The organism is Streptomyces sp. NPDC025793 (genome assembly GCF_055558375.1).
In genome coordinates this window covers 56,027-171,369 of sequence record NZ_JBVHMR010000018.1, presented here as the reverse complement: position 1 = coordinate 171,369, position 115,343 = coordinate 56,027, and the positions used below count along the sequence as shown (strand labels likewise).

Genomic DNA, 115,343 nt, shown 5'->3' with positions numbered 1-115,343 from the left:
GTCGAACTCGGAGGCGGATGAGTCGGCCAGCGGCTTGCGGGACCACAGGGAGACACCCGGTGCGTTGCACGGCACCGCCGTCGTGATGGATTCCGCCTCGTTTTCCGGAGCCAGCGGCAGGATGTTGCCGATCCAGATCTCGTTGGCGAGGATCGCTCCTGTCGCCAGCATCTTCATGCCGTGTACGACGACACCCGCGTCGTCCTCGTCGATGACTCTGAGGGTCGGGATCGGCAGGTTCTGACGTTCGTAGAAGGCCGGGTCCCGGGCGGCCTGAGGGGCCACGATCGCGTGCGCGGCATAGACGTCGTTGTCACGCAGGTGGCGCCAGTACGCGCGGATGCGGTCGGCCTTGTCCTTGAAGACCTCAGGGGCGATGGCCATGCCTGTCACGAAGCTCGCCACGTAGTCCGGCGACCGGCCGAGGAGGCCGTGACTCAGTTCTGCCGTGAGCCTGTGAGCCGCCGAACGCTTTGCGAGGTCCTCACGGGTTCTCGCGCGCAGGAAGTAGGCGCTGTGCCTTTCCCCGTCCTCCAGGTAACTCATTGCTTCCAGGTTGGCGGGGTTGGCCTTCATGTCGTAGAGATCTGAAATCGTCCGTGCCGCACGTGCGAACGCGGGATGCGTGGTTACGTCATCGATCAGTGTGCGACCGACGTAGACACGGCGGCCGTCTTGCAGGCTCTCAAGATGCTCCTTGCCAGTCTTCAACACCCGACGGAGCAAATCATAAGATCCGCAGCGTGGCTAGCCTTGACTTTTATTGCACCTTTCTTCAATGAGTCCCCCGAGATGTGTGAACGCCGTGTTGTATCGGTGACGCATGTCCGATCGGTGATAGCGAAACGGGGCGTTCCGTCCGATCTGACGGCTCTCTGCGGTGCCCGTATCGGCGCCGCTCGAAGAGATCGTTACTCAAAGTTTTAGTGGTTTCAGGTTTGAGCCGCAATGGCGCTCGTAATCATTGGGTCATTGTGTCATTCGCCGGAACTGGATATCGCGGGCCGGAAGTCCACTGGTCGGGGATGGTGCGGCGGCGCGGCGGATACGTGGCTTCGTGCGGGTGAAGGTCGTGGTCGCGACCGCAAATCAGGTCAATGCGGACCGATCTGCATGGGCCGTGATCGTCGCAAAACCGACAAGCGTCGCCGCCTCACGCATCCGGTGCATATTTTCACAGAAGGTAATTCATCAGGAACACCGGAGAGAGACGGGAAAACCCTGACTGACTGCATGGCCCCTCTTGACGCTGGCCGGGGCCGCTGCTTCTATCGTGAAGTACTCCATGGGGGACTGGGAGATGGTTCGCGGCGTTGGGGCTGCTCCATCTTCTTGCGATTCAAGCCCAGCCCAGATGCCGGCTCGGGTTCGACGGGGGTCGCTTAATCGTTTCCAGGTCCCCGTGTGCCCAGATCTCGTAATTCCAGCGGTATGGATCGAACGGGGCCTTTGAGAGACATATGGAATATCCCAATGGGCAGCCACTGACAGAGGAAACAACAGCCCGCCGGGGCCACCCGGAAGCCGAGGGGCCTTCTGCAGGAGTTGACGCAGAGGGAAGAAACCCGTTCGTGGAATACGTGTCCAGTGACCTCTTGCTGTCGCTGCAGGGCACCCGGACCGAGTCGGGGAGCGAACCCTCATTCTTGATCATCACCCAGGTCATGGAGTTGCTGTTCAAGCTCGTCTGCACGGAAGCCGTACGCGGGCGGGACGCGCTGGAGGGCGATGACCTCTCCGGAGCGCTGCGGACCCTGCGACGGCTGCACCGGACCTGCCTGGCGCTGAACGGCTCGTGGGAGGCGCTCACCTCGATGAGCCCCACCGAGTACGCCGAGTTCCGGGATGCGCTCGGCGACGGTTCGGGCTTTCAGTCCTACATGTACCGGCACATGGAGTTCCTGCTGGGCCACAAGGTGCCGGCCATGGCCGAGGTGCATCGCGGCCAGGAGCCCGTCTACCGCGAACTCCTGCGCTCCCTCGGCGAGATCAGTCTCTACGACGCGATGCTCCGGCTGCTGTGGCGTCGGGGACTGCCCGTGCCCGACAACAGCGTCGAGCGTGACTGGCGTCAGCCCTACACCGAGCGGGACGAGGTCGTGGACGTCTGGTACACCGTCTACGCCCAACAGGACAAACACTACGAGGTGTACCAGTTGGCCGAGGTGCTGGTGGACATCGCGTTCGAGCTCGGCCGGTGGCGCACGACCCACCTGCTGACCGTCGAGCGGCTGCTCGGCACGAAGACGGGTACCGCCGGCACTTCCGGTGCCGCCTGGCTCAGGCGCGCCGCCGAGCACCGCTTCTTCCCCGAGCTTTGGACCGTGCGAGCGCGGATCTGACGCGCCCTGGCGACCACCGATATCTCCGCACCACCACTCGTAAGGTAGGTCTTGAATGATCAGGAACGTTGTCATCGTCGGCGGTGGTACGGCCGGCTGGATGTCCGCTTGCTACCTCAAGGCGACTTTCGGCCCCAGCGTCTCGGTGACACTGGTCGAGTCGAAGAACATCCCGACCATCGGAGTCGGGGAGGCGACGTTCAGCACGGTCCGCCACTTCTTCGAGTACCTGGGTCTGCAGGAACACGAGTGGATGCCGGAGTGCAACGCCACGTACAAGCTGGCCATCCGGTTCGAGAACTGGCGGGCGCCGGGAGAGCACTTCTACCACCCGTTCGAGCGCACACGGGTCGTCGACGGCTTCCCCATCACCGATTGGTGGCTGCACCGCAGCCCCACCGAGCGCTTCGACAACGACTGTTTCGTGATTCCGTCCCTGTGCGAGGAGAAGTCCTCGCCCCGCTTTCTGGGCGGCGACATCTTCGAGCAGCGTGAGGACCGCAAGGGCAGCGGTGCGGAGCCGGTGGGCCGCAGCACGATGGCCGAACAGCGAACGCAGTTCCCCTACGCCTACCACTTCGACACGGTCCTGCTGGCGAAGTACCTCACCAAGTACGGTACCGCGCGCGGGGTCCACCACGTCCTCGACGACGTCACCGGCGTCGCTCTCGACGAGCGGGGCTGGATCAGCCACGTCGACACGGCTGAGCACGGACAGTTGCAGGGCGACCTGTTCATCGACTGCACCGGCTGGCGCGGGATGCTGATCAACCAGGCACTGGAGGAGCCGTTCCAGTCCTACCAGGACACCCTTCCCAACGACCGGGCCGTGGCGCTGCGCGTGCCGGTCGACGCCGCGGCCCGCGGGCTACGCCCCTGCACCACCGCGACCGCCCAGGAAGCGGGCTGGATCTGGACCATCCCGTTGTTCGAACGCATCGGAACCGGATATGTCTACGCCAGTGACTACATCTCGTCCGAGGAAGCCGAGCAGACTCTGCGTGCGTTCGTCGGTCCCGCCGCAGAGGGCGCCGAGGCCAATCACATCCGGATGCGGATCGGCCGCACACGCAACGCGTGGGTGCGCAACTGCGTCGGCATCGGTCTGTCGGCCGGCTTCGTGGAGCCGCTGGAATCGACGGGCATCTTCTTCATCCAGAACGGCATCGAGCAACTGGTGAAGCATTTCCCCGACGCCGACTGGAACGAGAGCCTGCGCCGTTCCTACAACAACCACATGGCCCGGATGATGGACGGTGTGCGCGAGTTCCTCGTCCTCCACTACTACGCGGCCCGCCGACAGGACAACCAGTACTGGAAGGACGCGAAGACGCGCCCCCTGCCGGACGGCATGGCCGAACGTCTGGAGCTGTGGCGCGCGAGGCTCCCCGACGCCGCGTCGGTCTACCCGTACTACCACGGCTTCGAGCCATACTCCTACCAGGTGATGCTGCTGGGACTCGGCGGTGTGCCACTGCGGCATTCGACCGTCCTGGACCTGGTGGACGACTCCGCGGCCCTGAAGGAGATGCAGAGCATCCGGGAAGAGAGCCGTGAACTGATCACGCGCCTGCCCAGCCAGTACGAGTACTTCGCGCACATGCGCACGGGCGCCTCGGCCTGAAGAGCGACGACGCCCCCCGACCTGCAGCACAAGCCTCCTCGGCCCCGGTCGGGGGGAAGGACTATCAATTGACCACCCAAGAATCCGTGGGGCAACCGGCTGCCCAGCAGGCGCCGGCCAGCCCGTGGCGCAACCGCGACTTCCGCAGCCTGATGGTGGGGAACACCGCCTCCAACTTCGGTTTCCAGATCAGCGAAGTCGCCGTGCCGTTGGTCGCCATCGCCACGGTAGGGGCCTCGACGTTCGACGTCGGCACGATGCGCATGGTCGGCCAACTGCCCTATCCGCTGCTCGCCCTGTTCGTCGGCGTCCTGGTGGACCGCTGGCGGCGGCGCAACATGCTGGTCGCCGCGGACATGGGCCGAGCCCTGGCCCTGGCCCTGATCCCGCTGGCCTATGCGTTCCACGGGCTGGGCCTCTCCGTGCTCTACGTGGTCGCTTTCCTGGTCGGCACCTGCACCGTGCTCTTCGACGTGGGGGCGCAGGCCTATCTGCCCCGTCTGGTGGAGCGCGACCAGCTCGCCCGTGGCAACAGCGAGCTGGAGACCGCGCGTTCCGCTGCGCTCATCTGCGGGCCGGCGCTCGGCGGTCTGCTGGTCTCCCTCTTCTCGCCGCCCGCTGCCGTGATCGCCACAGTCGGGTTCTTCCTTCTGTCGGCCGTGGCGATCTGGCGCATCCGGAAGCCCGAACCGGCGCCGGAAACCGCCGGTACGAGCGTCAAGCCGCTCCGGCAGATCGGGGAAGGCCTCCGCTTCGTGGCCCGCAATGCGGTGCTGCGGTCGGTGACGATCATCACCGCCTGCTTCAACTTCTGCTATGCGGCCTACCTGGCGATCTACCTGGTGTATCTGCCCAAGGAACTGCACCTGTCCGGCTACGAGATCGGTCTGGTCTTCGCAGCCCCGGGCCCCGGTCTGCTGGTGGGCGCGCTCTTCTCGTCGGCGCTGCCCAAGCGGTTCGGCTACGGACGGGTCCTGATCACCTGCGCGTTCATCAGCAACCTGTTCCTCGTCGGGATCTCCGCGGTGCGCGGCAACGGACTCGTCGCGGTCGGCTCGCTGGTCCTGCTCAACTTCCTGTACGGCTGCCTCAGCCAGACCTTCTCGGTGTCCCTGGTCGCGATACGCCAGGCCATCACTCCGGACCGCTTCCTCGGGCGCGTCCTCGCGACCGGGCGCTTCCTCGGCGTGGGGCTGGTCCCGATCGGATCGCTGTTCGGAGGCTTCCTCGGGTCACAAGTGGGTCTGCGCACCGGCCTGTTCGCCGTCACCGCCGCGATGCTGCTGGTGCCGGTTCCGCACTTCGTGCTGCGCACGGCGCTCACGCGGATCGGTACGGAACTGCCCGATGTCGCGGACGACGACCTGACTCCGGACACGACAGTCGCCAAACCTTCTTCGAACTGACGAAAGGTCGCAAACGTGAACGACATACCACCGTGGGTCGACGCTCCGTTCGTGCTGTCGGTCGAGCCCGTCACACCCGAACGCATCGGACACCTCGACCTCTACCTGCCGCCGGAGTCCGCGCCGGCTCCGGCGATCGTCATCGTGTGCGGCGGTCCGATCCCCGCCGAACTGGAGTGGAACCGGCCGCGTGACTGGCCCGTCTACCGTGGCTACGGATCGCTCCTCGCCTCGCTGGGCGTGGCCGCCGCGCCCGTTCAGTTGCCCCTGCACGAGTACGCGGACTTCCCGCGAGCCGCGGACGCCCTCGCGCAGGCCGTCGACACCCTCCGCGCCGACCCGCGCATCGACGGCGACCGGATCGGCCTCTGGTTCTTCTGCGGCGGAGGCCCGCTCATCTCCGACTGGCTCCGTGACACTCCGGAGTGGCTGCGCTGCCTCGGCGTCACCTACCCGGTGCTGGGCTCCCGCCCCGGCAAGGAGTTGCTGCAGCGGTTCGAGCCGGCACAGGCGTTGGCCGAGGCCGGGGAGCTGCCGCCGATCGTGCTGACCACCGTCGGCCTGGAGGACCCGCTGATCTACCAGACCGAGACCCACTTCGCCGAAGTGGCCGAGGAACTGGGCAAGCAGGTCGAGTTGATCCATGTGCCCAACGGAACGCACGGATTCGACTTCGCGGATCACACCGAGGAGTCCCGGCAGGCCGTCCGCCAGGCCGTGAGCTCGGTCGTCGCAGCCATGAAGTGACACAGCCGGGTCGCGAGGACATGCGTCCGTGGTGGTGGCGAGGTACCGAGGACTGCCCGGTCCCGGTACCTCGGCTCACCGACCGGCCGTCCGACCGGTCACGCCGACGTCAGTAATCCGCTCACCGTGCGGCGCGAAGCGAGTTCTCCAGGGGGACTTCCGGTGCGCGTCCGCCATGCAAACCGCAAGGTTCAGTAGGGGGAAGTCAGTGTCTGGCCGTCTCGTTGAGCTCTCTTCGATCCAACGACGTCTGTGGTTCGTCGACCAGCTGCAGCCGGGTGACGCCTCGTACAACGTGCCCGTGGTGCTGCGAGTCAGCGGTGCGCTGGACACCGCTGCCCTGCAGTCGGCGCTGGACAGCGTACTGGCCAGGCACGAGGCGCTGCGGACCCGATTCACCGTGGTGGACGGCGAGCCGACGCAGGAGATCGTGCCCGGTGCCCGGGTCCGACTGGATGTGGTGGACCTGCGAGGTCAGGCCGATGCGGAAACGGCCGGGCAGGCGTACGCACAGGCGGAGACGCGCCGGCCGTTCGACCTGTCGGTGGCCCCGTTGATGCGGTGTGTGCTGATCCGGCTCGCCGAGGACATGCAACTCCTCGTGATCACCGTGCACCACATCGTCTTCGACGGGTGGTCCGCCGGAGTCTTCTTCGACGACCTCTCGCGGGCGTTCGAGGGGGGCGCGCAGGCCCTGGGCGGCCCGGCCGCGCAGTACGCGGACCTGGTGCGGTGGGAACGCGCCGCGCTGGAGAGCGGGGAGCAGGACCAGCTGGTCGAGTGGTGGGTGGAGCGGCTCGCCGGAGCGCCGACCGTGCTGGAACTGGTCACGGACCGGTCCCGGCCCGCGGTGCAGGCGCACCGCGGCGCACGGCGTGCTCTCACCGTGGAGTCGGACGTGGTGGCGGGGCTGGAGAGCCTCGCCCGGTCCACGGGAGCGACGCTGTACATGACCCTGCTCGCCGCCTTCGGGGCGGTGCTTTCGCGCCACGCGGGTCAGGAGGAGCTGCTCATCGGTACCCCGGTGGCCTTCCGCCCGAGTACCGGTTTCGAGCGCTCCGTCGGTTGCTTCCTCAACACGGTGCCGATGCGGGTGGACACCACCGGCAGGCCGTCCTTCAAGGAACTGCTGAGTCGGGTGAAGGAGATGTCGCTGGAGGCCTTCGACCACCAGCAGGCCCCCTTCGAAAGACTCGTCGCCGCACTCGCTCCGGACCACGACCTCAGTCGCAACCCGCTCGTGCAGGTGCTGCTCAACTTCGACGCGGAACCGGAGCCGCCCGCCTTCCCCGGTTGCACCGTCGAGCATGTCCCGAACGACACCGTCTCGGCCAAGTTCGATCTCACCCTCTACGTGAAGTCGGCGGGGGGACGGCTCCTGCTGGACCTGGTCTACGACGCCGATCTGTTCTCCGAGGAGCGGATCGGGTGGCTGCTGGAACAGACCGGCACCCTCCTGGCCCAGGCCAGCCACAACCCGCACCGGCCCGTGCTGGGTTATCCGCTGCTGTCCGGCGGGAGCGGCGCCCTGCTGCCCGATCCGTACGAGCCGCTGACCCCGGACTGGCCCGGCTCGATTCTGGACCGGTTCGCCAAGCACGTGGACACCGCACCGGACCGGATCGCCATGTCCGCCAAGGACCGTGACTGGACCTACCGGCAACTCGACGAGGCCGCCAATGGGCTCGCCCACCGGCTGCGCGCGGCCGGTGTCGAGCGCGGCGACATGGTGGGCATCCTCATCACCCGCGATCCGTCCACGCAGGTGGCGATGCTGGCCGCGCTGAAGTGCGCCGCACCGTTCACGATCATGGACTCGACGATGCCGTCCGCCCGGCTCGCCCAGTGCGTGGAGGTGAGTACGCCCAAAGCGATCGTCCTGACACACGGTTGCGACCCCCTGCCGGCAGAGGTCTCGGGGGCGGGTCCCGGGACCGCCGCCGTGGTCCGGATGGACGACCTCGACTGGTCCGCCCTGCCCAGCCACGGCCTGGAGACGGAACTCACGCCCGGAGACCAGATCTACGCCGTCTTCACCTCGGGGTCCACCGGGGTACCCAAGTGCGTCGTGACCCGGCACGACGCCGTCATGCATTTCCTCGACTGGTACGAGCAGTCCCAGGAACTGTGCTCGGACGACCGGTTCGCGGTGCTCGCCGGGCTCGGCTACGAGGTGCTGATGCGGGACCTGCTGACCCCCATGTGGGTCGGAGGCATGTCCGTCTTCCCCGAGCACGACCGGCTCGACTTCCCTGCCACCACCCGATGGCTCGGCGAGTCCGGGGCGACGGTCGTTCACCTGACACCGCCGTACGCCAACGAACTGGCCTCGGCCATGCGGCCCGGAGGGTCGCTGCTCGCGATGCGGCTCGTCGGCATCAACGGAGACGTGCTGCGCCGGAGCACAGCCGTCGCCTGGGCGGCGATGGCGCCGAATGCGAAGCTGATCAACATCTACGGTGCCACGGAGACCCCGCAGGTGATCTCGGCGCTTTCGCTGTGCGACCCGTCCTCCGCCGACGGCGTCAGGCCGTTCGGGTCGGCGTCGCCGATCGGACCGGGCATCACCGGGATCCAGATCCTGTGTGTCAACCCGGCGGGCCAGTTGTGCGCCGAGGGCGAGATCGGCGAACTGGTCGTGCGGACGCCGTATCTCGCCAGCTACCTCAGGGGCGAGGCAGGCGGGTTCACCACCAGCCCGTGGACGGGCGATCCCGAGGACCGTGTGTACTTCACCGGCGACCGGGTCCGCTATCTCGGTGACGGCTGTGCCGAGTTCGTGGGCCGGGTGGACCACCAGATCAAACTCCGCGGCCACCGCATCGAACCCGGCGACATCGAAGGGGTGCTGGTCCGGCACGAGCGCGTCGGCCAGGCACTCGTCCTGGTGCGCGAGGACCAGCCGGGCGACCGCCGTCTCGTGGCCTACGTGACGTCCGTGCCCGGAGCCGAGGCTCCCGACGCGGCCGAACTGCGGTCCATGACCAAGGCGGCCCTGCCCAAGCACATGGTGCCCTCGGCGTTCGTCGTACTGCCCGGCTTTCCGCTGAACCACAACGCCAAGGTGAACCGGGCGGCCCTGCCGGCGCCGAGCCATGTGCGGGACGGCGATGACGGCTTCCGGCCGCCGGTCACCGAGCCGGAACGAGAGATGACCCGCCTGTGGGAGGAGGTGCTCGCGGTCGGCGGGATCGGGCTGGACGACGACTTCTTCGACCTCGGCGGACACTCCTTGCTGCTCACGAGGCTGCTCACGCGGGTGGGGGAGGCGTTCGGCGTACGGCTCACCCTGCGCGACGTCTTCTCGACACCGACGGTCTCCGGGTTCGTCGGTCAGGTCGAGAACGCGGCGCGGGAGCGTGCGGAACCCGAGCGGCTCCCGGTCACCACGCGCGGCGACGGCGTCCACCCGCTGTCGCTGGTGCAGCGGAGACTGTGGTTCGTCGATCAGGTGCAGCCCGGTGACGTTTCCTACAACATGTCGGTCGTGCTCAGGGTCCGAGGTGTGCTGGACGTTGCCTCGCTGAGCTCGGCCCTGGACGGCGTGGTGGCTCGGCACGGGGCGCTGCGGACGCGGTTCGCCGTGCTCGACGGCGAGCCGATGCAGGAGGTGCTGCCCGATGCCCGGGTGCCGGTGGACGTGGTGGACATGCGCGGCCGGGCCGACGCTCGGGAGGCCGGCCGGGCCTATGCCTCGGCCGAGACCCGTCGTCCGTTCGACCTGTCGGTCGTGCCGTTGATGCGGTGCGTGCTGGTCAGGTTGACCGACGACGAGCAGCTCCTCGTGTTCACGGTGCACCACATCGTCTTCGACGGCTGGTCGGCGGGGGTCTTCTTCGAGGATCTGTCCCGTGCGGTCGACGGCGGACCGGAGTCGTTCGGGGCTCCCGCCGCGCAGTTCGTGGACATGGTGGACTGGGAACGCGCCGCGCTGGAGAGCGGGGAGCAGGACCGGCTGGTCGAGTGGTGGAAGCAGCGGTTGGCCGGGGCGCCGACCGTGCTCGACCTCGTCACCGACCGGGCCCGGCCCGCCGTCCAGGCGCACCGGGGGGCCCGGCGGCGGTTCACCGTCCCGCCGGACGTGGTCGTCGGCCTGGAGAGTCTGAGCCGGTCGGCCGGCGCGACCCTCTTCATGACGCTGCTGGCGGCCTTCGGGGTCGTGCTGTCCCGCCACACCGACCAGGAGGAGGTGTTGGTCGGCACCCCGGTGGCCTTCCGCCCCCGCTCCGAGTTCGAGCACGCCGTCGGCTGCTTCCTGAACTCTGTCGTGATGCGGGTGGACACCACCGGCAGGCCGTCCTTCAAGGAACTGCTGAGCCGGGTGAAGGAGATGTCGCTGGAGGCCTTCGACCACCAGCAGGCGCCCTTCGAACGGCTCGTCGCCGAACTGGTCCCTGACCCCGACCTCAGCCGCAACCCGCTCTACCAGGTGCTGTTCGCCCTGCAGAACGTGCCCACGGTACCCCTCCGGCTGCCGGCGCACGAGGTCGAGACGCTGGCCAGCACAGAGGCCCGCGCACAGTGCGACATCAGCCTTCGCTTCCACCAGGACGAGGAGGACGGCCTGGTCGGGATGCTGGACTACGACCTGGACCTTTTCGACGAGGCCACCGTCGACCGGTTCATCGCCCACCTGAGGAACGTACTGGCGCAGGTGGTCCGGGAACCGGCCGTACCCCTGCACCGGCTGTCTCTCATCGGTCCGTCCGAGGAGGACGAGCTACTGCAGGTGTACAACGACACCGCGGTGGCGTATCCGCTGGACGGCAGTACCCTGCCCGAGCTCATCGCCGAGCAGACGCGCAGGACACCACACGCTCCTGCGGTCCGCTTCGAGGACGAGGAACTGACCTACGCCGAGCTGGATCGCCGCGCCAACGCCCTGGCGCTGCGGCTGCGCGAGCTGGGGGTGGGGCCGGACGTCGTCGTCGGCGTACATCTGTACAGGTCCCTGGACCTGATGGTGGGACTTCTGGCCGTGCTCAAGGCCGGCGGAGCCTACCTCCCGCTGGAGCCCGATCATCCGGTCGAGCGTCTGCGCACCATGGTGCGAGCGAGTGCGGCGCCCGTCGTGCTCACCGGCGAGGAGTCGCCCGGCACGTTCGCCGAGGACGGATGCACCGAGATCCGCGTCGGCAGGGACGTCGCCGACACTGGTCCCCAGCAGACGGCCCTGCCCGGCAACCTCGCGTACGTCATCTACACCTCCGGTTCGACGGGCACCCCCAAGGGAGTGCAGATACCGCACCGGGGCATCGTCAACCGGCTGCTGTGGATGCAGGAGGCATACGGGCTGACCGCACGGGACCGCGTTCTGCACAAGACGCCGATCAGCTTCGACGTCTCGGTCTGGGAATTGTTCTGGCCGCTGATGAACGGGGCCTGCGTGGTGCTGGCGGCACCGGGGCGGCAGCGGGATCCGGAGTACCTGGCCGCGCTGACGGCCCGTACCAGCGTCACCGTCTGCCACTTCGTACCCGTCATGCTCCGGGCGTTGCTCGACGTACCGGACGTGGGACGGCTCGACTCCCTGCGGCTGATCGTGTGCAGCGGTGAGGAGCTGCCGGCCGATGTCGCCCGGATGTGCCGGAGCACGCTGGACGCGCGACTGGAGAACCTCTACGGCCCGACCGAGGCGTCCGTCGACGTCACCTCCTGGAACTGCGCCGACGACACCGGCAGGGCACGCGTCCCGATCGGAGCGCCCATCGCCAACACCCGGGCATACGTGCTCGACACCGGGCTCCGGCCGGTCCCCGTAGGTATGCCGGGCGAGTTGTATCTCGCGGGCGAGGGGCTGGCCCGTGGATACGGAGACCGGGCGGCTTTGACCGCTGAGCGCTTCGTCGCCTCGCCCTACGGGCCGCCGAGCACGCGGATGTATCGCACGGGTGACCGTGCCCGGTGGCTGCCGGGAGGCCGACTGGAGTTCCTGGGTCGTGTGGACCACCAGGTCAAGGTCCGAGGCTTCCGGATCGAGCCGGGCGAGATCGAGCAGGTACTCGTGCGCCACGAAGCGGTCGAGCGGGCGCTTGTCCTGGTCCGCGAGGACCACAGCGGCGCCCGGCGGTTGGTCGCCTATGTCGTGGCGCCACCCGGCAGCACGGCGCCGTCACCTGCCGAACTGCAGTCGCGGGTGGGTTCGCTGCTGCCCGCGTACATGGTGCCGTCGAGCGTGGTCGTACTCGACGCCTTCCCGGTCACCCGTAACGGAAAGGTCGACAGGAAGGCGCTGCCCGCACCCGGTGTCGAGCCCATGACTCCGTCGCGTGGTCCCCGTACCGAGCCGGAGCGTGTCCTCTCGGCCCTGTGGGGGGAAGTCCTCGGCATCGACGACGTTGGTGTCGACGACGACTTCTTCGAACTCGGTGGCGACTCCATGCACGTGATCGCTGTGGTGAGCCGCGCCCAACGCCACGGCCTCGCGCTCACGGTCGAGCAGATGTTCCGCACACCTACCGTCGCCGCACTGGCCGCGCACCAGAGCGATGCGACCGACGCCCAGGCACGAGACACCCGTGCACTCGACGTTTCCGGCGAGTTCCTGCTGCTGTCCGAAGAGGACCGAGCCCGTCTGCGTGATATCACCGGGGGAGCCTGACACCATGACGATCAACGACGCCTACCCGCTCACGCGGCTGCAGTCCGGGATGCTCTACCACAGTCATCTCGACACCACCGGCTCCACGTACCACGACCTGTCGAGCCTGAAGATCTCCGGACCGTTCGACGAGCACCGGTTCCGTGAGGTGCTCTCCGCGCTGCTGGCCGGACACGACATCCTGCGCAGCAGCGTGGAACTGACCCGGTTCAGCGAACCCATGCAGCTGGTGCACGACGTGGTGGAACCCCCGCTCACCGTCGAGGATCTGTCCGCCCGGTCCGCGGCGGACCAGGACATGCGGATCGCCGCCTGGCGCGCGGCGGAGAAGTGCCGGCCGTTCGACCTGGCCGCTGCCCCGCTGCTCCGTTTTCACGTGCAGAAACTGAGCAAGAGCACGTTCTGGCTCAACGTCAGCTTCCACCACGCGATCCTCGACGGCTGGAGTCTGTCGCTGCTGATCGCCTGGGTCCTCACGGAGTACGACCGGGCGGGCGCACCCGAGGTGCCTGGGCTCGCCTCGCGTTTCCGTGACTACGTCGGGCTGGAGCGCGAGGCGTTGGCCGACGACGGGACCCGTGAGTACTGGAGGGCACGCCTCGCTGATACGGAGATCTCGGAGCTTCCCCGCTGGCGGGACACGCCGGGCACGGGCAGCACGGCGGAGCGGTCCGCGACGGTGCACCGGGTGTCGTTCGGGGCAGAACAGACCACGCGGCTCAAAGAGTTCGCCGCAAGGGCACGGGTGCCGGTGAAGGCGGCGCTGTACGCGGCGCACGCGGCGGTCGTCGCACGGCTGTCGGGTCGGCAGCGGGTGATCACCGGACGTGTCGCCAACTGCCGTCCGGAGTCCGCCGACGCGGAGCGGATGATCGGGCTGTTCCTCAACAGCGTTCCGCTGGTGGTGGATACCGGAGGCACGAGCTGGGAAAATCTCGCTCGTCAGGTACATCGGGCGGAAGTCGAGGCGCTTCCCCACCGGCGCTATCCACTCGGCCAGATGCAACGCGACCTGGACCGTGAAACGCTGTTTGAGACGCTCGTCGACTACCGGGCGATGCGCAGCTACGGCGATCTGTCGCTGACCCGCCTGGAGATCGTCGACACCGAGTTCTTCGAGCAGACCAACTTCCCGTTCACCGCGAACTTCGGAGCTGATCCGAACACCGGTGAGATCGGGCTGGGCATCAACTACGACGCGGCGGAGTTCTCCGCGGAGCAGATCGAGACGATCGGCGGCTACTACAGGGCGGCGCTGGAGACGATGGTCGGCGATCCCGCCGGGGCCGTGTCGCGGGCGTCCCTGCTGAGCAAGGTCGAGACGCATCGGCAACTCCATGACTGGAACGACACGGAGACCGACGGACCCGCTCGGCTGCAACCCCTGCCGTCATTGCTGGCTGAGACGGCCGAACGCTTCCCGGGCAAGGTGGCGCTGCGGGTCGGGGATGATCGACTGACCTACGCGGAGCTGTATCTGCGGGTCAACCGGCTGGCCTGGCGGCTGCGGGAACACGGGGTGGGGCCCGACGTCGTCGTCGGCGTGTGCATGCGCCGCTCGGTGGACCTGATCACCGCGCTGCTCGCGGTGGTCTGGGCGGGGGGAGCGTACCTGCCGCTGGACCCCGACTATCCGGCCGACCGGCTGGCGTACATGCTGGCCGACTCGAACGCCCCGATCGTGCTCACCGACGCCGAGTCGCGACCGCCCGCGTCCTCAGCGACGGTTCTCACGATCACGCCGGGGAGTCCGGACGACGGCCGGAACGTCGTCTTCACCTCGGGACTGCGGGCTGAGGACCTGGCGTACGTGATCTATACGTCCGGCTCGACGGGCCGGCCCAAGGGCGTGCAGATCACGCACCGCGCCCTGGTCAACCTCTTGCTCTCCATGATCTCGGAGACCGGTCTGACGGCCGAGGACCGCTGGCTCGCGGTCACCTCCCTGTCCTTCGACATCGCGGGCCTCGAGGTGTTCGCCCCCCTTCTGGCCGGTGCTGAACTGCGCGTGGCGCGAAGCGAAGACATGCACGGCAGCGCCCTGGTCTCCGAGGTCGAAAAGGCGACGATCGCGCAGGCCACTCCGTCGGCTTGGCGCATGCTCATCGAAGCCGGCCTGGGCGAGCGCCCCGGCCTCCGGGCGATCTGCGGGGGCGAGGCGTTGCCCGCCGACCTCGCGGAGCAACTGGTGGTACGCACGCGCGCGGTGTGGAACGCCTACGGACCCACGGAGACCACCATCTGGTCCTGTCTGCAGCCGGTGCGCTCGCACGAGGCGGTGAGCATCGGCAAGCCGCTGGCCAATACCCAAGTCCGTGTGCTGGACGAGGCGCTGCGGCCGGTGCCCGTGGGAGTACCCGGCGAACTGTACATCGGCGGTGACGGGGTGGCGAGGGGCTACCGGAACCGGCCGGACCTGACCGCGACACGCTTTGTCGCCGACCCTTTCGGCCGACCGGGATCGCGGTTGTTCCGCACGGGCGACACCGTCCGCTGGCGGCCGGACGGGCGGCTCGACTTCATCGGCCGGTCCGACTACCAGGTCAAGATACGGGGGTTCCGGATAGAGCTGGGCGAGATCGAGTCGGTGCTGGGCGCACATCCGTCGGTCGGCCAGGTCGTGGTAGTGCCCAGGCCGGACGGTCGGGGGGGCCACCACCTGGTGGCCTATCCGGTGGTCGCCCCCGCGGCGGAAGCCGCCACCCCGCAAGAACTCCGCGCCCATGTTGCGGCCGCGGTTCCGGACTACATGGTGCCTTCGGCGTACATGTGGCTGGACGCGTACCCCCTGACACCCAACGGTAAGATCGACCGGTCGGCGCTGCCCGACCCGGACCGCGGCGGCACCGCGGCCGGACGGATCGTCGAGCCCTCGACCGACACCGAGCGGCTGGTCGCGAGACTGTGGGCGGAGGAGCTCGGTCTGGACAGGGTGGGCGTCACCGACACCTTCCGGGAACTGGGCGGTCACTCCATCGCAGCGCTGCGGGTCGTACTGCGCATCAAGGAGGCCGTCGGCCACGAAGTACCGCTGGCCAGCCTGTTGACCGGCGCAACGGTCGCCTCGGTCGCGGAGGGCGTGGACAGTCGTCGGCAGGAGCAGGGCTCGGCCCTGGTGCCGCTGCGTGAGTCCCCCGCCTCCGACCAGCGGCCACTGTTCCTGATCCACCCGCTGGGCGGCACGGTGTTCTGTTACGGCGAACTGAGCGACGCCATGCCGGACGACCAGCCGGTGTACGGCATTCAGGCGTACGACCATGTGAGTCCCACCGGACCCCGGCCCGCGACCATCGAGGACATGGCCGAGCACTACCTGCGGGTGGTGCGGACCGTGCAATCCGAGGGCCCCTACCGATTCGGCGGGTGGTGCATGGGCGGTGCCGTCGCCTATGCGATGGCACGGCAGGTACGTGAGGAGGGCGGCCAGGTCGAGACCCTGGCGCTCATCGACTCCAGCATCGCCGACCCCGTACCGCCTGCCTGGGTCGACGACGACGCGGCGGCGATCCTCGGCGCTTTCGGCAACGAACTGCCCATCACCCTCGCCGAGTTGCAGCAGATCCCGCCGCAGCGGCGGCTGCAGCACGCGCTGTCGTTCGCCGAAGGGCACCTGGCCCGTCCCGACGTGGGCAACGTCGAAGACCTGCAGCGGCTGGTCGCCCTCTACCGGAGGCACGCCAAGGCGTTGCTGCAGTACCGGGACCAAGCACACACGCCCTACGACGGCAGCGCCGTGGTGATTCGTGGCGACGAGGCCGTGCACACTCTGCACGACATGGGCTGGGAGGCCAAGATCGACGGATCGCTCGTGGTCCTGGAGACTCCGGGCGACCACCGGAGTCTGTTGTCGAAGAGGCATGCGAACGCACTCGCCGACCGGCTGGTCGTCGCCATGCGGGAGGGAGTCGGCGCACTGGGCCGGTTCGCGGGAGGCGCGGCCGCGACCCTATGAAACGCCGTCTGGCCAGTACGGTTGGTCATGCCGATTCACCATGGAGGCCTTGATGACGTCACCTCGTTCCGAAGAAACCCACGCCGTCCCTGATTGGGCTCACGGCGTGCGCCGTCTGGTGGTGTTCAGCGGCGCCGGAATCTCCACCGACTCCGGCATCCAGGACTTCAGAGGGCCCTCGGGCGTGTGGACGCTGAACCCCGGCATGCAGACGAGGCACACCTATCAGGCGTTCATGGCGGACCCCGAACTCCGGGTAAGCTACTGGAAGTCACGCTTCGAGCATCCCGTCTGGGACGCGGAACCCAACGCCGGCCACCTCGCGGTGGCCGAACTGGCGCACTCGGGTGTCGACACCACGGTCGTCACCCAGAACACGGACGGACTGCATCAGCGGGCCGGTACCCCGGCGGACCGTGTGGTCGAGTTGCACGGCACGATGCGCACCACCCTGTGTGTGGCGTGCGGGCACCGATCGCCCACGACCGACGTGCTGGCCAGGATCGAGGCCGGTGAGGCCACACCGCCGTGCACGGAGTGCGGCGGGATTCAGAAGACGGCGAGCACCATGTTCGGGCAGACCATGTCACCCGAGGTGTTCGCCCGGGCCGAAGAGGCGGTCACCTCCTCTGACCTCGTACTCGCCGTGGGGACGACGCTGACAGTGGAGCCGGCCGGTTCGCTGTGCGCGAGCGCGGTGCACGCCGGGGCGACCCTGGTCATCGTCAACTACGGTCCGACACCCTATGACTCCATCGCCACCGACATCATCCGGGATCCCCTGAGCGAAGCCCTGCCGCGCATCGTGGCGCAGCTGACCGCCGCGGCCGCCGCCTCCCGCCCGGCCACCGGGGTGATACCCGCACGGTTGGCCGCGGACATCCCCGCCACCCCTCTCGCGCGCCCCAGCCGCCTGTTGGGGGCGCAGGCGCGGGTCGCGCGGTTCCGGTCGCGGACGGCGGAACTCCGGCGACTCACACAGTGGTGCGAGGGCGGCGGATCACGGGCACACCTGCTGTCCGGACCGGCCGGGATCGGGAAGTCGCGTCTGGCGCTCGAACTCGCCGACCAACTCAAGGCGACCGGGCAGTGGGACGTCGAATTCCTCGCCCGGGAAGCGCAGGACACGGACCTGCGCTCCGGGCAACGGTCGCTGCTCGTGGTCGTCGAGGACGCAGAGACACGTCAGGAACAGGTGGCCGCAATCCTTGACGCGGCAACGGCGCGTCCTGCGGGCGAGCCGCTACGTGTATTGCTGCTCGCCCGCACTCACGACGGCTGGTTCGAGCGGCTGGCAGGTGCGGTGGTCGCGACCAGCGAGGAGCTGTCCGACCCGGACGCCACGGAGTCCGCACACGAGACCGCCGTCCTGGAGGCCAGGCACGACTACGGTGCCGCGCTGACGGCTGCGGGAAGCGCCCTTCCCGGCCGGGAAGGGCCCGTTCCCCTCTCTCTGCGGGGTGCGCCTCAACTGCCCGGTGCCATGCAGGCGGCGGTGTTGGCCGACCTCGTCGGCCTGGACGGGCGGACGGACGGACTGCTCGTCGCCTATGAACTCGGTTACCTGCGCAGCTCCGCCGACGCACACGGGCTGCAGCTCTCCGCCGATGTGGCGGCCCGTGCCGCGGCCACCGCGTTGCTGTGCGGCGCCGACGACGAGGACGCGGCCTGCGCCGTACTCGGGCACATCCAGGAGCTGTCGGAACCCGCTGTACGGCTCGGAGCCGCTCGGTGGCTGCGCGCCATGTATCCACCCGCCGCCACGGAGTCTTCGCGGTACTGGGACGAGTCGCTGCCCGACGGGCCCGCCGAGGAACTCGTATCGGCCGTGGCCACGGCCCGGTTCCTGCTGGGCATGCTGATGGAGACGACGGAGGAGCAGGACCGGCGTGTCCTCACCGTTCTGGCGCGCGCCGCTGACACGCGTCCGGAGCTGCGCGGGCGTCTGACCGAGCTGCTGTCCCTGCTCCCCGGCCTGTCGCCCACGGCGATCAAGGTGGCGTTGACCAGGGGCTATCCGGCCCCTCTCGCGGACGCGCTGACCAGCCTGGCCGAGAAGAACCCGGCCCTGCCGGCCGACCTGTTGGACGTCGTACCGGCGGGCGTCACGGTATTCGGTGAGTTCCCGGTTCTGCTGGCGCAGAGTCTGATCGAGGCGTACGAAGGGCGCGCGAAGACGCAGAACGGGCTGCGGGGTCTCGCCAAGACGCTTGTCCACCTGACGGAGCGGCTGATCGACCTCGGCCGTGTCCAGCAGGCCGGATCGACGGCTCGGCAAGCGCTGGAAACCATCGCCCGTCTTGAGGAACCGGGTGACCTCGCCGCGCGCGCCGAACGGCTGATGCGGCAGACGACGGCGGGGTCCCTTGACTGAACACGCCGACAGAGCGGCGGACTTGGACGCGGCCGACCAACTCGCCGGAATACGTGCGTGGTTCGTTCTGGACGGGACGGTCTACCTGGACGGGAACTCACTGGGCGCGTTGCCGACGACCGTGCCGGGCAGGATCGAGGACGTCATCCGCCGACAGTGGGGGGCGCTCCGCATCGGTTCCTGGGCCGAAGAGGGCTGGTGGACCGCCCCGGAGCGGATCGGTGACCGTATCGCCCCTCTGGTGCAGGCGGCTTCCGGCCAGGTCGTGGTGGGCGATTCGACCAGCGTCAACCTTTTCAAGTCCCTTGTGGCGGCGGTGCGAATGGCTGCCGCCGACGGAGGCGGCCGGCGGGAAATCCTCGTGGACGGGACCACGTTTCCGTCGGACCGGTACATCGCCGCGTCGGCGGCCCGCATGACGGGCTGCACGATACGAGCCGTCGAGCCGGTCCGGATTCCCGAGGCCGTGAGTGACCGGACCGCGGCGGTGCTGATGAACCACGTCGATTACCGCACCGGTCGACTGCAGGACCTGCCGTTCCTGACCTCCTGTGTGCACGAGGCGGGTGCGTACGTCGTATGGGACCTGTGCCACAGCGCGGGTGTTCTGCCGGTGGGCCTGGACGAGCACGGGGTCGACATCGCCGTCGGCTGCACTTACAAGTACTTGAACGGAGGGCCGGGCTCACCGGCGTTCCTGTATGTGCGACGGGACGTGCAGGACCGGTTCGATTCGCCGCTGCCCGGATGGAACTCGCACGCGGAACCGTTTCGGATGAAGGCGGAGTACGAGCCCGCAACCGGTGTGTCGCGTGGGCGGGTCGGAACCCCGGACATCCTCTCCATGCTCGCTCTCGAGGCGGCACTGGAGGTGTGGGACCGCCTCTCGATCGACGCGGTGCGCGTGAAGTCCCTCGCACTGACCGACTTCTTCCTGGAGTGCGTCGCAGCGTACGTGCCCCCTGGCGTCGTCCAGTCGTTGACGCCGGCCGTGCACGCGGAGAGGGGCAGCCAGGTGGCGCTTCGGTGTCCCGACGCGACCGAGGTGATGAAGCGGCTGATCGAGGCGGGAGTGATCGGGGACGTCCGTCCACCGGACGTTCTGCGCTTCGGTTTCGCACCGCTCTACGTGGGCTTCGCGGACGCGGAGCGGGCCGCGCGCATGCTCGCGCGGACCCTTTCCTCAGTGGCGGTCCCGTCCGGCTCATGAGCCGGACGGGGTTTCAGGCGAGGGGGTGCATCCAGCCGTAGGGGTCGGGGGACCGTCCCGTCTGCAGGTCCACCAGTGACTTGCGGAGCCTCATGGTGACTTCACCCGGCTTGCCGTCCCCGTGACTCCAGTCGGCGTGTCGGGACTTCACCTGTCCGACCGGGGTCACCACGGCTCCTGTTCCGCAGGCGAACACCTCGGTCAGGGTGCCGTTCTCGGCGTCGCGCCGCCAGTCCTCGACGGAGATGCGGCTCTCCTCCGCGGTGAGGCCGAGGTCGCGGGCTATCGTCAGCAGTGAGTCACGCGTGATGCCGGGCAGGACGGTACCGGTGAGTGCGGGAGTGACGACGCGATCCCCGTAGACGAAGTACAGGTTCATGCCACCCATCTCCTCCACCCAGCGGTGCTCGAAGGCGTCCAGCCAGACCACCTGGTCACAGCCCTGCTCGGTCGCCTCGGCCTGTGCGATCAGGGAGGCCGCGTAGTTGCCGCTGGTCTTGGCGGCGCCGGTGCCGCCCTTGACCGCACGCACGTAGTCCTCCGACAGCCACACCGAAACGGGCCTGACACCGCCGGAGAAGTATGCGCCGGCCGGCGAAGCGATGACGACGAAGAGGAACTCGTCGGCCGGATGTACTCCGAAGCCGCGTTCGGTGGCGAACATGAACGGCCGCAGATAGAGCGAGGCATCGCAGGACTCGGGTACCCAGTCACGGTCCTGCTCGACCAGGGCCTGGCAACTGGCGAGGAACAGTTCGGGGGGCAGCTCAGGCATGGCCATGCGCCGGGCCGATGCCCGGAACCGCTCGGCGTTGGCGACAGGGCGGAAGGCGGCAGCTGTTCCGTCCGGCTGCCTGTACACCTTCAGTCCCTCGAATATCGCCTGTCCGTAGTGCAGCGTCTTGTTCGCCGGATCGAGAGACAGGGGTGCGTACGGGACGAGTTCGGCATCGTGCCAGCCACGTTCGAGGGTCCACTTGATCGTCACCATGTGGTCCGTGAAGTGGCGGCCGAATCCCGGATTTGCAAGGATTTCTTCTCGAGCTGTGCGGTGCAGGGGGGCCGAGGTGTGCTTCAGGCCTATCTCAAGCTTCGTCAAGGGTAGCGAGTCCTTCACCGTTGTGTGCGGGGACCGCCGCCATAGGGAGCGACACGCTCGCCTTTTGTCATGCGCAGTCCCCATCTTTGAGTGAATTATGGCGTACTGGGTTGCCTGGAACGGCGTGACGACCCAAAACCGTGCCGTTCATCGGGCAGCGGCGGCCGTCCCGCGGCAGCCGGTTGGTCCACTTCTGAAGACGCCGGAACCCTGGGCCTGGCGCAGGTTCTGTCCATGAGGCAGCACGGCGAAGGGCTGCTGGGACGGTGCGATCTCGGCGCGGCGGGGAGCGTCCTGGTTCGGGCGCTCGGGGGAGCCCGCGACGAAGCGCTGGTGACCGGCCGGCAGCAGCTCGTAGGCGCCACGGGGCGTCGGGGTCTTGATCTCTGCCACGGCCGAAGCCTACGAGTCGGATCATTCGTCGGCGGTGCGTGGATGCTCACAACGCTGGTGCGGAGCCCTTTGCGGCCTCGCTGGGGGCGTACCGGCTGCCGCCCGAGTCGGATAGTCCCCACGATGCCGACGTGCATGAACGCACGGTGAAGCGGCCGGCTCGTGGAACGGACACCCGGTGATAGCCGCCATCACGGTGACCGTGATCCTCGCGGTGGTGTCCGCCGTGGTACGTGACCTGCCCAGGTGAGCGTCCATGGGCTGTTTGGAGAACTGGTAGTGCGGAGCCGGCGTGCCGCTGCCAGCCGGTCACCGTCGTCCGCGCCGTGCCCGGACATCCTGACGGCGCCCCCCGGCAGCAGATCCCTCTCGGCGCCGACAGCTGTACCGGTCAAGGAAGCACCGGCTCACTCGGAGGCGGCGGAGGTGGTGTCGGTGAGGGCGTCGAGTCGGGCGGCGAGGTCGGGGTGGAGGTGTGTCAGGTAGGGGCGAGTGGCGTTCAGTGGGCGGACGAGGGCGGCGGGGTCGTCCTGGGCGAGGGCCGCGTCGAGCTGGCTGACGGGGCCGCGGGCGGCGGCGGGGAGTTGGGTGAGGGCGGTGATCTGGCCGGCGATGCGGCGCAGGTCGGCGGCGTTGTTTCGGGCCCAGGCGGTGAGGGCGCGGTCGGCGGCGCGGCGTTCGCGGGTCGCCTGGACGCGTTGTTCGCCGGTGGCGCCGGTGGGGCCGGGCCGGCCTCGCAGGTAGCGGCGTTCGGCGGCCTGGCGGCTGGCGACGCCGAGCGGGTGGGCGAGGTCGGCCCAGCTGGCGCCCGCGGCGCGGGCTGTTTCGATCAGGCCGTTCTCCCAGCCGGCGAGCTGCTCGCGAACCTGCCGCAGCAGCAGCAGCGAGGCCAGGGCCTGCTCCGGGTCGGGGCCGGTGTCGGGGGCGTCGGAGGGCTCTTGCCGGGCAGCGTGCAGAGCGTCGTCTATGGCGTGCAAGGCCGCGGCGGCGGCGAGGAACGAGGCCGGGCTGCGGCCGTCGGTGCTGGAAGAGGCCGGGTGGTCGGCTGCTGCCATGGGCACCTCCTTCAAGCAAGTCATCCGTTCGATGACATGGTGTTTGTCATCCATTGGATGACATGTTACAACGGTTTCAGTGAGGCGCATTGGCAGCAACTGCCCGAACCTTCTGGAGGTGTTTCACGATGTTGATGCGCACCGACCCCTTCCGTGAACTCGACCGGCTGGCTCAGCAGATGATGGGTCCGGGTACCTGGTCGCGGCCGTCCGCGATGGCGATGGACGCCTACCGCGAGGGTGACGAGTACGTGGTGGCCTTCGACCTGCCGGGGGTGAGCCCCGAGGCGATCGACATCGACGTCGAGCGGAACATGCTGACCGTCAAGGCTGAGCGCCGGCCCGTGGCGAAGGGCGACGACGTGCAGATGGAACTCTCCGAGCGGCCCCTGGGCGTCTTCTCCCGCCAGATCGTGCTCGCCGACACCCTCGACACCGAGCACATCACGGCCGACTACGACGCCGGGGTGCTCACCCTGCGCATCCCGATCGCCGAGCGTGCCAAGCCCCGCAAGATCTCCATCGGCGTCGGATCCGGCCGCAAGGAGATCTCCGGCTGATCGCAGGCGGCAGGGGCCGATCAGCAGCGGAGGGCGGGCATCGCCCCCCCTCACCCGCCCTCCGCACCCACCGGAGCACAGAAGCCGAAGAAGGGCGGCGGCCGACGTGACCCTGCGAATCGAAGCGTTCCTCGACCAGGTCAAGGAACGCGGCGAGTACGAAAGTGAGCAGGAAGCGGAACGCGCGGCCCGCGTGGTCCTCGCCCTGCTCGGCGCACACCTGGTCGGCGAGGTACGCGCCCAGCTGGCGGCGCGCCTGCCGGAGACCTTCGTCCTGATCCTGCTCAATCCGCTGCAAAGCGCCGAACCGCTGCCGCCGGAGCGGTTCGTGCGGGCGACCGCGGCCTGGATCGAGGGGGCCACCGGGCAGACCGCGGCCTGGGACGTCAGCGCCGTCCTCAGCACGGTCGCCGACGCTGCCGGTGACGACCTCCTCAAGCAGATCCTGCTTCAGCTCCCCGCAGGCTACGACCTGCTCTTCGGCCGCCCCCAGCCCACCTGACCACCCCGCTGCCGGTGGCCACACATCCGTGCGGGCACCGGCACCCCAGCGAGAGAAAGGCAACCACCGCAGTGATGTCCGACCGGCGTGCGCCGCTTGAGCACCTGCCCGTGATGACGTTCGAGCAGATGCTGGACAAGGTCCGCCACGAAGGCGCCTACCCCACCCGGGAAGAGGCCGAGAAAGCCGTACGTCTCGTCGTTTCTGGACTCGGACGCCGGCTGACCGGCGAGGAACGCGTCGAACTGGCCGCCCGCCTGCCCTGGGAGGCCGCACGCATCCTCACCGAACAGATCCCCGACACCCAGCCGCTGACCGGATGGGCCTTCGTCAAGGACCTCGCTACCCGAAGCGGCGCCAGCCTGGCCACCACCCGCTGGGACACCGGCTCCGTCCTCGCCGCCGTCGCCGCCTCGGCCGGCCCCGAACTGCTCACCCGCATCCTGCGCCAACTCCCCACCGGATACGCGCTGTTGTTCGGCCGCGCCGAACTCACCCAGGCGGCCTGAACGCGCGCCTCGAAGCCTTGATGCCGGTCGGCTTCCCGCGCCGGCGGTCGGTGTTGTCCGCCTGCCGACCGGCGTTGTGATCAGGCCGTGGTCCTCGGCTGTGACTCGCCGCTGTGAGCGCGCAGTTGCTCGTTGATGCGCCGGGCTTCTTCGAGCTGGTCTTCGAGGATGACGATGCGGCAGGCGGCCTCGACGGGAGTGCCCTGGTCGACGAGTTCGCGGGCACGGGCGGCGATGCGCAACTGGTAGCGGGAATAGCGGCGGTGCCCGCCTTCGGAGCGCAGCGGGGTGATCAGGCGGTGTTCACCCAGGGTGCGGAGGAAGGCGGGAGTGGTGCCGAGCATCTCGGCGGCCCGGCCCATCGTGTAGGCGGGGTAGTCGTCGTCGTCGAGATTGTCGACGGGACGGGAACTGGCAGGGGGCATAGACCTCTTCTTCCAGGGGACGCGTCGGGGGGCCCGGGCGCCAGTACTGGCGCCCGGGCCCCGAGCTTTCAACACCATCTACCGGCAACCCGTGCCGGGCTTCTTTGTCCGCAGGTTCCGCCTGGGAGGGCGGGACTGCGGGGATCGCGATGCGTGACCGGGGACCACCTTCCAATCCGGGGCCTGCGGTACCCGGGCGGATTGCTTCCTCGCCCGGGCGATCCTGATGGCGCTCTGCTCCTTACCTTCGGTTACTTGGTTGTACTGCTGGATACCGCGGGTACTGCCCGCGACCCCTGAGGGCCGCGTCCTGCTTGACCTGCATGCACGGCAGTTCGTGTCTGCCGTGCCCTCGTCGACTTCCGGGGTACGGCAAAACGGTAACCCCGTGACGGGTCAATGTCTACTATGGCCACGACAGATTTTCTTGCAAGTCCATGCGCGGAGTTCTACTCCAAATGCACCCGGAAGAGTGCTGCCATGGGTTTAAACCCCGCCGGGCGGGCACACGCTGAGCCTTGCGGAACAACCGATCCCGGGGCGAGGTGACAGCGCATGACCGACACCGGGACGACATCCACGCACGCCCCCGGGGTCCCCGTGGTCGTGGAAGGCGACAGCCCCGCCGGTCTCGCTCACGCTCGTGACGTCGCCCGCGCCGTCGTCAGTCAAAGGCCCAAGCCGATGGCCGACGCGTACGCCACCACGGGAACCGTGCCGGCGTGAGGCGTTCTCGGCGGGGCCCGCTGCCGCAGAGCGGACGGTGGTCACTCTGCGGCAGCGGGCTGTTCGGGGTGGGAGCCGGTCAGGCGCCGGTGCCCGCCCGGAAGGTCGTCACAGTCGCGGCGGAGGAGACGGGCACGGCACCGGCTTCCCAGTCGGCGTGCAGGGAATCCTTCTCGTCCGGCGGGGTGATCAGGACGGAGAGGGGCGTGGCCTGCTTGGCACCACTGACCTCGGGGTTGGCGAAGGACAGTCCTGCCCAGGCGCTGTCGCCCGGCGCCAGTGTGATCTTGGTGGGGCTTCCGGCGCCGCGCCTGGGGTCCGGTCCCAGCTGCTTGCCGGATGCATCCACGAAGGCGGCGCCCGGATACCCGTCGATGGTGCAGGTATGTCCCGAGAAGTTGGTCACGACGAGGGGGAAGTTCTCCTGCCCGGCGCCAGGGTTGTTGGCGCCGACACGGGCCTTCAGTTCGGACGTGTGGCAGCGAGTGCTCACGCCGCCGCTTCCGGAGGCCGAAGTGCCGCCTGAACGCTTGGACGAACCGGTGTTGGAGGAGGTGCCGCCCGTGCTCGTCCTCGTACCGGCGGCGCTTGAGCCGTCACCGGACGCCGGCCGGGCCTGCCCGTCCGCGGTCTGCGGGGCACTGGCGATGCCCTGGCCGTCGTTGCAGGCTGTGAGCAGGCTCAGGGCGGCTGCCACGCCCAGCGCAGACACCACGCGTCGTGCCATCAGGAAGGTCGCCTTGCTGTCGGTGTCCGGGCTCGCGGTGCCGCGCCGGAAGGTCGCCATGTTCTGCTTGCTCCTTCAAAATTGGTGCCCGACATGGGCGTGTGAACGGTGCCGTGTGCCCGTCGTCCTTGTCCGATGCGCGTCAGCCGGGAAAAGTTCGCGCGCGTTCGATGTGTGCGGTGGGCTCCCCCCATGCATGTCCGGCGGTGAGGTAGACCGTCCCGGACGGCTCCACCGACCTTCGTGGACTTGGGTCCACTACCGCCGAACGGTGCGGCGTGCCGGTAAGCCATCCCGGCCATCGAGGTGGACGGGAACTGGGGTGGCAGCGGTTCGGCTCGTCTCGACGTACGTCATCGATTCGACCGTGTTGGCCGGCACTGGGCGAAGTCCCGTAACAGGACCGCTGCATGCACCGAGGCTGTGAAGGCCGCGTGCCCACTACTCCGTTGAAGAAATCGACAACCAGCACGTCTGATCGGCATCGACGGTGAACGCCTGGCGGAGTGTCTTGCCCAGGTGGCCGTGTGCCGGGAAAATGCCTGCGTGAACGCCGTCGCCTCGGCCGGCGGACAGATGACGTCCTGCGCCCCCTGGAACACGAGCAGCGGAACCGTGATGCGCTCCGCCTGACGGACGGGGGACCGCGCGCGGTAGAGGTCTGTCCGGTGGGGTGGGCCGATGAGGGTGTCCGGATAGTGCGACTCGAAGTCGCGCGTCCCTCCCGCGGCGAGTGAGACGAGATCCACGACGGGATGGAACAACGTGGCACCGGCCCAGAGACCGCCGGCCGTGACCGAGAGCGCCGCGGTGAGCCCTCCCGCGCTGCCGCCCCGGATCGCCACCCGGCCGGCCGCCGCCGTACCCTCGTCGATCAGGGCCCGCGCGACGGTGGCGCAGTCCTCGACGTCCACCACGCCCCACTGGCCGTGCAGCCGTTCACGTCAACCGGTGCCTTCGCAGGCCGCGACCAGCGTGCCGTTCGGCAGCCACTTCGCCTGGGCCACCGGATCTCCGGGCCCGCCCGTCGGCGTCCGCGTCTGCCGCAGGCTGCCGCAGGCTGCCGTCGTCGTCGACCTCGGCGATGCGCAACTCGGCCGCGTCCCACCCCGTCGGCGAGGTGGGGGCGGCCGGGCCGGCGGAAGGGAACGGCGGCTGTGGCCGCGCGTCGACGTCGGTCTGATGGGTCGCCGCACTGACCGACGACGCCCACCGGTCCTCCTGGGAGGAGTGGGCGGGCGTCGCCAGTCGGGGCGGAGGCCGGCGGTCCAGGCTCTTGCCGTGTGTGGGTGGCGGTGCTGCCGGGCCGCCGGCTGCCGGCGCGGCGGGGGCTCACCTACCGTGCGAAGCCCTGCCGCGGCGTTGGCGGAGCACCAGCACGGTGCCGGCGGCGATGGCCAGCAGGCCACCGACGGCACTGTAGGTGACAGCGTTGCTCATCCCGGTGGCTGCCAGGCCGCCGGCGGTGGTGGTCTGGGCCGGCCGGCCGGCGGGTGCGCCGACTGCCGTGGCCTGTGCGCGGGTGCCGATCGTGCCTGAGGCGGAGGCAGCCGGCGCAGCGGCGTCCGGTGTGGCGGCGTTCGGCGTGGGGGCAGGAGACGGGGTGTCGGTGTGGGTGGCCGCGGACGAGGGCTTCAGCTGGAGAGTCGTGATCGAGTACGGGGGCAGTGTCTGTGCTGCCGCCGTTCCCCGCGCCGCCGTGGTCAGGGCGGTGCCGCCCTTGGTGTAGGAGACGGTCCTGACCGTTCCTGGCGCGGGGGTGTATCCGCTGTAGGAGAGCGAAACCTGTGCCGCGTTCTGCGGGTTCTTGTTGATCAGCATGACGTTCAGGCCGCCGTTGCTGCTCCGTACCGCGTGCACGGCGACCGACGGGTTGGCCGAAGACGCCTTGATCATGGTGTCGCCGGGCCGGGCGAGTGCGGTCAGCGAGCGGATGCCCCAGTAGGTGGGGAAGGGCGTCTCGCGCGCCGGTTCGCAGGTCCCGCCGGAGCATCCTCCGACGGAGAGAACGCCGCCGTCCTGGTAGTCGGTCTCGCCGTTGACGGTGGTGGGCTTGCCCGGCCCGTTGTGCAGGTCCCACCAGTCGACGCTGACGGCCCCCTGTTCGAGCCAGCTCATGTACGTGTCCGGAGCGAACAGGGCGGCGGCCTGGCTGGTCTGGGCCGGTGACATGGCACTGGAGGTCTCGGTGACCGCGATCTCCACCGAGGCGGCGTGCGGGCCTGCGTAGGTGTGGAGCAGCGAGCGCACCGCGGAGGTGGTGCCGGCGATCTGGGCGGGGGTTTTCAGGATGTCGGCCGTGCCGGCGCCGCTCGGGTACCAGTGGATGATCACGAAGTCGATCGACTTGCCCGCGATGGAGAGCACCGCGTGGTTCCAGTCGGCGTCGTCGCCGGAAGCCTTCACCCCGTCCGGCCAGGAGCCCGGTGTGTTGAGCACCGCCCCGATCTTCACCGTCGGGTCCACGGCCTTCATCGCCTTCGCGTAGGCGAGCAGGTTCTTCGCGTACTCCCTCGGGCTCTTGTCGGCGTGGGTGTCGACCTCCCACTTGCTGCCGTAGTACCCGTTGCCGGAGACCTCGTTGCCGATCTCCCAGTACGTGACGCCGTAGCCCTTGTCGACGTTGGCGTACCTGACCCAGTCGGCGGCCTCCTGAGGGGTGCCGGAGCCGTAGTTGGCGGTGATGATCGGCTGGGCGCCGACCTTCTTCGCGGTGGCCATGAAGTGGTCGAAGTCGGTGCCCGGCGCGGCCCAGCTGCCGCCGGTGACGGTGTGGGTCTTCCAGTGGTAGGCGTCCGCGACCGAGCCGCCGGGGAAGCGCAGCTGCCGGACTCCGGCGGCCTTCATCAGCGACGCCGCCGAGGGGTCGTTCATGTAGGTGTCGTAGACCGCCGTGTTGAGGCCGACGCCGGTGCTGGGCACCGTGCCCAGGGAGGTACCGGCATCCACCGTGATGTCGACGGCCGGCGCGGCACCCGCGCTGAGCGCCAGGGCACCGGCGCCGGCGCCGGCCACGAGTGCCGCCACCGCGCTCGCGACCATGCGGCGGCGTATGCGGCTACGGCGGTGCGTACGGCCCCGAGGCATCGGCTGCTCGGTGGTTGTCGGGTCGTCAGGTGACACGTGTGGCTCCCGATCGGAGTGCGTGGATACGGGTGGCGTGGCGCAGCTGACCGCGCTCGCCGCGGTTGGTGCACCCCTAGGTGGCCGCGCGGGGTGGAAAGGTTGCCGCCGTATCCGATGTCTTTCGGATCTCTTTCGTGCCGTGCACCGGTCGCCGAGAAGTCAGCGTCGGGGCGGCAACCTTCTCGTCCCCCGCGGCGACTGGGAGCCGCAAGGCCGAGTCGAACTACCGGATGGACGGGCATGAGGGCGACGAAGCACGCCGCGCCGCAACCGTGGCGCAGGCGCGGACTGGTCACGGGTATTGCCTTGGGGCTGCTGGTCGTCGGTGTGCTGGTGTGCCGTCCCCACCGGGAGCTGAACCGGTGTCAGGATCACCGACATCCACGGGGTGCGGCTGACCGCCGACGGCATCGCCGTGCGGCCGGACGTCGCGCAGCCGACCGGAGTCCAGTTCGGTTGACCGCGCCTGACGGCGGGGGGGACGACGACTTTCGTCCCCCCGCCCGCGGAACCGCCGGGGCAGAGCCCAGCCCGACCCTTGTGTGTGTCCGGGCGGAGCGCTTTGTCTCGGAGCTGTTGCACTGAAGACTTGGTGAATAGCCTGTGTCCCAGTGCTCCTGCACAGGCTTCTTGGCCGGACAGGGGCGGCCAGGCCACGGTGAACAGGAATTGTGCTGTGACTGATACTCAATCCGCAGGTGCCCCGGTCGGTCACGAGCGCTCGCGCCTCGTGGATCCGCCGTGGCCGACCATCGCCTACATACCCGAGCCCATGGACGGCGGGGCGGTGCTCGCGCTCTCGGTGCTCGAGGACAGTTCCCGGACCTGGGACCGCAGCCGGAGACGGTTCGGGGAGCTGATCAGAAAGCACGCTCACCGCGAGCCTTCGGCCGGGGGTGACCAGGGCGACATCGTGGAGATCCTGTTCCCGGAGCTGGTGCACATGTGGGGGGCGGAGATCCTCCGCGGTGTGGAACACGTCGCCAGGGAGAACCGCGTCGGGGTGGTGTTCTCGGAGCTCGGTTTCGACCGGGCAACCGCGGTATACCTCGATGACAGCGGGGGGCAGCGCGGGCAGGATGGGCTGTCGGTCACGTTCCTGCGGGAGGGCCAGCGGGAGCAACTGCGGGCCCAGGGTATCCCCTTCGTCGTGTTCGACCCGGCCGAGGAGCTTGCCGAGGACGTGCCGTTCGTGAGCGCGACGCACTGGAAGGGGGCACGGGCCGCGGTCGGGCATCTGGCAGACCTGGGACATCGGCGCATCGGCATGATCAGCGGGCCCGACCACTCGTTCTGCATCGCCCGGGTGGCCGGGTACACCTCCGCGCTTCAGGAGGCGGGCCTCGGGCGGGAGCCGGATCTGTTCCTTCGCGCCGAGCTGACCCGTGAGGACGGATACGCCGCGGCACGTGAGCTGCTGTCCCGCGACGACCGGCCCACCGCCGTGTTCACCGCCAGCGACATGCAGGCCATCGGGCTCTATCAGGCCGCCCGGGAACTCGGCCTGTCGATCCCCCGGGACCTGAGTGTGGCGAGTTTCGACGACCTTCCCGTCGCAGCGTGGATGGACCCGCCGTTGACGACCGTGCGCCAGCCGCTGACGGCCATGGCCAGGGCGGCCGCGGAACTCGCCCTCGCTCTCGGCAGCGGCGAGGACGTGCCGCAGACCAGGCTCGACATCGCCACGTCACTGGTGGTCCGGGACAGCACCGCCCCGCCGGCGTCCTGAGCGACTGCCGCCGCAGTCGGCGGCACTGCCCGGCGGCGCACCGTGAGCAGCGGTTCCCCCGTGCTACGTGGGCTCCTTGCGGGCTGCCCGCGCCGGGCGAGCCTTCGGCGGGGCGGTGCTGGCCCGGACGGTGAGAGTGGTGGCGATCTCAAGGCCGACCTGACCCACCTCCTCGCCGCGGCCGAGCGTGAGAGCCAACTCGGTCGCGGCCACCGCCATTTCGGTCAGCGGCTGATGCACGGTCGTCAGCGGTGGTTCCACCCAGGCCGCGATGGGCAGGTCGTCGAAGCCGACGACGCTCAGGTCCGCCGGGATGGACAGGGCCAGCTCGCGGGCGGCCTGGTAGACGCCCACGGCCTGGAGGTCGTTCGCGGTGAACACGGCGGTGGGCCGGTCGTCGCGGGACAGCAGGTCGCGGGCGGCCGCGTATCCGTCCTCACGGGTGAGCTGGGTCTGCACCAGCAGGTCGGGCTCGGCGGGGACGCCGGCCTCGGCCAGTGCGGCGAGGTATCCGGCCTTGCGGGCCAGGCAGTACGGGTGGTCCGGGCCGGTGATCATGGCGATGCGCCGGTGTCCCAGGCCGAGCAGGTGCCGGACGGCGGTGTGGCCGCCGCGGAAGTTGGTGGCGCCGACGAAGGGCACGTCGTCCGGCAGGTCGCTGATCGGGTGGATGACGACGAACGGAATGCCCTTCGCCTCCAGTTGCTCGCGTTCCTTCTGCGAGAGCTGGGACACGGACAGCACGCAGTGGGGACGGCGCCTGACGGTGTCGTCGATGGACATGGGCTGGCTGTCGTGGAGCGCGAGCTCGGAGACCATGACGCCGACGCGGTTCCTGCGCGCCACCCGCTCCACGCCGCGGATGATCTCCACCGCCCACAGGCTCTCCAGCTCCCGGAAGACCAACTCCACCACGTTGACGCGGTTGGCCGCCGGCTTCCGGTAGCCGTAACGGTTGATCAGTTCTTCGACGCGGGCCCGGGTCTGGTCGGAGACTCCCGGGCGAGCGTTGAGCACCTTGGAGACGGTGGGGATCGAGACGCCGGCGGACTCCGCGATGTAGGCGATGGTGACGGAACCCGGCTTGTCGTCAGGAGAGCTCTGCTCGTCCGCCGTCGGCTCGCCCGATCCGTTGTCCGTCACGTTCGCCCCTTCCTCGACCATGGCTCCACCCGGGACCCGCCTCCTGGTACGGGAGGGACGGCTGCGACGCGCGAGCGTGCCTGCTGGGTCATTCTGGCATCCCCGGCCCGGGGCGGAGCCCTCAGGCTTCACCCGGTCGGCGTCGCCGGTCCCGCGGCCTCCTGCCCGCCGGTTTCCGGGGCGAGCCGGAGCACGACGGCGGACGGCGCGGCGGGGAGGGTCAGCGTCAGGGCGGCGCTCTCCTGGTTCCAGTGGGAGCGTGCCTGACTGGTGGAGGGGTACAGCACTTCCGCGCGTACGGCGGCGTCACGGAACCGCGGCACCGGGAGTACGGCGGTGTCCTTCCCGCCCGGGCGGCGCCAGACGGTGAGGTAGGTGGTGGCCGGGGTGTGCAGGGCGAGGGCGATCCACGGGTCGTCCCAGGCAGGGAGTCCGAGTGGCCAGGTGGGCAGCGCGGTGGCCAGGTCGGCGCGCAGGGCTTTGTGCACGGCCACCGCCTCGGCGACCAAGTCCTGTGCGGCGGGCGACAGTTCCGGGAGCCGACCGGAGAGGTGGATTCGCCCGAGCAGGGCGTTGGCCATGGTGAAGGCGACCTCGTCGAGGGTGTCCTCCGGCTGCGGGTAGGCCCAGACGGCGCCCTGTTCGGGGGTGACCGCGGTGGGCGCGGAGGCCGCGATCGGCGCGTAGAGCGCGAGGTTCTGCTGGTCGCTGGTGGACTGGAGTTGGAGCCGGGACAGCAGCGCGTAGTCGGTGCGCATGCCGCCGGAGGCGCAGTTCTCCAGGACCAGGCCGGGGTGGCGCTCCAGGACGCCGTCCAGCCAGTCCAGATGGGCGCGGTTGTGGCCGAGCAGGCCGTCGGCGGCAGCCTCGCCCGGGTTCCCGCTGGTGCCCGGCCCGGGGTCGATGTTGTGGTCCAACTTGAGGTAGCCGATGCCGAGTTCGCCGACCAGGCGGTCCACCACCCCATCGAGGTGGTCGCGTGCGGCCGGGTGGCGCAGGTCCAGGTGGTAGCGGCCGGTCTCGACGACCCGGACGCCGTCGCGGCGGAAGAACGCCTCCGCCGGCAGCGAGTGGGCCAACGGGCTGGTCACGCCGACGACTTCGGGTTCGAGCCAGAGGCCGGGGACCATCCCGAGCTGCCGGATGCGGTCCAGCACCTCGTGGATGCCGCGCTCCCCGGGGAAGCGGGAGGACGAGGGCTCCCAGGCGCCGACGCCGGTCCACCAGTCGCCCTCGTCGTCGTCGTACCAGCCGGCGTCGATGACGAAGTACTCGGCACCCGCCGCGGCGGCCGCGTCGATGTGGGGGAGCAGTTTGGCCGTGGTCGGGTCGCCCATCAGGCAGTTCATGTAGTCGTTGAAGATGACGGGCAGGCGCCGGTGGTCGGGGTGCGGTCGGCGGACGGCGCGCCGGTACCGGGTGAGCGCGGCGAAGGCCTCGTCGGGTCCTTCGACGCCGAAGGCGATCGCGACCGGGACGGTCTCGAAGGAGGCGCCGGGCTCCAGCAGCCGGGACCAGCCGTGCCGTACGGCACTCGGTCCGGACAGGGCCAGGTATGCGGAGTCGTCGTGCTCGCCGCACTCCCAGTGCCAGCCCCCGCCGTTGTGCTCGATCTGCCACACCCACGTCCGGCCGGTCCGGCGGTCGGTCAGCCCGCCCATCGGCAGCCGGTCGCAGCTGGACCACGTGCCCTGCCCGGCGACGGCGAAGCCCCCCTTGCCGTACCGGTAGTGGACGCGGCCGCTGAGGACCGGTGAGCTGAGCCGCATCGGCCGGCGCTGCCAGCGGTACTCGGCGAGCCAGTCGTTCTCCGCCCACAGCAGGTCGGCCGCCTCAAGGTCCGCATCCGCGGTGAGGCCGCCCAGCACGAGGGAGGTGGCGGACTCCAGGCGCAGGCTCCGGGTGCTCTCGTTGCGGATCACAACCTGGCTGCGCAGCGCCGGGACGCCGTCGGGGGAGCTGAGGACCACCTCCGCGGCCAGTCCGCCGGCCGGGTCATGGAGCTGGACGGTCAGCCGGTGCCAGGCGCCGTCCCGGGCTGCGGTGTGCCCGCGGTAGCGCAGGTCGGCGCCGATGACGGTGTCGATCACCCGGTGTCCGGACCAGTGGTGGCCGTGGTGGGTGGTGGTGGCTTCGACGAGCGGCAGGGGCGCTGCCGCGGGCGGTTCCGCGGGCAGTCGCCCGGGGACGCCGATCCGGCGCAGCCGTGGCGGGCCGTCCGGGTCGGTGCCGATCTCCAGGTGGAGGGCGTCGTGGCCCCAGCGGATGGTGGGGGATTCCTCGGTCACGGGGATGCCTTTCCGGAGGAACGGTCAAGGGTGGCAGGGGAGTTCAGAACCTTTGCAGTACGGCGCAGCCGCCGGGCGGCAGTTCGGTGACGCAGGTGCCGGTCAGCAGGTCGTGGCCGGGGTCGGGCAGCGGCACCGCGTCGCGCCGGTGGTTGAGCAGGAACTGCCGGGCGCGTCCGTCGGCGGCCCGGCGGGTCACCGCTTCCACGTGCTGGGGCAGGCCGGGCGCCTCCGGCCCCGGGCCGGCTTCCGCGGCCAGCCGCCGGATCCGGGCGGCGTGCGGCGCGTCGACGAGCCGGGTGGACAGGTACCAGCCCTGCCCGGGGCCGAACCGGTGGCGGGTCAGCGCCGGTCGGTCCGTCAGCATGCCGTGGGTGTAGCGGGCGAGGGTTTCGGCGCCGCCGGTGCGCAGGCTCTCGGACCAGGAGCGCGCCTCGGTCCCGTCGGACAGGACGATGCGCTCGCCCCGGTGCAGCGGCCGGTGTTCCTCGACCCGGACGCCCAGCGCCTCGCGGAGCGGCTGCGCGGGACAGCCGCCGAGACGGGCGTGCAGGCGTTCGTCGACGCAGCCGCTCGCGTACTGGACGAGCAGGGTGCCCCCGTCCTCGACGTAGCGGCGCGGATCGGCGGCGGCCGCGTCGGTGAGCAGGGACAGAGCGGGGGCGAGCACCAGGCGGTAGCTGCTCAAGTCCTGTCCGGGGTGCGCGAGATCGGCGGTGACGCCCGCGTCCCACAGCGCGCGGTGGGCGCGGCGCAGCGCGTCGTGGTGGTCGAGTTCGGCGGAGGGCAGGCCGTCCACGTCGAGGGTCCACCAGGCGTCGGAGTCGTGCAGTACCGCGGCATGGGCGGTGGTCGGGCCGGCGGGTTCACCGAGGCGGGCCACGGCCGCGCCGGCCTGCTCCACCTCGCGGAAGACGCGGCTGTCGGGGCCGGCATGAGGGACCATCGCGGAGTGCCACTGCCCGGCGCCCGCGGGGGACTGGCGCCACTGGTAGAACAGCGCGCCCTCCGACCCGCGGGCGATGTGGCCGAGGGAGTGCCGCAGGATCTCCCCGGGTGCCTTGCCGAGCACGCGGTCTCCGTCATAGACGGTGCTGGTGCCCTGCTCCATCGGCAGCCACGGCCGGCCGCCGCCGAACGAACGGGCGCGGTCCGCGCCGAACGCCGTGTCGGCGGCGGCGTCCAGACCGGGGGCGACGGGGTAGTGGTCGATGGCGACCAGGTCGGCCCCGCCGCCGAAGGCCCACAGGTCCAGGTTCTGGTAGCCGGGCGGCATGAGGTTGGTGGTCACCGGACGGTCGCTGCGGGCGCGGATCGCGCCGCGCTGCTCCCGGTAGGCGCCGAGCACCTCGTCGGACCAGAACCGCCGGAAGTCGAGGGTCTGCCCGGGGTTGCGGTGCCACTGGGTGGCGCGCGGTGGCAGCACCTGCTCCCAACCGCCGTACCGCTGGCTCCAGAAGGCGGTCCCCCAGGCTTCGTCGAGGGCGTCGAGAAAACCGTGCCGGGCACGCAGCCAGGTCCGGAAGGCGGCGGCGACGTGGTCGCACCAGCACAGCGTGGCGTACTCGTTGTGGGCGTGCCACAGCGCCGCCGTCGGGTGGTCGCCGTAGCGTTCGGCCAGTGCGGCGGCCAGGCGGCGGGCCGCCGCACGGTAGGCCGGGGCGGCGAGGCAGTAGGTGTCGCGGCTGCCGTGGGTGAGCCGCACCCCCTCGGCGGTGACCGGCGGGGCGTCGGGATGTGCCAGGGAGAACCACGGCGGCGGGGAGGCGGTGGGCGTGGCCAGGTCGGCGGCCACGCCGTTGGCGTGCAGCCGGTCCAGGTGGGCGTCGAGCCGGGTGAAGTCGTAGCGGCCCTCCTCCGGCTCCAGCAGGGCCCAGGAGAACACGCCGACCGTCGCCGGGTTGACCCTGGCCCGGCGCATGAGCTCGTCGTCCTCCTTCCGGACGGCCGCGTCCCACTGCTCGGGGTTGTAGTCGCCGCCGAAGGCCAGGTTCCGGAGGTGCTGGCTCAGTTGTCGTGCGGACAACGTCACTCCTCGCAGTATGAACGAAACTTTCCTGAGAGAGCGGGTGCGCCCGGTGCGCACCAGTCGCCGGGGAGGCTCGGAGCCGGACGGAAGGCATTGACGCGCTCATGCCCAAGCAGTACGTTGCCGCAGAAATTACTTGGAAACAACCAAGAAACTTTCTCGCGGAGGTGGTTGTGCGCAGAACGCTTCTCACCCGCGCCCTTGCCGGCCTGACCACAACGCTGCTCGCCTCGACGGCTGCGCTCCTCGGCGGCGTCCCCGCCGCCCACGCGGACACCGCGGTGACCGTGTCCTTGGACGCGAACCGGCCGCTGGGCTCCATCCCGTCCATCGGCTCGGGCGTGAACACCGCCGTCTTCGACGGGCAGATGAACGCCTCGGCCACGCCCTCGCTGATCGCCGGCGCGGGCTTCAAGGCCGTCCGCTACCCCGGCGGCAGCGTCTCCGACGCCTACCACTGGCAGACCAACACCGAGGAGAACGGCGGGTACGTCGCCCCGAACACCGGCTTCGACGCCTTCATGGGCACCGTCCGCGCCGCCGGCGCGCAGCCGGTCATCACGGTCAACTACGGCTCCGGCACCCCCGACGAAGCCGCGGCCTGGGTGCGCTACGCCAACATCACCAAGGGCTACGGGATCAAGTACTGGGAGGTGGGCAACGAGGTCCCCGGCAACGGCGAGTACAGCAACGGCAGCGGCTGGGAGCTGGACAAGCACAGCAGCCACAGCGCCACTACCTACGCCACCAACCTGCTCCAGTTCGTCTCCGCGATGAAGGCCGTGGACCCCAGCGTCAAGATCGGCGCGGTGCTGACCACTCCGGGCAGCTGGCCCGACGGCATCACCGGGCCCGGCGACACCGCCGACTGGAACCACACCGTGCTCTCCATCGCCGGCCCGAAGATCGACTTCGTGATCGTGCACCACTACCCCAGCACCACCAGCGAGAGCGACCTGCTGACCAAGCCGCAGGCGGACATCCCGCGGATCACCTCCACCGTCCGCTCGCTCATCAACCAGTACGCGGGCGGCAACGCGCCCAGCGTCGGCATCGCGATCACCGAGACGAACGGCCAGCGGGACGTGGACACCGCGCCCAACGCGCTGTTCGCCCCGGACGAGTACCTGACCTGGTGGGAGAACGGCATCTTCAACGTCGACTGGTGGGACCTGCGCAACGGCACCGACTGCTCCTCGGTGACGAACGTCGACGGCGCGACGGACTATGCCGACGGCGGTCTCGTCTCCAGCGGCGCCTCCTGCGAGCCCGCCCTCAACACGCCCTTCGCCCCGTACTACAGCCTCCAGCTGATCACCAAGCTCGGCGCCCCCGGGGACACGATGCTGTCGTCCACCAGCTCCACCTCGCTGGTCAGCGCCCACGCCGTGCGCCGCAGCAACGGCGACCTCGACGTCATGCTGATCAACAAGGACCCGAACAACGCGGCGAACGTGGCCCTCTCCTACAACGGCTTCACCCCCGCGTCGGCCACGCCGACCGTCTGGTCGTACCTGAAGAACGCAGGCGGCCTCAGCTCGGCCGCGACCGGCGGCCCCTCGCAGCAGACCGTGCCGCCCTACTCGATCGTCGTGGTCCAACTGCACCCCTCCGGCGCGGCGGCCACGGGCTCCCTGCACGCCGTCGGCGCCTCCAAGTGCCTCGATGTCCCCGGCGCCACGACCACCGCGGGCACCCAGGTGCAGCTCTGGGACTGCATCGGCGGCGCCAACCAGCGCTGGACAGCCACCAGTTCGGGGCAGCTGACGGTGTACTCGGGCAGCTCCCAGATGTGCCTGGACGCCTACGGCTCGGGCACCGCCTCGGGCACCAAGGCCGTGATCTGGTCCTGCACCGGTGGCACCAACCAGCAGTGGAAACTGAACTCCGACGGCAGCATCACCAGCGCCCTGTCCGGGCTGTGCCTGGACGCCGCCGGGGGCGGGACCACCGACGGCACCCTGGTCCAGCTGTGGAGCTGCACCGGGGCAGCCAACCAGAAATGGCAGCTGAACTGACGCCACGTCACCGATCCGCGGCGAGGACACGCACGTCCCAGGGCCCCAGCTCGACCGGCGCCCCGGCCGGGACAGCGCTCCTCGCCGCGCCGCCCGTCCCGGCCGCGAGCACGTCCACCAGGTCACCGGGCGCGACGGCGGAGGCGGGCTCCCAGCTCCCGTTGTGCACGACGTGGACGCGGCGGCCGTCCGGCGCGTTCCCGGTGCAGGCCGTCACCGAGGCGGGCAGGTCACGCCAGCCGCTGCACGGCTTCGGCACCAGCCACGCCATCAGCGCCCGGGCCGCCGCCCCGTTGGGGGGGGACCGTGCCGACGCAGGTCACCCGGCCCCGGCCGTGAACGCGGCTGGTCACCGCGGGCCAGCGGCCGAAGCGCGGGTGCCGGTACCCTGCCAGCACCTCGGCGCCGTCGGCGAACAGGGCGTCCACCCAGCGGGTCGCCCGGGCCCCCGCCGGAAGCCGCAACGGGCTCTCCGGCACGGCACGGAGCGGCAGTTCGGCGGAGAGGTTGCTGAATTCCTCGTAGCGGACCCCGGCCGCGCCGGACAGCCGCGCGGACGCGGGTTCGGGCCGGGCGCGCCCTCGGGGCCGGCATAGCCGGTGCGCGGGCCGAGGACCAGGTGGCCGCCCGCCTCGGCGTAGGCGGCCAGCCAGCCCAGCAGGCCGCCGTCGGCCAGGTACAGGGCGGTGGTGACCAGCACCGGGTGGCGCCGTGCGGCCACGTCGGGGGCCGGCCTCGCGCCGGGGTCCTCCGGGTGGAGCCGGGCCGGCCACGGGGGGACGGCATAGGTCGGGGTGCCCAGGACCACCGCGATGCCGCGGGCGTGGGCGGAGTCGAGGACCGGCTGCAGCCACTCCAGGTCGAAGCGGCCGTTCTCCGGCTCCCAGGCGGACCAGACCGACTCGCCGACGCGCGCCACCGTGAAGCCGGCCTCGGCCATCAGGCCGAGGCCGGCCTCGATGCGGTCCATCCGGTCGTACTCGGGGTAGTAGGCGGCCCCGAACAGCACGCGGGGCGTAAGCGTGGTCACGGCGGTCTCCGGCCGGATCGTCCCGGCAGCCGAACTCTCTTCGGCTGCCGGGAGGTTGACATGAGTGCTCCGGTGCGGAGCCGGGGAGGCTCCGCACCGGAGCGGTTCGCGGTACCGGCGCGTCCTGGCTCAGGAGGCGGTGCCGGTGACGGTGGTGCCGGACTTGGTCAGGTGGTAGGTGACGGTGGCCCCGCTCCAGAAGTGGAAGGTGAGCGTCACCGGGGCGCCGTCCTTGACCGTCTTGAGGAAGTCGGCCTTGACGGTGGTGGTGTTGTCGCCGTAGTCGGGGCGGTAGTTGTCGAACGACTGGAAGGTGGTCCAGGAGGCCGGGCCGGCGGCGGTGCCGTCGGCGTAGGTGGACTCGACGTTGGCCATCAGGTCACCGTTGAACCGGACGGGGATGGTGAGTCCGTCCTCGGTTCCGGTGGCGTCGGTCATCACCGGCTTGTCGTACGAGCGCACGAAGAGTTTCCACGGGACGCCGTCGGAGTATCGGACCTCAAGGGTGGCGTCGACGCCGGCAGCACGGTCGCCGGCGAGCCGGGTGAGGGCGTCGGCGGTCAGGGTCAGCCGGTCGCCGTTGAGGGTGTAGTCGACGAACGGGATCAGCGGGCGGTCGCCCTGCCAGAGGCCGGTGAACGAGAGGCCGTTGCGGTTGAGCGTGATGGTCTGCGCCGCGATGGGACCGGACTTCGGCAGGAAGATGTTGTCGGTGGAGGCGGTGCCCGAGCGGGTCCGCCAGGAGCTCTGGATCAGGGCCTTCATCTCGGGGACCTGCCACTGCATGGTGGAGCGGTTCAGGAAGTCGTTGGCGGCGTCCCAGACGGCGGAGGTCATGCCGTTGATCCGCGCCTCGTAGTTGACGTGCTCGAAGTACTTCAGCATCTCGCCGCGTTCGACCACGCCGGAGTACGGCGAGGTGAGCAGGCCGTACTCGCCGAGGTATACGGGGATGCCCTTGGCCACGAAGGTGTCGTGCACCCGGGCGAAGCCGTCGGTCAGGTCCTTCTGGGCCGTTGCGTCGTAGGTGGTCCCGTTGGCGATGTTCACGCTGAACGGGTACCAGCTGTAGTAGTGCACGGTGGCGACCAGGTCGGGGTCCTGCAGCGAGCTCATCGTCGTGGACAGGTCGTCGAGCCAGTGCTGGGCGGAGTTGGTCTCCTCCGAGGGCAGGACGAGCAGGCGGTCCTTGTTCTTGCCGCCGGAGTTGCGCACGATGTCGTGGAACGAGGTGTTGAGCTCGCGCAGGTACTGGGTCTTCTGCGCGTCGGTGGCGTTGGCGAACTGCGGTTCGTTGATGCTCTCCATGAGCAGCTTGCGCGGCTCGTCCTTGAAGGCGGTGGCGATCTGCTGCCAGGTCGACGTGAACCGCGCCATCACGTTGTCGTGGTCGGTGGACATGTCGGCGATCCACTTCCACGAGTCGTGGTGGACGTTGATCTCGACGTAGAGGCCGTCCTCCAACGCCCAGTCGACCACCTGCTTGACCCGCTTCATCCACACGGGGTCGATGGTGTACGGGGTGGTGTCGGACTGGTGGGGGTACCAGGTGACGGGAATCCGGACGCTGCGGAAGCCCTGGGCGCGGAGACCGTCGAACGTGGCCTTGGTGGTGAGCGGGTTGCCCCACGAGGTCTCGTCGGGGATCGCGTCGAAGGTGTTGCCGAGGTTCCAGCTGGGCTGCATCTGGGCCACAGCGGCCATCGCGCTACGCGGGGTGTGGTCCGCTGCCGCCGGCGTCTGTCCGGCCGGTGAGGCGACGGCGGTGCCGCAGGTGAGGCTGCCGGCGGTGACCACGGCCGCGAGGAGCCCGGCCGTCCGGTGCAGGCGGCGGTCGTGTGGGCGGGCGGCGCGTGGTGTGCCCTTCTGCTGTGCGTCGTTCACGGTTCGTCCCTTCGGATGAAATGGGCGGTGGGGCGAGGAGGCCTCTGATGCGTGCTCAGGGAAGCGGGACAGGCTCGTATTCGAACCAGTCGAAGCAGACCGTGCCCGCGGTGGCGTACATGCCGATCACGCGGCCGGTGAAACCGCCGGCGACCTCGGTGGACAGGTAGCGGCCGTCCACCGACGCCAGGTCGCTCGTGGTGCCGTCCGCCGTTCCGGCCGCGAAGACGAGCGAGTCCGGGCCCCTGCGCGCGTCGTGCGGCTCGGGGGCCGGGCCGGTGCGCACGGACAGGACCGACGCGCCTGCGGGGAGAGCGCGCTCGGCGACGACAGACCGGACCGTGCCGATCCGGGCGATCACCCGGACCCGCCCGTCGGCGTCGGCCTCGATCGCGTAGTGGTGGCGCTCGTCCAGTCGCACGGCCAGGCCGCCGGTGCCTGTTCCGGGGTCGATCAGCGTGCGCGCCTCGAAGGCGAGGTGCTGCTGGCGGCGGCCGACGAGGACGACGTCCGGCTCGTCGAGGGAGCTGCCGCGGGCGCGCAGGGTCAGCCAGCCGTCGCGCTCCTTGGTGCCGACCAGTTCCGCCGGGCGGTCCCGCAATGAGATCCAGCAGGGCCGGAGCTCGGCGGAGTCGAAGTCGTCCCGTTCGGGCAGCGGCTGAGGCGGCGACACCTGCCCGGCAGATTCCGCGAGTTCGAGGCCGACCTCGCCGACCACGGGCCAGCCGTCCTCCCAGGTGACCGGTGCCAGGAAGGTCTCACGTCCCAGCACGTGCCAGCCCGGGGTGCCGCCCTGGGGCCTGACGCCCAGCAGCACCATCCACCAACTCCCGTCCGGTGCCTGGACCAGGTCGGCGTGCCCGGTGTTCTGCACGGGCTTGGTCGTGCTGCGGTGGGTCAGGATCGGATTCGCGGGGCACGGCTCGAAGGGCCCGCTGGGAGAGGGGCCACGGGCGATGGAGACGGCGTGGCCGCGCTCGGTGCCGCCCTCGGCGATCATCAGGTACCAGTACTCGCCGATCCGGTACAGGTGCGGCGCCTCGGGCGCGGCGGCTCCGGGCGTGCCGGACCACACGCGGTACGGCTCGCCCAGGGTCTCGCCGGTGTACGGGTCGAACCGCACCTGCCCGACGCCTGCGAAGGTGCACCAGCAGTTGCCCTCCTCGTCCCAGGCCAGGTCCGGGTCGATGCCGGGCACGCCGGGCGCGTGAACGGGCTCGGACCAGGGGCCGGCCGGATCGGTCGCGGTGACCAGCAGGTTCCCGCCGCCGGAGACGTTGGTGACCATGAGCCAGAAGCGCCCGTCGTGATGGCGCAGGGTCGGCGCGTAGATGCCTCCGGACGAGGACGTCTCCACGGGCAGCCGCAGCTGGCTCGGCCGGTCGAGGACGTTACCGATCTGCGTCCAGTTCACCAGGTCGCGGCTGTGGAAGATCGGCACGCCGGGGAAGTACTCGAAGCTGGAGCAGGCGAGGTAGTAGTCCTCGCCGACCCGGCAGATGCTCGGGTCCGGATGGAAGCCCGGGATCACCGGGTTCGTCGCGACGGTGGACGGCTGGGGCGTCGGCATAGGGCAGTCAGGTCCTCGGCAGGGAAACGGAAGGAGAGCGCTGGGGACGACGGCCGTGCCCCCTCACAGCGGTACGGCCGCCGTTGGCTTTCAGGGGGTGAAGGCGAGGGTGGTGAGGCGTTGTTCGCCGGTGAGGATGACGCGGAGGTCGTGGACACCGGTGGGGTGGTGTTCGGTGAGGTCGGCGAGGACGGTGATCCAGGTGTGGCGGTCGCCGGTGGAGGGGACCGTGGCGGTGGTCAGCAGGCGGTCGCCGGTCCGGAGTTGGAGCTGGGCGGTGCCGGGGGCGGTGCGGGAGACCTGGAGGGCGACGGAGCGGGCGCCGGTGAGATCGACGTCGCGGAAGAGGAGTTCGCCGTGGTCGGCGGTGGGGGTGACGGCGTCGCCGTGGGTGGGCGCGGCGTCGACGAGGGTGATGTTCTCGTAGTCGTCGAAGTCGGCGGCGTGGAGCGGGACGTGGAGGACGCGGCGAGGCTCCGGTGCGGGACCGGTGACGGTGAGGGTGGTGCTGCGGACCGGCCGGCTTGCCGAGCGGGCCGTGATCAGCTCGTAGCGGCCGGGGTGGACGGTGAAGGCGCTGGTGGCCACGTCCCAGTGGGCGAGGGCGTCGGTGGCGGGGAGGGTGAACTCAAGCTCGGTGGTCTCGCCTGCCGCGAGGCGGACTTTGCGGTAGGCGGCGAGGCGGAGCTGGGGGGCGTGGTAGCGGGCGTCGAGGTGGCGGGTGTAGAGCTGGACGGTTTCGGTGCCGGGGCGGGTTCCGGTGTTGGTCACGGTGAGGGTGGCGGTGATCTCCCCAGCCGCATCCAACTCGGTGTAGTGGGGCTTGAGTTGGCCGTAGTCGAAGGTGGTGTAGGACAGGCCGTGGCCGAAGGGGTAGAGGGGTGCGGTCTGGTGGTACTGGTAGGTCCAGCCGGCCTTGATGATGTCGTAGTCGAGGGGTGCGGGGAGTTCGTCGTCGCCGCGGTACCAGGTCTGGGGGAGGCGGCCGGTGGCGTCGGTGTCGCCGCGCAGGACGGCGGCGAGGGCGCGGCCGGTCTCCTGGCCGGCGTGGGAGGTCCAGACGATGGCGGGCAGGTGCTGGTCGGCCCAGTTCACCGCGTAGGGGTAGCTGGACATGACGACGAGAACGGTGTCGGGTCGGACGGCGGCGACTTCGCGCAGCAGCCGGTCCTGCTGCGGGGGGAGCCGCAGCCCGGCGCGGTCCTGGGTCTCGCGGCCGTTGATGTGAGGGTCGTTGCCGAGCACGACGATGGTCACGTCCGCGGCTTGGGCGGCGGCGACGGCTGAGACGATGCCGTCGCGGACGGTGGTGCGGGTGAACCGCTGGGCCTGCTCGGGGGTGTCGGCGGTCATGGTCAGCTCGCCGGTGGCGGGGTCGGCCTGGGCGTAGCGGCCGGTGAACTGGTTGCGCAGCACCTCGGTGGTGTCGGTGGCGGGTTCGAGGTGGAAGGTCTCGTGGACGAACCAGTCGCCGGGCTGGTCGCGGTTGGCGGTGACGCGCTGGTCGGCGTCGCGCAGGGAGGCGTACCGGCCGGTGGCGGCGGAGCGGAGGGTGAGCACGCCCAGGTCCCAGTCGAACAGGTCGAACTGGGCGGCGGCGTCCGTGTCCTGGGCCTGGCCGAGCACCAGCAGGCCGTCCTCGCCCACGGCGGTGACCGCTTGCCCGTCGGCGGTGCGCAGCACGATCCGGTCCACGCCCTCGACCCCTTCGACGCCGAGGCCGTCGGAGACGGTGACGCGGTAGGGGTGGGTGCCGCTGTACCAGTCCTCGAACAGGGTGCAGGCCAGCGGCCCGACCACCGCGATCCGCCGCTCCGGAGCCAGCGGCAGTAGCCCGGTGTTCTTGAGCAGCACCACCTGTTCGGTGGCGGCGCGCAGCGCCAGGGACTGGTGTGCGGGGGAGTTGACGACGTCCCAGCCGATCCCGGCGTAGGGGTCGAGGTCGGGGTCGAACTCGCCGAGGCGGAAGCGGATCGACAGCTGGCGGCGCACCGCCCGGTCGATGTCGTCCTGGGTCAGCAGGGCGCGCTCGAGGGCGGCGGTGATCCGGCCGATGGTGACGGCGCTGTCCTCGCCGTGGTCGGTGAAGGAGTCGATGCCGGCCTTGAGCGCGGCGGCGTGGGAGGCGGCGTGGTCGTCGAAGTAGTGCTCCGGGTCGACCAGGTTGGAGGGGGCTTCGGCGTCGCTCACGACGAACAGCTCGTGGCCGGTGGGCTCGGCCCAGCGGCGCAGCTCCTGTTCGAGCAGGGGGCTGACGTGGCAGGGGCGGCCGTTGACGAGGTTGTAGGCGGCCATGACGCCGGTCGCCGCACCGGTGGCGATGGCCGGGCGGAAGGCGGCCAGGTCGTACTCGTGCAGTACCCGGGGGCGAATCGCCGAGGAGGTGGTGCAGCGGTCGTCCTCGTTGTTGTAGGCGAGGAAGTGCTTGAGCACCGGGGCTGTGCGCAGGTACGTCGGGTGGTCGCCGGTCATGCCCCGGCAGAACGCCGTCCCCAGCCGGGCGGACAGCAGCGGGTCCTCGGAGTAACCCTCCTCGTTGCGGCCCCAGCGCGGGTCCCGCAACAGGTTCACCACCGGCGCCCACCCCTGCAGGCTGTTGCGGCCGGTGCCGATGACGGGCGGCCGGTGGTGGTGGAACGCCCGCTGCTCGACGGAGATCGCCGCCGCCACCTCGCGGACCAGGTCCTCGTCCCAGGTCGCGCCCAGGCCCACGGCCTGCGGGAAGGTGGTGGCCTCGCCCAGCCACGACACGCCGTGCAGGGTCTCGGTGCCGGTGCGGAACTCGGCGACCCCGAGACGCGGGATCGCGGGCGAGTACTGGTGCAGCATCGCGATCCGCTCCTCAAGGGTCAGCCGGGAGAGCAGGTCCTCGACGCGCTCGGCGAGCGGGAGCCCTGGATCGCGGAAGGGCGGCGTGACGGCAGCAGTGCTCACAGGTGGAAGTCCCTTGCAGGTGTGTGTCAGGCAGGGTGGAACGCCCCGGACGGCAGGGCCAGACGGCCGGCTCCGGTGGTCCGAGGGCGGTGGTGAGGATGGCGCGTCGAAGCGCTTCGACGCTGGCATGCGGCCAAAGGGCTGTCAAGAGAAAGTTTCCAAGAAAATCCTGTTCATAGTGGCGGAGTGGATTTTCCGCCCCACCTCTTGCATCGTGCGTGAAGCCGCTCTTAATCTCTCGGCAACATTGAAGCGCTTCGACGCTCCGCAGGGACGCGACGACAACCTGCCGGTTGCCTGCATGTCGACGGTGCCGTTCGCGCCGTTCCCTCAGCACACCGCACCGCACCGCACCACACCCGCACGTCGCTCGATACGGATCGTCACCGGCGAAGGGCCGCCCACCATGAGCATCGCAATGAACCGCAGAGCCTTCGTGAACGGCGCAGTCGCCGTCGCCGGGGCTGCTGCCCTGTCACCCCTGCTGTCCGCCTGCGGCGGCGGCTCCTCCCGCAGCAAGGGCGGAACCAACTCGAAGAGCGGTTTGAGCGCCGCCCTGCCGGACTACGTGCCGGGACAGGCCGTCAAGCCCGACATCCCCTCGGTGCGCGGAGCGGCAGGCGCGTTCACCGACCCGGGCTTCCTCACCTATCCGGCCAAGCAGATCTCGACGGTGTCCGGCACCCCGGGCAAGGGCGGCAGCTACACCGCGGTCACCCCCCTCTGGGGGACCATCCCGCCGGCCAACAACTCGTTCTACCAGGCCGTCAACAAGGCGCTGGGCGTGAACCTCACCATCAAGCCGGCCAACGGCGTCAGCTACAACACCATCGTGCCGACGATGACCGCGTCGAAGAAGCTGCCGGACTGGATCCAGCTGCCCACCTGGTGGAACGCGGCGTTCAACATGGGGGAGCTGGCCGGCACCCAGCTGGCGGACCTTACGCCGTACCTGGCGGGGGACAAGATCAAGAAGTATCCGAACCTGGCCGCCATCCCCACCTTCGCCTGGCAGGTCGGAGCCTGGGAGGACAAGCTCTACGGCATCCCGTGTGGCGCCAGCGGCATGTCGCTGGCAGGCCACGTCTTCTACCGGGCCGACATCCTGGAGTCGAAGGGCATCACCGCCGACCAGGTCAAGTCGGCCGACGACTACATGAGCCTGGGCAAGGAACTGACCAGCGCCAAGGCCGGCGTGTGGGCGTTCGGCGACGTGTGGACCTACCTGTCCCTCTCCTGGGGGCTCCCGCCCGGGTGGACGGTCAAGGGCGGGAAGCTGGTCCACGCCTACGAGTTGCCCGAGTTCCTGGAGGCACTCGACTGGCACTACAAGCTCGCCAAGTCCGGCTATGTGCACCCCGACGCCCTGGCCGGCAACGTCAACGCCAGTGCCACCCGCTTCTACGCGGGCAAGGAACTGATCCAGGGCGGCGGCACCGGCGCCTGGAACCTGTCGGACCACCAGTCCGGCACCGCCGCGAACAAGAACTACCGGCGCGGGGCGTTCAACGTCATCGCCGCCGACGGGAAGTCCAACCCGCAGATCTTCCTCGGCGCCGCCACCGGCGTCGTCAGCTACCTCAACGCCAGGCTCTCCCCGGACCAGATCGAGGAGCTGCTGGCCGTCGCCAACTACCTTGCGGCGCCCTACGGTTCGACCGAGTACACGATGATCACGTACGGTGCCGAGGGCGTCCACCACACCATGGTGAACGGGATGCCCAGCTACACGGACGAGGGCAAGAAGTACGCCCAGCCCACCACCTACACCTTCCTCGCCTCGGCCCCGCAGGTGATCAGCAACCCCGGGGCCGACCAGGTGACCAAGGACTACACGTCCTGGTTCGCCCGCACCGCCCCGCACGTCTACAAGCCGGTGTTCTACGGCATGAACATCACCGTGCCGCAGCGGTACGCCACCGCGGCCGCCGCGCAGTCGGTCGTGGACACCATCGTCGAGGTCACCCACGGCCTGAAGAAGGTCTCCGACTTCCAGGCCGCCGTGTCCTCCTGGAAGTCCAGCGGTGGCGACCAGTTGAAGAACTGGTACCAGACCGAAGTCCTGGACAAGTACGGCACCGGCCAGTAGCGGACGACGTCAGGCAGCGGGCCGCTCGGCTCGCCGCGGAGCGAGGAGGAACGGTGGCCGGCACGTTCACCACCAAGACGAAGAAGGTCGGCGGAGGCAGCTCCGGCGGCACCGAACCGGCGGCCGGCGCGGAGCCGGACGCCGACGGCCGCGCCCGGCCGAGGACGCGGCCCGGGCGGGCCCAGGAGGGCGGACTGACCTGGCGGCTGCGCCTGCGCCGGGACAGGTCGTTGATCCTCATGACCCTGCCGGCCGTCGCGCTGCTGCTGGTGTTCAACTACGCGCCGCTGTTCGGCCTGATCACCGCGTTCGAGTACTACGACCCGCTGGTCGGCGTGCTCCACAGCGACTGGGCCGGGCTCGACCAGTTCCGGGCGCTGTTCAACGACCCGCTGTTCTGGGGGGCGCTGCGCAACACCCTCTGGCTGAGCTTCGTACAACTGGTGCTGTTCTTCCCGATCCCGATCGCGCTGGCCCTGGTGCTCAACTCGGTGACGAGCGAGCGGCTGCGGAACTTCATCCAGTCGGTCGTCTACCTGCCGCACTTCTTCTCCTGGGTGCTGGCCATCACCATCTTCCAGCAGATGCTCGGGGGCGCCGGGGTGCTCAACCACTTCCTCGCCCGGCACAACCTGGGCACCTGGGACGTGATGACCAACCCGCACACCTTCGCGCTGCTGGTCACCTCGCAGGCGGTGTGGAAGGAGGCCGGCTGGGGCATCATCGTGTTCCTCGCGGCGCTGGCCGCGATCGACCAGAACCTCTACGAGGCCGTCGCGGTCGACGGCGCGGGCCGGTGGCGCCGGATGTGGCACATCACCCTGCCCGGCATGCGCGGCGTCATCGTGCTGATGCTGGTGCTGCGGCTGGGCAACGCGCTCACCGTCGGCTTCGAGCAGTTCCTGATCCAGCGCGACGCCTTCGGCCACGACACGGCGGACGTGCTGGACACCTTCTCCTTCTACTACGGCATCACCACCAACAACTACAGCTACGGCGCCGCCGCCGGGCTGTTCAAGAGTGTGATCTCGCTGCTGCTGATCTGGGGCGCCAACAGGATCGCGCACGCCTTCGGTGAGGACGGGTTGTACCGGAAATGAGCCAGACGCTGACGCACACTCAGAACCGGTTCGCGCTTCGGCCCGACCGCAACAAGGGCCGCCCTGCGTGGGACGAGAAGCCCGGAGCCGCCGGTCAGACCCTCAAGGGCGGCGTGCTGCTCCTGGTCCTCGCCGTCGTACTGGTGCCGCTCTGGATCGTGGTGCTGACCAGCTTCTCCACCAGCGGGGCGATCAACCGCGCGGGTGGCCTGGTGCTGGTCCCCGACGGCCTCACCCTGGACGCCTACCGTGCGGTGCTCGGGGACGGCCCGGTCACCAGGGCCGTGCTGGTGAGCCTGGTGATCACCGCGGTCGGCACCCTCCTGTCGATGGTCGTCTCGGTGCTCTGCGCCTACGGCCTCTCCCGCTCGCGCTCGTTCGGACACCGCACCATCCTCATGGTGCTGATCGTCACCATGTTCGTCAGCGGCGGACTGATCCCCACCTACCTGGTCGTCACCGGCCTCGGCGGCTACGGCCAGTACTGGGCGCTGATCCTGCCCGGCGCGCTCTCCGTCTTCAACATCCTGGTGCTGCGCGCCTTCTACTCCGGCACGGCGGCCGACCTCATCGACGCGGCCCGCATGGACGGGTGCAGCCAGTGGCGCATCCTGTGGTCGGTGGTACTGCCCACCTCGCGCGCGGTCACCGCGGTGATCGCCCTGTTCTACGCGGTCGGCTACTGGAACTCCTTCTTCAACGTCATGCTCTACATGCCGACCGAGAGCGCCAAGTGGCCGCTGCAGTACGTGCTGCTCCAGTACGTCAGCTACGGCCAGTCCATCCCCGGCACCACCAACTCCGGGTTCGGGTCGCTGCACCAGCAGAGCGCACCGTTGTCCCTGCAGATGGCGGTGGTGGTGCTGACGCTGGTCCCCATCCTGCTCGTCTACCCGTTCATGCAGAAGCACTTCAAGACCGGTGTGCTCACCGGCGCCGTCAAGGGCTGACGTCACGTCAGCGACAGAACGAGAGAGGGAACCACCGGCATGGTGACACTGGCCGAGGTGGTCAAGGCCGCGGGCGTCTCGCCCAGCACGGTCAGCTGCGTGCTCAGCGGCAAGCGGGCGATCTCCGAGCCCACCCGGGCACGAGTAGAGCAGGCGATCAGCCAGCTCGGCTACCACCCCCATGCCGGTGCCCGCGCGCCGGCGCGATCGGCCACCACGCCGTGCACGTCCGGGAGCCGCACGGCGGGGAGGCGCAGTCGCTGCACGCCGACGCGATCACCGACGTCCGCCCGGACGCCTTCGACGTGCAGCTGATTCCGCCAGCGACCCCTGTGGGACACGTCCGACCTGGACGACCCCCGGTCGTCGCCGAACCGAGGGCGTGGTTCCCCTGGTACGAGCAGGCGACCGGCCGCCTCAAGCCGTACAACCGGGTCCTGCCGTAGCGGGCGCTCACCGGGGACGACAGCTTCGACCTCGACCACTGGGCGACCAGGGTCGCCAACCGCCCCCAGGAGGCAGCACGAGACCACCCTGTCCACCCCCGGCCCCACCTCACGCGTCGGCGCGGGGACTGCCCAGCGGCAGCAGGTGCTCGTGCTCCACCTCTCCGACTCCTCGCTCGACTCCCGCGGCATCGGCTGGTCGCTGTACGACGGCACCCGACGCACCTCGCCCACGACGGGCGACAGCGACGAACCCCCGTACCCCAACGGCACCGCCGCTCTCCGCGACGGCCGGCGGCTGTTCCAGGCGGCCCAGTTGCTGCGGCCCCACCCGGCACACGAGTACGCCGTCTCCTTCCGCAAGCACGAGTTCTTCTTCGAGAGGCTCCACGAGGTCCCGGAGACCGGAACGCAGGCACCACCCGCCCCAGCCGCGCCGCCCCGCCACACCCAGGAGCTCCCCCGTGTCGCACGTCATCCTCTCGTCCGTCACCTCCAACTCGCTCCACCCGGAGGAACACCCCATGCAGTTCACCGACTTCGGACTTGACGAACTCGTCAGCTACCGCCCCGAGTCAGCCGCCCCGCTCGACTTCGACGCGTTCTGGCAGCACACCCTCGACGACGCCCGGGCACGGGCCGGGGCCATCAAGACGGAACCGGTCACCGACCGGCACCGGCTGCGCACCATCGAGGTGGACGACGTGCGCTTCCCCGGCTGGAACGGCGAACCGGTGGCCGCGTGGCTGCTGCGCCCGCGTGGCGCCGAAGGCCGGTTGCCGGTCGTCGTCACCTACGTCGGATACACCGGCGGCAGGGGCCTGCCCACCGAGCACCTGTTCTGGTCTGCGGCGGGCTACGCCCAGTTCGTCGTCGACAGCCGCGGTCAGGGCCACGACACCCCGGACCGAACCCTGGGCGACGGCACGCAGTGGGCCGAGGGATTCATGACCCGCGGCATCGACTCGCCCGAGAACTACTACTACCGGCGCCTGATCACCGACTGCGTGCGCGCCGTGGACGCCGTCGCGGAGCTGCCCGGCCTCGACGCCAACCGGATCGTGGTGGCCGGCGGCAGCCAGGGCGGCGGACTGGCCCTCGCCGTCGCCGGGCTCACCGGGGACCGCGTGGCTGCGGTGTTGCCGGACGTCCCGTTCCTGTGCCACTACCGCCAGGGCGCGCAGACGTCCCTGGACGGCCCGTACCAGGAGCTCGTCAAGTACCTGCGCTGGCACAGCCGGCACCGCTTGCAGCCGACCTTCGCCACCCTCGACTACTTCGACGGCGTCCACTTCGCCCAGCGGGCCACCGCGCCGGCGCTGTTCAGCGTCGGTCTGATGGACCCGGTCTGCCCGCCCCGGACGGTCTACGCCGCGTTCAACCACTACGCGGGCGAGGACCGCACCATGACCGTCTGGCCCTTCGCCGACCACGCCGGCGGCTGCGGCTCCAACCCGCCCGTCCAGCTGTCCTGGCTGCACGACCGCGGGCTGGCGCCGGAGCTGTGACCGCCCTGCCCGATCACCGAGAGAACAGGGAGGTGCGCCGCATGAGCAGGTTGGCCTTCCCGGAACTGCCACCCGGCTTCCGGTTCGGCGCCGCCACCGCCGCGTACCAGATCGAGGGCGCCCACGACGCGGACGGCCGCGGCCCGTCCATCTGGGACACCTTCAGCCACACCCCGGGCCGTACCCGCGGCGGCGCCACCGGCGACACCGCCTGCGACCACTACCACCGCTACCCCGAGGACGTCGCCCTGCTCCGCGAACTCGGCGTCGACGGCTACCGCTTCTCGATCTCCTGGACGCGCCTGCTGCCCGACGGTACCGGAGCGGTCAACCCGAAGGGCCTGGACTTCTACGACCGGCTGATCGACGAACTGCTCACCGCCGGAATCGCGCCCGCCGCCACCCTCTACCACTGGGACCTGCCCCAGGCCCTGGAAGAGCGCGGCGGCTGGCGCGTCCGGGAGACCGCCGAGGCTTTCGCGGAGTACACGGTCCTTGCCGCCGAGCGCTACGGCGACCGGGTGGAGCGCTGGATCACCCTCAACGAGCCGTTCTGCTCCGCCTTCGTCGGCTACGCCGAGGGCCGTCACGCGCCCGGCGCCCGGGAGGGCCGCGGGGCCCTGGCTGCCGCCCACCACCTGCTGGTCGCCCACGGCCTGGCCGTGCGGGAGTTGCGCGCCGCCGGCGCCCGTGAGGTGGGCATCACGCTCAACCTCGACCGGCTGCACGCCGCCTCCGCCCACCCCGAGGACCTCGCCGCCCTGCGCCGGGCCGAGGTGCTGCACAACGAGGTCTGGACGGAGCCGCTGTTCGCCGGGCGCTACCCCGAGCACGAGGCCGAGACCTGGGAGGGACTGGCCGACGGCCCCTGGCGCCGACCGGGGGACCTGCAACTGATCGGCGCACCAATGGACTTCGTCGGCATCAACTTCTACCGGCCGATCACCGTCGAGGCCGCCCCGCACCGCGAGGACGACCCCGCACCGCGCACCGCCATGGACATCGGCGTCGCCGAGCCGAACCCGTACGGCACCCGGCTCACCACCATGGGCTGGCCCGTCGTCCCGTCCGCGCTCACCGAACTGCTCTGCGGACTCCACGCCCGCTTCCCGCAGCTCCCGCCGGTCTGGATCACGGAGAACGGCTCCGCCGAGGACGACACCGTCGCCGTCGACGGCCAGGTGCACGACGAGGAACGGATCGACTACCTGGCCGCTCACCTCGCCGCCGTCGCCGACGCCATCGCGGCCGGCGTCGACGTGCGCGGCTACTACGTCTGGTCCCTGCTGGACAACTTCGAGTGGGCCCGCGGCTACGAGCAACGCTTCGGCCTGGTCCGCGTCGACTACGACACCCTGACCCGAATCCCCAAGGACAGTTACCACTGGTACCGGGGCCTGATCACCGCGCACCGCGCGCGGACGGAGGAACCTGCCCGATGAAGTTCACCGACGGCTACTGGCTGATGCGCCCCGGCGTCACCGCGCGCTACGCCACTGAGGTCGCCGACGTCCGCACCGGCGAGGACCGGATGACCCTCTGGGCGCCCGTCAAGCACGTGCGCGGCCGCGGTGACACGCTCAACAGCCCGCTGTTGACGGTCGAGTGCTGGTCGCCGGCCGAGGGCGTGATCGGGGTGCGCACGACGCACCACGCCGGCTCGGTGCGCCGAGGGCCGCAGTTCGACCTTCCGGGTGCGGAGCAGGGGGTCGGCAAGGTGCACCGCGAGGGCGAGGCGGTGCAGCTCAGCTCCGGTGACCTCACGCTGCGGGTGGACACCTCCCAGCCGTGGCGGCTGGAGTTCACCGCCCAAGGGCGGGTGTTGACCTCCGTGGGCGAGCGCGGCACGGGGTTCGTCACCGACGCCGAAGGCCGCCACCACATGCTCGGCCAGCTCTCGCTGGATGTCGGCGAGTTGGTGTACGGGCTGGGGGAGCGGTTCACGCCGTTCGTCCGCAACGGGCAGGTGGTGGACATCTGGCAGGCCGACGGCGGCACCAGCAGCGAACAGGCGTACAAGAACGTCCCGTTCCACCTGACCAACCGGGGTTACGGCGTCTTCGTCAACCACCCGGGCAAGGTCAGCTACGAGGTCGGATCGGAGTCGGTCGGGCAGGTGCAGTTCAGCGTCGAGGACCAGTCGCTGGAGTACTTCATCGTCCACGGCCCGACCCCGAAGCAGATCCTGGCCCGCTACACCGCGCTCACCGGCCGCCCCGCACTGCCCCCGGCCTGGGCCCTGGGCCTGTGGCTGACCACCTCGTTCACCACCGACTACGACGAGGCCACCGTCAACCGCTTCGTCGGCGGCATGGCCGAACGCGGCATCCCGCTGAGCGTCTTCCACCTCGACTGCTTCTGGATGCGCGAGTACCAGTGGTGCGACTTCGACTGGGACTTCGACACCTTCCCCGACCCGGCGGGCATGCTGGCCCGGCTCAAGCGGCAGGGCCTGCGCATCTCCGCCTGGATCAACCCCTACATCGCCCAGAAGTCCGCGCTGTTCGCCGAGGGCATGCGCGAGGGCTACCTGGTGCGCCGCCCGGACGGCAGCGTCTGGCAGTGGGACCTGTGGCAGCCCGGAATGGCACTGGTGGACTTCACCAACCCCGCCGCCCGCGACTGGTACACCGGCAAGCTGCGCACCCTGCTGGACGTCGGTGTGGACTGCTTCAAGACCGACTTCGGCGAGCGCGTCCCCACCGACGTCGTCTGGCACGACCGCTCCGACCCGGAGCTGATGCACAACTACTACACCCACCTCTACAACCAGGCCGTCTTCGAGCTGCTGCGCGAGGAGCGCGGTGAGGGCGAGGCCCTGCTCTTCGCCCGGTCCGCCACCGCGGGCGGCCAGCAGTACCCGGTGCACTGGGGCGGGGACTGCGAATCGCACTTCAACGCCATGGCGGAGTCGCTGCGCGGGGGCCTGTCCCTGGGCCTGTCCGGCTTCGGCTTCTGGAGCCACGACATCGGCGGCTTCGAGGGCACCCCCACCCCCACCGTTTTCAAGCGCTGGGTGCAGTTCGGCCTGCTCTCCTCGCACAGCCGCCTGCACGGCAGCAAGACCTACCGCGTGCCGTGGGACTACGGCGAGGAGGCCGTCGAGGTCACCCGTGAGTTCACCCTCCTCAAGCACCGCCTCGCCCCCTACCTGCAGCGCGCCGCCCAGCAGGCGCACGCCACCGGCGTGCCGGTGATGCGCGCCATGGTGCTGGAGTTCCCCGACGACCCCGCCACCACCGTACTCGACCGGCAGTACCTGCTCGGCGACGACCTGCTCGTCGCCCCGGTCTTCACCGACGACGGCACGGTCGAGTACTACGTCCCCGAGGGCACCTGGACGAACTTCCTGACCGGCGACCAGGTCACCGGCCCGCGCTGGGTACGCGAACAGCACGGCTTCCACACCCTGCCGCTGCTCGCCCGCCCCGACTCCGTCATCCCCCTCGCCGCCGACGACCAGCACCCGGTCTCCGCCTGGGCCGAGGGCGTGGAACTGCGGGTGCACGCCTTCACCGACGGCGCCGAGCGCACCGTGGTCATCCCGAACACCGACGGCCCCGGCCGGACCGCCGTCTTCCACCTGCGTCGCGATGGTGACCTGCTGCGGGTGACCACCGACAGCCCGCACCCCTGGCAGCTGCGCATCGGCGGCCCGGACGGCGTCCTGCACGTCCGCCCGCCCGGCACCGCGGAGGCCGAGCTGCCCCACCCCGGCTGAGGCCGGACCCCGGACACGCGAGGCCCCGCGCGCCCCCGCAAGGGCGTGCGAGGGCGCTGCCCCCTCCAAACCTGGCACCCGGAGGTGTCCGTGCAGAGCCGCACCGAACGTCATCTCACGCCCGCCGCGCTCGACGCCTTACTGCGCGGCTCCATCGGCCTGGGGTGCCGTCTGTCGTGGAGTGCGCCCCGCGCGGCTACGGGGAGGACCACCTCGCGTTCTGCCGCCGAATGCCCGCCGACTCCGTCGCCCGGCTCCGGGCGCTGGGACAGACAGCCTTGGATCCGGGTCGTTGCTCCTGCCGTGAAGAACGCAGACGGCGTCGGTGATCGGCGACCGGCCGTACTCACCCGCCACTTGAGAAGAACAGAGGAAACACCTTGTCCTACAGCATTGTCGCGGGCGGTCTGGAGCGGCACAGCGTCGCAGAGATCCTCCGCATCGAGCCCTGGGGGCCGGACGCCGTCCGGGTGCGGGCCTCGTCCGGGACCATCGACCCCGCCGCCCCCGGTGCGCTGGAGAACCCCGCGCCCTGCCCGCACGCCGACCTGTCCGTATCGGACGACGGCTGTGCCCGCCTGGTCAACGGCCTCGTCGCTGTCGAGGCGTCGGCGGACGGCCGGCTGAGGTTCTGCCACGCCGTCTCGGGCCGCGAACTCCTCGCCGAGAGGAGCCCGTACGCGCATCACACCGGCTCTCGCGTCCACGCGGCGGGCGGCCGGACAGAACAGTCCTTCGAGGCCTGCGACGGTGAACGGCTGCACGGCCTGGGGCAGCATCTGCACGGGCGCCTGGACCAGAAGGGCTGTGTGATCGACCTCGTCCAGGCCAACACCGTGGCGGCCATCCCCTTTCTGCACTCCTCGCGCGGCTACGGACTGCTGTGGAACAACCCCGCCACGGGCCGTGTCGAACTGGGTGCCGACGCCACCCGGTGGACCGGCGACGCCGGCGGGCGCATCGACTACTGGATCACCGCCGGCGACACCCCGGCCCAGATCCTGGACTCCTACACCCGGGCCACCGGACGCCCGCCCCTCCTGCCCGAGTGGGCGTCCGGATTCTGGCAGTCGAAGCTGCGCTACCGCACCCAGGACGAACTCCTGGCGGTGGCACGGGAGTACAGGCAGCGGGGACTGCCGCTGTCCGTCATCGTCTGCGACTTCTTCCACTGGTCCAGGATGGGAGACTGGCGATTCGAGGAGAGCGAGTGGCCCGACCCCGCCGCCATGGTCGACGAGCTGACGGACCTCGGGGTGAAACTCGCCGTCTCGGTGTGGCCCACCGTCGAGCCCGGCAGTGACACGTACGACGAACTGCGCTCGGCCGGACACCTCGTCCGGGACGCCGACGGCGGCCTGCTCACCTTCCCGTGGCCGTCCCGGTACGGCGGAGATGCGCTGATACGCCCGATGGCGTACTACGACGCCACTCACCCCGGAGCACGCGCCGCGCTGTGGCAGCGGCTGAACGACAACTACCGTTCGAGGGGCGTGGCGTGCTTCTGGCTGGACGCCTGCGAGCCCGACCTGCCGCGCGATCACTCCGACCGCGCCGTCTACACCGCCGGGCCGGCCGCCGTGGCCGCGAACCTCTACCCCCTGCTGCACGCCCGCGCGGTCGCCGACGGCCTGGGCGCGGCGGGCGAGGACCGGCCCCTGTCGCTGATCCGCTCCGCGTGGGCGGGCAGCCAGCGGTACGGGGCCCTGCTGTGGTCCGGCGACATCCCCACCACCTTCGACTCCCTCGCGCGCCAGATCAGGGCCGGCCTGAACGTCGCGATGAGCGGCATCCCCTGGTGGAACACCGACATCGGCGGCTTCTTCGGCGGCAACCCGGACGACCCCGCGTACCGCGAACTGCTGATCCGGTGGTTCCAGTACGGCACCTTCAGCCCCGTCATGCGGCTGCACGGGGACAGGCAGCCCAACCACCCCGCCTTCTCCACGGACATGACCGGCGGGCCGAACGAGGTCTGGTCGTACGGGAAGGAGGCGTACGGCATCCTCCGTGACCACCTGTTGCTGCGCGAGCGCCTGCGCCCGTACCTGCGGCGGCTGTCCGAGGACGCCCACCGCACCGGCGCCCCGCCGATGCGCCCCCTGTTCTTCGACTTCCCCGAGGACGCGCGCGCCTGGGAGGTGGACGACCAGTTCCTGCTCGGCCCGGACGTGTTGGTGGCACCCGTGTACGAGGCGGGCGCCCGGGCCCGCCGGGTGTACCTGCCGTCCGGCGCCCGCTGGCTCGACCCGGTCACCGGAGACGTCGTGGAGGGCGGAACGACGCTCGACGCGCAGGCCCCACTGGAACGCATCCCCGTCTTCGTACGGCAAGGGGCCGACGTCGCAGCCCGGCTCGGCTGACCTCCCGCACGCCCTTGTCACCTCGACTCTGACCGCCTACTCGCGCCCGTGCGACGCGGGGCCGGCCTGCCGCCGGTCACCGAGTCCCACGACAACTGGGAGAGCTCGGGGCTCGAAGGCCACACCGTCGGGCACGCGCCGTCGGGCGTAAGACACCGAATTCGGCTCGCGAATCATGTGAGAGGTGTTGACGCTGTTCACCGAATCCCTATCGAGCACTTTGCTCGATTCCTCGGCCGTTGTTGGAATGGCGAACACGGGAGGGCCGCATCCCATCGAGGTCCGCACAGTCTCCGACGGGGCCGAACCGGAAACCCGCTCAGTCAAGGAATACGAGGTCCCCATGCGCAGACGTAGTTCCCGCCGCAGACATCTTTCTGTGGTGCTCGTCGCCGTGGCCGCGACCCTGGTCTGGTGGCGCCGGCCAGGCCGACGGCACGTACCCGCAGATCTCGGACTGCACGGGGCGGGACCAACCAGCAGTGGACGTTGACGGACGGCAACCAGCTGACCGTGTACGGCAACAAGTGACCCTTCGTCCACCGCACCTCAAGCGACCCCATCGACCCCAACGGCTGGTCCGCGCCGCAGCCGCTGTTCACCGGCAGCGTCCCGGGCTCCGCCCCGATCGACCAGACCCTGATCGCTGACGGTCAGAACATGTACCTGTTCGAGGCCATGTCCGCTGTGGCAACACCCCGGAATAAGCCCTACCTCTGGCCTGAATCAGTCAACCATGGGAGAGCTGGGGAACATGTGCCGCTATGGGTCGTAGTGTCGGCCTGTCTGCTGTGGGACACCGGGTAACTGACCCGGGAAGAGATCTCGCGGCGGTTACAGGGGGAAACAGCAATGAAGCGTGCCATGTTCACACGCGCACTCGTCGCAGTGCTTGCGGCGTCCGCGCTCACGGGTGCCGGTATCGGCACCGCCGAGGCAGTCCCGTCCGCCCATCGCGTCGGACCTGCAGGGCTGCGAGTTCACGCGGGTCACACACCGGTGCACGCGCCGCCCAGGGGCGCGAAGGTCGTCAAGATGCGGGTGACCGGGGTGAACGCGAAGCTCGCGAAAGCCCACGGCTTCAAGGTCGTCACCGCACCCGATGGCAGCCAGCACACGGTACCGACGCCCAAGGCGATCAACCCCGACGGAAGTCCGTACCGCGCGAAGGTCCACCCCGACGACGTCGTCGAAGGGGACTGCGGCGACTCGTACATCTGGGTGCATCCGGTCGGCGGCTACAACATGGAGATCCAGACGGGGTTCGATCTCGACGAAGACGCGGTCGCCTACCACTGGCAGGCGAGCAGGTCCGACGACTACGGTTCGGACACCTACTCGTGGGGCGGCGGGCTGGCATTCGACTCGTCCTGGGAGGGCGAGTGGGACGCGAACGCCGGCGGACCCGGCTGGGAGACCGCGGGAGTCTCTCCCTCCAGCGACGCGCTCCTGTGGGACGGCGACATCTGCTCAAGCGGCGGCCCCACCGACAGCGCAGAGATCGTCTGACACAGAGGAAGACTCATGGGATCGGTGTCGAGCGCGCCGTGGCAAGTGGCCCTGGGGTACTCCTACCACTTGGCCGCTGCGCTGGCAGTCCGCGACGCGCTCGGCATCCGTGACCCGCTGGGCCTACCGGCAGTCGTGGCGCGGCCGAGCCTGGCGATCGATTCAACTGTGCACAGTGACAGAGGCGTTGGCGCCGAGTGGCTACGGTGGTGGGAACGCGCACTGGCAGCCTCGGAGCAGGACGAATCGGCGGTTCCCTTGTCTCCGGGCGGCCTGTTGGGCCGCATCGTCGAGGACAACCGTGATGTCGTCCGCCTGTGGAGCGCCGAACGCAAACGCGAAGTCGCGAACGCAAGCCGTCCGGGGCGTGGTGCTCCGCGCATGAGGGATGCCGTGCGCGAGTACGAGAGGGCCACCGGTACCCGCCTCGGCGGATTCCGGCTCAAGGTGACCGCGCTGCCCATCACCGGCACCCTGTTCCTCCCCATCAGCGGAAACCGCATCCTCATCAGCGCTGAACTGCTTCGGCACCGCGAGGAATACATCAGGCGCGTCATCGCGCATGTGGCGGCGAAAGGCATCTGAATCATCCTCCTCAGCGGGATCGCGGACGAGGAGTCGCCGAGGGGCCCCGGCACCCCCCTGACCCGGGGGGCCAGGGCCATCACTGTGACCGTGATGACGAGCGCGCAGCGGCGAACGCGTTCGTGACGCCCCTGCGGACCAGTCGCGGCAGCACGGCCGATCATCATGTCGCAGCGATCGCCGACCGTGGGAGAGCACAGGCGCAAGCGACCGCGGTCGCCGAACCGCACACCGACTCCCACCAGGGCGGACAGGTTTTCGGCAAGGGCACCGCCCCGGCAGGGCAACCGCCCATGGTCAGGACACGACGGAGCGCTGGGGCACGGTGCCCCCGTCGGTATGTGCTCACCGGCCGGTCAGCTCTGCGGTGGAATCCGGGAGCTGCCGCACGGACCGCGGTGATCCCCGTGCGGGTCCGTGCAGCGGGGACGACCGGGGACAGGGACTCACTCGCTGCACTGCCGGACCACGCGGTCCGTCGTTCAGGATCCAGCCGGTCAGGTGGGAACCGAACCCGACGCTAGCCGAACAGGCGCCGCTGGATCTCCCGCCGGTAGTCCTCGAGTGTCCTGTCGAGATGTGTCGCCGTAGCCTCGGCCGCCTCCTCGGGCCGACCGTCGCGAATGGCCCGGTAGATCACCTCGTGCTCCACGACCGCGGACTCGGTGCCATCGCCGAACATGTCATGGATCCCGATCGCGCTGGACTGCCGCTGCAGGCGTCGCGCGTCCCGCACGGCGCTGACGAGGAAGGCGTTGTGCGAGGCCGCAGCCACGGCCTCGTGGAAGTCGTCGTCCGCCTGGTTGAACTCGTCGACCTGACCGTGGGCGAATCCGTGCCGGCACTGCTGCACGGCCACCTCGATGGTCCGCAGCTCGGCGGGCGTGGCACGAGTGGCGGCCAGACTGCTCGCGGCCATCTCCTGAACCCTGCGGAACTCGAACAGCATAAGTACATGATCGAGGTCGACGGGGCGGAAGAAGCCACCCCAGCGGCTGGTGATGAGCATGCCCTCGTCGTCGGCGACGAACAGTCCGCGCCCCTTGTGCGCCCGGACCCGGCCGAGCGCCGAAAGGATTTTCACGGCCTCCCGCACCACCGCTCTGCTGGTGTTCAGCCTCTGGGCCAGATCGTTCTCCGTGGGCATCCGATCGCCCGCCGCCAGCCGGGACTCGGCGATGAACTCGAGGATCCGCTCCGCCACGACTTCGTAGCCGGGACGGTAGTCACGCTGCTCGTCCGAGCCGTTCACCGCTGCTGCCGCGGCGGGAGAGGCCTGCGCCGACAGGGCGGCTTCGGTCGCGGGCGTGTCGTTCATCTGTCCTGCCTTCGGGATGACTGCTGCGAGGGCGGTTGATCGCTGTGGAGCCGCGCTCATTCTACCGCAGCTCAATAATGAGTAGTACTCATTACGGGAAGATCCGCGCCGTAGAGTTGTAGTCGCGATAGCCGCAATAAGGCATGTATCGGGCTTAATTTCTGGCATATGCGGAGACAGGGTCGTGGATCAGGGAGAAGAATGCGGCACACACCTTGACTGGTCTCACTATAGGGCGCCTAATCTCTTCCGCGACGGCAAGCGGGCCCGGCCGTCCGCGGTCCCCGGCGCCGACCCGTATGGCCTGGCGTCGCCCCATCCTCGCGCCACCTGCCCATCTGCTCGGGGCGCCCTGTGAAACCAGTGGAGTCGCACATGACCGTCAACAAGCCTTCGTCCGGCCGGGAGAGGGGATCCAGCAGGAGCCGTGCGGTGCTGCTGGCCTGCTGCGCGGCCACCGCGACGCTGACCCTGACCGCCTGCGCCGGCGGTGGCGCCACAGGCACGACGGAAAAGGACGGCTTTGCTCAGGCGCCGCAGAAGGACGGTGCGCTGACCGTCTGGGTGGACGCGACCCGTGTGGCGGCCGCGAAGCTGTACCAGAAGCAGCACCCGGACGTGAAGATGGACATCGTCACCTACGACGGCGACGCCAACGGCTCCAACTACCTCCAGACCAAGGTCCAGCTCTTCAACCGCACCGGCAAGGGCTGGCCGGACGTGGTCTTCAGCTCCCAGAACAACGAGGTGACCTGGGCCGTCGACGTGGGCTTCGCCGCGCCGCTCAACAAGGGCCTGATCGCCTCCACGGCCCTGGCCAACTTCGCCGACGGCGCCAACGACGTCTGCACCGTCAACGGCACCGTCTACTGCCTGCGCAACGACCTCTCCCAGGCAGTGCTCTGGTACAACGCGCCGCTGCTGAAGAAGTTCGGCTACACGGTGCCCACGACATGGGAGGAGTACCAGCAGCTCGGCGAGAAGGCGGCCAAGGAGCACCCCGGCTACCTGGTGGGCGACGCGGGGGACGCCTTCACACCCGAGATCTACCTGTGGGCGGGCAAGTGCGCCGCCAACCACATCACCGGCCCCAAGTCCGTCTCGGTCAACACCACCAGCGAGGCCTGCACCAGGATGGCCAAGCTGATGGACGTACTGATCAAGAACAAGTCCATGTCCGTCAGCGGGGTCTTCAGCACCGACTTCGGCAAGAACAAGGCCGACAAGGTCCTGCTCATGCCGGGCCCCGCCTGGTACGGCGGCGCGCTGTTCGAGGGCACCTTCAAGACCCCGGCCAAGCAGATCGCGGCGGCGCCCATCCCCCAGTGGAAGGGCGAGACCTCGCCGTCCACCGGCAACGTGGGCGGCGGCACCTGGCTGCTGTCCCAGCACTCCGCGCACATCAAGGCCGCCACCGACTTCCTGAAGTGGGTCACCACCGACACCGCCTACCAGGGCGAGAAGGCACCGGGCTTCCCCGCGTACGCGCCGGCAGCCGAGGTATGGCTGAAGGGGCAGAACGCCTCCGGATACTTCGCCAGTGACCTGAGCGCCCTCAAGACCGCGTCCTCCCAAGTCTGGTCGGGCTGGGGCTCGGGCCAGTTCAGCCAGGAGGCGATCTGGGCCGCCACCGTCAAGCCCGGCCTGACCCAGGGCAGGACCGTCGTCTCGATGCTTGCGACCTGGCAGGACTCCATCGTCAAGTACGCCGAGTCCAACGGATACAAGGTCTCCCAGTGACCCTCACCCACTCCCCGGCAGGCTCTGCCACGCGGCGCCGTCGCGGCGCCGCCCGGCAGAGCCGGGCCGGTATGGCCTTCGTCGCCGCCTACGTGCTCCTGCTGGTCGTCTTCGGCGTCCTTCCGACCGCCTACGCGGTCTACTTCGCCTTCACCGACGCCGGGGGCACGGTCACCGGCTTCGCCAACTTCGTCACCACGGCGCAGGACTTCCGCTTCCTGGACGCCGTGAGCCATGTCGCCGTCTACCTCGCCTTCTGGCTCCTGTCCCTGGTGGTGTTCGTGGTGGCCCTGGCGCTGCTGCTGCATCGCCTGGCCTCGGGTTCCGCCGGCAAGGCGCTGCGCTTCCTGTACTACATCCCAGGAGCGCTCGCCGGTGCCGCGAGTGTGCTGGTGTGGCTGTTCATGCTCGACCCGACGGTGAGCCCGGTCAGCGCGCTGCTGGGCGCCCTCGGTCTCGACACCTTCGGCGAGGTGATCGCGCCCGGCAACCTGCCCCTGCTGTTCACGATCATCGCGTTCTGGACCGGTGCGGGCGGCTGGATCGTCGTCATGTACGGCGCGCTCGACAACATCCCCACGGACGTCATGGAAGCCGCGCGCATCGACGGCGCGGGCGCCTGGCAGACCGCCTGGCACATACAGATCCCGATGCTCCGCAAGTGGATCGTGTACATGGTGATCCTGGCCTTCGCGGGCGGCGCCCAGCTCTTCGTGGAGCCGCAGTTGCTGTCCCTCGCCAGCGTGGGCGTGGCCGGACGCGACTACTCGCTGAACCAGCTGACGTTCGACTTCGCCTTCCAGATGAACAACATCAACGGCGCCGCCGCGGTCTCGGTGGAGCTCCTGGTCGTCAGCGTGTCGGCCGCCGCCCTCTTCGTCGCACGGTCGGGGTTCTTCGATGCCGACTAAAACCCCTGGCAGCCGCGTCGCCGCCACACCGAGCCCGCAACGGGAGGCGCCCGTCATGAGTCCGTCCCACCCCCGGCCGCCGCACCACCGCCGACGTGTACGGCACCTGCCCTCCCGACTGCTGACCGGCTCCGTGCTGGCCGTGTTCCTGGCCTTCTTCGTGCTGCCGGTGCTGTGGCTCGCCCTCGCGGCGACCAAGACCGACCAGCAACTGGTCCACGGCAACCCGCTCTCCTTCGGCTCCTGGCACGCGCTGAAAGCCAACTGGGACAGGCTCACGGCGTTCCAGGACGACGCCATCATGCAGTGGCTGGGCAACTCCGCGCTCTACGCGGCGATCTCGCTGGTCATCACCCTTGCCGTCGCCGTTCCGGCGGGATACGCCCTGGCCATGACCGAGTTCCGCGGTCGGCACACCCTGCTGGTCGCGACGCTGGTCGTGATGCTCATGCCGAACGCCACGCTGGTGGTGCCGCTGTTCCTGGAGATCAACGCGGTGCATCTGATCGGCACCATGTGGTCGATCATCCTTCCGTACTCGTTCTACCCGTTCGGGGTGTATCTGACGTACATCTACTTCACCACCGCCGTACCGAAGGACCTGCTGGCGGCGGCCCGCGTGGACGGCTGTTCGGAGTTCCGCGTCTTCTGGCACATCGCGCTGCCGCTGGCGACGCCGGTCATCGCGCTCGTGGGCTTCTTCAGCTTCGTCGCCAACTGGACCAACTACTTCCTGCCGTACGTCATGCTCCCCGAGAGCAGTCAGATGCCCATCCAGGTGGGCGTCGGCACCCTGCTCAGCAACGTGCCGTCCTTCAATCCGGCCGTCGGCACCCTCGCGATCGAGCGCCCGCAGCTGGCTCTGGCGACACTCGTGGCCATCACTCCCGTGCTGATCGTCTTCCTCTTCGCCCAGCGCTTCCTGGTCAGCGGGATGCTCGCCGGCGCCACCAAGGAATAGCGGCCCGTCCCGGCCGTCGTCCCCGGCGTGCGCCGTCCCGCCGCCCGCCCCGAACGGAGTTCTCCCATGCCCTTCAGCTCTGCCGACCGCACCACGGCCGAGGACGCCCCCCGCGACCACCCGGTCGCGCCACCCGAGATCGAGGCGGGGGTGCCGCTGCTCGAACCACCCGGCTGGGCCGTGGCCCAGCGGTCCTTGTTCGACCTGCTCGACCACGCCTGGCGCCGCTTCGCCCGTGACTTCACCGGCCCCGACGGACGGCTGAAGTACACCGGCCCGCTGACCACCCGTGACGGTGTGGACGACTTCTACGAGGTGTTCTTCAACTGGCCCCAGCTGTACCTCCTCGGCGGCGCCGACGACCTGCTGCCCGCCAGCGAGAAGCACTGGGAGGGCGTGACCCGCCAGCTCACCGAACTCGGCATGCTGCACGACGAGTACGAGCGCGGCTACGACTGGTTCCACCAGGGCGAGAGCCTGCTCCTGCTCTACTTCCTGTGCATGGCCGCTCCCGAGCGTTGGTCCGAGCGCGCCCTGCGCTTCGCCGAGTTGTACGTCGACCCGGCCAAGGGCAACTACGACCCCGCCCACCGCGTCATCGCCCGCCCGCACAACGGCAGCGACCCCGACCGCACCGGCCTGTTCGACGGCGACGTCTATCCCTGGCTGCTCAAGGAAGCGGAGACCTACGGCTTCCCGCTCGACTGGATCCCCGAGGCGGACGGCGGCCCCTACCCGCTCTCCGCGGACCCGCGCCTCGGCACGCAGATGCGGGACCGGATGGGCGTCGGCGACACCGCGGTCAACCTCGCCGCGGCCGGGCTGGTCCTCAACGCCTGGATCCTGTCCGGCGAGGAGCGCTACCGCGAGTGGATCACCGAGTACGTGGGCGCGTGGCGGGAGCGCACCGAGGCGAACGGCGGTCTCGTCCCGGACAACGCCGGCCCGGACGGGGCCGTCGGCAGCCTGCTGGAGGGACGCTGGTACGGCGGCCACTACGGCTGGTCCTGGCCGCACGGCTGGCACAGCGTGGGCCACGCGGCCTGTGTGGCGGCGCTCGCGGCGGCCACGGTCACCGGGGACGACGACTACCTCTCCATGGTCGCGACCTCGCTCGACACCCTCATCGGTCACGCCAAGGTGATGCCCCACACCGAGGCGGACTCCAGCCTCCCCTCCAAGTGGGCGGTCGAACTCGGCCCCGACGTCCACACCCCCACACCGCACCTGCCGTTCCGCCACAACGACTCGGGCTGGTTCGACTACAACCCGGCCACCGCGCCCGTACCGGTGGCCCTGTGGCACCACACGGCCTCCGACACCGACCGCGCCCGGCTGGAGCGGCTGCGTGAGGCCGACGGCATCGACTGGCGCACCGTCCGGCCGTTCCGGGCCAAGGAGGAGTCCGGGCACGAGAAGGCGTGGTTCGCCTTCCTCGCCGGTGACGACCCCGGCTATCCCGAGCGGATCCTCGCCACCGCCCAGGCCCAGGTCCGCCACCGCCTGCGGCGCATCGACCGCTACCGCGACCTGGACGTGCCCGAGGCCGACATCCATGTGTGGCAGCAGTGCAACCCCGTCGTCACCGAGGCCCTCGTCCAGCTGACCTGGGGCGGCCCCCAGGTGCTGTACAACGGTGGTCTGCAGCAGGCCCGGCTGCGCTACCACGACGCCGAGGCCCGCCGTGCCGGCCTGCCCCCGGACGTGGCCGCGCTGGTCGCCTCCATCGACCCCGAGGCGACGACCGTCGAGCTGGTGAACCTCTCCCCTGGGGCCGAGCGCACGGTGATCGTCCAGGCGGGCGCCTTCGCCGAGCACACCGTCACCGCTGTCCGGTACACGACCTGCGCGCACGACGGCTGGATCGGCGACATGTACGACTACGGCCACCGCGAGCCCGTCGTAACCGAGACGGAGCAGGTCTGCGACAGCGCCTACCTGACGGTCCGGCTGCCCGCGTCCACCCGCATCCGACTCACCCTGCGCCTCCGGCTGCGTGCCAACACCCCCAGCTACCGGACGCCCTTCACCTCTCAGGAGGGTGCGTGATGAAACGCATCGCCCAGACCATCAGGCTCCGGCCCGAACGCCGCCGCGAGTACCTCGAACTCCACCGCGCCGTCCGGCCCGGCGTCGAGGCCGCCCTGCACCGGTCGAACATCGGCAACTACAGCATCTTCCTCCACGGCGATGTGCTGTTCGCCTACCTCGAGTACCACGGCGACGACTTCGAGGCCGACATGGCGGCACTCGAAGCCGACCCCGAAACCCAGGAGTGGTGGAAGCTCACCGACCCCTGCCAGCAGCCGTGGCCCGACCGGGGTGACGCGCGCCAGTGGACGGAACTCGCCGAGATCTGGCACCTGAGTCCGCCCGGCGACGACGCCACGGCCTGAACCGCCCGCACCGGACCGACCCGACTTGGACCCCCCAGTGACCTCCGATCTGCCCCTCGTCGACGCCCACCACCACCTGTGGGACCTCGACCAGCGTCCGCAACCCTGGCTCGACGACCCCGCCCTGACAACGATCCGCCGCACCTTCACCCCCGACGACCTGCGTACCACCGCCACCGGGACCGTCGCGGGCCGCCGTCTGCACAGCACGGTGGCCGTGCAGTGCACACCGGACGTGCCCGAGACGGAGGACCTGCTCGCGCTCGCGGAGCGGGAACCACTGATCGGGGCCGTCGTCGGCTGGGCCGACCTGACGTCGCCGGCGATCGGCGAGGTGCTGGACCGACTGCTCGCCGGGCCGGGCGGGACACATCTGCGGTCCCTGCGTCATCTCGTCCAGGGCGAGACGGACCCGGACTGGCTGCAACACCCCGACGTCGAACGCGGGTTGGCGGCCGTGCGGGACCGCGGGCTCCGCTACGACGTGCTCGTCCGCAGCCACCAGCTCGGCCAGGCGATCCGGCTGGCCGAACGCTTCCCCGACCTGCCCCAGGTACTCGACCACGCAGGCAAGCCGCCGATCGCCGACGGTGACCTGGCCGAGTGGGAACGCCAGATGTCTCTGCTGGCCGCACACCCACACGTGGTCTGCAAGGTGTCGGGGCTGATCACCGAGGCGGACCACGAGAGCTGGACCACCGCAGACATCCGCCCGGTCTGGGACATCCTGCTCGCTGTCTTCGGCCCCGACCGCCTGATGTTCGGCTCCGACTGGCCGGTCGCGAACCTCGCGGGCGGCTGGAACCGCTGGGCCGCCACCGTGGACGAACTGCTCGGCGGCTGTTCCGCCACCGAGATCCAGGCGATCCTCGCCGGCACCGCGACCGCCTTCTACCGCCTTCCCGCCTGCAGCTGACCGTCGGCGCTTGTGCTGAAGACGGTGTCAACCGCACCGACAACACCCCCGGAGCCGCCGCATGAACGCATTCCCGACCGTTCGCAGCAGCAGGAGGGGCGGACGATGAAGCCCGTCACCTCCACCATCCGCACGGTGTCAGCAGTGCTTTCCATGGCTTTGTCCGCGGTGCTGCTGACATCCCTCACGACGCCGACCCCGGCCTCGGCCGCGACCCAGGCGGCCTACTACGTCGCCCCCGACGGCGACGACGCCAACGCCGGGACGATCACCGCGCCGTTCAGGACCCTGCAACACGCACGGGACGTCGTGCGCACGGTCAACCGCGACATGACCGGAGACATCAACGTCTATCTCCGCGGCGGCGACTACCCGGTGAGCAGCACCATCGACTTCACGCCGGCCGACTCCGGAACGAACGGCCACCGTGTCGTGTACGCCGCCTACCAGAACGAGAAGCCGGTGCTGAACGGAGGCGTTCAGGTGACCGGCTGGACACGGCACAGCGGGAACATCTGGAAGGCCACGCTCAACCGCGACATCAAGCTCCGCTCGCTCTACGTCAACGGCAAGCGCGCCAAGATGGCCTCCAAGACGATCAACTCGGCGGGATGCTACGGGTCCTACGCCGTTACGGCCGGCCAGGCTTCCTGGGCGTGGGAGTCGGGTGCGCAGTGCGACGGGGCCAAGTACAGCCTCTCCGATCTGCCCGCCGTCGCCTCCAACCAGGACGACGTGGAGATCCAGTCGACGACGACCTGGACCACGGCCATCGTGGGCGTCCGCCAGATCACCACGAGCTCGGACGGCGCCAACCGGGTGGCCCTGTTCCAGGAGCCGGGCGCGGCCATCGCCCAGGGACCGCCGAACGGCAACTTCAAGGCCGGCAGCGGCGGCCACACCGTCATGAACGCATACGAATTCCTGGATCAGCCCGGCGAGTTCTACTTCGACAAGACGAGCCACACGCTCTACTACTACAAGTCCGGCTCCGAGGACATGACGTCGGCGCAGGTCTTCGCGCCGAACAACGTGTCCACCCTCATCAAGATCGCCGGTACGTCCACGACCGACCACGCGCGGAACATCACGTTCTCCGGGCTCACGGTCGAGCACTCCGACTGGAACCTGGTCAACGTCGCGGGCTCCGTCTTCCGGCAGGGACAACAGGGCAACGCCGGCTCGACCGTGTACGCGAGGCAGAACTTCCACGCGTACACCTACCGCAACGTCGACCTGCCGCCTGGCATCATCCAGATCCAGAACGCCGACGGGATCGTCCTGCAGCGCAACAGGGTGCAGCACACCGGCGCGGACGGCATCAGCCTGGTCAACGACGTGACGAACTCGCAGTTGACCGGCAACGTCACGAACGACATAGCCGGATCGGCCATCACCGTGGGGCACCCACAGCACGTGTACATCGGGGACTACACCTCGACCAACCACGAGAAGTATCCGGTGGACGTCGAGGGTCTCTGCAAGAACATCTCGATCACGGACAACTACCTCTACGACAGTGCGGTGTTGTTCCAGGGGTCCAGCCCCGTGTCGGCGTACTTCACAGACACGCTGTCCGTGCAGCACAACCGGATCGAGAAGTCCCCGTGGGCGGGCATCACCCTCGGCTGGGGATGGTGGAACTTCGACGGTTCGGCGAACTCCATCAACCCCGGGACACCGACCACCACGGCGAAGAACAACACCATCAGCTACAACCAGATCGTCGACACGATGCAGGTGCTGGGCGACTCCGCTCCCATCTACGACCTGGGGAGCCAGCCGGGCACCGTGATCAGCAACAACTACATCCAGGGCGTGCCGGCCGGCCACAAGTACGGACTGCACCCCGATGAGGGGTCCGCCTACCTCAACTTCCACGACAACGTGCTCGACATCGACCCGGGCGTCGCCTACACCATCAACTCCGGTACATGGGGCCGCCAGCACGACCTCAGCATCACCAACACCTACAGCACGATCAACAAGATCTTCAGCAAGAGCGTCCCGAACAGCACCATCCAGGACGTACACGCGTACGCGGACGACGTGTGGCCGTCGCAGGCGTACGGCATCGCCGTGAACTCCGGTCTGGAGGACGCCTACAAGGACCTCGTCCCCCAGAGCGACCTGGGCCCGCAGGACTACGCCCTGCCCGCGAGCACCTTCACCGGCAAGGGCGTGTCGTCCATCCCCGTCCGCAGCCTCGGCGACGCGACGAAGACGCTCTGGCTGGCTCCCTCGGGTACGACGACGTTCGCCGCCGGCCCCACCATGACCGAGGCGTCCGGCACGGCGACGACCATCAGTGTCCCGCCGACGGTCGGCGACTACCGCCTCTACGTCGTGGACGCCCAGGGGAACGCGTCCGCCGCGTCAAAGTCCCTCGTACGGCAGCGATGGGCCTACGTCGACGACAAGGACTCGGGTCTGACCTACTCCTCCACCTGGTCGAACTGGAACGACTCCAAGGACTTCAACGGATCCGAGAGGTACACCAACAAGACCGGCGACTACATCCAGTACTCGTTCACCGGCTCGGGCGTCCGGTATCTCAGCATGAAGCAGCCGAACATGGGGAAGGTCGACGTCTACATCGACGGCACCCTGGCGCGGTCGGGCATCGACGCCTACGCCCCGACGGTGACGAAACAGGTGCCGCTGTTCGAGAAGACGGATCTCCCCGCGGGTCCGCACACCATCAAGGTCGTCTGCGACGGAACGAAGAACGCGGCCTCGTCCAACACCGTCTGCGCGCTGGACGCGTTCGCCTCCGTCCCCTTCCCCGCCAAGAACGCGTTCTACAAGGTCCTCAACAAGAGCAGCGGCAAGACGATCGACGTCTCGGGCGGATCGACGTCCGCCGGGGCGAACGTCATCCAGTGGAACGACACCGGAGCGCAGAACCAGGACTGGCGGTTCGTCGCGGTGGGTGACGGCAGCTACGAGATCGTCAACCAGAACAGCGGCCTGCCGCTGGACGTCACCAGCGCATCCACCGCGGACGGCGCGACCGTCATCCAGCAGGCCGACGACAACGCTGACAGCCAGCACTGGAAACTGACCGCTGCGGGAAACGGCTACTACAAGATCAAGAACGTGAACAGCGGCATGCTGCTCGCGGTGTCCGGCTCGTCGACGACAGCAGGCGCCCAGCTCGTGCAGACGACGGACACGAACGCCGCCGGCCAGCTGTGGCAAGCGGTGAACGTGGACTGATTCCCTCCGAGGACGGACATCGTGGACATCACCAGAAGACAGCTCGGCCGGCTCGCCGCGGTCGGCACCGGGGCCCTCCTGCTGCCGGGCCTGCTGCCCCCCGGCGCGGCGGCGGCAGCCACACCTTTCGCCGGTACGTGGGGCGATCAGGGCGACGGCACCTACGTCAACCCCGTCCTCCCGGGCGACTTCAGCGACTGGGACTGCATCCGGGTCGGCGCCGACTACTACGGCATCACCAGCACGTTCGGGTACTCGCCCGGCGTGGCCGTTCTGCACTCGAAGGACCTGGTCGACTGGCGGACACTGGGCGGCGCGGTGGGTGATCTCACCGGTATCGGACCAGCCCTGAACTGGGACCAGATGAACCGCTACGGCCGCGGTGTGTGGGCCGGGGCCATCCGCTACCACGCGGGCCGGTACTGGGTGTACTTCAACACCCCCGACGAGGGTTTCTTCATGACGTCGGCCCCCTCGCCGAGCGGGCCGTGGGATCCGCTGACGGCGGTGTGGCGGACCTCCGGCTGGGACGACCCGTGCCCCTTCTGGGACGACGACGGCCAGGGCTACCTGGTCACCACGCACTACGCGGACGGCTACAAGATCCACCTGTTCAAGCTGTCCGGGGACGGCAGGTCGCTGGTCGGCCCGTCCACGGTCATCCACCAGTCGCCGGGCAGCGAGGCCAACAAGCTGTACAAGATCAACGGCCTCTACTACCACCTGTACAGCGAGGTGAGGTCCGAGGGCCGGGTGCTGATGATGAACCGCGGTTCCAGCCTCACCGGCCCCTTCGAGACCCGGCAACTGGAGCACGTCAACACCTCGGTGGACCGCGAGCCCAACCAGGGCGGGCTGGTGCAGGCTCCGGACGGCACCTGGTACTTCGTGACCCACCACGGCCACGGCGACTGGGAGGGACGACCGCTGTCCCTGCTGCCCGTGACCTGGGTGGACGGCTGGCCGATCCTGGGCCAGGTGGGCGCGGACGGCATAGGCAGCATGGTGTGGACCGGCCAGGTACCCGCCGGCGGCACACCCGGCCTGCCCCTCGACGCACTGCCCCCCCGTGGTGACCAGCGACCTGTTCACCGACAGCCGCCTCAAGCCGCAGTGGGAGTGGTACTACCAACCGCGCGCGGATTACTGGTCGCTGACCGAACGCCCCGGCTGCCTCCGGCTGAAGGCGTTCGCACCGCTGGCGGCCGACAATCTGACCAAGGTGGGAAACACCCTCACCCAACGGGTGCTGCGCACGGCGGGCGGCGCGACGGTGACCGTCCGCCTCGAACTGGCCGGCCTCGCCGACGGCCAGCACGCAGGGCTGTGCCACTTCGCGGCCACCTACGCCGGACTGGGCGTCCGGCGCACCGGCACCACCACCACGATCGCGTACAACGTCGGCGGCAGCCTGACCTACGGTCCGGCGATCACCCAGAACGCCGTGTGGCTGCGCACCTCGTGGGATGTGAACGGGGTCAGCCGCTTCTCCTACAGCCTCGACGGCAGCGCGTTCACCTCGTTCGGCGGCACCTACCAGCTCACCTGGGGCGGTTACCGCGGTGACCGGGTCGGCCTCTACACCTACAACCCCAACGGCACCGGCTACGTCGACGTGGACTCGGTGCAGTACATTATCGCGCCCACCAGGGCCTACACATGCGTCAGCGTGCGCAGTGGCAAGGTCGCCGACGTCTCCGGCGCCTCGTTCGCGGACGGCGCCACCGTGCTGCAGTGGCCCGGCACCGGCAGACCGAACCAGCAATGGGCCTTCCAGTCCACAGCGGACGGCTACCACACCATCACCTGCCTGCGCAGCGGCAAGGTGCTCGACGTGGCAGGGTCCTCGCTGGCGGACGGCGCGCGCATCGTGCAGATGACCGCCGACGGCCGGGTGAGCCAGCAGTGGCAGCTGCGCCCGCAGAGCGGTGGCGAATTCGTCCTGGTCAACCGCAACAGCGGCAAGGTGCTCGACGTCAGCGGAGGCACTACGGCCGACGGCGCCGCGCTCATCCAGTACCGCGACACCGGCGGCTCCAACCAGCGGTGGACCTTCCACCGCGTCACCGGCTAGTCCCGCGCAGCCACCCGGCCGGACCGCCGGCCAGGCCGGGTGGCTGCGCGCGCCGGTTGCTCGTCAGCTCCAGGGAGATGCGGTGAGCCAACTGGTGTCCTGGGCCCACGACGACGTGGAGTCCCAGGCGTTGGAGCCGCCATTACTGGCTATGTAGGCCGTGAAGTTGTAGTGGCGGATGTACTTCGCCGGGAAGTTGACGGACCGGAAGGACTTGCCCACCCCGCTGTTGCCCGCGGTGGGGCAGAAGGTGGCGTCCTGCGCGAACGAGCTGCCGCCGTTGTCGGTGTTCAGGTAGAGCTGGTAGTCGAAGTGGCGCAGGAACCGGCCGGGGTTGTTGGCGGACTCGAAGGACAGGCAGGAGGTGTTGGCCAGGCCGGCGTGGACGATCCAGGTGGCGTCGGCCTTGTCGGTTGCCGAGCTGGAGGAGTTGATGTCGGAGATGACGACCTTGGTGTCGGCGTCGTCGTGGCGGAGGTAGTGCGTGCTGCAGCAGGGGGCGGTGGTGGCCTGCAGGGAGATCCGGGAGCCGGGCGTCAGTGAGCCGGTGCTGGTCGAACCGCTGCTGTAGCCGGCAGCGGTGATGTTGGCCTGCACGGCGTTCTCGGTGGCGTCCGAGGGGTAGCCGGAGGTCATGACGCCTTCGTAGAAGGTGCCTTGGGCGCCCTTGCTGTTGTCACCGCCGATGCCCAGGATGATCGCGCCTTCCTTGTGCATCGGGTTGTAGCCCGAGACGTTGGGGCGCACGCCACTGTAATAGGTGGACAGGCTGCCCGACTGCGCGTCGCCGCCGCGGATGGCCCACTGGTTCGGGCCGCCCTTGACGATGGCGGTCAGGAACCGGTTGTTGACGGTGGGGTCGCCCGTGTTGAGGTGCTGGTTCACGCCGGAGAACAGGCCGTTCTCCAGGTCGGCCATGACCCAGGGGCCGTTGCCGCTGCCGGAGCCCCAGATCTTGTTGTTGCCGAAGTAGATGGCCTCCATGTGGCCGTTGCCGGTGTCGTGGCTGTTGGTCTCGGCGTTGCCGTAGTCGAAGCAGCAGCCGCCGTTGAAGTGCGTGCCGTCGAAGATCGCGTACATGCCCTCGGGCTGGTCGCCGGTGGCGATGCCGTTGGTGTTGTTGTTGCGGTAGCCGGTGCCGGGGGCGACGTAGACGCCGTACGCCTCGTGCCCGCCGACGGTGACCGGCGCTTCGAAGGCGTTGGCGAGGTTGTCCGGCCCGCTTGCGGCTCCGCCCGCCGGTGCCTGGGTGAGGTTGTTGCCCTTGCCGGACTGGTCGTAGAGGACGGTGATGATGCAGCTGGTGCCCGCGCAGAAGGAGTCCTGCGCGGCGGCGTTGGCGTATCCGCCGGCGCTCAGCAGACCGATGTCCTTGGTCGCGTTGTCTGAGGCACGCTTGATCTGGTACAGCGGGCCGTTGTACGTCGCGTACAGGGCGCGGGTGGTGCTGTGTGCGGCAACGCAGGGAGTGCCGCCCGCCGCGTAGATGTCGCATGGCTGCTGGGTGGCCGCCTGCGAGGTCGTGGGCGTGGCGGTGAGCAGGCCGGCGGCGAGCGCGGCGGCGGCACCGGCCGAGAGGAGCGCGTGTCTGACGCTGCGTATCCACGGTGGCTTGATCATGAAATGCTCCTTCACGAGGTGGGTTGTGCGGTGAGGCGTCGAAGAACCCCGGTGTTCGGTTTTTCGGACACTGCTCGACTCTGCGAACAGAGTGGGGTGCGTCGACACGTTCGTTGTTCGTCAGCTCCAGGGGGCCGCGGCGAGCCAGCTGGTGTCCTGGGCCCACGACGACGTGGCGTCCCAGGCGTTGGGACCGCCGTTGCTTGCCACGTAGCCGGTGAATCGGTAGTGGCGGATGTACTTGGCCGGATAGTTGAAGGACTGCAGGGAGTAACCGGTGCCGCTGTTGCCCGGCTTGGGGCAGAAGGTGGCGTCGGCGGCGAACTGGCTGGTGCCGGCATTGGGCTGGAGATGGAGCTGGAACGCGTAGTGCCTGAGGTAACTGCCGGGTGTGTTGGCCGACTCGAAGGAGACGCAGCTGCTGTTGGCCAGGCCGGCGCGGACGATCCAGGTGGCGTCGCCCTTGTCGGTGACGGAACTGCTGGAGCTCACCGGCGCGATCACGACCTTGTCGTCGCTGGTGTCGCGCTGCAGGTAGTCGCTGGTGCAGCAGGAGGTGGTGGCCTGCAGCGACACCTTCGCGCCCGGGGTGAAGGGGTCGGTGGTGTCGGTGCTGTAGCCGGCCGCGGCGATGTTGGCCTGGACCGCGGCGTCGGTGGCGTCGGAGGGGTAGCCCTTGACCATGGCGCCCTCGTAGAAGGTGCCCGCGCTCGCGTTGCGGTTGGTCTGGCAGCAGTCGCCGCCACTGCCGAGGATGATGGCGCCCTGCTTGTGCATCGGGTTCCATCCGCTGGGCAGTGCGCCGCTGTAGAGCTGGGTCAGGCTCCCGGACTGGGCGTTTGCGCCCTTGAGGGCCACCTGGGTGGTGCCGTTGTTTTTGAGCATCGCGGTGACGAAGCGGCTGGTCTGGGAGACCTGGTCGGGGTTCCACGTCTTGCTGCCGCCGGAGAACAGGCCGTTCTCCAGGTCCGCCTGCACCCACGGCCCTGTCCCGCTGCAGCCGCCGAACCAGCATTCCGTGCCGAAGTTGATCGCGTCCATGGCGCCGTTGCCGTCGGCCTTGTGGTCGATCTCGGTGTTGCCGTAGTCGAAGCAGCAGCCGTTGTTGACGTGCGTGCCGCTGGTGACCATGTATGCGCCCTCGGGTGAGCTGCCCGTCGGCACGCCCCCGGTGGAGTCGTATGCGAAGTAGCTGTTGCCGGGGTTGATGTAGAGCGCGTACGCCTTCCGGCCGCCGACGCTGAGCGCTTCGGCCGTCGCGGTGGCCGCCGTGTCGGCGCCGCCGGTCCCGCCGGGTCCCTGGTAGACCAGGGTGTTGCCGCCGCCGGTCTGGTCGTAGACGCGGGTGATGGTGCAGGTGGTGCCCGCGCAGAAGGAGTCCTGCGCCGCGGCGTCGACGACACCTCCGGCGGACAGCACCCCGATGCTCTGCACCATGTTGTCCGACGCCCGCTGGACCTGATAGAGCGGACCGTTGTAGGAGGCGAACAGCGCGCGGGTGGTGCTGTGCGCCGCCGCGCACGGCGTGCCGCCCGCCGCGTAAATGTCGCAGGGCCCTTGTGCAGCGGCCTGCGAGGCGCCGCTGAAGGCGATCAGGCCGGTGAAGGCGAGCGCCACCGTGGCCAAGCAGACAACCACCCCTCGGCGCAGTTCTCGGAAGATGAGCAGCGCAGGCACCATGTACTCCCTTGTTCATCGCTACGGGGACAGCAAGCCGTGCCCCCAACCGCGCTTGCCGTGGGCTCTGGGGGCGGGCTGAGGGCGGGCGGACGCGTCCGGGCGAGCGGATCCGCCGACGCGTCGGGTCACCCCGTCACTGGATCGTCCAGGCCTGGTTGGACTGGTTCAGCGGCATCCACTGACTGATGGCGGCTCCGTCGGCCGTCGATCCACCGCCGACCTCCAGGACCTGCCTGCTCTCGAAGTTGCGGATGACGTACCCGCCGCTGGTGGGTTCGAAGTACCACAGCTGGTTGTCGCCGCCGTTGTAGGTGTACTGCTGCAGCGCGGTCCCCCTCCAGTGACTGGAGGCGTTGATGTCGAGGACCTTGCCGCTGTTCCGGTTCACGATCTTGAAGAGCTGACCGCTGACCGGGACGATGTTCCACTGCTGGTTGGCACCACCGTTGCTCGGCCACTGGATGACGCTCGCGCCGTCGGCGGTGGAGTTCTGGTACACGTCCATCAGTTGGCCGCTGTTGACGTTCTTGAACGTGTAGTACGTCGCCGCGTTGATGTTCGGCGTACCGGTCGAGTCCTCAAGCGCCCCGCCGGCCTGCTGCACACTGAAGTCCGCGATGAAGAAGTACGCGCCGTCGGTCTTGGCGACCCGCACATAGCGGAACTTCTGGCGGACGTCGATGTTCCCCGTCAGCGTCGACGCGAAGGGCAGGACGGTGGCGTCCTGACGCCCCAGCACGGTGTAGGTGGCGAACGACGGGTCGTTGGAGCCACGGATCTCGAACTGGCTGCGCGTCTCCGGCTGGTCGATGTCCTGGCGCATCGTCAGAGAGAACTGCCCGAGCCGGTAGGCCTGCCCGAGGTCGACCTGCCACCAGGCCGAGGTGTCGCTCCCGGTCGGCGACCAGCCGGTGGCACCGTCGTTGTCGTTGGCTTTGACCGCGCCCCAGGCAGAGCCGTTCACCGAGGAGGCGGACGCCGGCTTGTTGTATGCGAGGTTGATCTTGGCCAGCAGTCCCTGGTAGTCGGGTTCCAGCCCCGAGGCCTGCATCACCGAGGTGCCGGAGGTCGCGTTGCCGGAGAGTGTGACGTGGGTGCCGTTGCGGTTCTGGTTGATGAATCCGTCGGTGTGCGACAGCACATTGTTCGAGACGGTCATGTTGTCCGACCCCTCGTCCAGGTAGATGCCGCTGACCGCGGAAGTGCAGGCGGACGGCGTACGCACCACGTCGTGCACGTAGTTGCCGTTGATGACCGTGCCCGGGTCATCGGAGAGGTGGTAGATGCCGGCGGTGTCGCACAGCCGGTTGAGCACGTTGCCGATCCGGTTGAAGCTGATGGAGTTGTTCCCCTCGGCGTTGGCGTCCGACTGCCAGCCCCAGCCGAGGGAGATGCCGGCCCACGGCGCGTCGGTGATGTCGTTGTGGTGGATCGTGGTGCTGTTGACGAAGCCGACGTTGATCCCGGCAGTGCCCGGATAGTCCTCACCGACCCGGGTGATCAGGTTGTCGTTGACGGTGACGTTCTTGACGACCTCGCGCGGGTCCTCACCGGCCGGGGAGGTCGGCGGGTTGTAGACGGTGTGCATCTCCACGGTGGGGTCGGAGAACTTGCCGACCATGATTCCGTTGCCGGCGATGTCGTGGACGAGGTTGCCGGTCACGGTGCTGTCGTGCACGCCGTGGTGCAGGTCGAGAGCCGTGGCGCCCATCTGCGTGAACGTGTTGCCGGTGAAGGAGAGACGATCGGCGTCCGAGGCCTGGAGACCGGCCGGCGGACGGCCGACGTACTGGTTGTTGGAGGTGTCGGCCGAGAGGTTGTAGTTGCCGCCCTGACCGTTGAGGTAGCCGTTGTTCGTCGCCTCCATCCAGGTGGTCCGGGTGAAGGTGAGCCCGGAGAAACGCAGGTCGTGGGCGGGACTGTCGAGGCTCGTGCCCTTGATGTCGAACAGCGTCTGCAGCGTCGGGGCCTGCACGCTGGCCGTGGACATGTCCTCGCCGGGGCGGGGCTTGTAGTAGACGGTCTGCGCGGCCGTGTCGACGTAGAACTCGCCCGGCTCGTTGAGGAACTCGTGGGCGTTCTCGAAGTGCAGAGGGGAGCCGTTGGAGAGGACCGGGAAGGGGCGCGGGAACAGGATCCCGGCTTCGTGGTCCTGGATCGACACGTCGGCGGTGCCGTTGGCGGAGCTGATCGACTTCAGCCGCAGGTGGCTCTCGCCCCACTGCGTTTCCAGCATCATCTCGGCCTGGTCGAGGTGGTCCCAGCCGGAGACCTGCGAACTGAGCACCTTCAGCAGTTTGTTGGTCTTGTCACTGCCCTGCAGCTGGAAGTCCGAGCCGATGTCGGGGTAGCGGGCCCGGGTGGCGCGGACCCCGTTGACGTACATCTGCCGGAAGTTGAGGGTGCCCACGGGCGCCTTGTACTCGCCGCCCGCCGCCGCGGTCCAGCCGGTGATCGCCTTGCCGCTGGTGATCACGGGCGTCTCACCGTTGTACGCCTGGTAGACGACCGTGTGGCCGTTCGTGCCCGAGTCACTGGTGCCGAAGGTGATCGGGGTGGTGAGGGGGTAGGTGCCTCCGCGCAGGTTCACGACGATGTCGTCGGACATGTCCGCGTTGACGGCTCGGACCGCGGCCTTGGCGGCCTGAATGGTCTTGAACGCTGCGGCGGTGCTGGTGCCCGAGTTGCTGTCACTGCCGTTGACAGGGTCGACGTAGAAGTTCGTCGTGGCCGCGTAGGCGGGTTGGGCGGGCAGTACGGCCGCGAAGACGACGGCTGCCGCCGCGAGCGCCTTCGCCGTCCCCGCGCCGATGCGTAGGGGTCTCATCTGTGGTGTCCCTCCTCCAAACCCCGCTACTCATGAGTTGCATTTATCGAGGCAAGAAGGCAATCAAGTCAAGACGATAGGCAGACCTATTTTTCATTGGCGCAACACCGATGACATGCGGATGCATCAGGCTCGGCGCCGCGCGCACCACCCGTAGGGAAGAAACGCCCCAAGTGGCAGCGCAACTATCCGTGGCGATCTGCCGCCGACCACATCACCCAGTCCATCTGGCGAAGCCGCCCCTCCCGAAATGAGTAGTACTCATTTAGGTGAACATCGATCGCGCCAATCAATCTCTCACATCGCGGGGGACGGCCGGGCTTTCCCGTATCACCCCGTCACGACAGGTGACGTACGCGACCCAGGCCCGGAACACCTCCACCCGGGCCCGGCAGCCCGATCTGTTCATGGATGGTGGGGGCGAACTGGGGCCGAGACGAACCATCCCGGGTCACGGCCGCTCATCCATGGCTCAGGACGACTGCCTGGCCGCCCGCGGGGGCCATCGCGACGCTCAGCGTGGTCGACGAGGTCACGGTCTGTGTGCTCACGACGACGGGGGTCTGGTACGGGCTGCTGCCCGGTGTTCCGTCGGCGTAGATCGTGGCGGTGTAGGTGCCGCTGCCGAGGAAGGCCAGCGGGATCGAGAGGGTCCGGGCGGTCTCGTTGGTCATCGCCCCCAGGTACCAGGTGGTGCCGCTGCGCCGGGCGACGGCGACGTACTGGCCGATCGAACCGGCGAGGGTCCGGCTCTGGTCCCAGACGGTGGGAATGGCGTCGAACCAGGGCAGCCCGGGCCAGTTGGAGGGGGTGGCGTACTTGGAGGGGGTGTCGTACCAGTACAGGAAGTCCAGGGGCTGGTAATACACGGCGGCCATCGCCATCTGGTGGGCGTTGGTCGTCCGGTCGCGGGACTGGCCGTAGCAGATGGTGTAGTCCATCGGCCCGCCGATGTTGCGGGTGAAGGGCAGGGTGACGTTGTGGGTGGCGGTCGGGAAGTGCTCGTTGCCCCGGACACCCTCCAGGCTGATCCAGTGAGGGTAGGTCCGCTCGTAGCCGAACGGCCGTACGTCGTCGTGCGTGTCGATCAGCAGCCTGTACCTGGCCGCTGTCCTGACCCAGGCGGTGATCTGGTTCGTCATCGCCTGTGTGCCGTCGTTGACGAAGCCCAGCTTGACGCCCGCGACACCCCAGCTCCGGTAGCGGGCAAACAGGCTGTCCGGGCTGCTCAGGGCGATGGGGTTGACGTAGAGGATGACGCCGATTCCCTTGTCGGTGGCGTGGGAGATCACCGTGGGCAGGTCGATGGCGGAGATCGGCTGCGTGGCGTCGGTCGAGGTGTGCTCCGGGCCGTACCACCCCGAGTCGTACTCGATGTACTGCAGGCCGCGGCTGACGGCGAAGTCGACGCCCGCCAGCCCGTCCGCGGTGGTCAGATTGCACCGGAAGACCTTGCCCGGCTTGATCCACGACGTGTCGCCGAGGGCGCCGGCCGGGGCCAGGTTGAGTACCAGCTCCGCGTTGTCGACCAGTTGGGCGTGGGTGGAGCCGATCACCAGCGCGCGCCAGGGCGTGGCGAACGGCGTCCTGACGGTGGAGGTCGTCTGGACCGATCCAGAGCCGCGCGCGGTGTGCTGCATCAGGTACGCCGCGAGGGTGTTGGGCTGTCCGGAGACCGAGCTGAGCATCATCCGCGGGTAGTCGATGCGGGCCGACTCGCAGACGCAGGCGATGAGCCCGCCGCCGCAGGTCGCCGTGAGGGGGAGGTCGGTCAGGGGGCCGGTGTCCGTGGAGGAGGTTCCGGTGGGCGGGATGGAGCCGGGTGCGACCGGGTTGTAGTCGTCCTCGTCCCGCGCGCCGTAGACGAGTGTGCCGTCCGGGAAGACGAACGTCGTCAGTTCGCCGGCGATGGTGGCGGTGCCCGGGTCCAGCAGGACGTAACGGAACGCGACGCCGGTCGCGTAGGCGCGGATCTGGACACCGAAGTTGATGGAGGTGCGGTTGTCCCGGAGGTTCCAGCGCATCTCCTGGTAGGTCTCCTGGACGGTCGCGTTGCGGCCGTACACCGGGTTCCATGTGCTGTCGACGTGCCAGTGCTGGTAGTTCGTCAGAACGGCGCCGGTGCCGAGGGTGGTCCCGTCGCTCAGCCGCAGCCCCATGGCCGAACCGGCCACGACTGTCGCGCCGTTGCGCCGGGCCGACCACTGGAGCGAGCCGCCCGTCAGCGACATGGTGATGCTGGTGGTGCCGTCGAGCGACGTCGCGGTGACCGAGGCGTCCGAGGCCTCGGCCGGATATGTGCTGCCGATGCCCAGCGCGGCCGTTGCGGCGGTGACAGCCGCGCCCTTGAGCACCCTGCGGCGGGATGGTTCCTGACGCCCTGACACGTTCACAGTCGGTCCACCTCGCTTGGATACGGTTTCCAACAAACTCAACCAGCAAGTAACAGATTCTGACTGCCGCGAAGTTTCTACGCCCGTCCCGACCCGGAGGTCAACCCTTCGTATTCGCTCCTCAGATGTCCGAAATCCTGGACAGTCCACGCCACTTGTGGTCCTGACGAGCCCGGCTGGGTGCGCCTTGAGCCGGTCAAGCTTAAACAAATTCGAACGCCCTCCTTGACGCCGCGTACATGCCACGACTCTCATGGGTCCCCGCCGACATCAAGGGATCGTCAATCTCGACAGAGAGGGACGCACATGTTCAAGGGAGTTCCCCGGACGCCCGCCGGCCGGTGGCGGCGCAGAACCGTAGCGTTCCTGACCTTGCTGGGAGGCCTTGCGGCGCTCCTGCTTCCGGCGACCGAGGCGCACGCGGCCTCGGTGTCGTTCACCACGGGCGCCGCACGCACCGACCAGAACGGGAACACGCTGCAACTCCACGGCCTCGGCATCATCAAGGTGGGCAGCACCTGGTACGGCTTCGGGGAGGACAAGACCGGCGAGACGTCGTCGGACACGTCGTTCCAGGACATCCCCTGCTACACGTCGACCGACCTGGCCAACTGGACCTACCGGGGCGTCGCCCTGGCCAGGCAGAGCAGCGGCGACCTGGGGCCGAGCCGCATCGTGGAGCGACCCAAGGTCATCCACAACGCGTCGACCGGCACCTACGTGATGTACATGCACATCGACAGCGCCAACTACTCCGAGGCCAAGGTCGGCGTGGCGACCAGCAGCACCCCCTGCGGCCCCTACACCTACCGGGGAAGCTTCCGGCCGCTGGGCAACCTCAGCCGTGACCTCGGACTGTTCCAGGACACCGACGGCACCGCCTATCTGCTGAGCGAGGACCGCAACAACGGCCTGCGCATCGACAAGCTGTCCGCCGACTACCTGTCCGTGGACAGCGCTGTGGCGGTGCTCGGCGGCAGCGGCAGCGGCGGCAGCGTCGAGGCGCCCGCCATGGTCAAGGTCAACGGCACCTACTACGTCTTCGGCTCGCACCTGACGGGTTGGGGCCTCAACGACAACATCTACGCCACCGCCACGTCACTGAGTGGCCCCTGGTCGGCCTTCCGTGACTTCGCCGCACCCGGCACCCACACCTACGGCAGCCAGACGGCGAACGTCATCACCGTCCAGGGCTCCTCCGGCACCACCTACATCTACGCCGGCGACCGCTGGAACACCTCCGACCTCGGCGCGTCGAAACTGATCTGGCTGCCCCTGACCATCAGGGGAACGACGGTGAACCTCGGCCAGTACCCCGCCTGGTCACTCGACACCGCGGCGGGAACCTGGTCGGCCGACAGCGGGATCCCCGCTGAGGGCGTCCGCACCCTGAAGAATGTCAACAGCTCCCTGCTGATGGACGTGTCGAGCGGCTCCACGGCGAAGGGCGTCGAGATCATCCAGTGGCCGTCCACCGGCGGTACCGACCAGCAGTGGACGCTCACGCGGGTGGCGGACAACATCTTCACGCTCAAGAGCGTGAAGAGCGGCCTTTGCCTGGACGTGCCGAACCAGTCGACCGCCACCGGCCTGCAACTGCAGCAGTGGACCTGCAACGGCGGGACCAACCAAGAATGGTTCCTCGACCTCGTCGGCAGCTACACCGGCAGCACCTACATGCTCGCCGGCGTCGGAAGCGACCTGGACATCGGCGTCACGGCCGCCTCGACCGCCGGCGGAGCGGCCGTGGACCAGGAATCGGGCACCGGCGCGACGAGCCGGCAGTGGAGTCTTTCCTGACACGTGCGCCAGGACCGCCGACGCGGATCAACGACCATGTCGGCCACGTGTTGCTGACCCCGCAACGCTTCCACGCCGCCGGGGAGTTCGTCATCCGGGACGGCACTGCGCAAGGGCGATCCGCCGGCCCGTACGGCCGAGGCCACGATCTGCGGCGGGCTTTCCGTGTGGCGGCGCTCCCTTCGTGCATCGCATCGCGCAAACATGCCATGTCTGATGACTGAGAAACCGGTCATAAGTGTCCAATTCTGGAAGTAGCGCGAGTCAAGAGGTTGCTTTCATCCCTGCACGCCCGTTGACATCCGCGCGTCACATGGCCGAACTTCATGCGTAACGTGCGGCGCTCCAGAGCCGTGGCGTCGTGTCTCCCCTTGTCCCCCACTTCAGGGATGTCCTCATGTCGAGCTCGTTCAACAGGCGCCAGTTCCTGGCCGCCACATGTGTGGCGGCGGCGACCGTCGCCGGCGGCGGCCTCGGGGCCGGCGTCGCGCAGGCGGCGCCGAGCACCTACACACCCTCGTGGCCCTCGGTCGACCAGCACGCGCCCGCCCCCGAGTGGTTCCAGGACGCCAAGTTCGGCATCTACTTCCACTGGGGCGTCTTCAGCGTTCCGGCCTATGGGAACGAGTGGTATCCGCGCAGGATGTACATCAGCGGCGACTCGTGCAACCAGCACCACATCGCGACCTACGGCGACCCGTCCGTGTGGCCGTACCACAACTTCATCAACGGGGCGAAGGACCTGGCGGGCAACTTCGTGCAGTTCGCACCGAAGCTGAAGTCGGCGGGCGGCAACTTCGACCCCGACGAGTGGGCGCAGCTGTTCGCCGACGCGGGCGCGAGGTTCGCCGGACCGGTCGCCGAACACCACGACGGCTTCTCCATGTGGAACAGCCAGGTCAACGAGTGGAACTCGGTCGCCAAGGGCCCGAAGCTCAACCTGCTCCAGCTGTTCACCGACTCCATCCGCGCCAAGCGGCTGAAGCTCCTGGTGGCCATGCACCACGCGTACAACTTCAACGGCTACTACGACCACGTGCCGGCGCAGTCCGACCCGAGCCTGCAGAAGCTGTACGGGCAACTGGGCACCACGGCGGAGAACCAGCTGTGGTACGACAAGCTCAAGGAGGTCATCGACCTCGCCCAGCCCGACATCCTCTGGGAGGACTTCGACCTGTCCAAGGTCGACGAGAGCCAGCGGCTGAACTTCCTGTCGTACTACTACAACCAGGCGAACACCTGGGGCCGCGAAGTCGTCGCCACCTACAAGGACGGCTTCGACAGCCGCGGCGAGGTCTTCGACTACGAGCGCGGCGGCCCCGCCGACATCACCGCCCCCTACTGGCTGACCGACGACAGCATCTCCAGCTCCAGCTGGTGCTACACGAACGGCATCGGCTACTACAGCACCCAGCAGATGCTGCACTCACTGATCGACCGGGTCAGCAAGAACGGCAACATGCTGCTCAACATCGCCCCGATGGCGGACGGCACGATCCCCCAGGCACAGAAGGACATCCTCCTCGGCATCGGCGACTACCTGAAGCGCTTCGGCGAGTCGGTCTACTCGACCCGGGCCTGGACCGCATACGGCGAAGGTCCCACGCAGATGGGCGGCGGCGCCTTCACCGCCCCGCAAGCCGGCACCGCGCAGGACATCCGCTTCACCCGGAGCAAGAACAACACCGTCCTGTACGCCACGGTCCTCGGCTGGCCGGGCGGCACACTGACGATATCGACGCTCAACTCGGCCCGGATCAACGTCGGTTCCCTGGCCTCGGCGCAGCTGCTCAACCCCACCGCCGGCACGTACACGAACCTGCCCGCGCCGACGCAGGACTCGACCGGGCTGCACGTGACCCTGCCGTCGTCGGCGCCGTTCTCGGCCCTCGCCTACGTCGTGAAGCTGACCTTCTCCGGCCGGATCCCGACCCTGCAGCCAGTGGCCGGGGCCGTGGCCTACCAGGACGTCGACTACTCCGGTGGCTGTGCCGTGCTCCCGATCGGCTCCTACACCGCCGACCAGTTGACGCTCGCCGGGCTGCCCAGCCTCAGCCTGTCCTCCCTGAAGCTGGCCCCCGGCTACCAGATCATCGGCTACTCCGGTGACAACTTCACCGGCACCGCCTGGACCTTCACCTCCGACAACGCCGACCTGCGCAACACCGGCAACAACGACGCCGTCGTGTCGATGAAGGTGCAGTTCAACCCCTCGGCCTGGCTCAGGATCACCAACGTCACCGACGGGCTGGTGCTGGACAGCGGCGGCAACGCCCCCAGCGGCTCCGACCTCAAGCAGTGGACCTGGAACGGCAGCACCAACCTGCAGTGGCAGGCCGTCGAGCTCGGCAACGGCTACTACAAGCTGGTCAACCGCGCCAACGGCATGGTCGCCGACGGATGGGGCGCCACCACGAACGGCTCCGCCGCCCAGCAGGCTCCCTGGAACGGCGGCACCAACCAGCAGTGGCAGATCGGGCCCCGCGGTGGCGGCAGGTACTGGATCGTCAACCGCACCACTGGCCTGGTCCTCGACGGCGGCGGCAACGTGCCCTCGGGCTCCGTGACCAAGCAGTGGTCCGGGAACAGCAGCCCCAACCTGGAGTGGACCTTCATGGCGGTGTGACCCCGGCACCGGCACGACGAGCGGCTTGCCGCGGGCGTGCTCGAGGTGGGCGGCTCCACCCACTGGAATCGCCCCGGCGGCTTCGTCGCCGCCGTTCGCCTGCGCGGCCCTTGCCACGCCGACGGGCCGCCGCGGACTCGGTCGGGGCGCGACGTGATGATCCGCACCGATGTGCGGGTCCCGAGCCGCCCACGATGCCCGCGCAGCACCTTCGCGAGGTGCTGGGCGGTCGCCCTGCGGACATCGTGGAGGCGCTTCTTGGATGCCATGACCCCAACCATCCCTCCGGTCACGGTCTCCACGGTAGGAGGGGAACCTCAGATACGGAGTCCTTTGAACCGGTGCAGCAAGGCGGTTGGGTTGGCTGCGCGGCGAGGTGCTCTCCGTGAGGGCGAGTGCTGTTCCGCGCGGCTTCCCGCCGAACCGGACATGACGCTGGACACTGGGCGGCTAGGCTGCTGCGATGACTGAGGAGCGGGGACGGGTGCAGCCTTCCGGAGTGTGGGCCACAGCGGTCGGGGTGGCCCGGGTGCGGGCCATGGAGACCCAGCGTGAGAACGCGTTGTTCCGCGACCCGCTGGCGCTGGCCTTCGCCACCGCCGGCGGGCTCGGGCCGGACTCGGCCCTGCCGCCGCGCGGTGACGAGGCCTCCCGGCAGCGCTGGCTGGGCGTGGCGTACTCCATCATCATCAGGACGAAGTTCCTCGACGATCTGCTGGCACGGGCCTCTGCGGCCGGTGTCCGGCAGGTCGTGCTGCTCGGTGCGGGCATGGACAGCCGGGCCTTCCGGATGGACTGGCCCGAGGGCACCCGGTTGTTCGAGGTCGACACCGCCGAACCGCTGGGCTTCAAGGCCTCGGTGCTGCGCCAGGAGCGGGCCGTCGCCCGCTGCACCCGGATCACCGTCCCGGTGGACCTGCGCGAGGACTGGCCCGGGGCGTTGGCCGCGGCCGGGCACGACCCCGCGCAGCCGACCGTGTGGATCGCCGAAGGGCTGCTGATCTACCTGCCCGAGGATGCCGTGGAACTGCTGCTGGCCCGGATCGGCGCCGTCTCCGCACCGGGCAGCCGGATGGGTCTGACCCTGGGCTCGCGCGGGGTGATCGAGCGCTTCGCCGCGGACGCCGGACCGGGATCGGCGGCCTCCATGTGGGTCTGGGAGATGCCCGAGGACCCGGTCGGCTGGCTGGCCGGGCACGGCTGGGACGCCGAGGGCTACACCCTGCGCGAGCGCGGCGCCGCCTACGGCCGTCCGATCCCCACCCCGCCGCAGCGGGAAGAACAGCCAGGCGGCCTGATCTCGGCCGTCCGCCGGCCGACCGGCCACCGGTGAACCCATCCGGCCGGCGCCACGGCGCGCCGGCCGGATCGGTGGACTGCCGGGTCAGCCGGCCGCGGCCTGGATCGCGTTGACGAATGATGAGGCGCGGCGTCACAGGCTCCGAGAGGGCTGGCTTCCGGTACCGGCTCCGGAAGCCGTTGGCGTACCGATCATGGTGGGCGTAGGCCGCCCGGCGACGTGACCACGGCGGTCGGGCTGCCGTCCAGCGCAAGGCCCTCTCGCCCAACGACTTCACCGACTCACCGAGGCCACTGAGCGGCTCCGAGCCTCCGAAGACCGCTACGACGCCACGACACAGCCGTTCCAGTGGCGGTTCACCACCTCCGACCTGGACGATCTGCCGGCCACGCTCGACCGGCAAACCGCCGATCATCACGAAGGATCCTCTGCCGCACCGGCAGCGTGAACAGCCCCCGAAGGACCTACGGCACCGACGACTTAGCCGTTGATGTCGAGCGCTGTCCCGTACAGCCGGGATACCTTCAACCGGATGACCACGCGGCGCTCGGCGACCAACTGCTCCAGGAACGCGTCTTCATCCTGCGGCTTCGCGGCCTCCGGAATCATCGCGAGCAGCTCTCGCCCGATCGCGTCCCCTGGCGTGGTCGTGATCTCGGAGACCTCGGCCTCGCCCTCGGCCACGGCGAACGACCACACGTCGCCGCCCGAAACATGCACGGCCGCGCGCGGGTCACGCCGGAGTTGCCTGACTTTGACGCGGTCGGCAGTGGTGGAGAACCGCACGATGCGCTCTTCGGCGTCCCAGCTGTAGAGCATGGTGGTCAGATGAGGATGGCCACTGCGCTTATTGGTGGCGAGGGTGCCGAACCGCTGAGTGCTCAACAGTTCGGAGAGCGCATCGTCGGAGAGGGGCCGGGGTGCCGGATCTTGGGTCATGACGTGCTCAACTGCCGCGTGTACAAGGGCATTCCACGCCACGCAGAAGTCCGGCCACCAACTTCCGCAACAGACCTAGTCGCCGAGGATCCGCTCCCACAGCAGCCCGTCCCGCCAGCGCCCGTCGAGAAGGATCGAGGAGTGCGCGACACCGTACGCGCTGAACCCGTTGCGGCGCAGCACCCGCTGCGACGGCAGATTCTCCAGGTTGGTGGACGCCTCGGCGCGGTGCAACCCGAGTTCATCCGTCATCACCCGGAGTGCGAGCCCGACGGCGCGCCCGGCGTGCCCTTGATTCTGGGCGACACCGGCGATCCAGTATCCGACGGAGCCGCGGCGCAGGTGCGGCTGCGGCAGGATCCCTCCGACGGTGACCTGCCCGATCACCTGGTCGTCGGCGAGTACCACACCCGGCCAGACCGTGCCGGCCCGGTATCCGGCCAGCAGCTTGTCGATCCGCTCCGCCTGACCCTCCGGGGTGAAGAACTCGGCCGGTTGAGCCGGTTCCCAGCGCCGAAAGGCCTCGACGTCCCGCACCCGATGCGCGGCGATCGGGGCGGCGTCGGTCGGCTCGATCAAGCGGACCCTGGTGCTGCTGTGCACGCGCTCTCCTCGTCACGGTTGTCGGATGAGACGGCCAGCCTATGCATCGGTCCTCGTGCCGCCGCGCCCTACGCCCGCCGGTGGATCGAGACGATCAGAGAGCCGGTGTTCTCGCCGAACAAATCAGAGGGCATCGACGCCACTCACCTTCCAGCCGTCGGAGGTGCGCGTGAGCGTCAGTCGCACCCGGTTCAGGTCCAGCCGGGGCTCCGGGGCCTGGGTGCTCTGGGTGACCTGATTGACGAAGAGCAGGACGACGGCGTTGTCCGGTGTGGCCGACACGACGGACGCAGCGGGGGTGCCGCCGTCGGAGGGTGTGGCCACGGTCGCCTTCACCACGCCGTGGTACGTCGTCGCCGTCGGCGCGACCACCGTCTTCGTCGTCCTGCCGTACTGGTCGCGGAAGTGCCCGGTCAGCAGGGCGCGGGCCCGGGCGAAGTCCCGGTCCAGGTGCCGGTAGTCGTACGACAGCACGACCGGCGCCGCCTCCCGCGCGGCCGCGAGGGCCTCGCCGCGGGCCTGTTCCGCCTGCCGCCCCTGCCGGTACTGCCACCCGAGGACGGCGGCCAGGACCAGGGCCGTCACGAGGACGAGGACCGGCACCGCGGTGAGCACGCTCCGTCCGACCCTGCGCGAGGGCGCGCTGTCCTCCGCCTCATCCTCGAAGTGCTTGTGCTTGTGCTCGTGTTCGTGCGCGGGCGCGGGCTCCGGCGGGTCGTCCCAGCCGTCCGCCGGGGGCTCGACGAGCAGGGCGCGCCCGGGGACGGCTTGCTCTTCCCGGCGGGCGGCGCGCTTGGCCGCCGCGCGGGCGGCCGCGGTCATGGTGCGGCGGCCCGGGGAGCCGGTGCCGCGGGTGCGGGAGGTCGGGTTCGCCACGGTGTCTCTCCTCATTGACGGCCTGACAGTCGGGTCGGTCGGGTCAGCCCACGAACGTGACATCGGAGGTCAGCCAGCGGCCGGCCACGCGCACGAGGTCGAGCTGGAGCCGGTAGGTGCGCGCCTGGCCCCCGGGCGCCGCGGTGTTGGTGACCTTGCTGTCGGCCACGACCAGGACCCGGGCCGAGCCCGCGTCGGACCGCACGATGCCCGCTTCCAGGACCTGTCCCTCGGACACCGACTTGTTCTGGGCGACGAGCTTCGTCAGCTGCGCGGTCTGCGCGGCGAACTGCTTCTTGAAGTCGCCGGTGGCGCCCTCCAGCACGGTGCGGCTGTCCCGGTCGTAGTGCCGGTAGTCGAGCGAGGTGAAGTTCAGCGCCGACTGGCGGGCCGCCGCCAGGATGTCCTGACGGCGCTGCTGCGCCGCGCGCTGGTCGGCCAGCTTCAGTCCCAGCCAGACACACAGCACGGTCGTCAGCACGGTCGCGGCGACGAGCCCCGCAGACAGCAGCCTCGCCCGGCCCCCTGTCATGCCATCGGTCCCACGAGCAGCCATTGCCACGACTCCTTTCCGAACACGGTCTGTTCGCCGCCCGTCGAGCCGATCTCGACGGGCGTTCCGTCCGGGCCGGTCACGGTGCCGGTCTCCGGGTCGTACGGGGCCACGAACGCGGCCTGGTCGGCGCTGTACCGGCCGCCGGCCGGGCCGGGGGCGTTCTGGGCACCGCGCACCGAGGTCGTGCCGCCGCGCGGTGCCGTGCAGCGCGCGCCGGTGTTCGCCGGGCGTGTGCCGGTGTCGGCGGGGTCGCGCCGCTGGGTGCCGTAGCCCCGGGTGCACGCGGGCGGGTCGTCGGCGTTCACGGTCAGCCCGAAGTGGGTGGTGCCGTCGCCGGGGATGACCGTGTAGCTGCCCGCGACCGTGAGCGGGAGCGTGACCAGGGCCTGTTGGACGCCGGGCAGCCGGGCCAGGGTGATCTGGCCGCCGCTGATGAGGTTGGCCAGCAGGACCGGTATGTGCGGCCGGGTGGACTTCAGCAGGGAGTCCAACTGCTGGGCGGCGGGCGCGGTGTTGCCGATCAGCTTGCGCAGATCGCGGTCGCTCGACTTCAGCTGCTCGGTGAGCGTGGCCAGGTCGCGGGAGAACGACTTGATGGCCGAGCCCTGGTCGGCCTGTGTCTTGAGCACCTTCCGCGAGTCCTCGATCAGCGAGACCGTCTGGGGGAGCGACGCGGATGCCGATTCCACCAGCGCGTTGCCGGAGTCCACCAGCCGGCTCAGGTTCGGGCCGGTGCCGGCGAAGGCCTTGCCCAACTCGTCCACGGTGACCCGCAGATCGTCCTTGCCGACCGAGTTCACCAGCCGGTCGAGGCTGAGGACCAGGTCGGTGACCGGCAGCGGGGTCCGGGTGCGGCCGCGCGGGATCGGGCTGCCGTCCATGAGGTACGGCCCGCCCGGCCGCCGCGGCTGGAGGTCGACGTACTGCTCGCCCACCGCCGAACGGTCGGCGACCACCGCGAGCGTGTCGGCCGGGATCCTCGGGGCGCCGTCCTCGATCTTCAGCGCCACCGAGACCCCGGACCCGGTCAGCCGCAGATCGCCCACGCGGCCCACCGGCACGCCCCGGTAGGTGACCTCGGCGCCGGGGAAGACGCCTCCGGACTCGGCGAAGTCGGCGCGCACGGTGTACCCGCGGTGCAGGACGTCGTCCACGAGGCCCGTGTACCGGGCGCCGACGTACGACACCCCGAGGGCGGTGACGGTCGCGAAGGCGAGCAGCTGGGCCCTGACCGTACGGGTGATCACGACATCATCCCCTTCAGCATCAGCTCGGCGAGGCCGAGGTCGATCCCGGACGGGAGACGACGCGAGCCGCCCCCGTTGCCGTAGGCCGCGGTGCACACGGGCGGGCACAGCAGCGTGCTGCCGTCGGAGGGCGTCGAGGGCGTCGGGGGCACGGCGGGTGCGGAGGGCACGGGAGGCACGGACGGGGTGCCCGGCAGAGACGGGACGGACGGGAGCGGGGCGGGGGTGGGCAGGCCGGGAAGGGGCGGGGTCGCCGGGGCCGGGGACTTCCCGGCCGTGCCCCCCTTGCCCGGCTTGCCGGTGACGTTGCCGTACAGGGCCGCCAGGTCGAGATCGGCGGTGATCTTCAGGTTGACGTAGTCGCCCTTGACGGCGTCCGTCACGTTGCGCGGGAACGGGTAAGTGGTGAGGATCTCAAGGGAGTTGGGCAGGTCGTCGCCCGCCCTGTTCAGCTCTTGCAGGATGGGCTGGAGCTGCTTCAGGTCGGCGACGGTGTCGTCGTGGGAGGCGTTCACCACCCTGGTGCCGGTCCTGCCGAGTGTGGACAGGGCGGTGAGCATCCTCGTCAGGTCCTTGCGCTGGTCGGCGAGGGCCTTCAGGGCGGGCGGCATGGTGTCGACGGCCAGCGCGATCGTCTGCTTCTCGTTCTTCAGCCGCTGCGCCAGCCGGTCGACGCCCTTCAGCGCGCGCACGATCTGCGCCCGCTGGTCGTCGAGGCCGCCGAGGAACGTGTCGAGCTGCTTCAGCAGGGACCTGACCCGGTCCTCGCGGCCGCTGAGGGCCTTGTTCAGCTCGACGGTGATCGTCTTCAGCTGGGCCACCCCGCCGCCGTTGAGGAGCGCGGACAGGGCCGACAGCACCTCCTCGACCTCCGGGTTGCGGCCGCTGCGGGACAGCGGAATGAGGTCGCCGTCGTGGAGCCGTCCGACGGGCGCGGTGCCGGCCGGCGGGGACAGGGCGACGTACTTCTCGCCGAGCATGCTCGTCTGCCTCAGGTCGGCGACCGCGTTGCCGGGCAGCTTCACCGAGTCGGCGATGCGCAGCCGTACCCGCGCGTGCCAGCCGTCCAGTTCCACCTTCTCGACCGCGCCCACGGTGACGTCGTCGACCTTGACCGCCGACTGCGGCACCAGGTCCAGGACGTCCCGGAACTCGACGGTGACGTGGTAGGCGTGGCCGTCCGAGGCGGCGCCGCCGGGGAGCGGGACGTCGTACCAGCCGTTGAACTCGCAGCCGGTCAGCAGCAGCGAGCCGGCCGCCGTCCAGGCGGCCACCCGCCCCGAGCGCTTCACGCTCATGCCGGTGCCCCCAGGATTCCGCCGAGGGTCTTGTCGACCGTGCCCGTCGACACCGGCGCCGACGGCACCGCGGGCAGGGAGCCGAAGAGCTTCTTCAGCCCGGCGCAGTTGTCGTGGTCGTCGCCGGTCGTCCTCAGGATCGAGCAGAGCAGCGATGCCGGATCCTGCGGGGTTTGCGCGTTGTTGCGGGTGTCGAGGGTGCCGGCGGCGGGGTTGTAGGCGTTCTGCAGGTTCGACAGGCCCGTGGGGGCGACGGTCAACAGCTCCTCCAGTGCGGCCCGTTGGGTGACGAGGACCTCGGTGACCTTGGCCAGGCCCCGCACGTCCGAGGTCAGCGCCTTCTTGTTGCCCTTCACGAAGCCGGCCACGTCACCGAGTGCGGCGGCCAGGTACTTCAGCGCGGCGGCGAGATCCTTGCGCTCGCCGGCCAGCTGTCCGGCCACGTCGGCGAGGTCGGTGTCGAACGACCGCACACTGCTGTCGTCCGCCGCCAGCGCGGCCGTGAACACCTGAAGGTTCCGTACGGTCCCGAACAGGTCGCCGCGCCCGTCGGACAGCGTGGTGACCGCCTGGGACAGGTCGTCCACCGCCTGGTTGAGGTTCTGGCCCTGCCCCCGGAGGTTGTCCGCGCTCACCCCGAGCAGCCGGGACAGCGAGCCCTGCTTGTTGGCGCCGTTCGGGCCGAGCGCCTCGGCGGTGGTGTGCAGGCTGTCGAAGATCCGGTCCAGCTCGACGGGGACGGCCGTACGGGACTCGGGGATGACGTCTCCGTCCCGCATTTCCGCGCCCTTGCGGTACACCGGCAGCAGCTGCACGTAACGGTCGCTGACCACCGAGGAGTTGACGATGGCGGCCTGTGCGCCGGCGGGGACCTTGCGCCCCCGGTCGTACTCCAGCTCCACCCGGACCCGGTCGCCCTCCGGTGTGATCTTCCGGACCTCGCCGATGCGGACGCCGAGGACGCGGACGTCGGAGCCGGGGTAGATGCCGACGGTGCGCGGGAAGTACGCCGTGACGTGGACAGGGCCGGGGCCCGGCCAGAGGACGACGGCGAGGCCGGCGACGATGGCGAGCGCGGTGAACAGGGCCAGGAGTCTGCGGGTCATCGGGTGCCTCCCGTCCGTGGTGTGACCGGGGCGGCGACGAGGTTCTGGACGTAGGAGTCGAACCAGCGGCCGTTTCCGAGGGTGTTGGTGAAGAGCCGCACGTAGGGGGCGAGCAGCTGGACGCTGCGGTCGAGGCTCGCCTGGTTGCGTTCGAGCATCTTCAGGAAGGTGTCGAGGTTCTTCAGGGCGGGCCCGATCTGTTTGCCGTTGTCGTCGACCAGGCCGGACAGCTCGACGCCCAGCAGCGCGGAACTCTTCAGCAGCGTGTGGATCGCCGCGCGCCGGTCGTCGATCTCCTTGAACAGCGCGTCACCGTCCTTCACCAGCGCGGAGAAGTCCTTCGTATGACCGGCCAGCACCTTGGTGACCCCGTTCGCATGGTCGAGGAGCCCGCGCAGGGCCTGGTCACGGGAGGCGACGGTCCGGGAGATCCGTGACAGTCCCTTGATCGACGCCCGTACCTCTTCGGGGGAGTCCTGGAAGGTGAGGGAGAGGGTGTCCAGCGCCTTCGCGAGCCGGTCCGTGTCGACCGCCTCGGTGGTGGTCGTCAGGTCGCTGAAGGCCTGGACGACGTCGTACGCCGACACGGTCCGGCCGAGCGGGATCCCGCTGCCCGGCTTCAACTGGCCGGGCCCCTTCGGGTACAGGGCCAGGTACTTCGCGCCGAGGATCGTCTTGACGCGGATCGCCGCGCCCGTGTCGGTGCCGAACCCGGGGTGGCCCTTCACCTTGAAGGTGACCTTCACGTGGTCGCCGTCCAGGCCGACGCCCTCGACCTTGCCGACCTTGACCCCGGCGATGCGCACCTCGTCGCCCGGCTTGAGCCCGCCGGCCTCCGAGAAGGCCGCGCTGTAGGTGTCGCCGCCGCCGATCAGCGGCAGGCTGTCGGCGTTGAACGCGGCGAACGTGAGCAGCGCGAGGACGGTGAGGCCGACGGCGCCCACGACGACCGGGTTCCGCTCACGGAAGGGCTTCAGGCGTGGGCACTTGAGCCGGATCCTGGGCATCTTGGGCGGCAGGACGCGTACCTTGACCAAGGGCTGGGGGCGGGGCTCCCGCTCGGGCAGCAGCCGGGGGAGTCTCGGCAGCTTCGGCGGCAGTACGCGCACCGTGACCAACGGCTGGGGGCGGGGCACCCGCTTCGGCAGCAGCCGGGGGAGTCTCGGCAGCCTCGGTGGCAGGACCCGTACCTTCACCAGCGGCTCGGGACGGCGCCGCCGTCGGACCCGCAGTCTCATCCGCCACACCTCGCCCGCGCCACGTGCAGGTCCGGGGTGATCACCTGCTTGGTCTTCGGCAGCACGATCCGGCCGTCGAAGTCGCAGAGGTAGAAGTTGAACCAGGAGCCGTAGGACGCCGTCCCGGTCAGCGCGTTGAGCTTGTTCGGCAGCCGTTGCAGGACGCCCTCCACGGTGTGCTCGTTCTTGTTCAGTGTTCCGGTGAGCTCGCCGAGCCCGGCGATGTCGTCCTTCAGCGGTGGACGCGCGTCCTTCAGCAGCCCCGCCGTGACGCCGGTGAGGTCGCCGATGCTCACCAGCGACTCCCCGATGGGCCTGCGGTCGGCGGCCAGCCCCGAGACCACCCGGCGCAGCTGTGTGAGCAGCCCGGAGAAGCGGGAGCCGCGCTTGTCGAGGGTGTCCAGGACGGTGTTGAGGTTGTCGATCACGGAGCCGATCAGCTGGTCGCGGTCGGCGAGGGCGGTGGTGAGCGAGGCGGTGTGCGCGAGGAGGCTGTTGACCGTGCCGCCCTCGCCCTGGAGGGTCCGGACGATCTCGGTGGCGAGCTGGTTGACGTCGCTCGGGCTGAGCGCGGCGAACAGCGGCTTGAAGCCGTTCAGCAGGGCGTTGAGGTCCAGCGCCGGCTGGGTCCGGGACAGCGGGATGGTGCCGCCCGGCCGCAGCCGGGCGGTGACGTCGCCGGGGCCCTCGGTGAGCGCGATGTACCGCTGCCCGACCAGGTTGCGGTAGCGGACGACCGCGTGGGTCCCCGCGAGCAGCGGCCGGTCCGCGCCGACGGTGAACGTGACCTCCGCCAGGGTCCGGTCCTTGATCCGGATGCCCTCGACCTCTCCCACCCGTACTCCGGCCACGCGGATGTCGTCGCCGGTCTCCAGCCCGGTGACGTCGGTGAACACGGCGTGGTAGGTGTCCTTCGGGGTGAAGGAGATGTTGACGATGGTGGCGGCGAGCAGCGCCGTCGCCGCGATCGTGACCAGTGCGAAGAGGCTGAACTTGACCAGCGGGGCGGCGGTCTGCCGGGCTCCTGACCTGCTCATGCGACACTCACCGCCGTTCCGCGCGCGAGCGGACCGAACAGCAGGGTCGCGACCGGCGGCACCTGGTCGGCGGGGACGTCCAGGACGGGGGCCACGAGTGAGCCGACGGCCCGCTGCTCGGCCCGGGTGGCGGACACGTTGACACCTCCGGGGAGTGCGCCGCCGGAACCTCCGGCCGACGTACCGTCATCGAGACGGGGCTTCGGGCCGGGCACCTGAGGATGCGGCAGGCCACGGCAGTTGGGGCCGGAACGCTCGCCGTACACCGGCTCCTCGCCGGGCCGGTACGCCCCCTGCGGCCGGACGACTTCGAGGGTGATCCGCATCTCGCCGCCCCGGAACGCGTCCTCCGAGGCCTTCTCCTGCCGGACCAGGCCCTGGAACAGGCATGGGTACTCGGGGGAGTAGCGGGCGAAGAGCTCCAGCGTGGGGCGGGAGACCCGGCCCAGGGTGATCAGCCGGTCGCCGTTCTCGGACAGGAAGCCGTTCGCCGTGTCCGCCACGGAAGCGGTCGAGCGGAGCGCGGCGGCCAGCTGGTCCTTCTTGTCGACGATCGTGCGGCTGGTGGTGACCGTGTTGCGCAGGATCCGCATCAGGTCGGGCGCGGCGTCGCCGTACACCTCGGCGACGTCCGCGAACCGCGAGATGTCCTCCTTGAGGGAGGGCATGTGCGGGTTGAGACGGCGCAGATACCCCTCGACGCGGGTGAGGTTGTCACCGATCCGGTCGCCGCGGCCCTCCAGCGCGGTGGCGAACGCCGAGAGCGTGGCGTCGAGCTCACCCGGCTGGACCGTGCGCAGCAGCGGCAGCAGGTCGTTCATCAGCTGCTGCACCTCGATGCCGGCCTTCGTGCGGTCCTGGGTGATGACGTCTCCGGCGCGGATGGGCCGGGCCGACGACCGCGCGGAACGCGGGGGCGGGACCAGGTCGACGTACTTCTCGCCGAACAGCGTCTTGGGCAGCAGGCGGGCGTGCACGTCCGAGGGGATGTACGGGACGTACCGGGGATCGAGCGCGATGTCGAGCGTGGCCTTCGTGCCGTCCGCGTGCACCGCGCGCACCTCGCCGACCAGGAGCCCGCGCAGCTTGACGTCGGCGCGTGGATCGAGCTGGTTGCCGAGGGTGCCGGCCTGAAGGGTGATGGGCACGACGGACGTGAATGCCTGCCGGTAGACGGCCACCGCGAGCGACAGCAGCAGCGCGAGGACGGCGAGGAAGGCGATGCCGTACAGCCTGAGTCTCATTCTGTGCATGCGCACCGCTCTCACCCCGCTATCCGTACGGTCGTGGTGGCGCCCCAGATCGCGAGGCTCAGGAAGAAGTCCAGGACGTTGACGGCGACGATCGAGGTCCGCACCGCACGGCCCACCGCGACGCCCACGCCCGCCGGGCCGCCGCTCGCGTGGTAGCCGTAGTAGCAGTGCACCAGGATGATCAGCACGGCGAAGACGATCACCTTGCCGAAGGACCAGAACACGTCGACGGGCGGCAGGTACTGGTGGAAGTAGTGGTCGTACGTGCCCGTCGACTGCCCGTAGTAGCCGGTGGTGATGGTGCGGGCGGCCAGGTACGAGGACAGCAGCCCGATCACGTACAGCGGGATCACCGCGACGAAGCCGGCGATCATCCTCGTCGTCACCAGGAACGGCAGCGACGGGACGCCCATCACCTCCAGCGCGTCGGTCTCCTCGCTGATCCGCATCGCACCGAGCTGCGCGGTGAACCCGGCGCCGACCGTCGCGGACAGGGCGAGCCCGGCCACCAGCGGGGCGATCTCCCGGGTGTTGAAGTACGCCGACAGGAACGCCACGAAGTTGGAGGTGCCGAGCTGGTTGAGGGCCGCGTAGCCCTGGAGGCCGACCTCGGTGCCGGTGAAGAAGGACAGGAACGCGATCACGCCGACCGTGCCGCCGACGACGGCGAGTGCGCCGCGCCCGAAGCTCACCTCGGCGAGCAGCCGCAGTACCTCCTTCTTGTAGCGGCGCAGGGTGCGGCCCGTCCAGGCCAAGGAGCGTCCGTAGAAGGACAGTTGGGCGCCCAGCTCTTCGAGTGAGCGCAAGGGGCGATCGAGGACTTTTTGAGGTCTCATCGGCTAACCCCTCTGCGGGACGACCTGGAAGTACACCGCGGTCATCACGAAGTTGGTCACGAACAGCAACATGAAGGTGATCACCACGGACTGGTTGACGGCATCGCCCACGCCCTTCGGGCCGCCCTGTGCGGTCAGCCCCTTGTACGAGGCGACGATCGCCGCGATGGCCCCGAACACGAGCGCCTTGACCTCCGCCGCCCACAGGTCGGACAGCTGCGCGAGGGTGGTGAAGGACGCCAGGTAGGCGCCGGGCGTGCCGTGCTGGAGGACGACGTTGAAGAAGTAGCCGCCCGCGACACCGACGACCGAGACGAGGCCGTTGAGGAGCACGGCCACGACCATCGACGCCAGCACGCGCGGTACGACGAGCCGGTGGATCGGGTCGATGCCGAGCACCTGCATCGCGTCGATCTCGTCCCGGATCTTGCGCGCCCCGAGGTCCGCGCAGATCGCCGTGCCGCCCGCGCCCGCGATGAGCAGCGCGGTGACGATCGGCGAGGCCTCGCGCAGCACCGCGAGCACGGACGCGGCACCGGAGAAGGACTGCGCGCCGAGCTGCCGGGTCAGGCTGCCGATCTGCAGTGCGATGACCGCCCCGAAGGGGATCGAGACCAGTGCCGTCGGCAGGATCGTGACGCTTGCGACGAACCACGCCTGCTGGATGAACTCCCGTGCCTGGAAGGGCCGTCGGGGCAGGGTCCGGACGACGTCCAGGGCCATCGCGAAGAGGTTGCCCGAGTGCCGGAGCGCACCTGTCGGGGAGAGTCTCATGCGCTGCTCACCCCCCTCCCGCGCAGCTCCGCCTCCCGTCTCGCGATCGCCTCCCAGCGGGGCGGGCGGGTGATGCCGGAGCCGGGCAGCAGGCGGGGAGTCAGGTCCCGCACGCGTGGACCCTCGTCGATCCGGGCCAGCTCCTGCTCGACCTGGGCCGCGTCCTTCTCCTCCGCCATGCCGATCGGCCCCTGCATCCGGCCGTTCAGGAACTGCCGTACGACGGGCTCGTCACTGGTCAGCAGCTCCTCGCGGGGCCCGAACAGCACCAGCTCGCGCCGGAACAGCAGCCCGATGTTGTCCGGGACCTGGCGGGCCGAGGCGATGTCGTGGGTGACGATCAGGAAGGTCGCGTCGATCTGTGCGTTGAGGTCGACGATGAGCTGGTTGAGGTAGGCCACGCGGACCGGGTCGAGGCCCGAGTCCGGCTCGTCGAACAGGATGATCTCCGGGTCGAGTACCAGGGCGCGGGCGAGCCCGGCCCGCTTGCGCATGCCGCCGGAGATCTCGCCGGGCAGCTTCTCCTCGGCGCCGATCAGCCCGACCATGTCCATCTTCTCCAGCACGACGCGCCGGATCTCGCTCTCCGACTTGCGGGTGTGCTCGCGCAGCGGGAAGGCGATGTTGTCGTACAGGTTCATCGAGCCGAACAGCGCGCCGTCCTGGAACAGCACGCCGAAAAGCTTCCGCACCTCGTACAGGTCGTGCTCACGGAGCCTGGTGATGTCCCGGCCCTGGATCGTGATGGAGCCGCGCTCCGGCTTCAGCAGCCCCACGAGCGTCTTGAGGAACACCGACTTGCCCGTCCCCGAGGGGCCGAGCATCACCGACACCTCCCCGGCGGGCAGCGTCAGCGAGACGTCCTGCCAGATGACCTGGTGGCCGAAGGACTTGGTCAGCCCTTCCACACAGATCTCGACACCCATCCGGTCCCACCCTTCGCCCGTGGAGCAGCTCCGACATCTGCTCTACGGGGAGGCGTGGGACGTCCGTCGCGACGACCGGGATTTTTTTCGGACGTGTTTACGGCGTGCTACGGCAGCTTCGGCGACGGCGTGCTCGAAGACGTCCTCGGGGCAGGGACAGGGGCGGAGAACGGAGCGGCCGGTACCGCCGGGGCCGGGGGCAGCGACGGGACCGACGAGGCGACCGACCTCGTCGGCAGGTCCGGCACCTCGGGTACGCCGGGCAGCCGCGGGACCTGCGGCGCCGACAGCCCCGGGAGCGCGGACGAGGACACGCCCGGCAGGGACGGCACGGTCACCGGCAGCGGCCGGGACGTCCCCCCGGTCGGTGAGGGCGTCCGACTCCGGGCGCCGGGCGCCGGGGGCGGGGAGGTGCGCGTCCTCAGGGTGAGCCCCCGGCCCGTGGCGTCGCCGCGCCGCACCTGCGCGTCGCTGGACACGGCCGGCCGCGGCGCCGCACCGTTCCCCTTCCCGCCCGCATTGAGCGCGTACGGCAGCACGAGCCCCGCCACCGCCAGGGTCGCCGCCGTCGAGGTCACCGCGACCACCTGGGCCTTGCCACCCCCGCGCAGCCGCCCGCGCCCGACCAGGAACATCACCAGCCCCAGCGTCCCGGCCAGCGAGGCGCGCAGCGTGCGCCGGGCCCGGGCGAGCAGCGACTCGACGGTCCGGTAGCTGAGCCCCATCCGCACCGCGACCTGACTCACGTCCAGGTCCTCGGACTTCAGCCGGAGCGCCTCAGCCTGCCGGGCGGGCAGCTCACCGCTGCGCACGGCGAGCCACTTCGCCTCGGCCCGGTCGCACACCGCCTCCTCGACGGGGACCGGGCCCGGCGCGACGAGCGTGGGGCGGCTGCCCACCTCGGCCTCCCGGTTGACCTGCCGGTACCGGTCGACGCACAGCCGCATCGTCACCGTCGTCAGCCAGGCGCCGAGCCGATCGTCGTCGAGGTCCGGGCGTTCCGCGGCCCGCAGCATCGCCTCGTGCACGGCGTCCTCGGCGTCCTCCCGGCTCATGGAGCGTCGCCGGGCCACCTTGAGCAGTTGCTCGCGATGGCTCCACATGCGCTGCCAACGCTCCTCGGCGGCCGCTGTGTCCGCAGGCATGTCCGTCGCCATGAGGGCCCCTTCGCACTCACCCGCCGGTCCTGTGCTTCCGGCGGATGGCGACATTACCGCCGAGTAGTCGCGGTTGTGGAGGGGGAGGCGCTCATCGTGTTCCAGCCGTTGCCGATGGTCATGGCCTCGCGTCGGGCAGCACGCCGCCGCCGGGCAGCGTGAGAGTCGGCTCGGGGACGGGGACCAGCGGCGTCCCGGACGCCTTCGGCACGCCCGCCGCTGGGGACGGGCTGGGGGAGGGTGAGGCAGGCGGCGCCGACGACGTGGGCGAAGGGCCGGGGACCGGCTTCCGGTCGTGCGACGACTTCGGCGGCGAGGGCTTCGGCCTCTGCGGGCGGGACGGCTCCGTCCGGTCCGACCGTGATCCGGTGGACGCGTCCGGCACCACGCGGTGTCCGGTCAGATAGTACGCGTACCAGGCCTCGACGGTGCGCAGATAGGCGTCCGAGTGGTTGTAGCCCAGGATCGCCCGGTCCAGGTCGGCGGGGTTCGACAGGTCGCGGCCGCCCGCGCACAGGTAGCGGCCGGCGGCGAGCGCCGCGTCGTAGACGTTGTTCGGGTCCGACCGTCCGTCGCCGTTGCCGTCCGCGCCCCAGCGGGCCCAGGTGGACGGGATGAACTGCATCGGGCCGACCGCGCGGTCGTACACCGGGTCCCCGTCGTACGCGCCGCCGTCGGTGTCCGGCACGACGGCGAAGGCGCCGCCGGTCAGCCGCGGGCCGAGGATGGGCGTCACGGTCGTACCGCCCGGGGTCACCAGGCCACCCCATGCCTGCCCGGACTCCACCTGGCCGATCGCGGCCAGCAGCTGCCAGCGCAGCAGGCAGCCGGGCGCGCTGCGCGCCAGTTCCTCCTCGGCACGCCGGTACGCGGCGAACACGGTCGCGGGCAGGGCGCCGCCGACCGTCGCTCCCGGTGCCGAGCCGTCCTTCCGTGTCCGCAGCGGGGGAAGGCCGGTGCGGTACGGGGTGTCGCCGGACACGCTGGCGCCGTCCGCGGCGGGCGCCGCCTTCCGCGCGGGCTCCGCGGCCTCGGCCGAGACCGCCCCCGGTGCCTGCGATGCGGTCAGCACGGCCATCGCCGCCGCCGCGATCGCCGTACCCCTGGCACCCCTCAGTGCCCCCTTGAGTGCACGCGCTGTCACTGTGCAGCCCCCTCCGTGGGTGAATCCGTCGTCCGCTCTACGCGGCCGGAGGGCGGGTCCGTCGCGCGGAACCGGGCGGATGGGGCGGGAGCCTTTTCGGGACCGGGGTCCACACGCGTGTCCGTCAAGGTCTCACCAAGCGGTCGGGGCGGTCAGCGACCCCGATCGCCGGCCCGCCCGGCCTGCACGTAAGGGAGGGCTGCGGACCACGACGCAACCGGGGGCGTCCTGCGTTGTCCATCGGCTGCGGGATGCGGAGGCTGACCTGGATGCGGGCGCTTCAACGGGCCTGCGGGGCAGGGGATGGTCGGCGTACGCCGTCGGACACAGAGTTACCCCACGGCGCCCCGTTCTTGGGTACAGGAGATCGGCACCCGCTTCCGGCTCCCGGCCCGGGCGGGTGTTCGTCGTGGCGGGGTCTTCGGCCTGGCTTCTCCCCTTCGTCGGCGGTTCGGCGGGCATCGGTCAGCTGATGGTGATCCTTTCTGCCTGGGGCGTGTCCGCGGTCAGGGTTCTGGTCGCGGGGTCCTAGGTCAGGGTGATCTCCTCGCTGCGCAGGCGGGCGATTGCCTCAGCCGGTGTCGGTGGCGCCGGGTCACGGCTCACGGGTGCTGACCCCGGAGGATCCAGGCGGCTGGTGAGGCGGAGATGCAGGGCCGGGCCTGCAGGGCGTCCAGGAGGTGGGCGGCGGACCGGCGCCCGGAGACCGTGATGGGGGCGTCGGCGCCGCGCAGGCGGTGCAGGAGTTCGGCATGCAGCCCAGGTTCCGGGCCGAGGGCGAGCCGCAGCAGCAGAGCGTCCTTCTCCTTCTGGGGCATTGCGGCGATCAGAGGGGCGAGTTCCTTCTTCGCAGGCCTGGCCGGCTTCTTGGGCGTGGCGGGACTGGCCTGGGCCGCGACCGCCAGCAGGTCGTCGTCCACGCGCAGGAAATCCGCGAGCGCGCGCTGCGGGGCGGTCAGTTCACCAAGCCCGGCCGGGACGGGCGGTTCGGGCCAGGTCCGGTACTCCTCTTCGTCGTCGTCTTCGAGTTCCCAGGCGGCGAGCGCTGAGAGCCAGGCCAGATAGAGGGGGCGCAGGTCGCCGGTGGTGAGTTCGTCGCGTACGCCGATGAGGGCGGACAGCGAGTCGTCGGCGCCCTCGATCCAGTCGCCGCCCTCGTCCTCGCTGGTCAGGTCGAGCAGGAGGTGGGTGCGGGTGGTCCAGACCTCGATGTGGTGGTCGAGGCTGTACGGCCGCACCGTCGCCAGGGCCAGGGTCTGCTTGGGCAGGCGGAGCATCAGGCGGTGGGTGCCCCAATTGGTCACGTACAGGTGGGCGTCGAAGTAGCGCTCGACCATTTTGCGCGGATTGGCGCCCAGGTCGCCCCAGTTGTAGGTGTTGGTGAAGCTGGTGGCGGTGATCCGGGCCCGGGTGGAGACGGCCCTCAGCTGCTCCTGTTCCTCGCGGCTGAGCGGCCGGTCGAGGGCCTGGAACTCGTAGTACTGATACTCGCTCACACGGCGGACCCCATCGCCGCCGCGGATGGGCTCGGACGCGGATGGGCCACGGCAGCGGAGCCGACCGGAGGCAGCAATCAAACGTCATAGGGTGAGGCGAGGCGTGGCGGGGAGGAGCGGTCTGTGGCGGCGAGGACCGAGCGGACGATGGAGCATGATGCAAGAACGGAGCTCGCGGCCGTGCTGCGGCTGGTTGCCGCGGGCAGGCTGCGGTGCGGCGACAAGACGTAGCGCCCCTCCGCCGCCACCCTCCGCGCACCGGGCGAGGTCCTCACCGGCAGTGACTTCTACGAGGGCGAGGCGGTCAGGGCATTCGCCTGGCCGCTGCTGCTCCAGGCTGGCGGTCTTGCGGAACTGTCGGACGGCCGACTGGAGTTGACCGCGCGGGGCCGCAAGGCGCTGGCCGCGCCCGCCCACGAGACGATCCGGCACCTGTGGCGGCGCTGGCCGAGCCACGGGGTACTGGACGAGTTCAGCCGCATCGAGGCAGTCAAGGGGCAGCGCGCGGCGAACGTCCTCACCGCGGCCGGCCCGCGCCGCAAGGCGGTGGGTGCGGCGCTCGCCGAGTGCTGCACGCCAGGGGAATGGATGGCGGTGGACGAACTGTTCAAGGCGATGCGTACCGCGGGGCATGACCCGTACCTGGTGCGTTCCGAGCGGGCGCTGTGGAAGCTGTACCTGGAGGACGCGCAAGTCGGCAGCCTCGGCTACGACGGACACCACGACTGGCCGGTGCTGCAGGGCCGCTACACCCTGTGTGCTGTTCGAGTACGCGGCCACCCTCGGCCTCGTCGACGTCCAGTACATCGACCCGGACGGCGCCCGGGACGACTTCCGCCACATGTGGGGTGCCGACCGGCTTCAGCGGCTCAGCCGCTACGACGGGCTGCTCGCCGTCCGGTTGAACCCGCTCGGGGCGTACGCGACGGGGCGCACCGACGCCTACCGACCGGGCCCGGAGCCCGCCGCCGTGGCGCGGAGCCCGGTCAGGGTTCTGCCGAGCCTTGACATCGTGGCACTCGACGGCCTGGCCCCCGCCGAGGCGCTGCTGCTCGACGCGTTCGCCACCCGGTCCGCGGACCGGGTCTGGACGCTGTCCACCGCCGCCCTGCTGAAGGCCCTCCACGCGGGCCGAGGTCTGGAGGAGCTGCGCCGCTTCCTGGCGGAGAGCAGCACAGGAGAGGAACTGCCGCAGGCCGTCACGGCTTTGCTGGCCGACGCCGCCTCCCGCGCCGAGAAGGTACGGGATCTGGGTACGTGCCACCTGCTGGAGTGCGGACGAGGCGCAGGCCATGGTGATCGCGAAGGACCGCAGGGCGGGGACGCTGTGCTCGCGGATCGGCCCAAGGCATCTCATGGTGGCCCCCGGCGACCTGCCGGCCGTCCGCGCCGCGCCGCTGAAACTCGGTTGCGTACTGCCCGCCCGGACCTGAACGGGAAGATCACGTCCAGGGTGCGGTCCGCGGGGCGTGGGCACGTTCTCGGAGCGCGGTGAGGGCGGCGACTCGGCCGGTGGGGGTGAGGGAGATCGTGGAGCGGCGACCTCATGACCCTGAAGGCGTACCGCCTTCCCGTCACGCTCGTCGTCTTCGACGACCGCCGACCGGGCATGGTGAAACTCGAACAGGAGCAGGCCGGTCTGCCCGTTCCGGCACCGTGCTCGACAATCCCGACTTCGCAGGGGTGGCCGAGCCCATGTGCATCGCCAGCCTCCGCGTGACGGATCCGGGAGGGGTGGAGAGCGCCGCGCGAAGCGCCCTCCGCATTCGGGGCCCGATCCTGCTCGGCGTCCTCACCCGCCCTGACGAGATCGCCGTACCGCCCCAGCCGACCGTCGAGCAGGGCTCGGGGGTTCGTCGTGGCCGAGATGCGGGGAGTCCGCGGCCATGGAGAGGAGAACGGGAACTGACGGACGGTCGAGGAATGCCGGTCGGCAGCCGGGGTATGCGGGTGCTTGCCGGACGATGGACCGGTGAGGACAGGACCGATCGACTGGGAGGGGCGCACGATGCCGACGACGACCACGCAGACTGCCGAGCAGACGGTGGACGTTCCGGAGATCGCTAACCCTTGCGAGGTCGCGCCGAGGGACGCGCGGCGATTGTCGAAGCCGTTCTTCGAACAACTGGCGATGCTGGAGGAGGGCACGCCCGACTACAGCTACGCCCGCAACACGCTGATCGAGATGAACATGTCCCTCGTGCGCTACGCGGCCGGCCGGTTCCGCAGCCGTGGGCCGGAGGAGATGGAGGACATCGTCCAGGTCGGCATGATCGGACTGATCAAGGCCATCGACCGGTTCGAACTGTCCCGTGAGGTGGAGTTCACCTCCTTCGCCATCCCCTACATCGTCGGCGAGATCAAGCGGTTCTTCCGCGACACGTCCTGGGCCGTGCACGTGCCACGACGGCTTCAGGAAGCCCGCGTCCAGCTCGCCCGAGCCAACGAGGAACTGTGCACCCGACTGGGGCGGACACCGACGACCAAAGAGCTGTCCGAGCTGATGAGCCTTCCGGAGGAAGAGGTGGCTGAGGCCCAGCTGGCCTCCAATGGCTACAAGTCGGCCTCCCTGGACGCGGCGATCAACGGCAGCGAGGACGGCGAGGCCGTCCTGGCGGACTTCATCGGTGACGAGGACGAGGCACTGGAACTGGTCGACGACTTCCATGCCCTCGCACCGATGATCGCAGAACTCGACGAACGGGACCGAAAGATCATCCACTGGCGCTTCGTCGAGGAACTCACCCAGGCCCAGATCGGCGAACGCCTCGGTGTCTCCCAGATGCACGTCTCCCGCCTCATAACGCGTCTCCTGGCACGCCTGCACGAAGGCATGCTCAGCGTGGAATGACGGCCGGACAACCGGCACTCTCGGGGACGGTTGCCGCCGCCCTCGCACAGACGACGGGCGCAGGGCCTGCCCACGCGGAATGCCGTCGGTCGGCAGGGTCGGGGGTCCCCGCTGCGCAGGGTGGTTCGCGGGGAGGCAGTCCTTGCGCCGGACGTCGTCCGAGTTCGGCACCATGCGGTGACGACCTCGAAGGAGCGGCGGGACATACGGTCCCTTCCGCGATCGAGGTGCATGGTGTGCCGTCGCGTGACCGGCACGGCTCTCGGCGGGCGTTTCGCCTTTTTCCTCGGCGATGTGTGCGGCAAGGGAGCGCAGACAGCCGCGGTCAACTGTCTGAACCGCTGCACCCTGCGCGCCGCGGGCCTGCACGATCACGATCACATCTCTGGCCTGTCGACCCTGAACAAGGTGCTTCACGAGCGCTACGCCGACCGCGCTACTGCACGGCGATCTTCGGTACGGTCGAACCCGGCCCCGTTGCCGGTCAGATCGTCGTACACCTTCCCTCGGGGGCCATCCTCCGGCCGTCGTCCTGCGTGCCGACGGCACGGCCGGCTTCCTGCCGTCCGCGAGCTTCGCCGCCGCCACGACCGCCCCCCGGCCCGGGCGACGCCCTCCTGCTCTACGCCGGACAACTCCTTGGGGTACGCAGACTCGATTCCGTCCAGGCCGATCAGATCGATGGGCCGCAGGGTGGCCTTGGCGCGCTCGACGGCGAGGCTCCCTTTGCCTCCAGGCCGAGGTCGACGTTCTGCTGCACGGTGGCCAGGAAAGGAGCGCGAAGGTCTGGGAACACCCATGCCGCACCCGGGATGGCGCCGTTCAGCGGCGTGCCCCTCCCCTGTAGGTGACGGTGCCTGGGCCAGCGGGGACGAGTCCTGCGAGGCAAGGCAGCAGAGTTAAGCCGACGGCCTCGACTCACCTGTGACAGCTGAGGTTCCCCGGGGGATTGAACCCGGTTACCTCCCGCCACTCTTCGGGCTGCAGATCTCGGCCGGCGAACCGGCAGGCGAGGTCGAGCCAGGACCGTGCGGTGGCTGCCCATCGGACCACTGATCCGGCTGGGGTCGCTGTCAGTAACTCGCCGGTCGAGCCTACTCCGGCGATGGCGGTGGCCTCCCAAGGGGCCGTGGCCCACGTGCCTGCGTGGCCTGGCAGCTGCAGCGTTCCCAATATCGTCCCGGAGTCGATGTCGATCACGACTACCGTGCCGTCGTCGCGGATCTGACCAATGAATGGCGTACCAGGTATCCAGCTCGAAGGGCGGGCCATCGCTAAGCCGATGTGGATGGTTCGGATCAGTGTTCCGGAAGGCTCCCGGACGTCTAACGAACTGTCAGGGTGTGAGACAAGCATTCGGTCGCCGGCGAAGTCGACCGTCTCCGACACGCCGGGCACGGTGATGGTCCTGCGTTCCTTGCTGTCCGCCACGGTCAGCTGCCCTCCGCCGTGGTCCTGTCCGGCGATCCAGGCCGCGTATCGGCCATCCTCGCTGATCGCGGCCAGGCCTACCGGGGCGGGGGAATATTCTGTCAGTGGCTTGTCCTGACTAGGTGCGTCGTAGACGTACATTGCATCGTTCACCCGGCGCACCGTCATTCCGCCGTATTCACTGACGCAGATCAGGTTCCGTCCGTCGGGCGTCAGTCGCGCTGTGACGTTCGCCACGCCTTGGCCCTTCAGCAGGTTCTGGGTGCCGGTGCCTCGGACTGCGTAAAGGCCGCAGCCGACCTTCCCGATCAATGCTGGGGTCCCGTCAGGCAGCCAGGCGGGAAAGACGTCCTTCTCGGGGCTCGTGATGGCCCTGCCCGCGCTGGGTCTGCCGTGGAGGTCGTACAGCACCACGTCCCCGTATCCACCAACCAGTAGGACGCGCCGGCCATCGGGTGACACGGCCATCTGGGTGGGATTGCTGGACTCGGGGGTGTCTGGGACTTTCAGGCCGTCGGCGTTCAGCCGCAGCCTGGGGCGCTGGGCGGGATCCCACAGGGACAACGTGCTGCCTTTGGCCGTGACGAGCCGGTCCGAGCCGCCTACGAACGCCACGTGTTCGGCACCACCGGCGCCCAGTAGCTCTGTCTCGCTGCGGTTGTCATTGAGACCTTTGCTGACTTCGGACACCCACAACTGTCCGCCGCCGCCCGAGGCGATCCGCTTGCCGTCTCGGCGGATCGCGAGGACGTTCGGAGTGTATGAACTATCCACAGCGGAGTAGCCGTTGGGATCCTTCCGATCGCGTGCTGTGTCGAAGACCATCGCCCAGCCGGCCAGGAAGCCGGTGAAGGACCCGTCGTCCGAGGTTGCGGAGATGCCCCTGCTGTCTGGGGCCGTCTGTTCCTCCTGGCGAACCGTGACGGTCAGGTCAGCAGTTCGGAGGCGCTGCCATCGGCCAGAGCCGCTGGTCACCGTGACCGTCTGCTCGTTGGGCATGCCGACTCCGTCCCAGTACTGATCCGAGAGTCCGACGCTGCGGCGCCGGGTACCAGTCGACGCGTCGAAGGTGGACAGGCTGGCCTGAACACTGGGTGTTGGCACGGTCAGCACCGCGACCGTCGTGCCCTTCGGTGAGACCGCCAACCTCCCGGGATGCTCGAATTGAAGAGGGATCGGTGCTGTGCCCGGGTGCCAGATCACCGCGTGCCGACCGTCGGTCGCCGCGGCCACCGCGCCGTTGTCGCTGATCGCCACCTTCGTCACCGGCAGGTCACCCAGACGCGCCGTGGCGCTGGTGTCTGTGACCGGATCCCAGCGAATCAACCGGCCGTCGGCGGTGCCTGCGAGTGTGATTCCACCGGCCGACGCCGCAAGGGAGCTGACCGGCGCGGCGAGCGTGTGCTGGCGGACCAGATCGGGGTTGTCGTTCACAGTTTGGAACAGCGCCGCCACGGTCTGCGGCTCGCGACGCAGGCGGTAGGCTTCGCTGGCCAACAACTGCGCGCGGGCAGCATCGTCGGGGGAGTCCTTGATTGCGGTCGCGGCCAGCAGCCGCGCGGTGGCGATGGTGGCGCGTTCCTGTGCGAGGTTCCTCTGGCTGATCGCCTCGTTGGCCTGCTGCCAGGCGATGAGGCTGGCTACGATTGCAGCGACAAGGAAGACGCAGAGGCCGGTAACCAGCGATCGCCGGATTCGGGCGGCCCTGCGCTGAAGATGAAGGTCTGTACTGTCAAGCTCATCTTTGCTCATGTCGTGCAGCGGCGCGGCGAGGGTGACCACGCGGTCCCGAAACGTGCTGCCGGGTGCCATCGAGTAGGCGGAGGCCTGGCGATTCTCCCGCAGGTCCACCCACAGGGGCTCCTCGGGGAACGCACCGCTCAGCTCGCTCGGAAGCGCCGTCGTCCTCTGCCAGTCGAAGTCTTCGCGCGCGGTGTCCCATTCGATGCGGCCATCGCTCAGAGCTATGAGGAACGTGTCCATGGAGTGGTGCTCACGCCAGTACCTGATTTCCTCGCGCACCCAGCGGGACTCCGCAGCCGCGGGGGAAGCCAGGTAGATGAAATAACGTGAGCCCGCCAGAGCATCCTTGATGGCACCACCGAGGTCGCTGCTGGCAGCAAGGCTCGTGGTGTCCCGAAACACCCGCGCACCGGGACGGAACCCCCACGCAGTGCGCGCCACACCGCGCAGCCCTTCCTCGAGCGCAGCGGCCAGCTCGACGTCACTCTTGTGACTGTACGAAATGAAGACATCCCGGTCCAAGACCGCCCCCGCCTTGTCCTGTGCTCGTACGTTCGGGACTGCTAACTCCTAGCATTCCACGAGAAGTTCCGTTCCAGGAGATGACCGTGAGACGTGGCGCTCAGGCGGCGGTTCGGGGGCAAGCATCGCCGCAGTGGGGGTTGGTGCCGAAGGAAGTCACCGTCAAGCCCCCCGGCCCGCGCCGCTGCTCCGTAGCCCGTTGTCCCACCCGCTTTCTCCTTCCCTCTCCAACTCGGCTTCCAACAACCCTGCGCTACACCGGCCCAGGACCGCACGATCCTTGGGAGACCGGGGAACAGTGTGGGCAACGGCAGACTCAGGCGCCCGCGGGGCACAGCCGCTGATAGGGCAAACCCGGCGCATAGTGCTGCCACTCCTGGTGGCTGAATCCCTGCCCCACGAGCTTGCACGCTATACCGACGGGGTCGGCCACGACGGACGGCAATTCGCCGAGTGCCCACACCGTGGCGACCTCGCCGGAGGCGGTCGCCATCAGTTGCCCATCGGGGCTGAAGGAAACGCTGTTCACAGCGCTCGGATCGGTCTGCAGGGCCGTCACCGGAACGGACAACTTGGGATCGGCGACATCCCAGAGACGTGTCGTCCCGTCGGCACCCGCGACGGCCAGAAGGTCCACACGCGGATGGAACGCCACCCTGTTGACGCGCCGTGTCCCATTGAGACGGATCAGTTCTCTGGGGTGGGCCGGAGAACTCATGTCCCACAACGCCACTGCGTCGTTGTCGAGGGTGTCGCTATCAGCCGTCGCAAGCGTCTTTCCGTCTCTGCTGAATGCCACTTCGCCGGCATTCGAATAATGGTCCGCGTCCGCCAAGCGCGGCGCGAGTTCCACCGGCTTGGCGGGATGGCCGATGTCCCACAAGGACGGCCCGGGGAGAGCGAGGATCTTCCCGTCCGGGCTGAGCGCGACCGGCTCCGTGGTGCTGGTATGGGTGAACCCGGAGAGCAACCGCGGGTTTGCGGGGGCGTCCACGTTCCATACTCCGGCCCAGCCACCCTGGTCGGCCCAAAGGTCGCCGCCGGCGGCGACGAGCGTCTCGCCGAAGCGGCGGCTGAACAGGATCGAGTACCGGCCCGGCGAGGTGGTCGGGGTCGAGGAGGTCATGGTCTTCCACAGCCGAGGCTCACCGTGGCCGCTGATGTCCCAGATGCGGATGGTGCCGTCGTTGCTGATGGCGGCGAGCAGTCGGCCGCTGAGGCTGATCGCCGCATCGGCAACGGGATAGTTGACCGTCCACTTCGCCCTCTGGTGCGGGTCGGCGGTGTCGGCGCGGTCCCAGAGGATGATGGTGCCGTCGTAGGCCGTCGTAACTACGTCCCGGCCGTCCGGGCCGAAGGCGGCCGCCATGGCTTTGCCGTTCTGGCCCTTCAACGTGGCCAATACGTGTGGCTGGGCGGGGGCCTTGAGGCGCCAGCGGGTGACGGCGTCCGAGGCGTCGGCGGTGACGACCGTACGGCCGTCCTCGGAGAACGAGAGGGCCAGTAAATCGTCCTGCCCCGGCAGGTTCACCGACTTCTCAAGCTTGCCGTCGGTAAGTCTCCACAGCACCGCCGAATGGTCGTCGCTGACGGTGGCCAAGGTACTCCCGTCAGGGCTGAAACGCATCGCGTTGATGCGATCCGAATGCCCCGTGGCCACACTGAGCTGCCTCGCCTCGCCGGGGCGGGTGACATCCCAGAGAATCAGGGTCTGGTCGTACGCGGTCGCCAACACATGGCTGTCGGGGCTGAAGGACATTGCTCCGCGCACATGGTCCAGCCGGCGCATCGGCTGCGGTCGGGTCCGGTCGCTGATGTCCCACAGTGTGGTGCCGGGAATGTGCGTGAGGATCGGGTGAGCGGTGACCGGCTCCGACGGTCCCTCCATGCGGTCAGTCGATGTCGCAAGGCCGTGCCCGTCCGGGCTGAAGATCACCGTGGAGCTGTCGTACACCCCGGTGTGCATGCTCAGTCGCCGAGGGCGCGCAGGGTCCTGGACGTCCCAGAGCGCCAAGGCACCGTCGTCGCTGTGTGCAACGTTCACCGGAGGCTGGCCCACCGTGGCGAGGAGATGACCGTCCGCGCTGAAGGCGACGCCGCTGGTCGTGCCCTTACCGGTCAGGGAGGCCAGTTGCCTGGGACGAGCACGGTTGCCGATGTCCCACAGCGTCGTGCCGTGTGAACCGACCGTGGCCAAGATGCGGCCGTCCGAGCCGAAATCGAGCCCCTCGACGCTTTCCGAAGGATCCCGCAGGGTGCCCAGGCGACTCCTTTGCGCCGGGTCCGAGACGTCCCAAAGCGTCACGGTGTCCCCGGATCCCCCTTCGACGGTGGCCAGGGTACGGCGGTCACGGCTGAACGCCGCTTTCACCTCGGTGCCGGGTCGACCACCCGAGCCGTCCGAACCGCCGGCGAAACGCGTCTGCATCAAGGTGGTGATCAGTCCCTTGCGCGCCTCCGGAGTGGGATTCACCCGGAGCGCCGAGAGGCTCATCCGGAGGGATGTCTGTGGCTGCGTGTCACGGAGGGTCTCCGCCTCGGCCTGAAGCGCTCGACCGGTCGCCAACACCCTTTGCTGGTCCGCCAGACGCCGCTGCTCGTCTGCCACATGACGCTGCTCGACTGCCGTCTGACGCTGGCGCTCCGCGGTCTGCCGCTGGCCCACCGCTTCCTCTCTCTGCTGAAAGGCCACAGCGGTGGCCATCACCAGAATCGCGGCAGCCGCACGACGCAACCAGGTCGCGCGTCGATGCTGACGGATGTCCTCACCGTCGAGTTCATCTTTGGGCCTGCCGTGGATAGCGGCGGCCAAGGAACCCACGGCGTCACGAAATCGTGGGTGGCGCAAGGAGAGTTGGTCCTCGTCGCGCGCCCAGGAGAGGTCGACCCATAACGGTTCGCCCTGAAACCAACCGCGCAGTTGCTCGGCGGGAAGCGCGGTGGTACGGCCCCAGTCGAACCCACCGGCAGCTCGGTCCCAGTGGATCTCACCGGCCGTGACGGCGATGAAGAAGGTCGTGGGTCGATCCTGGTGACAGTCACGCCACACCTCGACCTCATGCTGTACCCAAGGCGAGGCCGCCGACTCCGGCGAGGCCAGCAGGATGAAATGCTCGCTGCTTTGGATCGCTTCGTTGATACTCAGCCTAAGATCCGGTCCGGCGGCCAGACTGGTCTGATCACGGAAGACACGTAACGCCTGCATGCGATACCAGGGTCGTGCCAGATGATGCAGGGCGCGTTGGACGGCGATTGCGAGGGGCGCGTCCGGGGAGGTGCTGTACGAAATGAAGGCGTCGTAACGCCTGTCCGCCTCGGACATTCTCACCCGCACGGGTCACTCTCCCTGCGTCGCACCGTCCACCAACACCGTGGCATTCTTGACACCCGCCAGTCGTGCGAAACCGAGCGCGTAGCCCCGCAGGTTGGCCTGCACGACGCGTAGCTCCGCCCGGCAGGCCGCGCCCCCCGACCACTCCGATTCGGGCCGGTTGGGATGGTCCTCCTCGAATGACTTCAGCCGGGGGTGCCAGGTGGACAGGAACGGCCTCAGCTCACGGTTGAGCATGGTGATGGCGAGATACTCCACCGTTTGCTCGCCCGTGACCTGCACCGAGGGACGTGCGGACTTCAATGCCTCCCGGGCCGTGCCGAACAGGCCATACAACGAGGTGAGGGCTTCCCGGAGCAGCCCCTCGTCATCGGCCAGCGGCTGGGTCGACACCCGGGTGACGGTCTCGACGAACAGGCGCCAAGCGACCTGCCTGGCCTCATTGTTGACCACGAAGGTCAACTCACTGAGCTGCGGCACCGTGACACGTACCTCGGTGAGCCTGGCGGCACGCCCGTACACCTGAAAGGCCAGCACACTGACCGCGCCGGCGAAAGCGCCGGTGACCACGAACAGATTTCGTCCGGACAGCCTGGTGACCCCGAAGACAACCAGCCCGGCCACAGCACCTATGAGTACGGAGATGCAGATCCGCGCGGTGGGAGTACGCAGAACCCGGGGCAGCCCATGCCACCGACTCATAGCGCCCGCCCCCAAGTGGCCTCTCGTCCCAACGGATGGCCAATCTAGCGGATTATCCGGCCAGTTGGGCCTGTCTCGCGAAGGCGCCGCTCTGGTGTGAACCCCCCCGGGAACTGGCAGGCTCCGTGCCGGCGTACCCGAAAGTGGTCACTGCTGCCGGACACGCTTCCGCCGCCCGACGTGGTGGATCAGATGCAGGAGGCTTCCATGCGCCTTTCATGG

The 115,343-nt window shown here is 69.5% G+C and carries 74 protein-coding genes and 7 pseudogenes (1 of these 81 cut by a window edge); 42 read left to right on the top strand and 39 right to left on the bottom strand.

Annotated features, from left to right (window positions below):
* Nucleotides 1-714, bottom strand: partial view of a 4-hydroxyphenylacetate 3-hydroxylase family protein gene (locus ACZ4MF_RS30240; RefSeq protein WP_467495035.1) — the start only. The gene continues 756 nt to the left of window position 1, outside the view; only the first 714 of its 1,470 coding nucleotides appear in the window; the start codon lies at nucleotides 712-714; its stop codon lies beyond the left edge, outside the window.
* A 746-nt stretch (nucleotides 715-1,460) separates the two neighbouring features.
* Between ACZ4MF_RS30240 and ACZ4MF_RS30235 the strand changes: the two genes are divergently transcribed.
* The 8 genes from ACZ4MF_RS30235 to kynU all read left to right on the top strand — a co-directional run bounded on the left by ACZ4MF_RS30235 (nucleotide 1,461) and on the right by kynU (nucleotide 20,256).
* The gene (locus tag ACZ4MF_RS30235) at nucleotides 1,461-2,342 is read left to right on the top strand and encodes a tryptophan 2,3-dioxygenase (protein ID WP_467495033.1); all 882 of its coding nucleotides are present in this window, start codon (nucleotides 1,461-1,463) and stop codon (nucleotides 2,340-2,342) included.
* 55 nt (nucleotides 2,343-2,397) lie between these two features.
* Complete coding sequence (locus ACZ4MF_RS30230) at nucleotides 2,398-3,966, top strand: tryptophan halogenase family protein (protein ID WP_467495031.1); 1,569 nt, start codon at nucleotides 2,398-2,400, stop codon at nucleotides 3,964-3,966.
* A gap of 68 nt (nucleotides 3,967-4,034) precedes the next feature.
* On the top strand, nucleotides 4,035-5,372 hold the full coding sequence (locus tag ACZ4MF_RS30225; protein WP_467495029.1) for an MFS transporter: 1,338 nt from the start codon (nucleotides 4,035-4,037) through the stop codon (nucleotides 5,370-5,372).
* A 15-nt stretch (nucleotides 5,373-5,387) separates the two neighbouring features.
* Nucleotides 5,388-6,119: an alpha/beta hydrolase family protein gene (locus ACZ4MF_RS30220; protein ID WP_467495027.1), complete on the top strand. Its 732-nt coding sequence runs from the start codon at nucleotides 5,388-5,390 to the stop codon at nucleotides 6,117-6,119.
* 175 nt (nucleotides 6,120-6,294) lie between these two features.
* The gene (locus ACZ4MF_RS30215) at nucleotides 6,295-12,720 is read left to right on the top strand and encodes an amino acid adenylation domain-containing protein (RefSeq protein ID WP_467495025.1); all 6,426 of its coding nucleotides are present in this window, start codon (nucleotides 6,295-6,297) and stop codon (nucleotides 12,718-12,720) included.
* Nucleotides 12,638-16,672 (top strand): non-ribosomal peptide synthetase, encoded by a 4,035-nt coding sequence (locus tag ACZ4MF_RS30210; protein WP_467495024.1) that lies wholly within the window; start codon nucleotides 12,638-12,640, stop codon nucleotides 16,670-16,672. The genes ACZ4MF_RS30215 and ACZ4MF_RS30210 overlap by 83 nt, the downstream gene beginning before the upstream one ends.
* Nucleotides 16,673-16,778: 106 nt before the next feature.
* The gene (locus tag ACZ4MF_RS30205) at nucleotides 16,779-19,046 is read left to right on the top strand and encodes a Sir2 family NAD-dependent protein deacetylase (RefSeq protein ID WP_467495022.1); all 2,268 of its coding nucleotides are present in this window, start codon (nucleotides 16,779-16,781) and stop codon (nucleotides 19,044-19,046) included.
* Nucleotides 19,039-20,256, top strand: a complete 1,218-nt coding sequence (kynU, locus tag ACZ4MF_RS30200; protein ID WP_467495020.1) for a kynureninase — start codon at nucleotides 19,039-19,041, stop codon at nucleotides 20,254-20,256. The genes ACZ4MF_RS30205 and kynU overlap by 8 nt, the downstream gene beginning before the upstream one ends.
* 13 nt (nucleotides 20,257-20,269) lie before the next feature.
* Here the strand turns inward: kynU and ACZ4MF_RS30195 are convergent, their stop codons facing one another.
* The 3 genes and pseudogenes from ACZ4MF_RS30195 to ACZ4MF_RS30185 form a co-directional block, all read right to left on the bottom strand.
* Nucleotides 20,270-21,355, bottom strand: coding sequence for a branched-chain amino acid aminotransferase (locus tag ACZ4MF_RS30195; protein ID WP_467495018.1), 1,086 nt, complete (start codon nucleotides 21,353-21,355; stop codon nucleotides 20,270-20,272).
* A gap of 240 nt (nucleotides 21,356-21,595) precedes the next feature.
* A pseudogene (locus tag ACZ4MF_RS30190) lies at nucleotides 21,596-21,748 on the bottom strand (carbonic anhydrase); the annotation flags it as partial.
* A 407-nt stretch (nucleotides 21,749-22,155) separates the two neighbouring features.
* Complete coding sequence (locus ACZ4MF_RS30185) at nucleotides 22,156-22,803, bottom strand: type III effector protein (RefSeq protein WP_467495016.1); 648 nt, start codon at nucleotides 22,801-22,803, stop codon at nucleotides 22,156-22,158.
* A gap of 128 nt (nucleotides 22,804-22,931) precedes the next feature.
* Between ACZ4MF_RS30185 and ACZ4MF_RS30180 the strand changes: the two genes are divergently transcribed.
* The 3 genes from ACZ4MF_RS30180 (at nucleotide 22,932) to ACZ4MF_RS30170 (ending at nucleotide 24,374) form a co-directional block, all read left to right on the top strand.
* Entirely contained in the window at nucleotides 22,932-23,363 is a 432-nt protein-coding gene (locus tag ACZ4MF_RS30180) for an Hsp20/alpha crystallin family protein (RefSeq protein ID WP_071386621.1), read from the top strand.
* A 106-nt stretch (nucleotides 23,364-23,469) separates the two neighbouring features.
* Complete coding sequence (locus ACZ4MF_RS30175; protein ID WP_467495014.1) at nucleotides 23,470-23,865, top strand: DUF2267 domain-containing protein; 396 nt, start codon at nucleotides 23,470-23,472, stop codon at nucleotides 23,863-23,865.
* A gap of 74 nt (nucleotides 23,866-23,939) precedes the next feature.
* The gene (locus tag ACZ4MF_RS30170) at nucleotides 23,940-24,374 is read left to right on the top strand and encodes a DUF2267 domain-containing protein (protein WP_467495012.1); all 435 of its coding nucleotides are present in this window, start codon (nucleotides 23,940-23,942) and stop codon (nucleotides 24,372-24,374) included.
* Between the two features lie 80 nt (nucleotides 24,375-24,454).
* On the opposite strand, the gene ACZ4MF_RS30165 is transcribed toward ACZ4MF_RS30170, so the two are convergent.
* Nucleotides 24,455-24,799 carry a MerR family transcriptional regulator gene (locus tag ACZ4MF_RS30165; protein WP_467495010.1) on the bottom strand — a complete coding sequence of 115 codons (345 nt, stop codon included), beginning with the start codon at nucleotides 24,797-24,799 and terminating at the stop codon, nucleotides 24,455-24,457.
* 555 nt (nucleotides 24,800-25,354) lie between these two features.
* Here ACZ4MF_RS30165 and ACZ4MF_RS30160 point away from each other — a divergent pair.
* Nucleotides 25,355-25,525, top strand: a complete 171-nt coding sequence (locus ACZ4MF_RS30160) for a hypothetical protein (RefSeq protein ID WP_467495008.1) — start codon at nucleotides 25,355-25,357, stop codon at nucleotides 25,523-25,525.
* A gap of 79 nt (nucleotides 25,526-25,604) precedes the next feature.
* Here ACZ4MF_RS30160 and ACZ4MF_RS30155 read toward each other — a convergent pair whose 3' ends face one another.
* The 3 genes from ACZ4MF_RS30155 to ACZ4MF_RS30145 form a co-directional block, all read right to left on the bottom strand.
* On the bottom strand, nucleotides 25,605-26,312 hold the full coding sequence (locus tag ACZ4MF_RS30155) for a DUF4232 domain-containing protein (RefSeq protein WP_467495006.1): 708 nt from the start codon (nucleotides 26,310-26,312) through the stop codon (nucleotides 25,605-25,607).
* Between the two features lie 293 nt (nucleotides 26,313-26,605).
* The gene (locus ACZ4MF_RS30150; protein WP_467495066.1) at nucleotides 26,606-27,187 is read right to left on the bottom strand and encodes a prolyl oligopeptidase family serine peptidase; all 582 of its coding nucleotides are present in this window, start codon (nucleotides 27,185-27,187) and stop codon (nucleotides 26,606-26,608) included.
* Nucleotides 27,188-27,584: 397 nt separating this feature from the next.
* Complete coding sequence (locus ACZ4MF_RS30145) at nucleotides 27,585-29,375, bottom strand: LPXTG cell wall anchor domain-containing protein (RefSeq protein ID WP_467495004.1); 1,791 nt, start codon at nucleotides 29,373-29,375, stop codon at nucleotides 27,585-27,587.
* Nucleotides 29,376-30,054: 679 nt separating this feature from the next.
* On the opposite strand from ACZ4MF_RS30145, the gene ACZ4MF_RS30140 reads away from it, so the two are divergent.
* Nucleotides 30,055-31,107 (top strand): substrate-binding domain-containing protein, encoded by a 1,053-nt coding sequence (locus ACZ4MF_RS30140; protein WP_467495002.1) that lies wholly within the window; start codon nucleotides 30,055-30,057, stop codon nucleotides 31,105-31,107.
* 63 nt (nucleotides 31,108-31,170) lie between these two features.
* On the opposite strand, the gene ACZ4MF_RS30135 is transcribed toward ACZ4MF_RS30140, so the two are convergent.
* The 3 genes from ACZ4MF_RS30135 to ACZ4MF_RS30125 all read right to left on the bottom strand — a co-directional run bounded on the left by ACZ4MF_RS30135 (nucleotide 31,171) and on the right by ACZ4MF_RS30125 (nucleotide 36,570).
* Entirely contained in the window at nucleotides 31,171-32,250 is a 1,080-nt protein-coding gene (locus ACZ4MF_RS30135; protein WP_467495000.1) for a LacI family DNA-binding transcriptional regulator, read from the bottom strand.
* A 128-nt stretch (nucleotides 32,251-32,378) separates the two neighbouring features.
* The gene (locus tag ACZ4MF_RS30130; RefSeq protein WP_467494998.1) at nucleotides 32,379-34,538 is read right to left on the bottom strand and encodes an alpha-galactosidase; all 2,160 of its coding nucleotides are present in this window, start codon (nucleotides 34,536-34,538) and stop codon (nucleotides 32,379-32,381) included.
* A gap of 43 nt (nucleotides 34,539-34,581) precedes the next feature.
* Nucleotides 34,582-36,570: a beta-galactosidase gene (locus ACZ4MF_RS30125; RefSeq protein WP_467494997.1), complete on the bottom strand. Its 1,989-nt coding sequence runs from the start codon at nucleotides 36,568-36,570 to the stop codon at nucleotides 34,582-34,584.
* Between the two features lie 170 nt (nucleotides 36,571-36,740).
* Here ACZ4MF_RS30125 and ACZ4MF_RS30120 point away from each other — a divergent pair, with 170 nt between their 5' ends.
* Nucleotides 36,741-38,585 (top strand): RICIN domain-containing protein, encoded by a 1,845-nt coding sequence (locus ACZ4MF_RS30120; protein WP_467494995.1) that lies wholly within the window; start codon nucleotides 36,741-36,743, stop codon nucleotides 38,583-38,585.
* 7 nt (nucleotides 38,586-38,592) lie between these two features.
* On the opposite strand, the pseudogene ACZ4MF_RS30115 reads toward ACZ4MF_RS30120, so the two are convergent.
* The 4 genes and pseudogenes from ACZ4MF_RS30115 to ACZ4MF_RS30100 form a co-directional block, all read right to left on the bottom strand.
* Nucleotides 38,593-39,615, bottom strand: a pseudogene (locus tag ACZ4MF_RS30115) (beta-galactosidase).
* Between the two features lie 129 nt (nucleotides 39,616-39,744).
* Complete coding sequence (locus ACZ4MF_RS30110; RefSeq protein ID WP_467494994.1) at nucleotides 39,745-41,499, bottom strand: cellulase family glycosylhydrolase; 1,755 nt, start codon at nucleotides 41,497-41,499, stop codon at nucleotides 39,745-39,747.
* Between the two features lie 55 nt (nucleotides 41,500-41,554).
* Nucleotides 41,555-43,069: a glycoside hydrolase family 43 protein gene (locus ACZ4MF_RS30105; protein WP_467494992.1), complete on the bottom strand. Its 1,515-nt coding sequence runs from the start codon at nucleotides 43,067-43,069 to the stop codon at nucleotides 41,555-41,557.
* 90 nt (nucleotides 43,070-43,159) lie between these two features.
* On the bottom strand, nucleotides 43,160-46,003 hold the full coding sequence (locus ACZ4MF_RS30100) for a glycoside hydrolase family 3 C-terminal domain-containing protein (protein WP_467494990.1): 2,844 nt from the start codon (nucleotides 46,001-46,003) through the stop codon (nucleotides 43,160-43,162).
* 406 nt (nucleotides 46,004-46,409) lie between these two features.
* Here ACZ4MF_RS30100 and ACZ4MF_RS30095 point away from each other — a divergent pair, with 406 nt between their 5' ends.
* The 13 genes and pseudogenes from ACZ4MF_RS30095 to ACZ4MF_RS30035 all read left to right on the top strand — a co-directional run bounded on the left by ACZ4MF_RS30095 (nucleotide 46,410) and on the right by ACZ4MF_RS30035 (nucleotide 60,274).
* On the top strand, nucleotides 46,410-48,092 hold the full coding sequence (locus ACZ4MF_RS30095; RefSeq protein WP_467494989.1) for a type 2 periplasmic-binding domain-containing protein: 1,683 nt from the start codon (nucleotides 46,410-46,412) through the stop codon (nucleotides 48,090-48,092).
* A 53-nt stretch (nucleotides 48,093-48,145) separates the two neighbouring features.
* Nucleotides 48,146-49,192 (top strand): ABC transporter permease, encoded by a 1,047-nt coding sequence (locus ACZ4MF_RS30090; RefSeq protein WP_467494988.1) that lies wholly within the window; start codon nucleotides 48,146-48,148, stop codon nucleotides 49,190-49,192.
* The gene (locus ACZ4MF_RS30085) at nucleotides 49,189-50,142 is read left to right on the top strand and encodes a carbohydrate ABC transporter permease (protein WP_467494987.1); all 954 of its coding nucleotides are present in this window, start codon (nucleotides 49,189-49,191) and stop codon (nucleotides 50,140-50,142) included. Before ACZ4MF_RS30090 ends, ACZ4MF_RS30085 begins: the two co-directional genes overlap by 4 nt.
* Nucleotides 50,143-50,181: 39 nt before the next feature.
* Nucleotides 50,182-50,352 (top strand): annotated as a pseudogene (locus tag ACZ4MF_RS30080) (LacI family DNA-binding transcriptional regulator); the annotation flags it as partial.
* Nucleotides 50,353-50,363: 11 nt separating this feature from the next.
* Nucleotides 50,364-50,588: a hypothetical protein gene (locus ACZ4MF_RS30075; RefSeq protein ID WP_467495070.1), complete on the top strand. Its 225-nt coding sequence runs from the start codon at nucleotides 50,364-50,366 to the stop codon at nucleotides 50,586-50,588.
* Between the two features lie 88 nt (nucleotides 50,589-50,676).
* A pseudogene (locus ACZ4MF_RS30070) lies at nucleotides 50,677-50,982 on the top strand (hypothetical protein); the annotation flags it as partial.
* A gap of 130 nt (nucleotides 50,983-51,112) precedes the next feature.
* Nucleotides 51,113-52,096 (top strand): acetylxylan esterase, encoded by a 984-nt coding sequence (locus ACZ4MF_RS30065; RefSeq protein WP_467494986.1) that lies wholly within the window; start codon nucleotides 51,113-51,115, stop codon nucleotides 52,094-52,096.
* A 41-nt stretch (nucleotides 52,097-52,137) separates the two neighbouring features.
* Nucleotides 52,138-53,538 carry a GH1 family beta-glucosidase gene (locus tag ACZ4MF_RS30060; RefSeq protein ID WP_467494985.1) on the top strand — a complete coding sequence of 467 codons (1,401 nt, stop codon included), beginning with the start codon at nucleotides 52,138-52,140 and terminating at the stop codon, nucleotides 53,536-53,538.
* Entirely contained in the window at nucleotides 53,535-55,817 is a 2,283-nt protein-coding gene (gene yicI / locus ACZ4MF_RS30055; RefSeq protein WP_467494984.1) for an alpha-xylosidase, read from the top strand. Before ACZ4MF_RS30060 ends, yicI begins: the two co-directional genes overlap by 4 nt.
* A 380-nt stretch (nucleotides 55,818-56,197) precedes the next feature.
* Entirely contained in the window at nucleotides 56,198-58,180 is a 1,983-nt protein-coding gene (locus tag ACZ4MF_RS30050; RefSeq protein WP_467494983.1) for a glycoside hydrolase family 31 protein, read from the top strand.
* 531 nt (nucleotides 58,181-58,711) lie between these two features.
* Nucleotides 58,712-58,858, top strand: a pseudogene (locus ACZ4MF_RS30045) (non-reducing end alpha-L-arabinofuranosidase family hydrolase); the annotation flags it as partial.
* Between the two features lie 186 nt (nucleotides 58,859-59,044).
* Nucleotides 59,045-59,689: a hypothetical protein gene (locus tag ACZ4MF_RS30040; protein ID WP_467494982.1), complete on the top strand. Its 645-nt coding sequence runs from the start codon at nucleotides 59,045-59,047 to the stop codon at nucleotides 59,687-59,689.
* A 15-nt stretch (nucleotides 59,690-59,704) separates the two neighbouring features.
* Nucleotides 59,705-60,274, top strand: a complete 570-nt coding sequence (locus ACZ4MF_RS30035) for a hypothetical protein (RefSeq protein ID WP_467494981.1) — start codon at nucleotides 59,705-59,707, stop codon at nucleotides 60,272-60,274.
* Between the two features lie 520 nt (nucleotides 60,275-60,794).
* On the opposite strand, the gene ACZ4MF_RS30030 is transcribed toward ACZ4MF_RS30035, so the two are convergent.
* Nucleotides 60,795-61,592: a FadR/GntR family transcriptional regulator gene (locus ACZ4MF_RS30030; RefSeq protein WP_467494980.1), complete on the bottom strand. Its 798-nt coding sequence runs from the start codon at nucleotides 61,590-61,592 to the stop codon at nucleotides 60,795-60,797.
* 375 nt (nucleotides 61,593-61,967) lie between these two features.
* Here ACZ4MF_RS30030 and ACZ4MF_RS30025 point away from each other — a divergent pair, with 375 nt between their 5' ends.
* The 9 genes and pseudogenes from ACZ4MF_RS30025 to ACZ4MF_RS29985 all read left to right on the top strand — a co-directional run bounded on the left by ACZ4MF_RS30025 (nucleotide 61,968) and on the right by ACZ4MF_RS29985 (nucleotide 73,809).
* The gene (locus ACZ4MF_RS30025; protein WP_467494979.1) at nucleotides 61,968-63,332 is read left to right on the top strand and encodes an ABC transporter substrate-binding protein; all 1,365 of its coding nucleotides are present in this window, start codon (nucleotides 61,968-61,970) and stop codon (nucleotides 63,330-63,332) included.
* A complete protein-coding gene (locus ACZ4MF_RS30020) occupies nucleotides 63,329-64,243 on the top strand; it encodes a carbohydrate ABC transporter permease (protein WP_467494978.1) in 915 nt (304 codons plus the stop codon). Before ACZ4MF_RS30025 ends, ACZ4MF_RS30020 begins: the two co-directional genes overlap by 4 nt.
* Nucleotides 64,244-64,298: 55 nt before the next feature.
* Nucleotides 64,299-65,204 carry a carbohydrate ABC transporter permease gene (locus ACZ4MF_RS30015; RefSeq protein WP_467494977.1) on the top strand — a complete coding sequence of 302 codons (906 nt, stop codon included), beginning with the start codon at nucleotides 64,299-64,301 and terminating at the stop codon, nucleotides 65,202-65,204.
* 66 nt (nucleotides 65,205-65,270) lie between these two features.
* A complete protein-coding gene (locus tag ACZ4MF_RS30010) occupies nucleotides 65,271-67,253 on the top strand; it encodes a DUF8034 domain-containing protein (protein WP_467494976.1) in 1,983 nt (660 codons plus the stop codon).
* On the top strand, nucleotides 67,253-67,600 hold the full coding sequence (locus ACZ4MF_RS30005; RefSeq protein WP_467494975.1) for an L-rhamnose mutarotase: 348 nt from the start codon (nucleotides 67,253-67,255) through the stop codon (nucleotides 67,598-67,600). The genes ACZ4MF_RS30010 and ACZ4MF_RS30005 overlap by 1 nt, the downstream gene beginning before the upstream one ends.
* A 25-nt stretch (nucleotides 67,601-67,625) precedes the next feature.
* On the top strand, nucleotides 67,626-68,516 hold the full coding sequence (locus ACZ4MF_RS30000) for an amidohydrolase family protein (protein WP_467494974.1): 891 nt from the start codon (nucleotides 67,626-67,628) through the stop codon (nucleotides 68,514-68,516).
* 153 nt (nucleotides 68,517-68,669) lie between these two features.
* Nucleotides 68,670-71,735 (top strand): RICIN domain-containing protein, encoded by a 3,066-nt coding sequence (locus ACZ4MF_RS29995; RefSeq protein ID WP_467494973.1) that lies wholly within the window; start codon nucleotides 68,670-68,672, stop codon nucleotides 71,733-71,735.
* A 21-nt stretch (nucleotides 71,736-71,756) separates the two neighbouring features.
* Nucleotides 71,757-72,641: pseudogene (locus ACZ4MF_RS29990) on the top strand (glycoside hydrolase 43 family protein); the annotation flags it as partial.
* Nucleotides 72,642-72,804: 163 nt separating this feature from the next.
* Entirely contained in the window at nucleotides 72,805-73,809 is a 1,005-nt protein-coding gene (locus ACZ4MF_RS29985) for an RICIN domain-containing protein (RefSeq protein ID WP_467494972.1), read from the top strand.
* Between the two features lie 63 nt (nucleotides 73,810-73,872).
* Here ACZ4MF_RS29985 and ACZ4MF_RS29980 read toward each other — a convergent pair whose 3' ends face one another.
* The 4 genes from ACZ4MF_RS29980 to ACZ4MF_RS29965 form a co-directional block, all read right to left on the bottom strand.
* A complete protein-coding gene (locus tag ACZ4MF_RS29980; protein WP_467494971.1) occupies nucleotides 73,873-75,429 on the bottom strand; it encodes an alpha-L-arabinofuranosidase B in 1,557 nt (518 codons plus the stop codon).
* A gap of 120 nt (nucleotides 75,430-75,549) precedes the next feature.
* Nucleotides 75,550-77,109 (bottom strand): alpha-L-arabinofuranosidase B, encoded by a 1,560-nt coding sequence (locus ACZ4MF_RS29975; protein WP_467494970.1) that lies wholly within the window; start codon nucleotides 77,107-77,109, stop codon nucleotides 75,550-75,552.
* Nucleotides 77,110-77,242: 133 nt separating this feature from the next.
* Nucleotides 77,243-79,936 carry an RICIN domain-containing protein gene (locus tag ACZ4MF_RS29970; RefSeq protein ID WP_467494969.1) on the bottom strand — a complete coding sequence of 898 codons (2,694 nt, stop codon included), beginning with the start codon at nucleotides 79,934-79,936 and terminating at the stop codon, nucleotides 77,243-77,245.
* Between the two features lie 461 nt (nucleotides 79,937-80,397).
* Entirely contained in the window at nucleotides 80,398-82,329 is a 1,932-nt protein-coding gene (locus ACZ4MF_RS29965; RefSeq protein WP_467494968.1) for a glycoside hydrolase family 97 protein, read from the bottom strand.
* Between the two features lie 372 nt (nucleotides 82,330-82,701).
* On the opposite strand from ACZ4MF_RS29965, the gene ACZ4MF_RS29960 reads away from it, so the two are divergent.
* From ACZ4MF_RS29960 to ACZ4MF_RS29950, 3 genes are all read left to right on the top strand, one after another.
* Complete coding sequence (locus ACZ4MF_RS29960) at nucleotides 82,702-84,129, top strand: RICIN domain-containing protein (protein WP_467494967.1); 1,428 nt, start codon at nucleotides 82,702-82,704, stop codon at nucleotides 84,127-84,129.
* 397 nt (nucleotides 84,130-84,526) lie between these two features.
* The gene (locus ACZ4MF_RS29955) at nucleotides 84,527-86,755 is read left to right on the top strand and encodes an alpha-L-fucosidase (protein ID WP_467494966.1); all 2,229 of its coding nucleotides are present in this window, start codon (nucleotides 84,527-84,529) and stop codon (nucleotides 86,753-86,755) included.
* A 463-nt stretch (nucleotides 86,756-87,218) separates the two neighbouring features.
* On the top strand, nucleotides 87,219-88,088 hold the full coding sequence (locus ACZ4MF_RS29950; RefSeq protein WP_467494965.1) for a class I SAM-dependent methyltransferase: 870 nt from the start codon (nucleotides 87,219-87,221) through the stop codon (nucleotides 88,086-88,088).
* Between the two features lie 447 nt (nucleotides 88,089-88,535).
* Here ACZ4MF_RS29950 and ACZ4MF_RS29945 read toward each other — a convergent pair whose 3' ends face one another.
* From ACZ4MF_RS29945 to ACZ4MF_RS29870, 16 genes are all read right to left on the bottom strand, one after another.
* Nucleotides 88,536-88,994 (bottom strand): PPOX class F420-dependent oxidoreductase, encoded by a 459-nt coding sequence (locus tag ACZ4MF_RS29945; RefSeq protein ID WP_467494964.1) that lies wholly within the window; start codon nucleotides 88,992-88,994, stop codon nucleotides 88,536-88,538.
* A gap of 75 nt (nucleotides 88,995-89,069) precedes the next feature.
* On the bottom strand, nucleotides 89,070-89,597 hold the full coding sequence (locus tag ACZ4MF_RS29940) for a GNAT family N-acetyltransferase (RefSeq protein WP_467494963.1): 528 nt from the start codon (nucleotides 89,595-89,597) through the stop codon (nucleotides 89,070-89,072).
* 123 nt (nucleotides 89,598-89,720) lie between these two features.
* Complete coding sequence (locus tag ACZ4MF_RS29935) at nucleotides 89,721-90,473, bottom strand: hypothetical protein (RefSeq protein ID WP_467494962.1); 753 nt, start codon at nucleotides 90,471-90,473, stop codon at nucleotides 89,721-89,723.
* A gap of 43 nt (nucleotides 90,474-90,516) precedes the next feature.
* Nucleotides 90,517-91,029, bottom strand: coding sequence for a hypothetical protein (locus ACZ4MF_RS29930; RefSeq protein ID WP_467494961.1), 513 nt, complete (start codon nucleotides 91,027-91,029; stop codon nucleotides 90,517-90,519).
* The gene (locus ACZ4MF_RS29925; protein WP_467494960.1) at nucleotides 91,002-92,276 is read right to left on the bottom strand and encodes an MCE family protein; all 1,275 of its coding nucleotides are present in this window, start codon (nucleotides 92,274-92,276) and stop codon (nucleotides 91,002-91,004) included. The genes ACZ4MF_RS29930 and ACZ4MF_RS29925 overlap by 28 nt, the downstream gene beginning before the upstream one ends.
* The gene (locus ACZ4MF_RS29920; protein WP_467494959.1) at nucleotides 92,273-93,574 is read right to left on the bottom strand and encodes an MCE family protein; all 1,302 of its coding nucleotides are present in this window, start codon (nucleotides 93,572-93,574) and stop codon (nucleotides 92,273-92,275) included. The genes ACZ4MF_RS29925 and ACZ4MF_RS29920 overlap by 4 nt, the downstream gene beginning before the upstream one ends.
* On the bottom strand, nucleotides 93,571-94,680 hold the full coding sequence (locus tag ACZ4MF_RS29915; protein WP_467494958.1) for an MCE family protein: 1,110 nt from the start codon (nucleotides 94,678-94,680) through the stop codon (nucleotides 93,571-93,573). Before ACZ4MF_RS29915 ends, ACZ4MF_RS29920 begins: the two co-directional genes overlap by 4 nt.
* Nucleotides 94,677-95,687, bottom strand: a complete 1,011-nt coding sequence (locus tag ACZ4MF_RS29910; protein WP_467495064.1) for an MCE family protein — start codon at nucleotides 95,685-95,687, stop codon at nucleotides 94,677-94,679. The genes ACZ4MF_RS29915 and ACZ4MF_RS29910 overlap by 4 nt, the downstream gene beginning before the upstream one ends.
* A gap of 227 nt (nucleotides 95,688-95,914) precedes the next feature.
* Entirely contained in the window at nucleotides 95,915-96,955 is a 1,041-nt protein-coding gene (locus ACZ4MF_RS29905; protein ID WP_467494957.1) for an MCE family protein, read from the bottom strand.
* On the bottom strand, nucleotides 96,952-98,208 hold the full coding sequence (locus ACZ4MF_RS29900; RefSeq protein ID WP_467494956.1) for an MCE family protein: 1,257 nt from the start codon (nucleotides 98,206-98,208) through the stop codon (nucleotides 96,952-96,954). The genes ACZ4MF_RS29905 and ACZ4MF_RS29900 overlap by 4 nt, the downstream gene beginning before the upstream one ends.
* Before the next feature lie 11 nt (nucleotides 98,209-98,219).
* On the bottom strand, nucleotides 98,220-99,044 hold the full coding sequence (locus ACZ4MF_RS29895) for an MlaE family ABC transporter permease (protein ID WP_158926944.1): 825 nt from the start codon (nucleotides 99,042-99,044) through the stop codon (nucleotides 98,220-98,222).
* A gap of 3 nt (nucleotides 99,045-99,047) precedes the next feature.
* On the bottom strand, nucleotides 99,048-99,818 hold the full coding sequence (locus ACZ4MF_RS29890) for an MlaE family ABC transporter permease (RefSeq protein ID WP_356030739.1): 771 nt from the start codon (nucleotides 99,816-99,818) through the stop codon (nucleotides 99,048-99,050).
* Nucleotides 99,815-100,744: an ABC transporter ATP-binding protein gene (locus ACZ4MF_RS29885; RefSeq protein ID WP_467494955.1), complete on the bottom strand. Its 930-nt coding sequence runs from the start codon at nucleotides 100,742-100,744 to the stop codon at nucleotides 99,815-99,817. The genes ACZ4MF_RS29890 and ACZ4MF_RS29885 overlap by 4 nt, the downstream gene beginning before the upstream one ends.
* A gap of 107 nt (nucleotides 100,745-100,851) precedes the next feature.
* Nucleotides 100,852-101,901: an RNA polymerase sigma factor gene (locus tag ACZ4MF_RS29880; protein WP_467494954.1), complete on the bottom strand. Its 1,050-nt coding sequence runs from the start codon at nucleotides 101,899-101,901 to the stop codon at nucleotides 100,852-100,854.
* 118 nt (nucleotides 101,902-102,019) lie between these two features.
* On the bottom strand, nucleotides 102,020-103,045 hold the full coding sequence (locus ACZ4MF_RS29875; RefSeq protein WP_467494953.1) for a lytic transglycosylase domain-containing protein: 1,026 nt from the start codon (nucleotides 103,043-103,045) through the stop codon (nucleotides 102,020-102,022).
* Between the two features lie 602 nt (nucleotides 103,046-103,647).
* Nucleotides 103,648-104,541, bottom strand: coding sequence for a hypothetical protein (locus ACZ4MF_RS29870; protein WP_467494952.1), 894 nt, complete (start codon nucleotides 104,539-104,541; stop codon nucleotides 103,648-103,650).
* Between the two features lie 757 nt (nucleotides 104,542-105,298).
* On the opposite strand from ACZ4MF_RS29870, the gene ACZ4MF_RS29865 reads away from it, so the two are divergent.
* From ACZ4MF_RS29865 to ACZ4MF_RS29855, 3 genes and pseudogenes are all read left to right on the top strand, one after another.
* Nucleotides 105,299-106,036: a hypothetical protein gene (locus tag ACZ4MF_RS29865; RefSeq protein WP_467494951.1), complete on the top strand. Its 738-nt coding sequence runs from the start codon at nucleotides 105,299-105,301 to the stop codon at nucleotides 106,034-106,036.
* Between the two features lie 513 nt (nucleotides 106,037-106,549).
* A complete protein-coding gene (locus ACZ4MF_RS29860) occupies nucleotides 106,550-107,392 on the top strand; it encodes an RNA polymerase sigma factor SigF (RefSeq protein WP_467495062.1) in 843 nt (280 codons plus the stop codon).
* A gap of 264 nt (nucleotides 107,393-107,656) precedes the next feature.
* Nucleotides 107,657-108,042: pseudogene (locus ACZ4MF_RS29855) on the top strand (SpoIIE family protein phosphatase); the annotation flags it as partial.
* 268 nt (nucleotides 108,043-108,310) lie between these two features.
* On the opposite strand, the gene ACZ4MF_RS29850 reads toward ACZ4MF_RS29855, so the two are convergent.
* The 3 genes from ACZ4MF_RS29850 to ACZ4MF_RS29840 form a co-directional block, all read right to left on the bottom strand.
* Complete coding sequence (locus ACZ4MF_RS29850) at nucleotides 108,311-111,088, bottom strand: toll/interleukin-1 receptor domain-containing protein (RefSeq protein WP_467494950.1); 2,778 nt, start codon at nucleotides 111,086-111,088, stop codon at nucleotides 108,311-108,313.
* A 316-nt stretch (nucleotides 111,089-111,404) separates the two neighbouring features.
* On the bottom strand, nucleotides 111,405-114,410 hold the full coding sequence (locus ACZ4MF_RS29845) for a toll/interleukin-1 receptor domain-containing protein (protein ID WP_467494949.1): 3,006 nt from the start codon (nucleotides 114,408-114,410) through the stop codon (nucleotides 111,405-111,407).
* 15 nt (nucleotides 114,411-114,425) lie between these two features.
* On the bottom strand, nucleotides 114,426-115,043 hold the full coding sequence (locus ACZ4MF_RS29840; RefSeq protein ID WP_467494948.1) for a hypothetical protein: 618 nt from the start codon (nucleotides 115,041-115,043) through the stop codon (nucleotides 114,426-114,428).
* Between the last annotated feature and the right edge of the window lie 300 nt (nucleotides 115,044-115,343).

Bases quoted from the DNA above. Each gene is read 5' to 3' on its own strand.
- ACZ4MF_RS30235 (WP_467495033.1), top strand. From the start codon at position 1,461: ATGGAATATCCCAATGGGCAGCCACTGACAGAGGAAACAACAGCCCGC.
- ACZ4MF_RS30230 (WP_467495031.1), top strand. From the start codon at position 2,398: ATGATCAGGAACGTTGTCATCGTCGGCGGTGGTACGGCCGGCTGGATG.
- ACZ4MF_RS30215 (WP_467495025.1), top strand. From the start codon at position 6,295: ATGCAAACCGCAAGGTTCAGTAGGGGGAAGTCAGTGTCTGGCCGTCTC.
- ACZ4MF_RS30185 (WP_467495016.1), bottom strand. From the start codon at position 22,803: ATGGCAGCAGCCGACCACCCGGCCTCTTCCAGCACCGACGGCCGCAGC.
- ACZ4MF_RS30180 (WP_071386621.1), top strand. From the start codon at position 22,932: ATGTTGATGCGCACCGACCCCTTCCGTGAACTCGACCGGCTGGCTCAG.
- ACZ4MF_RS30170 (WP_467495012.1), top strand. From the start codon at position 23,940: ATGTCCGACCGGCGTGCGCCGCTTGAGCACCTGCCCGTGATGACGTTC.
- ACZ4MF_RS30165 (WP_467495010.1), bottom strand. From the start codon at position 24,799: ATGCCCCCTGCCAGTTCCCGTCCCGTCGACAATCTCGACGACGACGAC.
- ACZ4MF_RS30160 (WP_467495008.1), top strand. From the start codon at position 25,355: ATGACCGACACCGGGACGACATCCACGCACGCCCCCGGGGTCCCCGTG.
- ACZ4MF_RS30155 (WP_467495006.1), bottom strand. From the start codon at position 26,312: ATGGCGACCTTCCGGCGCGGCACCGCGAGCCCGGACACCGACAGCAAG.
- ACZ4MF_RS30105 (WP_467494992.1), bottom strand. From the start codon at position 43,069: ATGCCGACGCCCCAGCCGTCCACCGTCGCGACGAACCCGGTGATCCCG.
- ACZ4MF_RS30095 (WP_467494989.1), top strand. From the start codon at position 46,410: ATGAGCATCGCAATGAACCGCAGAGCCTTCGTGAACGGCGCAGTCGCC.
- ACZ4MF_RS30085 (WP_467494987.1), top strand. From the start codon at position 49,189: ATGAGCCAGACGCTGACGCACACTCAGAACCGGTTCGCGCTTCGGCCC.
- ACZ4MF_RS30065 (WP_467494986.1), top strand. From the start codon at position 51,113: ATGCAGTTCACCGACTTCGGACTTGACGAACTCGTCAGCTACCGCCCC.
- ACZ4MF_RS30060 (WP_467494985.1), top strand. From the start codon at position 52,138: ATGAGCAGGTTGGCCTTCCCGGAACTGCCACCCGGCTTCCGGTTCGGC.
- yicI (WP_467494984.1), top strand. From the start codon at position 53,535: ATGAAGTTCACCGACGGCTACTGGCTGATGCGCCCCGGCGTCACCGCG.
- ACZ4MF_RS30040 (WP_467494982.1), top strand. From the start codon at position 59,045: ATGTTCACACGCGCACTCGTCGCAGTGCTTGCGGCGTCCGCGCTCACG.
- ACZ4MF_RS30035 (WP_467494981.1), top strand. From the start codon at position 59,705: ATGGGATCGGTGTCGAGCGCGCCGTGGCAAGTGGCCCTGGGGTACTCC.
- ACZ4MF_RS30030 (WP_467494980.1), bottom strand. From the start codon at position 61,592: ATGAACGACACGCCCGCGACCGAAGCCGCCCTGTCGGCGCAGGCCTCT.
- ACZ4MF_RS30025 (WP_467494979.1), top strand. From the start codon at position 61,968: ATGACCGTCAACAAGCCTTCGTCCGGCCGGGAGAGGGGATCCAGCAGG.
- ACZ4MF_RS30015 (WP_467494977.1), top strand. From the start codon at position 64,299: ATGAGTCCGTCCCACCCCCGGCCGCCGCACCACCGCCGACGTGTACGG.
- ACZ4MF_RS30010 (WP_467494976.1), top strand. From the start codon at position 65,271: ATGCCCTTCAGCTCTGCCGACCGCACCACGGCCGAGGACGCCCCCCGC.
- ACZ4MF_RS30005 (WP_467494975.1), top strand. From the start codon at position 67,253: ATGAAACGCATCGCCCAGACCATCAGGCTCCGGCCCGAACGCCGCCGC.
- ACZ4MF_RS29995 (WP_467494973.1), top strand. From the start codon at position 68,670: ATGGCTTTGTCCGCGGTGCTGCTGACATCCCTCACGACGCCGACCCCG.
- ACZ4MF_RS29980 (WP_467494971.1), bottom strand. From the start codon at position 75,429: ATGATCAAGCCACCGTGGATACGCAGCGTCAGACACGCGCTCCTCTCG.
- ACZ4MF_RS29975 (WP_467494970.1), bottom strand. From the start codon at position 77,109: ATGGTGCCTGCGCTGCTCATCTTCCGAGAACTGCGCCGAGGGGTGGTT.
- ACZ4MF_RS29970 (WP_467494969.1), bottom strand. From the start codon at position 79,936: ATGAGACCCCTACGCATCGGCGCGGGGACGGCGAAGGCGCTCGCGGCG.
- ACZ4MF_RS29955 (WP_467494966.1), top strand. From the start codon at position 84,527: ATGTCGAGCTCGTTCAACAGGCGCCAGTTCCTGGCCGCCACATGTGTG.
- ACZ4MF_RS29950 (WP_467494965.1), top strand. From the start codon at position 87,219: ATGACTGAGGAGCGGGGACGGGTGCAGCCTTCCGGAGTGTGGGCCACA.
- ACZ4MF_RS29945 (WP_467494964.1), bottom strand. From the start codon at position 88,994: ATGACCCAAGATCCGGCACCCCGGCCCCTCTCCGACGATGCGCTCTCC.
- ACZ4MF_RS29930 (WP_467494961.1), bottom strand. From the start codon at position 91,029: ATGGCTGCTCGTGGGACCGATGGCATGACAGGGGGCCGGGCGAGGCTG.
- ACZ4MF_RS29920 (WP_467494959.1), bottom strand. From the start codon at position 93,574: ATGAGCGTGAAGCGCTCGGGGCGGGTGGCCGCCTGGACGGCGGCCGGC.
- ACZ4MF_RS29915 (WP_467494958.1), bottom strand. From the start codon at position 94,680: ATGACCCGCAGACTCCTGGCCCTGTTCACCGCGCTCGCCATCGTCGCC.
- ACZ4MF_RS29910 (WP_467495064.1), bottom strand. From the start codon at position 95,687: ATGCCCAGGATCCGGCTCAAGTGCCCACGCCTGAAGCCCTTCCGTGAG.
- ACZ4MF_RS29905 (WP_467494957.1), bottom strand. From the start codon at position 96,955: ATGAGCAGGTCAGGAGCCCGGCAGACCGCCGCCCCGCTGGTCAAGTTC.
- ACZ4MF_RS29900 (WP_467494956.1), bottom strand. From the start codon at position 98,208: ATGCACAGAATGAGACTCAGGCTGTACGGCATCGCCTTCCTCGCCGTC.
- ACZ4MF_RS29895 (WP_158926944.1), bottom strand. From the start codon at position 99,044: ATGAGACCTCAAAAAGTCCTCGATCGCCCCTTGCGCTCACTCGAAGAG.
- ACZ4MF_RS29890 (WP_356030739.1), bottom strand. From the start codon at position 99,818: ATGAGACTCTCCCCGACAGGTGCGCTCCGGCACTCGGGCAACCTCTTC.
- ACZ4MF_RS29885 (WP_467494955.1), bottom strand. From the start codon at position 100,744: ATGGGTGTCGAGATCTGTGTGGAAGGGCTGACCAAGTCCTTCGGCCAC.
- ACZ4MF_RS29880 (WP_467494954.1), bottom strand. From the start codon at position 101,901: ATGGCGACGGACATGCCTGCGGACACAGCGGCCGCCGAGGAGCGTTGG.
- ACZ4MF_RS29860 (WP_467495062.1), top strand. From the start codon at position 106,550: ATGCCGACGACGACCACGCAGACTGCCGAGCAGACGGTGGACGTTCCG.
- ACZ4MF_RS29845 (WP_467494949.1), bottom strand. From the start codon at position 114,410: ATGTCCGAGGCGGACAGGCGTTACGACGCCTTCATTTCGTACAGCACC.